The organism is Actinomadura sp. 6N118, from assembly GCF_044326415.1.
In the GTDB taxonomy this organism is placed as follows: domain Bacteria; phylum Actinomycetota; class Actinomycetes; order Streptosporangiales; family Streptosporangiaceae; genus Spirillospora.
Genome location: NZ_JBIRAZ010000001.1, coordinates 626852 through 742194 on the forward strand (window position 1 = coordinate 626852; position 115343 = coordinate 742194).

General features: G+C 70.5%; 81 protein-coding genes (2 of these 81 running past the window's edge). 43 read left to right on the forward strand and 38 right to left on the reverse strand.

The window, feature by feature from the left end:
* From ACH34W_RS02780 to grpE, 6 genes are all read right to left on the reverse strand, one after another.
* Positions 1–1196: the 5' portion of a hypothetical protein gene (locus ACH34W_RS02780; protein ID WP_395959058.1), read on the reverse strand. It extends 529 nt beyond the left edge of the window; only the first 1196 of its 1725 coding nucleotides appear in the window; its start codon is at positions 1194–1196; the stop codon falls past the left edge of the window.
* A 2-nt stretch (positions 1197–1198) separates the two neighbouring features.
* Complete coding sequence (locus ACH34W_RS02785; RefSeq protein WP_395959059.1) at positions 1199–3622, reverse strand: hypothetical protein; 2424 nt, start codon at positions 3620–3622, stop codon at positions 1199–1201.
* A 6-nt stretch (positions 3623–3628) separates the two neighbouring features.
* The gene (locus ACH34W_RS02790; protein ID WP_395959294.1) at positions 3629–4915 is read right to left on the reverse strand and encodes a hypothetical protein; all 1287 of its coding nucleotides are present in this window, start codon (positions 4913–4915) and stop codon (positions 3629–3631) included.
* A gap of 2 nt (positions 4916–4917) precedes the next feature.
* Positions 4918–7584 (reverse strand): hypothetical protein, encoded by a 2667-nt coding sequence (locus tag ACH34W_RS02795; RefSeq protein WP_395959060.1) that lies wholly within the window; start codon positions 7582–7584, stop codon positions 4918–4920.
* Between the two features lie 32 nt (positions 7585–7616).
* On the reverse strand, positions 7617–9200 hold the full coding sequence (locus ACH34W_RS02800) for an Hsp70 family protein (RefSeq protein WP_395959061.1): 1584 nt from the start codon (positions 9198–9200) through the stop codon (positions 7617–7619).
* A 77-nt stretch (positions 9201–9277) separates the two neighbouring features.
* The gene (gene grpE / locus ACH34W_RS02805; RefSeq protein WP_395959062.1) at positions 9278–10141 is read right to left on the reverse strand and encodes a nucleotide exchange factor GrpE; all 864 of its coding nucleotides are present in this window, start codon (positions 10139–10141) and stop codon (positions 9278–9280) included.
* A gap of 187 nt (positions 10142–10328) precedes the next feature.
* Between grpE and ACH34W_RS02810 the strand changes: the two genes are divergently transcribed.
* Positions 10329–11003, forward strand: a complete 675-nt coding sequence (locus ACH34W_RS02810) for an amino acid-binding protein (RefSeq protein ID WP_395959063.1) — start codon at positions 10329–10331, stop codon at positions 11001–11003.
* 256 nt (positions 11004–11259) lie between these two features.
* Complete coding sequence (locus tag ACH34W_RS02815) at positions 11260–12810, forward strand: AMP-binding protein (RefSeq protein WP_395959064.1); 1551 nt, start codon at positions 11260–11262, stop codon at positions 12808–12810.
* A gap of 53 nt (positions 12811–12863) precedes the next feature.
* Here the strand turns inward: ACH34W_RS02815 and ACH34W_RS02820 are convergent, their stop codons facing one another.
* Positions 12864–13778 carry a carbohydrate kinase family protein gene (locus tag ACH34W_RS02820; protein WP_395959065.1) on the reverse strand — a complete coding sequence of 305 codons (915 nt, stop codon included), beginning with the start codon at positions 13776–13778 and terminating at the stop codon, positions 12864–12866.
* Between the two features lie 74 nt (positions 13779–13852).
* On the opposite strand from ACH34W_RS02820, the gene ACH34W_RS02825 reads away from it, so the two are divergent.
* From ACH34W_RS02825 to ACH34W_RS02840, 4 genes are all read left to right on the forward strand, one after another.
* Positions 13853–14506 carry a class II aldolase/adducin family protein gene (locus ACH34W_RS02825; protein WP_395959066.1) on the forward strand — a complete coding sequence of 218 codons (654 nt, stop codon included), beginning with the start codon at positions 13853–13855 and terminating at the stop codon, positions 14504–14506.
* A 365-nt stretch (positions 14507–14871) separates the two neighbouring features.
* The gene (locus ACH34W_RS02830) at positions 14872–15546 is read left to right on the forward strand and encodes a glycoside hydrolase family 11 protein (RefSeq protein WP_395959067.1); all 675 of its coding nucleotides are present in this window, start codon (positions 14872–14874) and stop codon (positions 15544–15546) included.
* 69 nt (positions 15547–15615) lie between these two features.
* Positions 15616–16419 carry an enoyl-CoA hydratase gene (locus ACH34W_RS02835; protein ID WP_395959068.1) on the forward strand — a complete coding sequence of 268 codons (804 nt, stop codon included), beginning with the start codon at positions 15616–15618 and terminating at the stop codon, positions 16417–16419.
* 66 nt (positions 16420–16485) lie between these two features.
* The gene (locus ACH34W_RS02840; protein WP_395959069.1) at positions 16486–16908 is read left to right on the forward strand and encodes a TIGR03668 family PPOX class F420-dependent oxidoreductase; all 423 of its coding nucleotides are present in this window, start codon (positions 16486–16488) and stop codon (positions 16906–16908) included.
* On the opposite strand, the gene ACH34W_RS02845 is transcribed toward ACH34W_RS02840, so the two are convergent.
* From ACH34W_RS02845 to sbnA, 5 genes are all read right to left on the reverse strand, one after another.
* Positions 16905–17900 carry an ADP-ribosylglycohydrolase family protein gene (locus ACH34W_RS02845; protein ID WP_395959070.1) on the reverse strand — a complete coding sequence of 332 codons (996 nt, stop codon included), beginning with the start codon at positions 17898–17900 and terminating at the stop codon, positions 16905–16907. The two genes, ACH34W_RS02840 and ACH34W_RS02845, sit on opposite strands and share 4 nt — an antisense overlap.
* Positions 17901–17933: 33 nt before the next feature.
* Positions 17934–19043: an acyl-CoA dehydrogenase family protein gene (locus ACH34W_RS02850; protein WP_395959071.1), complete on the reverse strand. Its 1110-nt coding sequence runs from the start codon at positions 19041–19043 to the stop codon at positions 17934–17936.
* 73 nt (positions 19044–19116) lie between these two features.
* Complete coding sequence (locus ACH34W_RS02855; protein WP_395959072.1) at positions 19117–19350, reverse strand: hypothetical protein; 234 nt, start codon at positions 19348–19350, stop codon at positions 19117–19119.
* 49 nt (positions 19351–19399) lie between these two features.
* A complete protein-coding gene (sbnB, locus tag ACH34W_RS02860) occupies positions 19400–20425 on the reverse strand; it encodes a 2,3-diaminopropionate biosynthesis protein SbnB (RefSeq protein WP_395959073.1) in 1026 nt (341 codons plus the stop codon).
* 34 nt (positions 20426–20459) lie between these two features.
* Positions 20460–21461, reverse strand: coding sequence for a 2,3-diaminopropionate biosynthesis protein SbnA (sbnA, locus tag ACH34W_RS02865; RefSeq protein ID WP_395959074.1), 1002 nt, complete (start codon positions 21459–21461; stop codon positions 20460–20462).
* A gap of 345 nt (positions 21462–21806) precedes the next feature.
* On the opposite strand from sbnA, the gene ACH34W_RS02870 reads away from it, so the two are divergent.
* From ACH34W_RS02870 to ACH34W_RS02930, 13 genes are all read left to right on the forward strand, one after another.
* A complete protein-coding gene (locus ACH34W_RS02870) occupies positions 21807–23339 on the forward strand; it encodes an amino acid adenylation domain-containing protein (protein WP_395959075.1) in 1533 nt (510 codons plus the stop codon).
* Positions 23340–23752: 413 nt separating this feature from the next.
* Positions 23753–33505 (forward strand): amino acid adenylation domain-containing protein, encoded by a 9753-nt coding sequence (locus ACH34W_RS02875; protein WP_395959076.1) that lies wholly within the window; start codon positions 23753–23755, stop codon positions 33503–33505.
* Positions 33502–41199, forward strand: a complete 7698-nt coding sequence (locus ACH34W_RS02880; protein WP_395959077.1) for an amino acid adenylation domain-containing protein — start codon at positions 33502–33504, stop codon at positions 41197–41199. Before ACH34W_RS02875 ends, ACH34W_RS02880 begins: the two co-directional genes overlap by 4 nt.
* Complete coding sequence (locus tag ACH34W_RS02885; protein ID WP_395959078.1) at positions 41199–45128, forward strand: amino acid adenylation domain-containing protein; 3930 nt, start codon at positions 41199–41201, stop codon at positions 45126–45128. Before ACH34W_RS02880 ends, ACH34W_RS02885 begins: the two co-directional genes overlap by 1 nt.
* 13 nt (positions 45129–45141) lie before the next feature.
* Positions 45142–45351, forward strand: a complete 210-nt coding sequence (locus ACH34W_RS02890) for an MbtH family protein (RefSeq protein WP_151570548.1) — start codon at positions 45142–45144, stop codon at positions 45349–45351.
* Complete coding sequence (locus ACH34W_RS02895; RefSeq protein ID WP_395959079.1) at positions 45344–46000, forward strand: GNAT family N-acetyltransferase; 657 nt, start codon at positions 45344–45346, stop codon at positions 45998–46000. The genes ACH34W_RS02890 and ACH34W_RS02895 overlap by 8 nt, the downstream gene beginning before the upstream one ends.
* On the forward strand, positions 45997–46731 hold the full coding sequence (locus ACH34W_RS02900) for a thioesterase II family protein (protein ID WP_395959080.1): 735 nt from the start codon (positions 45997–45999) through the stop codon (positions 46729–46731). Before ACH34W_RS02895 ends, ACH34W_RS02900 begins: the two co-directional genes overlap by 4 nt.
* Positions 46732–46882: 151 nt before the next feature.
* Positions 46883–47875, forward strand: coding sequence for an ABC transporter ATP-binding protein (locus ACH34W_RS02905; protein WP_395959081.1), 993 nt, complete (start codon positions 46883–46885; stop codon positions 47873–47875).
* A gap of 54 nt (positions 47876–47929) precedes the next feature.
* Positions 47930–49078: a chromate efflux transporter gene (gene chrA / locus ACH34W_RS02910; RefSeq protein ID WP_395959082.1), complete on the forward strand. Its 1149-nt coding sequence runs from the start codon at positions 47930–47932 to the stop codon at positions 49076–49078.
* An 88-nt stretch (positions 49079–49166) separates the two neighbouring features.
* Positions 49167–50120: an ornithine cyclodeaminase family protein gene (locus tag ACH34W_RS02915; protein ID WP_395959083.1), complete on the forward strand. Its 954-nt coding sequence runs from the start codon at positions 49167–49169 to the stop codon at positions 50118–50120.
* A 382-nt stretch (positions 50121–50502) separates the two neighbouring features.
* The gene (locus tag ACH34W_RS02920) at positions 50503–51099 is read left to right on the forward strand and encodes a LuxR C-terminal-related transcriptional regulator (protein WP_395959084.1); all 597 of its coding nucleotides are present in this window, start codon (positions 50503–50505) and stop codon (positions 51097–51099) included.
* 154 nt (positions 51100–51253) lie between these two features.
* On the forward strand, positions 51254–51514 hold the full coding sequence (locus ACH34W_RS02925) for a hypothetical protein (RefSeq protein WP_395959085.1): 261 nt from the start codon (positions 51254–51256) through the stop codon (positions 51512–51514).
* Positions 51515–51556: 42 nt separating this feature from the next.
* Positions 51557–52183: a response regulator gene (locus ACH34W_RS02930; protein WP_395959086.1), complete on the forward strand. Its 627-nt coding sequence runs from the start codon at positions 51557–51559 to the stop codon at positions 52181–52183.
* Positions 52184–52209: 26 nt separating this feature from the next.
* Here ACH34W_RS02930 and ACH34W_RS02935 read toward each other — a convergent pair whose 3' ends face one another.
* The 5 genes from ACH34W_RS02935 to lanKC form a co-directional block, all read right to left on the reverse strand.
* Positions 52210–54270 (reverse strand): prolyl oligopeptidase family protein, encoded by a 2061-nt coding sequence (locus tag ACH34W_RS02935; protein WP_395959087.1) that lies wholly within the window; start codon positions 54268–54270, stop codon positions 52210–52212.
* Positions 54267–55976, reverse strand: a complete 1710-nt coding sequence (locus ACH34W_RS02940) for an ATP-binding cassette domain-containing protein (protein WP_395959088.1) — start codon at positions 55974–55976, stop codon at positions 54267–54269. The genes ACH34W_RS02935 and ACH34W_RS02940 overlap by 4 nt, the downstream gene beginning before the upstream one ends.
* Positions 55973–57682 carry an ABC transporter ATP-binding protein gene (locus ACH34W_RS02945; RefSeq protein WP_395959089.1) on the reverse strand — a complete coding sequence of 570 codons (1710 nt, stop codon included), beginning with the start codon at positions 57680–57682 and terminating at the stop codon, positions 55973–55975. The genes ACH34W_RS02940 and ACH34W_RS02945 overlap by 4 nt, the downstream gene beginning before the upstream one ends.
* A 131-nt stretch (positions 57683–57813) precedes the next feature.
* The gene (locus ACH34W_RS02950; protein ID WP_395959090.1) at positions 57814–57945 is read right to left on the reverse strand and encodes a SapB/AmfS family lanthipeptide; all 132 of its coding nucleotides are present in this window, start codon (positions 57943–57945) and stop codon (positions 57814–57816) included.
* A 5-nt stretch (positions 57946–57950) separates the two neighbouring features.
* Complete coding sequence (lanKC, locus tag ACH34W_RS02955) at positions 57951–60650, reverse strand: class III lanthionine synthetase LanKC (RefSeq protein ID WP_395959091.1); 2700 nt, start codon at positions 60648–60650, stop codon at positions 57951–57953.
* Positions 60651–60997: 347 nt separating this feature from the next.
* Here lanKC and ACH34W_RS02960 point away from each other — a divergent pair, with 347 nt between their 5' ends.
* The 3 genes from ACH34W_RS02960 to ACH34W_RS02970 all read left to right on the forward strand — a co-directional run bounded on the left by ACH34W_RS02960 (position 60998) and on the right by ACH34W_RS02970 (position 63167).
* The gene (locus tag ACH34W_RS02960) at positions 60998–61807 is read left to right on the forward strand and encodes an SDR family oxidoreductase (protein ID WP_395959092.1); all 810 of its coding nucleotides are present in this window, start codon (positions 60998–61000) and stop codon (positions 61805–61807) included.
* Positions 61804–62871, forward strand: a complete 1068-nt coding sequence (locus tag ACH34W_RS02965; RefSeq protein WP_395959093.1) for a dihydrodipicolinate reductase — start codon at positions 61804–61806, stop codon at positions 62869–62871. Before ACH34W_RS02960 ends, ACH34W_RS02965 begins: the two co-directional genes overlap by 4 nt.
* A gap of 80 nt (positions 62872–62951) precedes the next feature.
* Positions 62952–63167: an EF-hand domain-containing protein gene (locus ACH34W_RS02970; RefSeq protein ID WP_395959094.1), complete on the forward strand. Its 216-nt coding sequence runs from the start codon at positions 62952–62954 to the stop codon at positions 63165–63167.
* Positions 63168–63322: 155 nt separating this feature from the next.
* Here the strand turns inward: ACH34W_RS02970 and ACH34W_RS02975 are convergent, their stop codons facing one another.
* Both ACH34W_RS02975 and ACH34W_RS02980 read right to left on the reverse strand, forming a co-directional pair.
* Entirely contained in the window at positions 63323–66370 is a 3048-nt protein-coding gene (locus ACH34W_RS02975) for an AAA family ATPase (RefSeq protein WP_395959095.1), read from the reverse strand.
* Positions 66349–67542: a glycosyltransferase gene (locus ACH34W_RS02980; RefSeq protein ID WP_395959096.1), complete on the reverse strand. Its 1194-nt coding sequence runs from the start codon at positions 67540–67542 to the stop codon at positions 66349–66351. The genes ACH34W_RS02975 and ACH34W_RS02980 overlap by 22 nt, the downstream gene beginning before the upstream one ends.
* Positions 67543–67757: 215 nt before the next feature.
* Between ACH34W_RS02980 and ACH34W_RS02985 the strand changes: the two genes are divergently transcribed.
* Genes ACH34W_RS02985 through ACH34W_RS02995 form a run of 3 tightly spaced genes read left to right on the forward strand, consistent with a single transcriptional unit; the run spans position 67758 to position 70147 of the window.
* A complete protein-coding gene (locus ACH34W_RS02985; protein WP_395959097.1) occupies positions 67758–69005 on the forward strand; it encodes a serpin family protein in 1248 nt (415 codons plus the stop codon).
* A gap of 16 nt (positions 69006–69021) precedes the next feature.
* Complete coding sequence (locus tag ACH34W_RS02990) at positions 69022–69642, forward strand: histone deacetylase (RefSeq protein WP_395959098.1); 621 nt, start codon at positions 69022–69024, stop codon at positions 69640–69642.
* A 46-nt stretch (positions 69643–69688) separates the two neighbouring features.
* Entirely contained in the window at positions 69689–70147 is a 459-nt protein-coding gene (locus tag ACH34W_RS02995; protein ID WP_395959099.1) for a peroxiredoxin, read from the forward strand.
* Positions 70148–70199: 52 nt separating this feature from the next.
* On the opposite strand, the gene ACH34W_RS03000 is transcribed toward ACH34W_RS02995, so the two are convergent.
* Positions 70200–71843: a CocE/NonD family hydrolase gene (locus tag ACH34W_RS03000; RefSeq protein ID WP_395959100.1), complete on the reverse strand. Its 1644-nt coding sequence runs from the start codon at positions 71841–71843 to the stop codon at positions 70200–70202.
* A 140-nt stretch (positions 71844–71983) separates the two neighbouring features.
* Between ACH34W_RS03000 and ACH34W_RS03005 the strand changes: the two genes are divergently transcribed.
* The gene (locus tag ACH34W_RS03005) at positions 71984–73036 is read left to right on the forward strand and encodes a mechanosensitive ion channel family protein (RefSeq protein WP_395959101.1); all 1053 of its coding nucleotides are present in this window, start codon (positions 71984–71986) and stop codon (positions 73034–73036) included.
* Positions 73037–73068: 32 nt separating this feature from the next.
* Here the strand turns inward: ACH34W_RS03005 and ACH34W_RS03010 are convergent, their stop codons facing one another.
* Both ACH34W_RS03010 and ACH34W_RS03015 read right to left on the reverse strand, forming a co-directional pair.
* Positions 73069–74316 carry an alpha/beta hydrolase family protein gene (locus ACH34W_RS03010; RefSeq protein ID WP_395959102.1) on the reverse strand — a complete coding sequence of 416 codons (1248 nt, stop codon included), beginning with the start codon at positions 74314–74316 and terminating at the stop codon, positions 73069–73071.
* Positions 74317–74369: 53 nt separating this feature from the next.
* Positions 74370–74969, reverse strand: coding sequence for a TetR-like C-terminal domain-containing protein (locus ACH34W_RS03015; protein WP_395959103.1), 600 nt, complete (start codon positions 74967–74969; stop codon positions 74370–74372).
* 112 nt (positions 74970–75081) lie between these two features.
* Here ACH34W_RS03015 and ACH34W_RS03020 point away from each other — a divergent pair, with 112 nt between their 5' ends.
* Positions 75082–76470: an MFS transporter gene (locus ACH34W_RS03020; RefSeq protein ID WP_395959104.1), complete on the forward strand. Its 1389-nt coding sequence runs from the start codon at positions 75082–75084 to the stop codon at positions 76468–76470.
* Here the strand turns inward: ACH34W_RS03020 and ACH34W_RS03025 are convergent.
* Together ACH34W_RS03025 and ACH34W_RS03030 are read right to left on the reverse strand one after the other, a co-directional pair.
* A complete protein-coding gene (locus ACH34W_RS03025; RefSeq protein ID WP_395959105.1) occupies positions 76467–76946 on the reverse strand; it encodes an ATP-binding protein in 480 nt (159 codons plus the stop codon). The genes ACH34W_RS03020 and ACH34W_RS03025 overlap by 4 nt on opposite strands.
* A 66-nt stretch (positions 76947–77012) precedes the next feature.
* Positions 77013–77480 carry a MarR family winged helix-turn-helix transcriptional regulator gene (locus ACH34W_RS03030; RefSeq protein ID WP_395959106.1) on the reverse strand — a complete coding sequence of 156 codons (468 nt, stop codon included), beginning with the start codon at positions 77478–77480 and terminating at the stop codon, positions 77013–77015.
* Positions 77481–77561: 81 nt separating this feature from the next.
* Here ACH34W_RS03030 and ACH34W_RS03035 point away from each other — a divergent pair, with 81 nt between their 5' ends.
* Positions 77562–77969, forward strand: coding sequence for an organic hydroperoxide resistance protein (locus ACH34W_RS03035; protein WP_395959107.1), 408 nt, complete (start codon positions 77562–77564; stop codon positions 77967–77969).
* A gap of 22 nt (positions 77970–77991) precedes the next feature.
* Positions 77992–78480 carry a cupin domain-containing protein gene (locus ACH34W_RS03040; protein WP_395959108.1) on the forward strand — a complete coding sequence of 163 codons (489 nt, stop codon included), beginning with the start codon at positions 77992–77994 and terminating at the stop codon, positions 78478–78480.
* A gap of 3 nt (positions 78481–78483) precedes the next feature.
* Here ACH34W_RS03040 and ACH34W_RS03045 read toward each other — a convergent pair whose 3' ends face one another.
* From ACH34W_RS03045 to ACH34W_RS03055, 3 genes are read right to left on the reverse strand one after another with little or no spacing between them, the layout of a single operon-like run.
* Positions 78484–79986, reverse strand: coding sequence for a hypothetical protein (locus ACH34W_RS03045; protein ID WP_395959109.1), 1503 nt, complete (start codon positions 79984–79986; stop codon positions 78484–78486).
* Positions 79987–80014: 28 nt separating this feature from the next.
* Positions 80015–80860, reverse strand: a complete 846-nt coding sequence (locus ACH34W_RS03050; protein ID WP_395959110.1) for a cytochrome c biogenesis CcdA family protein — start codon at positions 80858–80860, stop codon at positions 80015–80017.
* Between the two features lie 6 nt (positions 80861–80866).
* The gene (locus tag ACH34W_RS03055; RefSeq protein ID WP_395959111.1) at positions 80867–81445 is read right to left on the reverse strand and encodes a TlpA family protein disulfide reductase; all 579 of its coding nucleotides are present in this window, start codon (positions 81443–81445) and stop codon (positions 80867–80869) included.
* Between the two features lie 93 nt (positions 81446–81538).
* Here ACH34W_RS03055 and ACH34W_RS03060 point away from each other — a divergent pair, with 93 nt between their 5' ends.
* The gene (locus tag ACH34W_RS03060; protein ID WP_395959112.1) at positions 81539–82336 is read left to right on the forward strand and encodes an alpha/beta hydrolase; all 798 of its coding nucleotides are present in this window, start codon (positions 81539–81541) and stop codon (positions 82334–82336) included.
* On the opposite strand, the gene ACH34W_RS03065 is transcribed toward ACH34W_RS03060, so the two are convergent.
* The 7 genes from ACH34W_RS03065 to ACH34W_RS03095 all read right to left on the reverse strand — a co-directional run bounded on the left by ACH34W_RS03065 (position 82333) and on the right by ACH34W_RS03095 (position 94221).
* Entirely contained in the window at positions 82333–83778 is a 1446-nt protein-coding gene (locus tag ACH34W_RS03065) for a DHA2 family efflux MFS transporter permease subunit (RefSeq protein ID WP_395959113.1), read from the reverse strand. The genes ACH34W_RS03060 and ACH34W_RS03065 overlap by 4 nt on opposite strands.
* Before the next feature lie 246 nt (positions 83779–84024).
* Entirely contained in the window at positions 84025–84645 is a 621-nt protein-coding gene (locus tag ACH34W_RS03070; protein ID WP_395959114.1) for a GPP34 family phosphoprotein, read from the reverse strand.
* Positions 84646–84648: 3 nt separating this feature from the next.
* On the reverse strand, positions 84649–84873 hold the full coding sequence (locus ACH34W_RS03075) for a hypothetical protein (RefSeq protein WP_395959115.1): 225 nt from the start codon (positions 84871–84873) through the stop codon (positions 84649–84651).
* A 3-nt stretch (positions 84874–84876) separates the two neighbouring features.
* A complete protein-coding gene (locus ACH34W_RS03080) occupies positions 84877–85818 on the reverse strand; it encodes an SPFH domain-containing protein (protein WP_395959116.1) in 942 nt (313 codons plus the stop codon).
* 24 nt (positions 85819–85842) lie between these two features.
* Positions 85843–87444 (reverse strand): MFS transporter, encoded by a 1602-nt coding sequence (locus tag ACH34W_RS03085; protein ID WP_395959117.1) that lies wholly within the window; start codon positions 87442–87444, stop codon positions 85843–85845.
* A 63-nt stretch (positions 87445–87507) separates the two neighbouring features.
* Complete coding sequence (locus ACH34W_RS03090) at positions 87508–90633, reverse strand: BTAD domain-containing putative transcriptional regulator (RefSeq protein WP_395959118.1); 3126 nt, start codon at positions 90631–90633, stop codon at positions 87508–87510.
* A 93-nt stretch (positions 90634–90726) separates the two neighbouring features.
* Positions 90727–94221, reverse strand: a complete 3495-nt coding sequence (locus ACH34W_RS03095) for a phosphodiester glycosidase family protein (protein WP_395959119.1) — start codon at positions 94219–94221, stop codon at positions 90727–90729.
* 175 nt (positions 94222–94396) lie between these two features.
* Between ACH34W_RS03095 and ACH34W_RS03100 the strand changes: the two genes are divergently transcribed.
* From ACH34W_RS03100 to ACH34W_RS03135, 8 genes are all read left to right on the forward strand, one after another.
* Entirely contained in the window at positions 94397–95659 is a 1263-nt protein-coding gene (locus tag ACH34W_RS03100) for a sensor histidine kinase (protein ID WP_395959120.1), read from the forward strand.
* Between the two features lie 106 nt (positions 95660–95765).
* Entirely contained in the window at positions 95766–96563 is a 798-nt protein-coding gene (locus ACH34W_RS03105) for a LytR/AlgR family response regulator transcription factor (RefSeq protein WP_395959121.1), read from the forward strand.
* The gene (locus tag ACH34W_RS03110; protein WP_395959122.1) at positions 96560–96964 is read left to right on the forward strand and encodes a hypothetical protein; all 405 of its coding nucleotides are present in this window, start codon (positions 96560–96562) and stop codon (positions 96962–96964) included. The genes ACH34W_RS03105 and ACH34W_RS03110 overlap by 4 nt, the downstream gene beginning before the upstream one ends.
* Positions 96964–98697, forward strand: a complete 1734-nt coding sequence (locus ACH34W_RS03115; RefSeq protein WP_395959123.1) for a cation acetate symporter — start codon at positions 96964–96966, stop codon at positions 98695–98697. Before ACH34W_RS03110 ends, ACH34W_RS03115 begins: the two co-directional genes overlap by 1 nt.
* Before the next feature lie 163 nt (positions 98698–98860).
* On the forward strand, positions 98861–99202 hold the full coding sequence (locus ACH34W_RS03120; RefSeq protein ID WP_395959124.1) for a DUF485 domain-containing protein: 342 nt from the start codon (positions 98861–98863) through the stop codon (positions 99200–99202).
* Positions 99199–100809: a cation acetate symporter gene (locus ACH34W_RS03125; RefSeq protein WP_395959125.1), complete on the forward strand. Its 1611-nt coding sequence runs from the start codon at positions 99199–99201 to the stop codon at positions 100807–100809. The genes ACH34W_RS03120 and ACH34W_RS03125 overlap by 4 nt, the downstream gene beginning before the upstream one ends.
* A gap of 173 nt (positions 100810–100982) precedes the next feature.
* Positions 100983–101390 (forward strand): PPOX class F420-dependent oxidoreductase, encoded by a 408-nt coding sequence (locus ACH34W_RS03130; RefSeq protein ID WP_395959126.1) that lies wholly within the window; start codon positions 100983–100985, stop codon positions 101388–101390.
* Between the two features lie 42 nt (positions 101391–101432).
* The gene (locus ACH34W_RS03135; protein WP_395959127.1) at positions 101433–102032 is read left to right on the forward strand and encodes a hypothetical protein; all 600 of its coding nucleotides are present in this window, start codon (positions 101433–101435) and stop codon (positions 102030–102032) included.
* Positions 102033–102054: 22 nt separating this feature from the next.
* On the opposite strand, the gene ACH34W_RS03140 is transcribed toward ACH34W_RS03135, so the two are convergent.
* A complete protein-coding gene (locus tag ACH34W_RS03140; RefSeq protein ID WP_395959128.1) occupies positions 102055–102981 on the reverse strand; it encodes a hypothetical protein in 927 nt (308 codons plus the stop codon).
* Positions 102978–104393 (reverse strand): phenylacetate--CoA ligase family protein, encoded by a 1416-nt coding sequence (locus tag ACH34W_RS03145; RefSeq protein WP_395959129.1) that lies wholly within the window; start codon positions 104391–104393, stop codon positions 102978–102980. Before ACH34W_RS03145 ends, ACH34W_RS03140 begins: the two co-directional genes overlap by 4 nt.
* Before the next feature lie 341 nt (positions 104394–104734).
* Between ACH34W_RS03145 and ACH34W_RS03150 the strand changes: the two genes are divergently transcribed.
* Positions 104735–106549: a BTAD domain-containing putative transcriptional regulator gene (locus tag ACH34W_RS03150; protein ID WP_395959130.1), complete on the forward strand. Its 1815-nt coding sequence runs from the start codon at positions 104735–104737 to the stop codon at positions 106547–106549.
* Between the two features lie 67 nt (positions 106550–106616).
* On the opposite strand, the gene ACH34W_RS03155 is transcribed toward ACH34W_RS03150, so the two are convergent.
* The gene (locus ACH34W_RS03155) at positions 106617–107060 is read right to left on the reverse strand and encodes a lamin tail domain-containing protein (RefSeq protein WP_395959131.1); all 444 of its coding nucleotides are present in this window, start codon (positions 107058–107060) and stop codon (positions 106617–106619) included.
* Positions 107061–107232: 172 nt separating this feature from the next.
* Between ACH34W_RS03155 and ACH34W_RS03160 the strand changes: the two genes are divergently transcribed.
* The 4 genes from ACH34W_RS03160 (at position 107233) to ACH34W_RS03175 (ending at position 111383) form a co-directional block, all read left to right on the forward strand.
* Positions 107233–108009 (forward strand): SAM-dependent methyltransferase, encoded by a 777-nt coding sequence (locus ACH34W_RS03160; protein WP_395959132.1) that lies wholly within the window; start codon positions 107233–107235, stop codon positions 108007–108009.
* Between the two features lie 344 nt (positions 108010–108353).
* Positions 108354–109394 carry a S8 family serine peptidase gene (locus tag ACH34W_RS03165; RefSeq protein WP_395959133.1) on the forward strand — a complete coding sequence of 347 codons (1041 nt, stop codon included), beginning with the start codon at positions 108354–108356 and terminating at the stop codon, positions 109392–109394.
* A gap of 277 nt (positions 109395–109671) precedes the next feature.
* Complete coding sequence (locus ACH34W_RS03170; RefSeq protein ID WP_395959134.1) at positions 109672–110682, forward strand: permease; 1011 nt, start codon at positions 109672–109674, stop codon at positions 110680–110682.
* Complete coding sequence (locus ACH34W_RS03175) at positions 110679–111383, forward strand: TIGR03943 family putative permease subunit (protein WP_395959135.1); 705 nt, start codon at positions 110679–110681, stop codon at positions 111381–111383. Before ACH34W_RS03170 ends, ACH34W_RS03175 begins: the two co-directional genes overlap by 4 nt.
* Before the next feature lie 81 nt (positions 111384–111464).
* On the opposite strand, the gene eccCa is transcribed toward ACH34W_RS03175, so the two are convergent.
* Positions 111465–115343: the 3' portion of a type VII secretion protein EccCa gene (gene eccCa, locus ACH34W_RS03180; protein ID WP_395959136.1), read on the reverse strand. It continues 132 nt past the right edge of the window; 3879 of the gene's 4011 nt are visible here — the last part of the coding sequence; the start codon falls outside the window, past its right edge; it ends in the stop codon at positions 111465–111467.

The window sequence follows — 115343 nt, forward strand, 5'->3', positions numbered from 1 at the left end:
GAGGCGGCGGATCCGTCCACGACCCCGCGCTCGTCATCGGTCAGCGACCGCCGGACCTGCGGCAGCGCGAACGGGTCGACGACGAAGAGCAGGGCCTCGCCGTGATCGAGATAGCGCAGCGACTCGACCTCGGTCGCGCCGGTGTAGTGCTCGCCCGCGGGGTCGAAGAGGTAAAGGATCCGGCGCGCGCGCCCGGGCAGCTCCACATCCACCATCGTGGCCAGAGGCAACTCAGGCCCTGTCTTGGCCAGCTGCCCGCCCCGCTGGAACTCCCTGATGGCCCCCGCGTACGCCTGCGCGTGCCGCTGTTCGACGAACGCGAGCCGTCCTTCCACCGCACTCGCCCGGGCGTGCAGGGCCCTGATCCCCAGGAACATGAACGTGGTCTTCCCGGCCGCGGGCCCGCCCACGAACGGCAGGGGCTCGACCCGCACCCGCCCGATGCGTTCGGGCAGCCTCCCGTCGCAGTGCGGGCAGTAAGCCGCGAGCCGGAAACGCCCCAGCGGAACGGTCGTCGGCAGCCGCGCCCCGCACCGGCAGACGTGCCGGAACGCCCCGCCGGACCCCGGTGTCAGCCTCGGATGGCGGGCGCCGCATCCCGGGCATTCGTAGACCGGAAGCCCGACCTTCTCGTAACAGAAGGGATGCGGGCAGGTCTGCAGGATCCGCCCGTACGCCATGAAGAGCCGCTCGACCGCCGCGAGGACGAGGACGCACACCATCCAGCCCGCGAGCCCGATGGCGGCGACCACCCCGTACAGTACGGTCAGGACGACGCCCAGGATCACCGCCGGCACGGCCGCCGCCACGATCCCCGCGGACAGCGCCAGCCAGAACGGGAACGTGAAGAAGCCCCACAACCCCCCGAGCAGGACGGTCTGGGTCAGGACCGTGAGGGCGCCCACCGCGCGGTTCCAGATCCCGGGGACCACCCTCCGGGCGATCGCCCACCAGTCCCGCCACACCTGAGCCAGCAGGTAGTGCCGATACGACACCTCCGGTGCCGAGACCGGTGACGGTCCGTCCACCGAGGTGGGGGCGAGCGTCCGCCAGGCGTGCAGGTAATAGAAGCCGAGGGCGCCGATCGCGGCCCCGATCAGCGTGACCGGGAAGAGATACGGGAACACGATCACGAACCCGACATACATGATCGCGACCCAGACGGCGGCGAGCAGCAGGACGGCGATCATCTGCATGGTCAGTCACCCCGCCCGGAGCCGCGCGTCTCGGCGATCAGGTCCCTGAGCGCGCCGCGCAGCTCGCGGTCACCGGAGAAGTAGGCCTCCAGCTGCCGGGACGGCAGGAAGCGTGACAACGCCGCACGCGCCCACGCCTCCAAGGAAGGCTCGGTGATTCCGCGCACACGCAGCCGCAGGACGACCTCCACCAGATCATTGCGCCGCGCGTTCTCCGCCGAACGCACCGACGGCCGGGCGAGGGCCCGGCGGCTGGAGGCCGGCTCGGCCGTCCAGGAAGCGGCCAGCCGCGCCCGCACGGTATCGGACGCGGTGGCCAGCAGCGCCGCCCGGAACCGCGGCTCCCGCCGGGCCACCCGCCGCGCCGCTCCGTCGAACGCGGCCTCGGCCAGCCGTGGTGAGGCGCCCGCGCCGACCAGCGTGCCGAACGCCGCCGCCGCCCGTTCCGGCCGTTCAGCGGTCACCACGTCGGCGTACGCCTGGACCGCGGCGCCGTCACGTTCGGCGCCCGTCCCCGGTAGCAGCGTGCGCACCCGTGCCGCCAGCCGCAGGGTCGCCGCCTCAGCCAGCGCCGCCGCCTCCCCTGAGGTGGCCGAACGGGCGAACGTACGGGACGGCAGCGCGCTCAACTCCGGGTGTTCGAGCATCGCCTCGGAATGGGCCTCCAGAAGTTCGAGGCACTCGGCGACGGTCGGCGGCTTGTCCCAGACCCGGCTCAACAGCGGGCCGAGCTCGCCGGTGCCGCGCCCGATCCGCAGGAGCTCCCCGGTGACCGCGAGGCGCCGGTCCCGGCGCCGGTGGCCGACCGAGGCGAGCACCGCGAGCCCGACGGCCGGGGTCGCGGCCAGCCGGTCCGGCTCCTGCTCGAACAGCAGGTCGCACGCCGTGTTCGTGAGCACCGCGTGCCGCGTCTTCTCGCTGGCGGCCGCGAGTCCCGCCAGCACGCCCGTCAGCACGGGTTCCCGGGCCTCGGGCGGGCAGACCGACAGGGCAGTCGGAAGATCCGCGGCCCCGGCTTCGGCTCGTTCGGCCGCGACCGCCGTCACCTCGGCCTCGGACGGCGCGGCTCCCGCTCCGGCCGCCACCGCGACCACCCGTACGGCCTCGGTCAGATCAGGTGCCGCCGCCAGCGCGGCGGCGACCTGCAGGACCAGGCCATCGTGCGAGCCGGCCGGGAGCGCGTACGCGGGCAGCCGATCCCGTACGGACGGATCCGACAGGGCGACCACGGTGGCCCGCAGCGCGCACTGACCGGCGACATCGGGAGCCCCGGCGTCCAGAGCCCAGTCATGGATGGCCAGCGCGAGGTCGAACCCGATCGACGGAACGCCCCGTACGAGATCCCGCCAGACCCACTCGGGCACCGCACGACCATGCCGCGTCAGCATGCCCGCGACGGCGGCCTCCTCCTCCGCTGAGACGGCCGCGTCGCCCCGGCACAGCGCCAGCAACCCCGCCGCCCGGTCGAGCACGCCGGGATCGATCCGGTCCGGATCCAGCAAGGCAAGCTCGCCCAGCGCGTCAAGCCCCGCGAAGTCCAGAGCCTGCCAGCACCGCGCCACTGTCTGCCCGAACCGCCCCGCCCCCGCCTCGCCAGAACCATCCACATCGTCTGAACCACCGGTCCGGTCGGAACCACCGGTCCGGTCGGACCCGCCTGCGCCATGCCGTAGATCGACCGATAGCAAGGCCGTGGTGTGGTGTTGCGCGCTTGCCCACACGTCCGGCGTCGTGCCGACCAGGCGCTGGGCGGCGCTGCCGGGGTCGGCGCTGTAGGTGACGAACGACATCCGGGCCGCGGCGGCGACCGGCAGCGAATAGGACACCACCGCGATCCAGCGTGCGATCTGCTCGACGTCGTCCGCGACGAGGACGACCCGGCCGTGGCCCTGTCCCAGCACCGCGACGACCGCGTCGATCAGCCGGGTCAGGAGGTCGTACGGGGCGTCCTTGTCGTCTCCGGAGCACGCCTCGGCGAGCCATTCGGCGAGCATCTCCGGCTCGAACGCGGCGCCCGGGATCAGCTCGTCGAGATCGGGCAGTTCCCCGGCGTCCTCGGGATGCCGCGACCACAGCGGCGCACGCCACAGCTCGGCGGGCCGCAGTCCCTCCAGCTCGTCCGGATCAGCCACCACGGCGTGGGCGAAGAAATTGCCGTATCGCCCCGAGTAGTCCTGGCCCAGATAGCGGCACCACAGCAGCAGCGCCCGCTCTCCTGCCCGGTCGTACAGGAACGTGACGGGGAAACGGCCGAGCTCATCCTCGTCCGGATTGAGCGGAGCGCTGGGCGGCGGCCGGTAGGACAGGTGCGGGGTGACGGCGGCGCGCACACCCTCAGGCAAGCCCGGAGTCTCGGCGACGAACTGGAATCCGGCCCGGCCGGTCGGGCCACGCCGTGCCGAGGTGTAGTGCAGCTGCCAGGCCACGGGTGCTCACATCCCGGCGGCCCGGCGCCCGAAGCGCCCGGGGCCGGGACGGGAGCCGGCCAGCATCCCGAATCGGTAGAGCAGCCACAACAGCGGATCTTCAGCCCGGTACGGCCGCACGCCTCCCGCGCCCACCTTGCCGTCGTGCGGTATCCCGCCGAGCGCCGACAGCCCGAACAGCGCGTACTCCGCGTACTGCTGCCGCAGGTAGAGATCGAGGCCGCCCGCCTGCCAGTCGTGCAGCATCGCGCGGACCTGTTCGTCGACCGCCTCGCGGTCGTCGAGGTCCAGCACGCCCACACCATCGCGCGTCCGCTGCAGGGCCGACTGCTTCAGCAATCCCGGCCGCAACGCGTCGATCTTCGTCAGTGCGACCGCGACCGGGACGCGCAGCCGGTCACCCGGCTTCGTCCCGTTCCGTTCCCGCAGCGCCTCGGTCACCCGCGCGATGATGTTGATCGGCTCGCTGTCCGGGTCGTCGGACGTCGCGGGCGGCGGCAGCCCGTCGGCGACCTCGGCCCGCGCCCCGGGCAGCTCCAGCGGGTCGACCAGGAAGATGATCGCGTCGGCCGCCTCCAGATACCGCAGATGCAGGTCCCGGACCTCCCGGCTGCGGAGGTCCTCCCCGGCGGTGTCGAAGAGCACCAGCGCGAGCGAGTCGTTGCGGCTCCGCGCGAGCCGGCCGCTCCCGAGTCGGCCGCCCCCCAACCCGCCGCCGCTGCGGCTCCGCGTCAGCAGGTAGACCAGCGGCTCGCGCGGGCTGGTCGCCGCGCTCGTCGTGGTCGGCAGGAGCCGCCGCTCCTCCAGCAGGGGCCGGGCGAAGTCGCGCTTGTAACGTTCGATCGTACGGTCGTCGCACGCCACCAGGGAGGCGTCCAGTTCGGTGCCGACGCGGTTCATGAGCTCGTGGAGGAGCACCGCGATGTAGGTGCTCTTGCCCGCGTTCTTGGCGCCGACCAGGGCCACGATCCGGCCGGGGGAGTCGCAGTACGCGGACGGCAGCGAGTTGTGGCACTCAGGGCAGACGCGGCTCCCGGTCTCCTGGCCGCAGTCCGGGCAGGCGGCGCGGCTGCGGCGCCCCGACGCGGGGAAGACCGGCGGCAGTGACGCGCCCGCCGTCGACCCCGTGTAGTCGGCGAGCCGCTGGTCCAGAACGGGGGCACAACCAGGCCTGCGTCCCGCCTGCCCCCGGCAGCGGAACCGCACACGCTGCAATGGCACGACGGCGAAGCAGTACGGGCACTTGACGTCGTCCTTGGCGTGCACGCCGGGAAAGCGGGCCTTGTCGAGCATCGTCACCTCGTGACCTGGAGGCGGCGGACCGGAGGGTCGCTGAGTTCGATGACATCATCATCGGCGAAGCAGCGCAGCCAATATGGCCCGGACACCTGCGGCATGGGAAGGGACACTTCCCCCGGAACCGGTATCTCTTCCCACGCACCGATGGTCTCGCCGTCACCGGCGCGATGCGGCATGACCCGTCCCGTGCGCAGGACGAGCGCCAGCCGGGCGACCCGCAACGGGCGGCCGGCCGACAGTCTGATCGTGAGCGACCGCCGCCACGGGGGTCCGCTGCGTTCGAGGTCGTACGCGACGACGGTGTGCGCGGCGACCTCCGCGCTCACCGACGGGCCGGTGACCCGGGCGTCGCCGACCGTGCCGGTCGCCGCCACCTGCAGCTCGACCGGCTCGTCCTCGGGCACCGGCAGCCTGATCCCGCCCTGAGTGTCGTACGCGGCGCGGGTGACGATCTCGCGCTCGGGGCCGGCGTCGATCCGCGCTGTGCCGATCCGGTCTGCGCCGGACGGCTCTGCGCCGGGCCGCCCTGTGCTGATCTGCTCTCTGCCGATCCGGTACGTCAGCTCGACCTCCGCGACGTCCGCCGGCCAGTCGAACCCGACGTGCACGAACGCGCCGCGCCGCTCGGCGACCACACGGCGCGGCGGCGGCAGGTTGACGTGCCGGTGATACGCGCCGACCGCGGCCATGTCCTCGGCGACGCTCACCGCGAGCAGCCAGCCGCCCGCTCCGGGACGCACCGCCAGCCCGCCCTTGATCGGCGTGCCCGGCACAAGGCGGCCGGCCTGCCGTACCTCCTCGACGGGGAGCAGCGCGCTGCGCGGCCACGGTGGCGGACCCGTGGTGAGCACCAGTTCGACCGTGCCGTGCCGCGGCGGCTCGAACCGCACCAGCAACGACTCCGGATCGGAGGGATCCGGCTCGGCGGTGAGCTCGTACACCGGCTCCGGCGGGGCGCTCGGCGTGACCGATGTCCGGACGCCGGGTGTCACCACCTCCCGGCCGTCCGCGTCCAGGTAGACGGCGCAGATCCGGTAGTGATGGGTGACGCCGTTCGGCACCCGCTCCTGGAATCCCTCGCGTCCGGCCGCGATCGCCTTCCCGCCGCGGACGACGAGGGCGCGCGCGGCCTCCGGTGGGCACTGCCATCGGCCGGTCACGACGCCGTCGCCTGAGATCAGCTCGACCTCGCGGGGCTCGGGTCGAACGATCACGGGTCCGGCCACGGCGGGTGCCGCGGCGGCCTCGCCCCGGACCGCGACCACGCCGTAGTAGAGCGGCACGTTGACCGGCGGGTGATCGTCGTGCGGGCCGGGGAGCGCCTCGCCGTCGGCGGCGTTCCGCGGCGGCCGGTCACGGCGCCGCACCAGGTGGTAGATCACCTCTCCGGCGGTGGACGAGGAGCCGGACCACGACAGCCGTACGCGGGTGTCATCACCCGTGTCACTGTCCACGTCGGCGCTCAATGCGGGCACCTGGCGCGGAGGGAGGCGCCGCTGGTGGTCCGCGGCCCCGGGCAGGTCGCCGACGAGCTGGAGGGCGTCGGCGAGGAGCCGCCAGGCTGTGTCCGGATTTTGTTCGCTCACGGCGGCCTCGCGCAGCCGTACGGCGGTGGCGACCCGGCGCCGGGCCTCCGCCGCCAGCATGGTGGCCTTCTCGTCGTCATCCTCGGAGGCCGCGTCGGCCATCTCGGCGGCCGCGTAGACCTCGCCGCCGTCGAGCAGGGCGCGCAACCGCCCGGCCAGGCCGCCGCCCGGTCCGCTCTCGCGCAGCACGGCGAACACCAGCCGGCGCGCGTCGCCCGGCTCGATGCCCAGATCCTCCATCGCGTGCCGCAACAACGCCCGCTCGGACGCACGCTGGCGCATCCGTTCCCGGAGCCGTTCCACCAGGTCGTAGAGCGTCAGGTCAGTCAGATCCACGTCCGAACGCAACGAAGCCAGGACGGTGTCGGCGTGGGTGAGGCTGCTGTCGCGGCTGCGGCGTGCCCATTGCGCGGCGACCGCGGTGACGGCCGGGCCGTCCAGGCGCAGCGGGCCGCCTTCCGAGACCGGCGCGGAGAAGCCGTCCAGCACCCGCATCGGACCGGCCAGCCGCGCCCCGAACAGGAAGTCGGGCAGGTGGCGGCGGCCGAGCACGTCGAGTGACTCGCGCACCTTGCGGTACGCGGGGTACGGCGGCGTGGAGGGCAGTACGTCGGGCTCGCGGATCTCGATCCGGTCGGTGGCGGCCACCGACTCCAGTTCGTCGCGCGTCACCCCTCCGGCGCGCGCGATGTCCTCCACCTCGCCGGGGGTGACCATCCGCAACATCCCCGCCGCGTCGGCGAGCCGGGCGCGGGCCTGCGACATCCGGTGCCGCGTCCGCTCCTGCCCGCCGCGCAGCCGTTCGGCCAGCGGCCGGAGATCACCGCGGTCGGCGGCGGCGAAGATCGGTGCCAGCTCGCGGTGCTCCGCCTCCAGCCGGTCGATGAGCTTGCGGTACTTCAGCTGTCCTCGGGCCCGCCGCCAGCACTGGCGGACGAGCTTGACCTGCGACGCCACGGTGACGGCCGCCAGCGGCTCGGTCAGCGCATAGCGGATGCGCAGGTCCTCGGGCGGCTGGTCGCCGGCGGCGCGGGCGGGTTCGAGGACCGCCCGCTTGTAGTCGTCGTCGAAGGTCACCCGGTCCCACCTTTGAGAAATTCCAAGGGGCGTCAGCTGACCCGCACCCTCGACAGGGCCGTACGGGACTTCTCGACCTCCTCCTCCGACATCCCGCCGACGTCGATCTTGAGCTCCAGCCGTTCGCCGGTCTCCTTCTCCACCGCGGTGACGTGCAGCAACCCGGAGGAGTCGAGGGTGAAGGTCACCTCGATCGGCCAGCCGGCCTTCTTGCCCTGCGGGATGCGGACTACGCCCGTGGCGATCTCGGTGTTGTCGATGAGCTCGGGGGACTCGACGCTGCCCGCCTGCTCCATCACCCGGATGTCGGCCGAGGTCTGGTCGTCGTAGACGGTGAAGAAGTCCTCGGTCTTGGCGGCCGGGAGCTCGTCGTTGGCGTGCACGAGGTGCGCGACGTTCTCGGCGGAGGTCTCGCGGTCGACCACGACGATGCCGAACGCGTGCGACGCGACCGTCTTGATCTGGCGCCCGGCGATCTGCCGCTGCTGCTCGGCCGACAGGCCCGCGCGGCCCGCCATCTCCTCGGCGCGGTCCTGCTCGCCCGCCGCCAGCAGCCGCCGGTAGGTCTCCTCGAACGCGTACAGCGCGGCGCCCTTGGCCACCGCGAGGTCGGGGTCCTGCAACCGCGGCGCCAGCCCCAGCTCGGTCTCCAGCCGCGCCGCCACCACCGGCATCTTGGTGGACCCGCCGACCAGCACCAGGTCGTCGTAGTCGTCGACGCCCTTCTCGGCGGCGGTGGACAGGGTACGGCCGGTGATCTCGATGGTGCGGTCGAGGAGGTCCTTGGTCAGCTCCTCGAGCTTCTCGCGCGTGATCTCGATCGCGGCGACCCGGCCGTCGTGCATCACCCGGACGGTGTGCGCCGTGCGAGTGGTGAGCGCCTTCTTGGCGTCCTCGGCGTCGCGGCGCAGTTGCTGCTCGGTCTGCTTGTCGTCGAGCGGGTCTCCGGCCTCGGGGTGCTCGGCGCGGAACCGCTCGGCCAGGTATTCCACGAGCCGGGAATCCCAGTCGGCGCCGCCCAGCTCGTGGTCGCCGTCGGTGCAGACCACCTCGATATGGCCGGAGCGCAGCGCGATGACCGTCGTGTCGAACGTGCCGCCGCCAAGGTCGTACACCAGGATGGTCCGGTCCTGTTCGGGGTTGAGCACGCCGTAGGTGATCGCGGCGGCGATCGGCTCCGACACGATGTCGATGACGTTGAGGCCCGCGATCCGTCCTGCCTTGCGGGTGGCGTCGCGTTCGGCCGCGCCGAAGTAGGCGGGCACGGTGACCACCACGTCGCGGGCCTCCTCGCCCGTGGTGGTGCGCGCGTCGGTGGCCAGCTTGAGCAGGATGAACGCCGACAGCTCCTCGGGCGCGTAGTCGAACCCGTGGATCTGGCGCGTCACGTCGCGGCCCATGTCCCGTTTGATCAGGCTGACCACGTTGTCGGGCGCGAGCACCGCGGTGTCCTTGGCGGTGGCGCCGACGACCACGTTGTCGCCGCTCTCGAAGTAGACGACGGACGGCGTGGTGTCGGTGCCCTCGAGATTGCGCAGGACCGCGGGCCGTCCCACATCGTCGATCGAGGCAATGCAGGAGTAGGTGGTTCCCAGGTCGATCCCGTAGACAGCCATGTCCCTCTCACCAATCGATACCGGGGGCGTGGTGTTCATGGTCCGTGACCGGCGGGCGGACGTCCATCCGGCCCGAGTTAATCACTCGCTCCGCTCTGGTGTTCATCGTCTCGCTCCACCCCGGTTTCGCGCAGCGGTTCGGAAGCGCCAGGTCCGGCCGTGCCGGACTTGGCGGATTCGGGCACCGAATCCGCCGCGGATTTTGCCGTGGCTTTGACCGCCGGCTTGGCGGCGGCCTCCGCGACGGTGGATTTGGCCGCGGCCTCCGCCACCGTCAGCTTGGCCGCAGCCTCCGCGACCGTGGGTTTGGCTGCGGGTTCCGCTGTCGTGGTCTGGGTGAGTGTGGGGGCCGGAGGTGCTTCTGGGACGGCCTTGCCGACGGAGACCTCGGCCTTGCGCACCACCCGGCCGTCCTGCTCGAACCCGTCGGTCCGGACCGCGACCACCGAGCCGGCCAGCGCCGGGTCGGTCACGGGCTCGACTGCGACGGGGCGGTGCCGGGTTGCGTCGTACGGCTCGCCAGGCTCGACGGTGAAACGTTCGACGCCCGTACGTGCCAGCGTGTCGGCGACCTCGTCGGCCACGGCGGCCAGCAGTGACGCGGCGTCCGCAGGGCTCGGCGGCTCCGGCGCGGACCACCGTTCGGAGCCACCGCGGGCCAGGTCGTGCAGGCGGTAGAGCGCGGAGCGCAGCGGTTCGAGGGTGGCCTGGAGCTCGCCCCGGCGGAGCCGCTGGTTCTCCTCGTGGAGCCGGTCGATGACCGCCTCCCGGTGCGTGGCGCGCTCGTGCTCGCGGGCGAGTTCGCGGTCGAACCGCGCGGCCAGCCCGGCGAGGGCGTCCCTGATCTCGGCCTGGAAGTCCGGCGCGGGATCGCCGCCGGAGTTCCCCCCGGCGTCCTCCCCCGCGTCCCGGCTGACAGGCTCATCCCGAGCGGTCGACACGTGCAGTTACCTTAACGGGATGTAACCCGCCGGGATAGACCCCCGCGCGTGACCTTCTGTTGGGCTTCCGGCGACGTGACATGCCGTTCCGCTCCCGACTTCTCGACCTCGACACTCTTGGGTAACACCATGGAAATGCCGCTCCAACACTCTGGCGGAGTGGGTCTCACACAGGAGGTGGCGAAAGATGCTGCGGATTCGCGTTCGGTTGCCGGACCGGCCCGGCTCGCTGGGGAAGGTGGCGCGGATTCTCGGCGTCGCCGGGGCCGACGTGGTCCAGATGGCGGTTCTGGAACGTGACAGCGGCCGCGCCCTCGACGACTTCACGGTGGTCTGGCCCACGGGGGTCGGCATCGACCGGCTCTGTGACGGGCTGGCCTCGATCCCGGGTGTGGACATCATCGGCATCTGGCCCACCGACGAGCCGCAGGGCGCCTTTCCGGACGCCGCGCTCATCGGCCAGCTCGCCGCCGATCCGCACCGCGGGCCGGTGACCTTGACGGACGCGGTGCCGGCCATTCTGAGCTCAGACTGGGCGGGCCTCGTCGAGAGGGGCCCGGAGGGGCCCGTGCTCGTGCACGCCAGCCTGGGCAGCGGTTCGAAGGTCGACGTGCCGGAACTGGAACCGATCCGGCCCCGGGCGTTCACCGCGGAGGACGGCACCCAGTTCGCGCTGGCCCCGATCGTCGACGCGGCGGGTGCCGACCTGGTGCTGCTGGTGGCCCGGACGGGCGCGCCGCAGTTCCACCGGACCGAGGTCTTCCGGCTGGCGCAGCTCGTCGGCGCCGCCGAGGCCGTGCTGGGAGTGCGGCGGCCGCCCGAGAACGGGGAGCTCGCGGCGGACCTGGTACAGAGTTCTTAACGGGGACGAAACCGGCGAGACGCCTCAAGCGTCTACTTTGGCGGACATGGCACCCGGTGCGGCGGCGCGGTCGCGCCGGGGCCATATTCCCGGCATCACGGGTGCATTTCTGTCATCACGGGTGCTCTGACAGCTGCTCTGGCAGCGCATATCCTCTGACCTCGCGGACATTGATCGGTGCTCTGATCTGTCCCCTCGGCCACCACGAGTCTTAGAGTCCAATTCTAGGATTTGTGCCGGTCCTCTGGAGGTCATCGTGGCCGAACTGCTCCGTCCGTTCGCCCAAGCCCACCCCGACGAGCCCGCGATCACCGACGAACGCGGCGCCTCCTCCTGGCAGGAGCTGAACGCCACGACCGACCGGCTCGCGGGTGCCCTGCGCGGCCTCGGGCTGGACGTCGGAGACGCGATCGCGATCCATTCCGGCAACCGCCGCGAACACTTCGAGCTCATGTGCGCGGCCGGCCACATCGGGTTGCGCTATGTCCTGGTCAACTGGCACTGGACGGCCGATGAGCTGCGGTACGTCCTGGAGGACGCCGGAGCCAAGGCGTTGTTCTCCGAGGCGGACTTCGCCGAGATCGCCGCCACGGCCGCCGACGGCCTGGACCTGAGAGCCCGCGTGGCGATCGGCGGAGCGATCCCGGGCTTCACGCCGTACGAGGAGTTCGTGGCGAGCGGACCGGAGGGCGAACCGGCCGGGCAGAGCATGGGCGTTCCGATGATCTACACCTCGGGCACCACCGGGCGGCCGAAGGGGGTCAAGCGCAAGCTGCTCGCGGCGGGCGCGCCGATCGAGGTCGCCAAGCTTGTCGGCGACACCTTCGCCGAGATCCTGCTGATCCCCGAACGCGGCCGGTCGTTGCTGGTCGGGCCCGTCTACCACTCGGCGCAGTGGTTGTGGTCGCAGGTCTTTCTGCTCACCGGGCGGCCCGTCGTGATGCGCCGGTCGTTCGACGCGGCCGAGACGCTGCGGCTCATCGACGAGCACGCCATCACCCAGGTCCATCTCGTACCGACGCAGTTCGTGCGCCTGTTGCGGGTGGACGAGAAGGTGCGGGCCGGGTTCGACGGGTCCAGCCTGGCCGCGGTGTGGCACGGTGCCGCGCCCTGCTCGCCCACGGTCAAGCATCAGATGATCGACTGGCTCGGCCCGATCGTGCACGAGTACTACGGCTCCACCGAGGCCTCGGTCAACACGATCATCACCGCGCCCGAGTGGCTGGCCCGGCCGGGCAGCGTCGGGCGCCCGCTGGCCTCCACCGAGGTGCACATCCTGCGTGAGGACGGCGAGCCGGCCAAGCCGGGGGAACCCGGCCAGATCTGGTTCCGCTACACCAGCGGCGACGACGTCGAATACTGGGGCGACGAGGCCAAGACCAGGTCCGTGCACCGGCCCGGCGGGCTGTTCACCACCGGCGACATCGGCTACTTCGACGAGGCGGGATATCTCTTCCTCGCCGACCGGGCCATCGACATGATCATCAGCGGCGGGGTGAACATCTACCCGGCCGAGGTCGAGGGGGTGCTGATCACCCATCCGGCGGTCCGCGATGTGGCGGTCTTCGGCGTGCCGGACGAGGAGTTCGGCGAGCAGGTCAAGGCGGCGGTCGAGCTGGCCGACGAGGTCAACCCGTCCGAGGGCCTGGCCACCGAGCTGATCGCGCACTGCCGTGCCTCGCTGGCCGGGTACAAGGCACCCCGGACGGTCGACTTCATCGAGGAGATGCCGCGAACGCCGACCGGCAAGCTCTACAAGCGCCTGCTCCGCGACCCTTATTGGCAGGGCCGCGGCCAGCGGATCTGACGTTCACAGCGGTGTCCGACGTTCACGGTGTCGACGTTCACGGTGTTCCACGATCACAAGAGGGCGAGCACGCCGTCGAGGTCGGTCAGGCAGGCGTCGGAGCCCAGCCCCTGCGCGACCGTGGCGGCCGCGGCCGTGCCCCAGCGGGCGGCCTCCAGCAGTTCCTTGCCGTGCTGCAGGCCGGTGATGAACCCGGCGCAGTACGCGTCACCGCACCCGGTCGTGTCCACGACGTCGACTTCCAGCGCCGGGAGGCGTTCGACGCCGTCGGCCGAGGCGATGAGGCTGCCGTGCTCGCCCAGCGTGACCAGCACCGCGCGCGGTCCCTCGCCGAGCAGCTTGCGCGCCGCCCGCACGACGTCGTCGCTGCCGGCCATCGCCATCGCCTGCTCCTCGTTCGGCAGGAAGTAGTCGACGTACGGGAGGAACGCGCCGGCGCCGGTGATCAGATCGGGCATGTTCGACAGCAGGTCCATGGTGACGATCGTCCCGCCGGACCGGGCCGCCGCCAGCATTTCGAAGAAGGCGGGGTCGTTCAGCCCGAACGTGACGTCCGTCCCGCCGAGGTGGACCACATCGGCCGCCGCCAGCAGGCCGGGCTCGACCGCGCTCGTGGTCAGCGTCAGGTTGGCGCCCGGCACGTGGAACGACGGCCGGCCGCCGTCCGGTCGGATGGGCAGGATCGAGGCGCTGGTCTGGTCAGCGGTGCGGCGCACGAGGCCGGTGACGTCCACGCCGTGGCGGGTCATCATCGTGACCAGGATGTCGCCCAGATCGTCGTCGCCGATGGCGCCCACGGAGACGACGTCGTTGCCGAGCTTGGCCAGGGCGACGGCCGTCCCGGCCGCCGAGCCCGCCGCGGTCAGCCGGACCTGGTCGACGACGACGGTGCCCTGCCCCGGCGGGATGGCCTCGACCGGGCGGGCGAGGACGTCCACGATGTGCACGCCGAGCGTGACGACGGCCATGACGGTTCTCCCTTGTGATCGTCAGGGCCGTAGCGTACGGCCTGAACATGGTTGAACGTGAGAGGGATTCGCAAATGAAATGTGCCGAGGAGCGGCAGGCGCTGTGCGACATCGGCCGGAAGATGGCCGGGACCGGGCTCGTGAGCGGCGCGTCGGGCAACATCAGCGTCCGGGTGGGCGAGCTGGTCGCGGTCACTCCGGGCGGTGTGATGCTCGACCGCATGACCCCCGAGGACTGCCCGGTGGTCGACCTTGAGGGCCGGCTGGTCGAGGGGGAGCGGGCGCCCTCCTCGGAGACCCCCATGCATCTGGCTCTTTATGACTGCACCGACGCGGCCGCGATCGTGCACACGCATTCGACGTACGGCACGGTGGTCGCCACGACGATGACGGAGCTGCCGCCGATCCACTACAACACGCTGCTGCTCGGCGGGGTGATCAAGGTGGCCGAGTACGCCACGTACGGCACCCCGGAGCTGGCCGCCAGCGTGCGGGCCGCGATGGAGGGAGGTAAGCGCGCGGCCCTGATGGCCAACCACGGCGGTGTGGCCATCGGCAAGGACCTGGACGAGGCGTACGAGAACGCGCGGCTGCTGGAGTGGCTCTGCGGCGTGTACGTCCGTGCCAAGGCCATCGGCGAGCCCAGGATCCTCACCGAGGCCGAGCTGGTCCAGGTCATCGAGCGCAGCCTCACCCCGCCCGTGTACCCACGCTTGGACGAACAGTAACCTAGCGCTTGCTAGGTTACCCGATTCATTTCGCATCGCGGCCATTGACGGGATCCGGAGCATCGCCCGCGCGGACCTCGATCATTTTTCGAAACTTTTCGAGCGCTTATGGGTCGCTCGTGAGTTTTCATCGGGTTTTCATACGGGCGCTCTTTCTCTGGATCCTAGATTTCCCAGGTGGAGGGACATTAAAGGCTTCTGTGGCCACCCAGAGCTTCGAAAAGTTTCGAAACTCTTCATTGACGCCTCCTTGGAAGCGATCGCATACTCACTCCCGATCGACGCTTCTCGCCAGGGCCGCCGGTCGGGTGGTCTTCGTGGCGGGTTCGCGGCCCAGCCTGCGTCAGCGTTCACGAGGAGGAAGCATGTACGTCCGTTCGATCAGCCGCAGAAGCCTCATCGCCCGTGCGGGAGCCCTTGCGCTGGCCGCGTCCGCGCTCGCGCTTCCCGGCACCGCCAACGCCGATACGACCATCTGCTCGAGTCAAACCGGCACAAATGGCGGCTACTACTACTCGTTCTGGACCGACGGCGGCGGGTCGGTCTGTATGACCCTGGCCGCCGGCGGCAACTACCGCACCTCATGGAGCAACGTCGGGAACTGGGTGGGCGGCAAGGGCTGGAGCAACGGCGGGCGCAGAACTGTGAACTACTCAGGCAGCTTCAACCCGTCCGGCAACGCATATCTCACCCTCTATGGGTGGACGTCCAACCCGCTCGTGGAATATTACATCGTCGACAACTGGGGCACTTATCGGCCCACCGGAACGTACAAGGGCACAGTGACCAGCGATGGCGGTACGTACGACATATACCAGACGACGCGGTACAACGCCCCCTCCGTCGAAGGCACCCGAACCTTCAATCAGTACTGGAGCGTCCGGCAGTCGAAGCGGACGGGCGGCACCATAACCACGGGCAACCACTTCGATGCATGGTCTCGGTCCGGAATGGGTCTGGGCAGTTTCCGCTATTACATGGTCCTCGCAACAGAGGGATATCAAAGCAGCGGAAACTCCAACATAACGGTGAGTGGATGACCCCGCCCGTGCACCCGCGCCGGGACGCCCGGTAACCTAGCGCTTGCTAGGTTACCGGGAGGGAGCCCGATGTCCTTCGTGCTGATCGACAAGCCGCGCCCGCACGTCACGCTGATCACCCTCAACAGGCCCGAACGGATGAACGCGATGGCGTTCGACGTGATGGTGCCGTTCAAGGAGGCCCTGGAGGAGGTCAGCGCCGACAACGGCACGCGGGTCGTGGTCGTGACCGGCGCGGGCCGCGGCTTCTGCTCCGGCGCCGACCTGGAATCGCCGGGCCGCATCCCGGGCATCGAGGGGCTGACGGTCTCGGCCATCGCGCTGCGTTCGATGGAGCTGCTGGACGACGTCATCCGGGCGATGCGGCGCATGCACCAGCCGGTGATCGGCGCGGTCAACGGGCCGGCGATCGGCGGCGGGCTGTGCCTCGCCCTCGCCACCGACATCCGGATCGCCGCCGAGGGCGCCTACTTCCGCGCGGCGGGGATCAACAACGGGCTGACCGCGAGCGAGCTGGGGCTGAGCTACCTGCTGCCGCGCGCGATCGGCTCCTCCCGCGCGTTCGAGATCATGTTGTCGGGCCGGGACGTGGACGCGGCGGAGGCCGAGCGGATCGGCCTGGTCTCGCGCGCCGTGCCCGGCGACAAGCTGCTGGATGAGTGCTACGAGATGGCCGAACGCATCGCCGCGTTCAGCCGTCCGGGCGTCGAGCTGACCAAGCGGATGTTGTGGTCGAGCCTGGACGCGGCGAGCCTGAACGCCCACATGGACCACGAAGGCCTCGCGCAGCTGTTCGTCCGCCTCACAACCCGCAACTTCGAGGAGGCGATCCAGGCCCGCAAGGAGAACCGCCCCCCCGAGTTCAAAGACTGACTCGGGTCACAGACTGACGCAGGTTCAAAGACTGACGCGGGGGCGGATCCGTGGCAGGCTGCCGCTGTGCCCAGCCTCGCTCAGGACGTCGCCCGGCAGCGGCTGATGACGGTCCCCGTCGTCCGCCTCGCGACCGTGGACGAGAACGGCCTGCCGCACCTCGTCCCGATCACGTTCACCGTCGAGCGCGGCACGGTCTACACCGCGGTCGACCACAAGCCCAAGGGCAACCGCGACCTCAGGCGCCTGGCCAACATCCGCGCCAACCCGCACGTCGCCCTGCTCGCCGACCACTACGAGGACGACTGGGACCGCCTCTGGTGGGTCCGTGTGGACGGGCACGCCCACATCATCGATGACCCCGCCCGGATGGCCGCGCCGATCGACCTCCTGGCCGCCCGCTACCCCCAGTACCGGGAGCACCGCCCCGAAGGGCCGGTCGTCGCCATCGTCATCGACCGCTGGACCGGCTGGTCCGCCATTACCTAGTCCCAAGCCTGGCCTATGCGGGTCAGCTGGTCCGCGTACTCGATGCGGCTCTGCCATTCCCGGGGCCAGGCGTCCATGCCCAGGTGGGCGCCCGCGAAGGCACCGGCAAGGCAGGCGATGGAGTCGGAGTCGCCGGAGCTGGCGGCGCCGCGCCAGACGGCGGAGACCGGGTCGTCGGGGAAGAGCAAGAAGCAGAGGAGCGCGGTCGCGAGGGCCTCTTCGGCGATCCAGCCCGCGCCGGTGATCTCGCAGGGGTCCGTGTCGCGGCTGCCGCGCAGGAGAGCCGCGTCGAGCCGGTCGAGGGCCTGGCGGCACTCGTCCCAGCCGCGGGTGATGAACTCGGCGGGGGAGGGGGCGCCGGAGCGCTTCCACAGGTCACCGAGCCAGCGTTCGTGGTAGACGGCGCGCTGGACGTGGCAGTGCTCGCGGAGCGCGGTGGGCAGATCCGCCGGTGACATGCCCTCGCGGAGCCACCACGTGGCGAAGGCGGTCAGTTCGCTCGCGGCGAGGCCGGTCGGGTGGCCGTGGGTGAGCGCCGCCTGGAGCTGCGCGGCGCCGGAACGGGTCTCGTCGGTGAAGCCCGGGACGAGCCCGACCGGGGTGACGCGCATGTTGGCGCCACAGCCCTTGGACTCGTGCTGAGTGGCCTCCACCCAGGGAATCCCGGCGTCCAGGCCTCGGCACGCGCGGAGGCAGGTGTTGCCCGGCGCGCGGTTGTTTTCGGGGTCGTGCAGCCAGTTGATGAAGCGGCGCCGCCATATCGGGATGATCCGGTCGGGGGTGAACGGAGGGTCGTCGAGCGCGTCCAGCATGCCGTTGGCCACCGCCAACGCCATCTGGGTGTCGTCGGTGACCAACGCCTTGCCAGGGAGGTCGCGAGGACCGTCCGGGCCGTGGCGTTCATGGATCTGGTGCATGGTCAGGAACTCGGTGGGGGCGCCGAGCGCGTCGCCGTACGCCAGGCCGAAGATGCTTCCGCTCGCCCGTTTCATCCCGCCATCGTAGGAGCGCCGGTCGCTGGGGCTTCAGAGGCCCACGAGGTCGGCGAGGCGGCCGCGGTGGTGGGCGGGCGGGCCGAAGAGCTCCTGTGACGACTTGGCGCGCTTGAAGTAGAGGTGGGCGTCGTGCTCCCAGGTGAACCCGATGCCGCCGTGGATCTGGATGCTCTCGCCCGCCGTGTGGAAGTACGCGTCGGAGCAGAACGCCTTGGCCAGGGCGGCGGCGACGGGCAGCTCGCCGGGGTCCTCGTCGGCGGTGGCGGCGGCCTGGAGCACGGCGGAACGGGCCGACTCGACCTGGACGAACATGTCCGCGCAGCGGTGCTTGATCGCCTGGAAGCTCCCGATGGGGCGGCCGAACTGGTGCCGGACCTTCGCGTACTCCACGGTCATGTCGAGGGAGATCTGCGCGCCGCCGAGCTGCTCGGCCGCGAGGCTCACGGCCGCGATGTCGAGGGTGTGCGCGAGGACCGCCTCCGCGCCGCCCTCGGGGCCGACGAGCCGGGCGGGCACGGCGGCGAAGTCGAGCCGGGCGAGTTTGCGGGTCTGGTCGAGGACGGGGAGCGGTGTGCGAGCAAGACCGGCGGAGCCGTCCACGGCGAAGAGCGACAGGCCTAGGGGCGTACGGGCCGCGACGAGCACGAGATCGGCGATGTGGCCGTCGAGCACGTAGGTCTTGGTGCCGTCCAGGATCCAGCCGTCTCCGGATCGCCGGGCCGTCATCGTGATCGATCCGAGGTCCCAGCGGTCGTTCTCGTTCCACGCGAGCGTCGCGATGGTGGTCCCGTCGGCGATGCCCGGGAGGAGGTCGCGCTTGGCGTTCTCGTCGCCGGAGGCCTGGAGCGCGGTCGCCGCCAGCACGACGGTGGCGAAGTAGGGCGCGCACACGAGCGCCCGGCCCATCTCCTCCAGGACGATCACCAGCTCGCGGACGCCGAACCCGGACCCGCCGTACTCCTCGGGGATCGCCAGGCCCTGCAGGCCCAGCTGCCCGGCCATCTGCTCCCAGACCGCCGGGTCGTACCCCGTGGTGCTCTCCATGAGACGGCGGACCTCGGCGCCCGGCGACTTGTCCGAGAAGAACCTGCGCAGTGCGCCGCGCAGTTCCTCCTGCTCCTCGGTGACGACGAGCCTCATCCCCGGCCTCCCGTGCAGCCAACCTGACGCTTGCTTGGTTGATTGTGCCGTACGGGGCCGCCCGGGGCCAGGGTCAGGGGGCCCAGTCGTGCGGGCCGAGGGTGAAACCCCTGGCGGTGGAGTGGACGTGGTTGGCGGAGACCAGGTGGCTCAACGCCGCCCAGATGTCCTCCTCCGGGCGGTCGATGAGGTTGCGCAGCGTCTCGATGTTGGCCGCGCCGCCGGCCTTGTCGATCTCGGCGACCGTTTCGTAGACGTAGAGCTCGAAGTCGGAGAGCTCCTGAACGTCGGCCCGTTTGTCTTCCATGCCCGACACCTTCCCGTTTCTACGGGAGTCCATCCGCCAGGGGCCACGTTCAGCCGTATCGCTTGAGCTCGTGGAAGAAGCCGGGCACGGTCTGCAGGTCCCCGGCGGCGGTCACCTGGTCGTAGACGTAGCGGGCGACGGCGAGGTCCAGGACGCCGAGGCCGAACGGGGAGAACACCACCGGCTTGTCGGCCGGCGGAGTGATCGCGCCGGTGAGGACGTCGTAGAGGGTCCCGGCGACGAAATCGCGGTTGCCGGCTCGCTGCTCAGCCAGGTGCGGCGAGGTGTTGGCCTTCATGCAGTGCTCGACGTCGTCCACCACGTTGCAGGACGACAGGATGATCTCGGGGGAGAGGTCCCGCAGCGAGACGTGGAGCACGAGCGGGTTGTGCGCGAACCAATCCGGGTCGGTGACGTGCGGCTCGCCGGCCACGGTGGCGAAGACGATGAGATCGGACGACCGGACGAGGTCCTCGGCCGACTCGTGGATGGTGATGGTGCCCTTCTCCGAACGTTCGAGGTAGCCCTTGAAGCCCTCCGCGTGCTCGCGGGAGAGGTCATGGACGCCCAGCTCCTCGAAGGCGAAGCCGTTGCCTGCGAGGTAGGTGTGGATGTAGCGGGCGATCAGGCCGACGCCGAAGAACCCGACCCGGGCCGGGCGCACGCCCCGGCGGGCGCTGAGCTCGGCGGCAGCGAGCGCCGCCGAGGCGGCCGTCCGGGCGGCGCTGATGATGGAGCTCTCCAGGCACGCGAACGGGTAGCCCGTCCGGGTGTCGTTGAGGATCAGCACGGCGGAGGCCCTCGGGATCCCCTCCTGCACGTTCTCCGGAAAGCTGGAGATCCACTTGATGCCGTGCACGTCCACATCGCCCTTGACCGAGGCGGGCAGCGCGATGATCCGCGACGACGGTCGGTCGGGGAAGCGCAGGAAGTAGGAGTCCGGGTTGACGGTCGCGCCCTCGCCGTGCAGCCGGTAGGCGGCCTCGATCATCCGGGTGACCTCGTCTTCCCGGCCGCTGATCGCCTCGTGTACCTGGGCGCCTGAGATCACGGCGAAAGAGGGGGGCTGTGTCATGGTCCGTCGAACTCCGAAAAGGGGGTGGGGGTGATCAGATGCCGAGAATATCGGCGTTGGGGATGTTCAGGTCGGCGAGGATGTGGCCGAAGTTGTCGCGCAGCCAGCTCTCCTCGTAGATGGAGTCGAGATAGCGTTCGCCCAGGTCGGGGGCTATCGCGACGGCCACGGGCGACTCACCGGGGTACTTTTCGGCGAGCCAGCGCTCCGCGCCGCTGACGACGGTCCCGGTCGACCCGCCGAAGAGGAAGCCCCGCGACGACAGCCGGTGCACCGTGCGGATGGTGTCGGTCTCCGGCACGTGCACGACGTCGTCGATGAACGACTCGTCGACGAGCTCGGGCCGGCTGCTGGTGCCGAGGCCGGGCACCATCCGGCGCTCGGGGATGCCGCCGAAGGTGACCGAGCCGGCCGCGTCGACCGCGACGATGGTGACCGGGCGGCGGTGCTCCCGGAAGTACCGCGCGCAGCCCATCAGCGTGCCCGTGGTGCCGGCGCCGACGAAGAGCACTTCCAGCTCGGGAAAGTGCCGGTCGATGGCCGGTGCGGTGCCGCGGTAGTGCGCCAGCCAGTTGTTGTGGTTGGCGTACTGGTTGAGCCAGACGTACTCCGCCCCGCCCTCGCGTTCGGTCTCGCAGAGCTCCCGCACGTACCTGATCCGGCTCTCCAGGAACCCCCCGTTGGCGTCCTGCCGCGAGATGACCCGTACCTCCGCGCCGAGCGCGCGCATGAGGCGCATCGACGCCGGGTTGCAGCGGGGGTCGGTGACGCAGATGAAGCGGTAGCCCTTGCTCGCCGCGATGATGCTGAGCGCGATGCCGAGGTTGCCCGAGGACGACTCGACGATGATCGATTCGGAGGTCAGGGCGCCGTCCCGCTCGGCCGCCTCGACCATCTCGGCGGCGGCCTTGAGCTTCACCGACCCGGCGAAATTGAATCCCTCGCATTTGAGATAGAGCGGGCTGTCGAGAACCGGCCGGAGATCCACATAAAGATCCTCGACATTGAAGTCCTGCGGCGAGGTGATGATGGGCACGCTGCCACCCTTGCGGAAACGACGATCAACAGGTCTGGTGAAATTGTGACTTTCCTGCCGAGGGACTTGGATTCGTGATCCCGCGCCGTCCCGTGAATCGAATACCCAGAAAGCAATTTCGGGTGTTCCCCCATCTGCCCCCGAAGCACGCCGCGAGGTTCTGACCGAACCGTGGCGGAGCATAACCGTACCTTCGGGGTTGAGTGCCCGCAACCCCCTACTTACTCGCCGGTAGTCTCCTATGAGTCGATTCTGGTGATGATTCGGCTCGGGTCGGTCATAAGCTGTTGGGCCGACATGATTAACCGATGACGGTGGAGAATTCCTACATCACGGAGAGTTAAGATGAATGCTCGCGGACAGGTCGCCGAACGGTTGCTCGGGCCGGCTGAGCTGCCCGTGCTGGAGGTCTCCCCGGCGGAGGTCGCGCGGGCCCGTGAGCTGGCCGCCCGCCACGGCATGACCCGCGAGCACCCGGTCGACCTCGCCGATCCGGTCATCACCCGGGTCGAACGATTCGCCGCCGAGGGCGATCGCCCCGCCGTCACCGACGCGACACGTTCGCTCTCCTATACCGGCCTCGCCGCCGAGGCCCGCCGCCTTGCCACGCTGCTGGAACGCGCGGGCGTCGAGCCCGGCACGGTCGTCGGTGTGGGCGGTGCGCGCTGTGCCACCGTGATCTCCGCGTTCCTCGCCATCGAGCTGGTCGGCGCGCTCTACGTCCCCGCCGACGAGACCTGGCCGGCCGCGCGGGTCCGGGACGTGCTCGCCCAGGCCGGGGCCCGCGTGCTGGTGACCGTCGACCAGGGGGAGTCGGCACCGGCGCTCCTGGCCGGAGCGGCCGAGGCGGGCTGCGAGATCATCCGGGCTGGACGCGCCGACACATGCGAGCCGTGGCCGGGTGAGCCGCGCCTGCACGCCCTCGACCAGCCCCGGTACGTGCTCTTCACCTCGGGCTCGACCGGCACGCCCAAGGGCGCCGTGGTCGAGCACCAGGGGATGATCAATCACCTCTACGCCAAGATCGTCGACCTGGAGATGACGCCCGCCGACGTGCTGGCGCAGACGGCCCCGCTGGGCTTCGACATCTCGGTCTGGCAGATGCTCTGCCCCCTGCTCCTGGGCGGCCGGGTGGACGTCATCGGCGACGACGTCGGGCACGACCCGGTGGCCTTCGCGCGGGCCGTCGACGACCAGGGCATCACCATCGTCGAGCTGGTCCCGACCATGGTCAGGCACCTCCTCGATGACCTCAGCGACGTATCCGCCAATTCTCTCGGCGGGCTGCGCTGGATGATCGCTACCGGGGAGGAACTGCCGGCCGAGCTGTCGCGCCGCTGGCTGGAGACCATGCCGCACGCCCGGCTGCTCAACGCCTACGGCCCGACGGAGTGCTCCGACGACGTCACCCACCACACGGTGACCGCCAAGGACCTGGAACTTCTCCGGCTGCCGATCGGCACCCCCATCGTCAACACCCAGCTCTATGTGCTGCGGAACGAGGACGACGGCACCTGGAGCGCCTGCGACATCGGCGAGACCGGTGAGCTCTTCGTCGGCGGCGTCTGCGTGGGGCGTGGCTACCTCGGCAACCACGAGCGCACCCGCGAGGCCTTCTGCTCCGACCCGTTCGAGAGCACGCCCTCGGGCCGCCTCTACCGGACCGGGGATGCCGTCCGGCTGCTGTCACCCTCGGCGTCCGGCGCGGGCGTGCCCACCCTGCAGTACCTGGGCCGCGTCGACCGCCAGGTCAAGATCGCGGGTGTCCGGATGGAACTCGGCGAGATAGAGGCCGTGCTGCAGCGACACCCGGGTGTCGGTGCGGCTGCGGTCGTGGTCCATGAGTACCCGGTCAACCCGGCTGCCGTGGACCACTGAGAGCACCGGTCACTCTGTGTGATCGCACTGGCCGGGTTCGGTCGTCAACCGTTGTCACTTGTCGAGCGTCCCATGTGCCGCGAACAGGCTCATGAACAGGATTTTTTGTCACGGTCGTGAGCAATTTCTGCGGCTAAGTTCTACATACGAGGGGATTGCGAGGCATGTGACAGGCTGGTTAACTGTGGCAGCGCTACTCCTCAGTACAGACGTGGTCGAGGGCTTGCCCTGACCGGGGGGCGGGAAAGCAGCGGCGCTCTGCACTGGTTGGGAGCTGGCTCGGCGCGATGGGGTCGCGCGTGAGCGACGCGAGACCGGCAGGGATACGGGGAAAGGGGACGGGGTACGGCCCGAAGTTTCGTCGTCACTCTTCGCGTTATACAAAACCCCTCAGACCGGGAAAGTGCCTCCTGATGTCGTCGATTGAGTACGTTCCTCTTTCCGCCGCTCAGCAGAGCGTTTGGTACGCGCAGCAACTGGCACCTGAAACGCCGATTCATATTGCGCAGTACATCGAAATCGAGGGCCCGATTGATCACGCCGTGTTCGACCGGGTGGCGAATATCGCGGCGCACGAGGGCGAAGCCATGAACGCCCGCATCGTCGAGCGGGACGGCATTCCTTTCCAGATCCTGGATCGCACCGCGACGGCGACGGTTCCGCTCGTCGACCTCAGCGGCGAAAAAGACCCGCGGGCCGCCGCGCACGCGTGGATTCGCGAGCGCATGGCCGAGCCGCTGCCATTGGACGGCGAGCGCCTTTACGTCACCGGCTGGCTGCGGCTGGGGCCGGAGCTGCACTGGTGGTTCATCCGCGCCCACCACATCGTCGCGGACGCCTTCAGCGGCTCGATGGTCAGCCGCCGGGCCGCCGAGGTCTACACGGCACTGGCCAACGGCGGCGAGTACGAGGAGGTCGAGCACGGCTCGTACCGCGGGCTGCTGGCCGAGGACGCCGCCTACCGCTCCTCGGAGAAGTACGAGCGCGACCGCGCCTACTGGACCGAGCGCTTCGCCGACAAGCCGGTCGCCGTCAGCCTGACCGACGACATGGCCGTCCCGACCCCGTGGCCGATCAGCCGCATCACCACGCTGCCGCCGGACGCCACCGCCGACCTCGCCGCCGGCGCGCGGCGGCTGCGCACCGCCACCCAGGCGCTCGCGATCGCTGCGATCGCCGCGTACGTCGGACGCATGACCGGCACCGAGGACGTCATCATCGGCCTGGCCGTCACCGGCCGCACCACGCCGCTGGCGCAGGAGACGGCCGCGATGGCCTCCAACATCCTGCCGTTGCGCGTGGAGGTCCGGCCGGACATGTCGGTCGAGGAACTGGTGCGCTCGGTCACCCGGGCCACCGCGCGGGCGCTGCGCCACCAGCGCTACCGCCGCGAGGACCTGGTGCGCGACCTGAAGATGCTGGGGGAGCGGCGCCGGCTCTACGGGCCGACGGTCAACATCATGGCCTTCGACTACCGGCTCGACTTCGCCGGCACGCGCGGCCGCATGCACGCCATCACCACCGGGCCGGTGGACGACCTGTCGGTCAACATCTACGACAACTTCGACGGCAACGGCCTGCGGGTCGACTTCGAGGCGCACCCCGACCTGTACACCGAGGCCGAGGTCGCCGCCCACCAGGAACGTTTCATGCGGTTCCTGACCGCGCTCGGCGCCGTCGACCCGGCCACTCCGCTGCGCGACGTCGAGTTCCTGGACGAGGCTGAGCGGCGGCTGGTCCTTGCGACCAGCAGCGGGGTCGTCGCGCCACGCGCCACCGAGACGTGGCCCGTGCTGTTCGAACGCCAGACGGCCGCCACCCCGGACGCACCGGCCGTCCGCCACGGCGCCGAGACGTTCACCTACCGGGAGCTCAACTCCCGGGCCAACCGGCTTGCCCGGCGGCTGATCGCGCTCGGCGTCGGCCCCGAGGACCTGGTCGGCATCGCGCTGCCGCGCGACGCCGCCATGGTCGAGGCGCTCACCGCCGTCCTCAAGGCGGGCGCCGCGTACCTGCCGATCGACCTCGCCTACCCGCCCGACCGGATCGCCTACATGCTGGCGGACGCCGCTCCGGCCTGCGTCATCACCACCAGCGGCGCCGCGCTGCCCGGCGGTGTCACCCGCATCGAGCTCGACCTCCTCGCGGACGATCCCGAGCTCGCAGATACCGCCGACACAGCCGACACAGCCGACACAGCCGACACAGATGTTACGGATGCCGAGCGGGTCCGGCCCCTCCTGCCTGGCAACCTCTCGTACGTCATCTACACCTCGGGCTCGACCGGCAGGCCCAAGGGCGTCGCCGTCAACCACGCCGACATGAACGCGTTCCGCGCCCGCGTGCTGGAGTTCTTCGGTGCCGACGCCCTGCGGCGCGCGGCGTTCGCCACCTCGCTCAACTTCGACCTGTCGGTCCAGGAGTGGCTGCTGCCGCTGACGGTCGGCGGCGAGATCGAGGTCCTGCGGGACCTGCTGGAAGTCGGCGAACGCGGCGGCTGGTCCGGCACGTTCATCGGCGGCGTGCCCTCGGCGGCCTCGGCGGTGCTCGGCCGCGAGGACGTGCGGATCGAGGCCGACCACATCACGCTGGGCGGTGAGGCGCTGCCCCCGCCGATGCTCCGCGAGGTCCGGCGGCAGGCGCCGGACGCCCGCATCTCCAACATCTACGGGCCGACCGAGGCGACCGTCGTGGTGACCGGCTGGTACGACGACGGCAACCCCGAAGGGCGGGCCCCGATCGGCCGGCCCATGGCCAACGTGCGTGCCTATGTGCTGGACGCGGCGCTTCGGCTTGTCCCAGCGGGCGTGCCGGGCGAGCTTTACCTCGGCGGCCCGGGCGTGGTCCGCGGCTACCTGCGCCGTCCGGGGCTGACCGCCGACCGGTTCGTGGCCGACCCGTTCGGCGAGCCCGGCGCCCGCATGTACCGCACGGGCGATCTGGCGCGCTGGGCACCTGCCGGGAGGTCGGACGGGGTGGGTTGGTCGGGTGCGGAGCACAACCTGGAGTACTTGGGCCGCGCCGACCACCAGGTCAAGGTGCGCGGCTTCCGTATCGAGCTGGGCGAGATCGAGACCGCCTTCGCAGCCCACCCCGGCGTACGGCAGAGCGTCGCGGTCGCCCGCACGGACGACGTGGGCGACACCGTGCTGGTCGCCTACGTCGTCCCCATCGAACCAGGCCTGCCGCTCGACCCGGCGGCGCTGCGCGGTTTCGTGGCCCGCACGCTGCCGGAGTACATGCTGCCCGCAGCCGTCGTGCAACTCGCCGAGCTGCCGCTCAACCCGGCCGGAAAATTGGACCGTGCCGCCCTTCCCGCCCCCGATTTCACAGAGGCGGTCACTGGACGGGGCCCGCGTGACGCCCGGGAGGAGATCCTGTGCGGGATCTTCACCGAGGTGCTCGGGCTGCCGGGCGTCGGCATCGACGACGGTTTCTTCGACCTCGGCGGCGACTCGCTCAAGGCGACCCGGGTGGTCTCGCGCGCCCGCGCCGCGCTGAACACCGAGCTGCCGATCCGGGTGGTGTTCGAGACGCCGACCGTCGCCGGGATCGCCGCCCACATCGCCGCCGCGACGGCCGGGCCGGAGGGCGAGGTGCGGCCCGCGCTCATCCCGGCGGCCCGCCCGGATCCGCTGCCGGTCTCGTACGCGCAGGAACGCCTGTGGTTCCTGAACCGGCTCGAAGGCCCGACTGCCACCTACAACATGCCGATCCCGCTGCGGCTGACGGGCGAGATCGACCACGCCGCGGTGCGTGCCGCGCTGCACGACGTGATCGCCCGCCACGAGTCGCTGCGGACGTTGTTCGGCGAGGCCGACGGCGAGCCGTATCAGCGGATCCTCGACCCGGACGAGGTCGAGCCGGAGCTGACCATCGTCGAGGCGCCGGGCAAAGACCTGACCGGAGACCTGCACGGGCGGCTTTTCATGGACGCCACGCGCGGCTTCGACCTGGCCGACCAGCTCCCGTTGCGCGCCTTCCTCTACCGGCTCGCCGCCGACGAGCACGTCCTGTTGCTCGTTATGCACCACGTCGCCGGTGACGGCTGGTCCTTGGCGCCCCTGGCGAGGGACGTCATCACCGCCTACATCGCCCGCAGCGACGGCGCCGCACCGAGTTGGAAACCGCTGCCGGTGCAGTACGCGGACTACGCGCTCTGGCAGCGGCAGCTTCTCGGCATCGGGCCCGAGAGTCTCGCCGCCCGCCAGCTCGACTACTGGAAGGGCGCCCTGGCGGGCCTTCCGGACCAGCTGACCCTGCCCACCGACCGGCCCCGGCCCGAGCGCGCGTCCTACCGGGGCGGGCAAGTCACGTTCGAGGTGCCGCAGGAGTTGTCGGACGGCCTGTCCGCTCTGGCCCGCGACCACCAGGTCAGCCTCTTCATGGTGCTGCAGGCCGCGCTCGCCGCGCTCCTCACACGGCTCGGCGCGGGGACCGACGTGCCGATCGGCTCGCCGATCGCGGGCCGGACGGACGAGGCGCTCGATGAGCTCGTTGGCGTCTTCGTCAACACCCTGGTCCTGCGCACCGACACCTCCGGTGACCCGGCGTTCGCCGAGCTGCTCGCCCGGGTGCGGGAGACCGATCTCGCCGCGTACGCCCACCAGGACGTGCCGTTCGAGCGCATCGTCGAAACCCTCAACCCGGCGCGGTCCCTGTCCCGGCACCCGCTCTTCCAGGTCATGCTCACCCTCCAGAACAATCCGGCGCCGTCGGTCGAGCTGCCCGGGCTGACCGTCGGAGTCGAGCCGGTGGACGCCGGGGTGGCCAAGTTCGATCTGGAGTTCCTGCTGGACGAGCCAATGGGCGGCTCAGGCATGGTGGGGACGATCGAGTACGCGCTGGACCTGTTCGACCGTGCGACCGTCGAACGGCTCGCGGGCTGGTACCGGCAGGTGCTCGAGGCCGTCGTCGCCGACGCGTCCGTCGCCGTCTCCGGCCTGGACCTGCCGGGCGCCGACGAGCTCCGCGCGACGTCGATCGCGGACCAGCCCACCGCCGAGCCGACCGCCGAGCCCACGGCCAAGCGCCTCGTCGCGTACGTCGTCGCGGCCCCTGGACAGACCCTCGACCCCGAAGAGCTGCGCGCCCACGTTCGCCAGCACCTGCCCGAGTCGATGGTGCCCTCCGCCGTGGTCGTCCTCGACCAGTTGCCGCTGACCCCCAACGGCAAGGTCGACACCAAGGCGCTGCCCCGGCCCGCGATCACAGCGCCCGAGACCGCGACCGCCTACCGTGCCCCGCGGGACGCCCGCGAGGAGACGATCGCCGCCGTGATCGCCGACCTGCTGGGCGTCGCCCGGGTCGGCATCGACGACGACTTCTTCGAGCTGGGCGGCAACTCGCTCATCGCGATGCGGGTCGTCAGCCGGGTCCGGCGGGCGCTGGACGTCGAGCTGCCCGTGCGCGCGCTGTTCGAGGCGCCGACCGTCGCCCGGCTGTCCGCGCAGCTGGGCGACCTGACTGCGGGCGAGGCGGGGCGCCCGGCGCTGGAACGGCGTGAGCGCCCCGAGGCCGTCCCGCTGTCGTACGCGCAGCAGCGGTTGTGGTTCCTCAACCGGTTCGAGGGGCCGTCCGCCACGTACAACGTGCCGACCGCGCTGCGCATCCGCGGTGCCCTCGACTACGAGGCGATGCAGGCAGCCCTCGGCGACCTTGTCATGCGGCACGAGACGTTGCGGACGATCCTGCCCGACAGCGGCGGCGTGCCACGGCAGCTCGTCCTGGATCCGTCGGCGGCGCGCCCCGAGCTCCAGATCACCGAGACCACGGCGGCCGAGCTGCCCTCCCGGCTCGGGATGGCAGCGGGCTACGCGTTCGACATCTCCGCCGAGCCGCCACTGCGCGCCCATCTCTACAAGATCGCGCCAGACGAGCACGTCGCGCTGCTGCTCATGCACCACATCGCCGGGGACGGCTGGTCCATGGCGCCGCTCGCCAAGGATCTGATCTCGGCGTACGCGGCGCGGGCGGGCGGCCAGGCCCCGGACTGGGCGCCGCTGCCGGTGCAGTACGCGGACTACACGCTGTGGCAGCAGGATTTGTTCGGGTCGGAGGACGACCCGGAAAGCCTGATCTCGCGGCAGATCGCGTACTGGAAGGACGCACTCGCCGGGCTTCCCGAAGAACTGGAACTGCCCGCGGACCGGCCGCGCCCCGCCCAGGCGTCCTACCGGGGCGGCACGGCCCGCTTCCGGCTGGGCCCCGATGTGCGCACGGCGCTGCTGAAGGTCGCGAGGGAGACCGGCACCAGCCCGTTCATGGTCGCGCAGGCCGCCTTCGCCGCACTGCTCACGCGGCTCGGCGCCGGGACGGACGTGCCGATCGGCTCGCCGATCGCGGGCCGTACGGACGAGGCGCTGGACGACCTGATCGGCATGTTCGTCAACATGCTGGTCTTCCGGACCGACACCTCCGGCGACCCGGCGTTCCGGGACCTCGTCGCGCGGGTGCGGGAGACCGACCTCGCCGCGTACGCCCACCAGGACGTCCCGTTCGAGCGGCTCGTCGAGGTCCTCAACCCGCCGCGCCACCTTGGCCGCCACCCGCTCTTCCAGGTGGGCCTGACCTTCCAGAACAACCCCGAGGCCAAGCTGGAGCTACCCGGCTTCAGCGCGGAGGTCGAGCCGCTGCACGCCGGTGTCGCCCGTTTCGACCTCCTCATGGTCCTCACCGAGCGCGAGGACGGGCTGGACGGCGAGCTGGAGTACGCGCTCGACCTTTACGACCCGGCCACGGCGCGGCGGCTCATCGACCGCTTCGAGCGGTACCTGACCGCGCTGCTCGCCGACCCCGAGGCCCGGATCAGCGAGATCGACGTCCTCGATCCGGCCGAACGCGAGACCATCCTCACCGAATGGGCAGGCGGCGCAGCGGGTCCGGTTGAGCGGGCGACGGGTCCGGTGGAGCGGGCGACGATTCCGGCGTTGTTCGAGGCGCAGGCGGTGTTGCGGCCGGGTGCTCCGGCGGTGTCGTTTGAGGGCACGACGCTGACGTACGGCGAGCTGAACGCTCGTGCTAACCGTCTGGCGCGTCATTTGGTGGCGCAGGGTGTGGGGCCTGAGCAGTTTGTGGCGTTGAAGCTGCCGCGTTCGGCTGATTTGGTCGTCGCGGTGCTGGCTGTGTTGAAGTCGGGTGCGGCGTACGTACCGATTGATCCGGACTATCCGGCCGACCGTATTACCTACATGCTCGAAGACGCCCAACCAGCCCTCATGTTGGAGAGCATCGAGATCCCCGAGGGCTACGACGACAGCGATCTCGGCATCGCGGTGTCGCCGGACAGTCCGGCGTATGTCATCTACACGTCGGGTTCGACTGGGCGTCCCAAGGGTGTCGTGGTTCCGCATCAGAACGTGGTGCGGTTGCTGCGTTCGACCGAGCAGTGGTTTGACTTCGGCTCCGATGATGTGTGGACGCTCTTCCACTCCTACGCGTTCGATTTCACCGTGTGGGAGTTGTGGGGTTCGCTGCTGTACGGCGGTCGCCTGGTCGTCGTTCCCTACCTGACAAGCCGTTCGCCGGAGGACTTCCTCAAGCTCCTTGCGGCGGAGAAGGTCACGGTCCTCAACCAGACGCCGTCGGCGTTCTACCAGCTCATGGCCGCTGACCGGGATAACCCCGGCACTGACCTGGCGCTGCGCTATGTCGTCTTTGGCGGTGAGGCGCTGGAGCTGGGCCGTCTCGAAGACTGGTATTCACGGCACGCGGACGACGCGCCGACCCTGGTCAACATGTACGGGATCACCGAGACGACGGTGCATGTGTCGTACGTCGCGCTTGATCGCGCCTACGCCGCGACCGCGCCCGGCAGCATCATCGGGACCGGCATCCCCGACCTTCGCGTCTACGTGCTTGACGACCATCTCCAGCCGGTCGCGCCTGGAGTGGCGGGCGAGTTGTACGTGGCGGGCGCCGGTCTGGCGCGGGGCTATCTCAACCGCCAGGCCCTGACCGCCGAACGCTTCGTCGCCGACCCCTACGGCAAGCCCGGCACGCGCATGTACCGTACGGGCGACGTCGGCCGCTGGGGTCGCGATGGCAGCCTGGAGTATCTGGGCCGGTCCGACCAGCAGGTGCAGCTGCGCGGATTCCGCATCGAGCTGGGCGAGATCGAATCGGCCCTGGCCAGGCATGCCCCCGTGGCCGACGTGGCGGTCATCGCCCGCGACGACCGCCTGATCGCCTACGTGGTCGGCGCGGACATCGACTCCACCGCCCTGCGGCGCGCCGTCGCGCAGGACCTGCCGGACTACATGGTCCCGGCAGCCGTCATGGCCCTGGACGCGCTGCCGCTGACGGTGAACGGCAAGCTGGACCGCGACGCGCTGCCCGATCCGGACTTCGCCGCCAAGGTCTCCTCGCGTACTCCGAGCACCACCGACGAGGAAACCCTCGCGGCTCTCTTCGCTGAGGTGCTGGGTCTCGAACGAGTGGGCATCGATGATGGTTTCTTCGATCTGGGCGGTGACTCGATCATCGCGATCCAGCTGGTGTCCCGGGCCCGCCAGTCCGGCCTGGTCATCTCGCCTCGCGATGTCTTCCAGCACCAGACCGTCGAACAGCTCGCCGCGATCGCCCGGCCGGTCGGTGAGGGCGAGGAGATCGAGGTCGAGGCGCCCGGCACCGGCACCGGGCCCGTCCCGGTCACACCCGTCGTCGCCTGGCTGCGCGAACGAGTCGGCGGCGACGCCGACCTGATCCGCGGCTTCCACCAGTCGACCCTGCTCCGCACACCCCCGGCTCTCGGCACGGAACGCCTCACCGCCGCGTTCCAGACCCTCCTCGACCACCACGACATACTGCGGCTGCGGCTCGACGTGGACGGCGACCGGTGGCAGCCCGTCGTCCGGCCGACCGGGACGGTCGCCGCCGAGGGACTCGTCACCCGCGTCGACGTCGCCGCCCTGGACGGCGACAAGCTCGCCCAGGTCATCGCCGAGCACGCCGCCGCAGCGCGCGACCGCCTCGACCCCGCCGCCGGGATCACCGGGCAGCTCGTGTGGTTCGACGCGGGCCAGGCGCAAGGCCGCCTGCTGGTCGTCCTGCATCACCTCGTCGTGGACGGCGTGTCCTGGCGGATTCTCCTTCCCGACCTGGTCACCGCCTGGGCCGGGGAAGAGCTCCAACCTGTCCTCACCTCGTTCCGCCGCTGGGCGCAGCGGCTCACCGCCGCTGCGACCGACCCGGCACGCGCCGAGGCCGAGCTGGACACCTGGCTCGACATCGTGGACGGTCCCGTCCAGCAGCTTGCGAGCCGGGACCTCGACCCGCGCGTGGACATCGCCGCCCGCACCCGCACGGTCCGGCTGGACCTGCCCGCGGACGTCACCGGGCCGCTGCTCACCGACGTGCCCGCCGCGTTCCATGGCCGCGCCAACGACGTGCTGCTCACCGGGCTGTCGCTCGCCGTCGCCCAGTGGCGCAAAAACCGCAGCGAAGCCGCTGCGGGGGGTGCGGGGGGTCGTCCCCCCACAGGGGGCACGCACCGCGGTGGCCGCGGCACCGGCGTGCTCATCGACCTCGAAGGCCACGGCCGCGCGGACATCGTGCCGGGCGTGGATCTGTCGCGTACCGCAGGCTGGTTCACCTCGATCCACCCCGTCCGGCTGGACGCGGGCACGATCGACTGGGCCGAGGTACGGGACGGCGGCCAGGCCGTCGGCACCGCCATCAAGAAGGTCAAAGAGCAACTCCGCGAGATCCCCGACGACGGCATCGGCTATGGCCTGCTCCGCTACCTCAACGCCGAGGCCGCCGAAGAGCTGGCCGATCTCGCGCCCGCGCAGATCGCGTTCAACTACCTCGGCCGGGTGGATCCGGGTGGCGAGGGCGGCGACTGGAGCCTTGCCACCGAGGAGCTTCCCGGCGGCGAGGACCCACGGATGCCGATGGCGCACCTCCTGGAGATCAACGCGATCACCCGGGACCTGGCGGGCGGCCCCGAGCTCAGCGCCACCTGGACCTGGCCGGACGGGTTGCTGGCCGAGGACGACGTACGGGAGCTCGCCGAAGGCTGGTTCGAGGCGCTGCGCGGCCTGGTCGCGCACGTCAGCGGCGACGGCACCGAGGCGGCCGGCGGGTTCACCCCCTCCGACCTCCTGGTGGACCTCGACCAGTCCGAGATCGACCAACTGCAGGACGCCTGGAGGAAACAAGGGTGAACCGTGGTGACCTTGAGGACATCCTGCCGCTTTCGCCGCTGCAGCAGGGTTTCTTCTTCCATGCCCTGTACGACGCGGAGACCGGCTCGGGTGGCAGGGACGTCTACACGGCGCAGATCGTTCTTGATCTCGACGGGCCGCTGGACGCCGCCGCGCTGCGTACCGCCGCGGACACGTTGCTCCGGCGGCACTCCAACCTGCGCGCCGCGTTCTGGCACGAAAAACTCTCCAAGCCGGTGCAGGTCATTCCGCGCAGTGTGGAGCTGCCCTGGGAAGAGCTAGATGTCGCGGACGAGGCTGAGGCAGATGCGGTCGTGGCACGGGAACGGACGCGCCGTTTCGACGTGAGCGCGCCGCCGCTGCTGCGGTTCGTCCTCGTCAGGATGGGGGCCGAGCGGCATCGGCTGGTGTTCACCAATCACCACATTCTGCTCGACGGATGGTCCACGCCGATCCTGGCGACCGAGCTGTTCATGTTGTACGTGCAGGGCGGGCATGACTCGGGCTTCCCGCGCGTCACCCCGTACAAGAGCTATCTGGCCTGGCTCTCCAAGCAGGACCGTGACGCTGCTGAGAAGGCTTGGCAAGGCGCGCTCGACGGCGTGGCGGAGCCTAGTCTTGTGGCGCCTGACGCGGTGGGCCGCCCGCCGGTACTGCCCGAACGGACCATCACCGAGCTGGATGAGCGGCTGACCAAGAAGCTCCAGCGTGCGGCCCGGCGGCACGGCGTCACACTGAGCACCGTGCTGCAAGGCGCGTGGGGTCTTGTGCTCGGACGCTTGCTCGGCACGAACGACGTGGTCTTCGGCTCGACTGTGTCAGGTCGGCCTGCGGAGCTGCCAGGCATCGAGCAGATGATCGGGCTCTTCATCAACACCCTGCCCGTGCGTGTGAGATACCGGCCGGAGGAGTCGCTCGCCACCCTCATGGAGCGCCTCCAGGACGAGCAGGCCGAGCTGCTGCCGCACCACCACCTCGGCCTCACCGACATCCAGCGGATGGCGGGCCACGGCCAGCTCTTCGACACGATGACCGTGCTGGAGAACTATCCGTTCGACCCGGCCTCGATGGACGGATCGCTGAACGGCGTGCGGATCACCGGTGCCGACTCGTATGACGCGACGCATTTCCCGCTGTCGTTCGTCGCCGCGCCCGGTCCCGAACTGTCGCTGCGGCTGCATTACCGGCCGGACATCTACGAGAAGGACGTCGTCGAGGCGCTGCTGGCTCGTATCCGGCGTGTCCTGGAGGCGTTCGCCGACGACTCCGGGCAGGCGATCGGGGCCGTGGAGCTCGCGGGGGAGGACGAGCGCGCACGGCTCGCCACCTGGAACGACACGGCGGCTGAGCTGCGCCCGGGCACGCTGCCGGAGCTCTTCGAAGCGCAGGCCGCGCGGACGCCGGACGACGTCGCGCTGGTGTGCGGAGGCCTTTCCCTCACGTATGCGGAGCTGAACGCGCGGGCCAACCGCCTTGCGCACGAGCTGATCGCCCGTGGTGTGGGGCCCGAGGACCGGGTCGCGCTGGTGCTGCCGCGCACCCCGGAGATCGTCGTGTCGATCCTCGGAGTGCTGAAGGCGGGCGCGGCGTACGTGCCGATCGACCCCGAGTACCCGGCCGAACGAGTCACCTACATGCTCGACGACTGCCGGCCCGCGCTGACGATCACGGAGAGCCTCGACGTCGCGGGGCGTCCCTCACATGACCCCGAACGCAGGGCTTCGGCGGGCAACAGCGCCTATGTCATCTACACCTCGGGCTCGACCGGACGCCCCAAGGGCGTGGTCGTGCCGCACGTGGGCGTCCTCAACTACTTCGAGGCGCACCGCGTCGCGTTCTTCGACCCGGCGATCGAGGCGGTCGGCGGACGGCGGATGCGGTTCGCGCACCTGTCGTCGTTCTCGTTCGACACGTCGTGGATGGGCCTGCTGTGGATGATGTACGGCCACGAGCTGCACCTCATCGACGACGAGATACGCCGTGACGTCGAGGCCTACACGTCGTACGTCGCCAAGGCGCGCATCGATCTCGTCAACACCACGCCGTCGCACTTCCAGTCGCTGCGGGAGGCCGGGCTGCTGGCCGATGACGGGCGGCACCGGCCGTGCCAGTTGCTGCTCGGCGGGGAGGCGATCAGCGCGGCGGTGTGGGCTGAGCTGCGTGCGCTGCCCGGCGTGACGACCCGCAACTTCTACGGGCCGACCGAATCGACCATCGACACCATGAACCAGGTGGTCGGCCTCAGCGAACGTCCCACGGTCGGCAGCCCCTACCGCAACACCCGCTCGTACGTGCTCGACGCGGCCTTGCAGCCCGTGCCGCCCGGCGTCCCCGGTGAGCTCTACCTCGCCGGTGTGCAGCTGGCACGCGGTTATTTCGACCGTCCCGGCCTGACCGCCGAACGTTTCGTCGCCGACCCGTTCGGCGACCCGGGCGACCGGATGTACCGCACCGGCGACCTCGTGCGCTGGACGTCCGCCGGGAGGTCGGACGGGGTGGGTTGGTCGGGTGCGAGAGGCACCATTGAGTATCTCGGACGGGTCGATGACCAGGTGAAGATCCGCGGTTACCGGGTCGAGCTCGGTGAGATCGAGAGCGTCGTCGGTGCGTACCCGGGCGTCGCGCAGGCCGCCGTCGTCGTCCGTGAGGACACACCGGGGGAGAAGCGCCTGGCCGCCTACGTCGCCGGAGACGTGGACGTCGTGGCGCTGCGGCGGCACGTCGCGGCGAGCCTCCCCGACTACATGGTCCCCTCGTTCACCCTGCTGGACGCGCTGCCGCTGACCGTGCACGGGAAGCTGGACCGCCGGGCCCTGCCCGCACCGGGCACCGGGGCCTCGGTCAGCCGGGCGCCGCGGTCGCCGCGCGAGGAGATCCTCGCCGGGCTGTTCGCCGAGGTGCTCGGCGTCGCACGGGTCGGCGTGGACGACGGGTTCTTCGCCCTCGGCGGCGACTCGCTGATCGCGACGCGACTGGTCGGCAGGATCCGGTCGGCGCTCGGCGTGGAACTGCCGCTCCGGGCCCTCTTCGAGGCGCCGACGGTGGCAGGTCTGGCCGAGCGGCTCGCCGAGGCGTCCGGCGAGGTCCGGCCCGCGCTCGTCCGTGCCGAACGGCGCCCGGATGTCGTTCCGCTGTCGTACGCGCAGCAGCGGTTGTGGTTCCTCAACCGGTTCGAGGGGCGCTCCGCCACGTTCAACATGCCGGCGGCCTTGCGGCTCGTCGGAGCCATCGACCATGAGGCCCTCCAGGCCGCGCTCGGCGACGTGGTGACGCGGCACGAGTCGCTCCGCACGATCTTCCCGGACGGCTCCGGCACCGCGCGGCAGCTCGTGCTGGAGCCGGCCCTGGCACGACCACGGCTCACCGTGACTGAGACGAACGAGACGCAGTTGCCGGCCGCCCTCGCCGCCGTCGTCGGGCAGGGCTTCGACCTGTCGATCGAGCCGCCGCTGCGGGTCCGGCTGTTCTCGCTTGGCGGGGGCGTCCATGTCCTGATGCTGGTCCTGCACCACATCGCGGCTGACGGCTGGTCGATGGCGCCGCTGGCGCGGGACGTGATCCTGGCGTACGCGGCGCGCAGCGAGGGCAAGGCGCCGGACTGGGCGCCGCTGCCGGTGCAGTACGCGGACTACACGCTGTGGCAGCAGGATTTGTTCGGGTCGGAGGACGACCCGGAAAGCCTGATCTCGCGGCAGATCGCGTACTGGAAGGAAACCCTTGCCGGCATCCCGGACCAGCTGGAACTCCCGGCCGATCGGCCCCGGCCGCCCGAGGCCAGTCACCGGGGCGCCACGTTCACCTTCGAGCTCGATCCCGACCTGCACGCGCGGCTGCTGAAGATCGCGCGGGAAAGCGGCGCCAGCCTGTTCATGGTGATGCAGGCGGCGTACGCGGCGCTGCTGACGCGTCTCGGCGCCGGGACGGACGTGCCGATCGGCTCGCCCATCGCGGGCCGTACGGACGAGGCGCTGGACGATCTGGTCGGCATGTTCGTCAACATGCTGGTGCTGCGCACCAACACGTCCGGCGACCCGTCGTTCCGCGAGCTGATCGGGCGGGTCAAGGAGACGGACCTCGCCGCGTATGCCCATCAGGACCTGCCGTTCGAGCGGCTCGTCGAGGTGCTCAACCCGGCGCGGTCGATGTCCCGGCACCCGTTGTTCCAGGTGGCCCTGTCGTTCCAGAACAACCCCGAGGCCAGGCTTGAGCTGGAGGGCCTGAGCGGGGGAGCCGAGGCGCTCCCGTCAGGTGCCGCCAAGTACGACTTGTCCCTCTATCTGGAGGAACGGCACGGCGACGACGGTGTTCCCGCCGGGATCGAAGCCGGGCTGGAGTACGCGCTGGACCTCTTCGACCCGGCCACCGCCGAGTCGATCGCGGGCCGCTTCGAACGGCTGGTGCGCGAGCTGCTCGACGCACCCGACGAGCCGATCGGCACCGCTGAGATCCTAGATCGGGCCGAACGCCGCACCATCCTGCGCAAGTGGGCGGGTGGCGCGGCAGGTCCGGTTGAGCGGGCGACGATTCCGGTGTTGTTCGAGGCGCAGGCGGTGTTGCGTCCGGATGCTGCGGCGGTGTCGTTTGAGGGTTTGACGTTGTCGTATGGCGAGTTGAACGCTCGTGCCAATCGTCTGGCGCGTCATTTGGTGGCGCAGGGTGTGGGGCCTGAGCAGTTTGTGGCGTTGAAGCTGCCGCGTTCGGCTGATTTGGTCGTTGCGGTGCTGGCGGTGTTGAAGTCGGGTGCGGCGTACGTGCCGATTGATCCGGACTATCCGGCCGACCGCATCGCCTACATGCTTGAGGACGCACAACCGGTCCTGACACTTGACTCGATCGAAGTGCCGGGCGGCTATGCCGACTCCAACCTGGGTGTGCCCGTCTCACCGGCCAATCCGGCGTACGTCATCTACACGTCGGGTTCGACTGGCCGTCCCAAGGGTGTGGTCGTTCCGCATCAGAACGTGGTGCGGTTGTTGAAGTCGACCGAGCAGTGGTTCGACTTCGGGCCGGATGATGTGTGGACGTTGTTCCACTCGTATGCGTTCGACTTCACCGTGTGGGAGCTGTGGGGTTCGCTGCTGTACGGCGGCCGTCTGGTCGTCGTTCCCTACATGGTTTCGCGTTCGCCGGACGACTTCCTGAAACTTCTTGCGGCTGAGAGGGTCACGGTCCTTAACCAGACACCGTCGGCGTTCTACCAGCTCATGGCCGCTGAACGGGATGACCCTGGCACCGATCTGGCGCTGCGCTATGTCATCTTCGGCGGTGAGGCGCTGGAGCTGGGCCGCCTCGAAGACTGGTACTCACGGCATGCGGATGACGCTCCGACGCTGGTCAACATGTACGGGATCACCGAGACGACCGTGCATGTGTCGTACGTCGCGCTTGATCGCGCCTACGCCGCGACCGCGCCCGGCAGCATCATCGGCACCGGCATCCCCGACCTTCGTGTCTATGTGCTCGGCGACCGCCTCCAGCCCGTGCCGCCCGGTGTCGTGGGCGAGCTCTATGTCGCCGGTGCAGGTCTGGCGCGGGGCTATCTCAACCGCCAGGCCCTGACCGCCGAACGCTTCGTCGCCGACCCGCACGGCAAGCCCGGCACACGCATGTACCGGACAGGCGATCTGGGCCGCTGGGGTCGCGATGGCAGCCTGGAGTATCTGGGCCGGTCCGACCAGCAGGTGCAGCTGCGCGGCTTCCGCATTGAGCCGGGCGAGATCGAATCCGTTCTCGCCCGCCACGAGTCTGTCTCTGACGTGGCCGTCATCGTCCGCGACGACCGCCTGATCGCGTACGCGGCCGGTGCAGACATCGACTCGGCGGAGCTTCGCCGCTTCGCCGCCCGCGACCTTCCCGACCACATGGTCCCCGCGACGGTCGTGCGGCTCGACGCGTTGCCCCTGACCTCCAACGGAAAGCTCGACCGTAAGGCCCTCCCCGCCCCGGACTTCGCGGCCAAGGTCTCGTCGCGTACGCCGCGTACCGCCGATGAGGAGACCCTTACGGCGCTCTTCGCCGAGGTGCTGGGTCTGGAACGAGTCGGCATCGACGACGGCTTCTTCGACTTGGGCGGTGACTCGATCATCGCGATCCAGCTGGTGTCCCGGGCCCGCCAGTCCGGTCTGGTGATCTCGCCCCGCGATGTCTTCCAGCACCAGACCGTCGAACAGCTCGCCGCGATCGCCCGGCCGGTCGGTGAGGGCGAGGAGATCGAGGTCGAGGCGCCCGGCACGGGGACCGGGCCGATCCCGGCGACGCCGATCATGCAGTGGTTCCGCGGCCTGCGGGGCCCGGTCAGCGACTACAGCCAGCGCATGTTGCTCCAGGTCCCGTCCGCCCTCGACATGGAACGGCTGACGACGGCCCTGCAAACGGTCCTCGACCACCACGACATGCTGCGCCTGCGCGTGAACGGCGACGACTTCGAAGTCACCGAGCCCGGCACGGTCAACGCCGCGTCCCTGCTCCGGCGAGTGGACATCCAGGGCCTGACCGGCGAGGCCCTCCGCGACGTTCTCGCCGACGAAGCGGACGCCGCGAAGACTCGCCTCGACCCGGCCGCCGGGATCATGGCGCAGCTCGTCTGGTTCGACGCGGGCACACGATCAGGCCGGCTCCTTCTGACCCTGCACCACCTGGTCGTGGACGGCGTCTCCTGGCGCATCCTGCTCCCCGACCTGGTCACTGCCTGGGCAGGGGAAGAGCTCCAGCCAGTCCCCACCTCGTTCCGCCGCTGGGCCCAACGCCTGGTGGCCGAGGCCTCAGAACCCTCCAGGGCAGCCGAACTCCCCCTCTGGACCGACATCCAGAGCACCCCGGACCCGCTCCTCGGCGCCCGCGCGCTCGATCCGGCGACCGACACGTTCGGCACCGCCCGCCATCTCACCGTCGACTTGCCCGCCGATGTCACCGGGCCGTTGCTCACCGACGTGCCCGCCGCGTTCCACGGCCGGGTCAACGACGTGCTGCTCACCGGCCTCGCCCTCGCCGTCGCCGAGTGGCGCCGCGGCGACGACCCCGCGGTGCTGATCGATCTGGAGGGCCACGGCCGCGAGGAGATCGTCCCGGGCGTGGACCTGTCGCGCACGACCGGCTGGTTCACCTCGATCTTCCCCGTGCGGCTCGACGCGGGCCCGATCGACTGGCCCGAGGTCGCCGAGGGCGGCCAGGCCGTCGGCACCGCGCTCAAGCGGGTCAAGGAGCAGCTCCGCGAGATCCCCGACAACGGCATCGGCTACGGCCTGCTCCGCCATCTCAACCCCGCCACCCGCGAACGCCTCGCGGGCCGTTCCCCCCAGATCGCCTTCAACTACCTGGGCCGATCCGCCGCCTCCGAGGCCACCGACTGGTCCCCGGCCGCGCAAGCCGAGAGCGACGCCCTCGGCAGCGGCCAGAACGACGCCCTCGCCCTCGTCCACGCCATCGAGGTCAACGCCCACACGCGCGACCTCCCCGGCGGCCCCGAGCTCACCGCGACCTGGACCTGGGCAGGCGCGCTCTTCTCGGAAGAAGACATCGAGTCCCTCGCCGACAAGTGGTTCGCGGCCCTGCGTGGCCTCGTCGCCCACGTCATCGACGGTGGCGACGACGGGCCTGTCGGCGGCTTCACTCCCTCGGACCTCTCCCTCGTGGAGGTCAGCCAGGACGAGATCGACGAACTGGCCGCAGAGCTCGACGACGAATGGGAGCTTTGATGACGGCACCGCCGCAGCAGCAGAAGCAGTCTCAGCTGGAGGACATCCTGCCGCTGTCGCCGCTGCAGCAAGGGTTGTTCTTCCACGCTCTGCATGACAGCGGCCAGGACGTCTACACGGCGCAGGTCGTCTTTGATCTGGAAGGGCCGCTCGATGTGGCGGCTCTGAAGGCGGCGGCTGCGACGTTGCTGCGGCGGCACGCCAACCTGCGGGCCGGGTTCCGGCAGCGTAAGGAGGGCACGCCGGTCCAGATCGTGCAGCGGCAAGTCCGGTTGCCGTGGCAGGACATCGATCTGAGCGGGACGCCCGAGGCCGAACGTGAGGCGGAGGCCAAGGCGGTCGTGGATCGGGACCGGGCGACGCCGTTCGACATGGCCAAGCCGCCGCTGCTCAGGTTCACGCTGATCAAGCTGGCGGACGGCCGGCACCGGATGGTGTTCACCAACCACCACATCCTGCTGGACGGCTGGTCCACGCCGGTGCTCCAGACCGAGCTGTTCGCGTTGTATCTGGCTGGGGGCGACGACACGGGGATGCCGCGTGTCACCCCGTACAAGAACTATCTCGCCTGGCTCGCCAAGCAGGACCGTGGCGCGGCCGAGGAGGCGTGGCGGCGCGCGCTGGCGGGGGTGGAGGAGCCCACGTTTGTTGCGCCGGAGGCTAGGGCTGCGACGGGCGAGCCTGGCCGGGTTCGGCTCAGGTTGAACGAGCAGCTGACCGCCGACCTGAATGCGCGGGCGCGGGCTCAGGGGGTCACGCTCAACACGGTGATGCAGCTCGCGTGGGGCATGCTCCTCGGGCGGCTCACCGGCAACACCGACGTGGTGTTCGGCGCCGCGGTGTCCGGGCGCCCCGGGGAACTGCCGGGTGTCGAGCAGATGATCGGGCTCTTCATCAACACACTCCCGATCCGGGTGCGCGTGCGGCCTGCGGACACGGTCGCGGAGGCCCTCAAGCGGCTCCAAGGCGAGCAGGCCGAACTGATGGCCCACCACCATCTGGGCTTGGCCGACATCCAGCGGCTCACGACGGTCGGGACGCTGTTCGACACGATGACCGTGCTGGAGAACTACCCGTTCGACCCGGACGCGGCGGGCACGGATCTGGGCGGCCTGACGCTGACGGACGTCGACGGCTACGACGCCAGCCACTACCCGCTGGCTCTGGCGGCTGTGCCCGGGCGCCGGCTGTCGCTTCGCGTCGACTACCGGACCGATCTGTTCGAGCCTGAGGACGCGGAACGGCTGGCCGGGCGGCTGGTCCGGATCTTCGAGGCCATCGCCCGTCGGCCGGATGCCCCACTGGCCTCGGTGGACGTCCTCACGGAGGACGAGTCCGCCAAGGTCTTGCAGGAGTGGCAGGGGCCTGTGACGGAGAGACGTCCCGGGACGACCATCACCGAACGCTTCGCGCATTGGGTCCGGAAGACCCCCGACGCCGAGGCGATCCGCTGGGCGGGGCAGTCGATCACGTTCGCCGAGCTCGACGCGCGGGCCAACCGGCTCGCGCATCGCCTGATCGGTCTCGGCGTGCGGTCGGAGACGCCGGTGGCCATGCTCCTCGAACGATCCGCCGACTCGATCGTGGCGTCGCTGGCCGTGCTCAAGGCGGGCGGCGCGTACGCCCCGATCCACCACGGTTATCCGCCGGACCGCATGGCCTGGGCCGTCGCCGAGGTCGGCGCGCCGGTGCTCCTGGTCAACACCCCGATGAAGGACCGCGCGGCCGAGCTGGAGGGATCGGCCACCGTGATCGTGGTGGACGACGACCCCGAGCTCGCCGTCCAGCCGGGCACCGACCCCGGTGTCGTCAACCGGCCCGATCAGCTCGCGTTCGTCCTGTTCACCTCCGGGTCCACCGGGCTGCCGAAGGGCGTGATGCTCCGGCACCGCGACGCGGTGGACCTGGTGGACGACGCCGCCATGCGCAACGGCGGGCACGATCGGGTGCTGGTGCACTCGGCGCACGCGTTCGACGCCTCCACGTACGAGATGTGGATCGGGCCGCTGGCCGGCGGCTGCGCCGTCGTCGCACCGCCCGGCCAGCTGGACGCCGCCGGTCTTGAGCGGATCATCAACGACGAGGGCGTCACGGGGATCTTCATCACGACGACGCTCTTCAACCTCGTCGCGGAGGAGCGGCCGACGGCGTTCGCCGGGCTCAAGGAGGTGCTCACCGGCGGGGAGGCGGGTTCCCCCGCGGCGATGCGCAAGGTCCTGGCGGCCTGCCCGGACACCGAGGTCGGCCATGTCTACGGGCCGACGGAGGCTACGACCTACACGACGATCGCCGGAATGCGTGCGCCGCTGGCAGCGGGCGACCGGTCCCCGATACTGGGCCGCCCGATCGACAACATGCGGTTGTACGTGCTTGACGAGGGGCTCCTGCCCGTGCCGCCCGGCGTGACCGGTGAGGCTTACATCGCGGGTGCGGGACTCGGCCGCGGTTACCTCGACCGGCCCGGGCTCACCGCCGAGCGCTATGTCGCCGACCCGTTCGGTGCGCCCGGCGAACGGATGTATCGGACCGGCGACCTGCTCCGGTGGCGGCCGGACGGGCAGCTGGAGTACGTCGACCGGGCCGACTTCCAGGTGAAGATCCGGGGCTTCCGCGTCGAGCTCGGCGAGATCGAGTCCGTGCTCGCCGCCCATCCCGGTGTCTCCAACGTGGCGGTCATCGCGCGCGAGGACACGCCGGGGGCCAAGCGGCTCGCCGCGTATGTCATCCCCGTCTCCGGCGTCCCGGACGACCCACGCCAGTTCGCAGAGCAACTGCGGCGGTGGGCGGCGTCGCGGTTGCCGGAGTACATGGTCCCGGCGGCGTTCGTGGTCCTGGAGACCTTTCCGACGAACCCCAACGGCAAGCTCGACCGGCGGGCGCTGCCCGCGCCCGACTACGGGCGGGGCGGCACAGGGCGCGACCCGGAGACGCCGGAGGAGGAGCTGCTCTGCACGCTGTTCGCGCAGGTGCTGGAGGTCGAACGGGTCGGCGCGGACGTCAGCTTCTTCGACCTCGGCGGGGACAGCATCGCCGCGATCAAGCTGGTCACGCGGGCGCGGCAGGCCGGGCTTGAGCTGGCGCCGCGGGACGTCTTCACGTACCAGACCGTGGAGGCGCTCACCCGGCGCGGCGAGGAGGAGCAGCTCGGGTTCGAGGTGCTGCTGCCGATCCGTCCGGCGGGCTCACGGCCGCCGGTGTTCTTCGTTCACCCGGCGGGCGGGCTGGCGTGGAGCTATCTGCAGTTCCAGCGCCATCTGAGCCCTGAGCAGCCGATTTACGGGTTGCAGGCCAGCGCGTTCACGCGGAACGAGCTACCGGGATCGGTCGAGCAGATGGCGCGGGACTACGTGGCCGAGATCCGGGCTGTCCAGCCGAACGGGCCGTACCACCTGGCGGGCTGGTCCCTCGGCGGACTCATCGCGTACGAGATGGCCTGCCTGCTCCAGGCCGACGGCCAGGAGGTGGCGCTGCTCGCGCTCATCGACGCCTTCCACACCCAGGACCTGGAGGCCGAGAAGCGCGAGATCCTGCCCGAGCTGCTGGAGTCCATCGGCATCGACGCCACGATGATCGCCGAGGACGGCAATCCGGACCTGGTACAGATCATGGCGGTGCTGGCCGATCGTGAGGACGCCCTGTCCACGCTCGGCGAGGACGACCTGGTCAACGTCTACCGCAACTACGAGAACGGGGTGCACCGCGCCGAGGAGTACCGGCCCGGCCCGTTCCGCGGCGACATCGTCTTCTTCACCGCGCTCCAGGGCCGCACAGACGAGATGCCCACCGGGCCCGCCAACTGGGCCCCGCTGGTCGACGGGCGGATCGAGGACCACCCGCTGGACGTCGACCACCACCTGCTGATGGAACCTGAGCCGGCCGCCGAGATCGGCGCCGTGCTGGCCGCCAAGCTCGACGAAATATATGGATAGGAAGGACCCCCCGATGACCAACCCCTTCGAGGACCCCGACGGCACCTACGTGGTGCTGACCAACGACGAGGGCCAGCACTCGCTGTGGCCGTCGTTCGCCGAGGTGCCCGCGGGCTGGACGGTCGCCAAGACCGAGGACACGCGGCAGGCATGCCTGGACTACGTCAACGACAACTGGACCGACATGCGCCCGAAGAGCCTCATCGAGGCGATGGGTGGCTGATCCCGGGGGACCCGCGCTGAGGGGTGCCCTGGAGATCTCCGCAGTCACCGAGTGGGCGATGGAGATGCGCGACGCCGCCGACCTGCGGCCCGCGCCACCGCCGAGCATCGAGATGACCTTCAGCCGGGCCGGGGTCCCCTCGCCCGATGTCAGCCGCGCCCTCTACGCCGCCGTCGGCGCCCGGGTGTGCTGGACGGACCGGTTCCCCTGGAGCCATGAGGACTGGTGGGCCTGGGTGGACCGGCCTGAGCTGGCCACCTGGATCGTGATGGCGGAGGGCACGATCGCGGGGTTCTTCGAGATCGAGGCGCAGCCGGACGGTGACACCGAGATCCATCTGGTCGGGCTCACCCCCGCGTTCGTCGGCAAGGGGTACGGGGGGCACCTCGTCGAGCAGTGCGTCCGCCGTGCGTGGCAGCGGGGGGAGAACTGGGCCGAGCACACCGGACCGGCGACCCGGGTCTGGCTGCGGACCAGCACGCTCGACCACCCCAACGCGATGGGCAACTACCGGAGCCGAGGCTTCAAGGTCGCCGCCGAGACGACCCGGCCGAAGCTCGTGCCCGATCCGCGCCTCGCTCCGTGGCCGCTGCCGGGCGATCCCCGTACCGTTGCCCGTACGTGCGATGAGGAGGAGTTGATCCCGTGACCTGGTTCCGTTGTGCCGAGACGCGGCCGTGGGCCTCGATGCGGCTGTTCTGCTTGCCGCACGCGGGCGGCTCGGCGGGCTTCTACCGGTCCTGGGCCAAGGAGATCAGCCCCGCCGTCGAGGTGCACGCCGTGCAGTACCCCGGCCGGGCCGACCGGCTCGCCGACGCGTTCGTCACCGACGCCCACCAGCTGTCCCGCCTCATCGCGGGCGCCATGGCCCCGCTGCTCGACCGGCCGTTCGCGCTCTTCGGCCACAGCATGGGCGCCGTGCTGGCATACGAGGTGGCGCGCCTGTTGCAGGAACGCGGCGCCCCACCCGTGCACGTGTTCATTTCCGGCACGCGCCCGCCGCATGATCGCGGCGACGACCGGGTGACCGGTAAGGACGACGACACCGTGATCGCCGAGATGGTCAAGCTCGGCGGCACCGACGCGGAGGTGTTGCGGGATCCCGAGCTCCGCGAGCTGGTCCTGCCCTACGTCCGCAACGACTTCCGGCTCATCGAGGAGTACGTCCACCGCCCTGGCACACGTCTCACCGTGCCGGTGACCGTCGTCATCGGTGACGCGGACTCGCACGTGACCGAGGCGCAGGCCGCCGGGTGGGCCGAGGTCACCGACGGCCGTTTCGCGCTGCGCGTGCTCGACGGCGACCACTTCTATCTCGTGCCGCGCCAGTCCGAGGTGCTGAACGAGGTCATGCGCACACTCGAGGTCCCCGCCGGCTAGGGACGCGGTCACACACCTGGCTGGACCTGATGTCCAATATTGGACCTGGGCCTCGTCGCGGCGGCATGGCCGTCGTACAGTCGAAGCGGCGGGGGACCGGCTGAAAGAGCTGCGGACATCCCGCCCCCGGAAGCCCCGCCTGGGAGTGGCCATGGGCGTCGAGATCCGGGTGGAAGGGCTCAAGAAGTCGTTCGGGCGGCAGGTCATCTGGGAGGACGTGACCTTCACGATCCCCGCCGGTGAGATCTCCGCGCTGCTGGGGCCGTCCGGCACCGGCAAGTCGGTCTTCCTCAAGAACCTGGTGGGCCTCCTGCGCCCCGACCGCGGCCATGTGTTCGTCGGCGGCGGCGACGTGCCGCACCTGCGGGAGAACGAGCTGTACGACATGCGCCGCAAGTTCGGCGTGCTCTTCCAGGACGGCGCCCTCTTCGGCTCCATGAACATCTATGACAACATCGCGTTCCCGCTGCGCGAGCACACCAGGAAGAGCGAGTCCGAGATCCGCCGGATCGTGCTGGAGAAGATGGAGATGGTCGGCCTCAGCGGCGCCGAGGAGAAGCTGCCCGGCGAGATCTCCGGCGGGATGAAGAAGCGCGCCGGACTGGCCCGCGCCCTCGTGCTCGACCCCGAGATCATCCTGGCCGACGAGCCGGACTCGGGGCTCGACCCGGTGCGCACCGCCTACCTCAACCAGCTGTTCGTGGATCTCAACACCGAGATGGGCGCGACGTTCCTCATCGTCACGCACGACATCGGGACCGCCCGGGTGCTGCCCGACAACCTGGGGCTGCTCTTCCGGCGCGGGCTGGTGATGTTCGGGCCACGGGAGATGGTCCTCTCCAGCACGCACCCGGCGGTGAACCAGTTCTTCAACGCGCGGCGCCAAGGCCCCATCGGCATGGCGGAGGAGAAGGACCAGGCCGAGGTGGCGAGCGAGGGACAGATCCCGCAGGCCATGCCCGCGCCGATCCCGCCGCAGCTCATGCCCAGCGACGGGCGGCTGCGCCCGTCGATGCGGCGGCCAGGGGAGTGGCTGCGCCAGCACCAGACCAAGCCCCCGCCCGGCTCGTTCATCGACGACCAAGGCCGCAACTGGCTCACCGACTGGGACTCCCTCACCCACGCAGGCCAACGCCCCCAATAGCTCCGGGCCGGGACTGCTTCCGCTCTGGTAACCCGGGTGCGGCAGCATGGGGGCGTGCCTGAGATCGATCACGCCTCCCGTCCCGGTCTGCTCACCATCGCCCGCGAATGGGGACGCATCGGCTGCGTGGGTTTCGGTGGCCCGCCCGCACACATCACGCTGTTGCGGCGATTGTGCGTCAAGGACCGGGCCTGGCTGAGCGCCGAGGAGTTCGAGGACGGCATCGCGGCGACCAACCTGCTGCCCGGGCCTGCCTCGACGCAGCTCGCCATCTTCTGCGCGTGGCGGCTGCATGGGCCGATGGGCGCGATCGTGGGCGGGCTGTGCTTCATCGTGCCCGGCCTGCTGCTGATCCTGGTACTGGCGGCGCTCTTCCTGTCGGGTGACGCGCCCTTGTGGGTACGCGGCGCGGCGGCGGGTGCGGGGTCGGCCGTGGCGGCGGTCGCCGTGCACGCGGCCGCCGACCTCGTTCCGGCCAGCCGGCGCCGGGCACGCAGCCGCGCGAGGTGGTACGTGTACCTGCTGCTGGGCGGGGTTTCCACCGTTCTTATCGGGCCCTACCTCGTTCTTGTGCTGCTGGCCTGCGGGATCGTGGAGATGCTGGTGAGACGGGAACGCGCCCCGAAGAGCCGGGCGCTCCCGGTCCTGCTGGCGGCGCCGGCGGCGGCGGGCGGGCTCGGCGCGCTGGCATGGGTGGCTTTCAAGGTGGGCGCGCTGTCGTACGGGGGCGGCTTCGTCATCATCCCGCTCATGCAGTCCGAGGCCGTCGACCACTATCACTGGATGACCTCCGCCGAGTTCACGACCGCCGTCGCCCTCGGTCAGATCACGCCGGGGCCGGTGGTGCAGACGGTCGCGGTGGTCGGTTACGCGGCGGCGGGGGTCTCCGGCGGGCTGCTCGCCGCGGCCTTCGCGTTCGCCCCCTCATTCGTGTTCGTGCTGTTCGGCGGCCCGCGCTTCGATCGGCTGCGGGCGAACACGGCCGTCCAGGCCTTTCTCGACGGGGCGGGTCCGGCGGTGATCGGCGCGATCGGCGGTTCCGCGTTGACCCTGGCGCTGGTGCTCGATCACCTGTGGCAGTTCGGCGTCCTGGCGGCGGCCGCCGTGTGGCTGGTCCTGCTGCGGCGAGGCGTGGTCGGCACCCTGCTCGGAGCCGGGCTCCTCGGCGTGGGCGCGAGCCTTTTGGGCCTGCCTGTGGCGTGACTCAGGGTCGTTGCTAAATAACGGTCCGTGTCAAGGTGTGAAATGTTCCTCCTCGACCGCCGAGTGAGCGGGACGCAAGAATGTACTGGTGACGCTGCTCCTGAACCGCTCCCAGCTGGAATCCCTGCTCGATCCGGCCGACTGCCTGGACGCGCTGCGGCGGGGTTTCGCTGCTGAGCGCGGGGACGTAGGGCCGCAGCGGGTCGTGACCCCGCTGCCTGGGCCTGGCACCGCCACCGCCCTGATCCCCGGCCTGATCACGGGCGTCCCCGCTTACACGGTCAAGGTCAACGCCAAGTTCCCCGGCGTCCGCCCCGCTCTGCGCGGCGTGGTGTGCCTGCACGACCTGGACACCGGGGAGCTGCTCAGCCTGCTCGACTCGGCCACCGTGACCGCCTGGCGCACCGGCCTGGCCGCCGCGCTGGGCACCCACGCACTGGCCCGCCGGGACGCCGACACGGTCGCGGTCATCGGTGCCGGCGTGCAGTCAGACCTGGTGCTCAAGGGCCTGTCGGGGCTCCGCCAGGTGCGTGAGCTCGTCGTGTACGACCTGGACGCCGGGCGCGCCGCCGAGTTCGCCAAGCGGCACGGCCTGCGGCTCGGCATCCCCGCCACGACCGCCGCGGACGCGCGGACCGCGGCTTCCGGCACCGGGATCGTCATCGTGGCGACCTGGGCACGGCGGCCGTTGCTGAACGCCGGGGATGTGTCCGCGGGGACCCACGTGACCTCGCTCGGCGCCGACGAGCCCGGCAAGACCGAGCTGGGCGCGGAGCTGTTGCTGAGCTCCCGCGTGGTGGTCGACGATGTCGCACTGGCCGTTGAGATGGGCGTGCTCGCGGGTGCCGGGCTGGACGTCAAACATGCCGCGGGAACGCTCCGCGACCTGCTGCGCGGGCAGGTGCCGGGTCGCGTGAAGGACAACGAGATCACCGTCTATGCCCCGGTCGGCCTGCCCTGGCAGGACCTCGCCGTCGCCTGGGCGGCCTACAGCGCCGCCCGCGACACCGACACCGGCGCCTCCTTCGACTTCCTTCGCTGACACCACACCCGAGGTGACACCACACCCGATCCGGCCTGCTGGTGATCATCCACACCGCGGTCGCGGTCGCGCTGGTGGGCCGGGCGGCGCACCCGTGTGCGGCGGGCGTTCGGTGTGGCCTGGCGTTCGGTGTGGGCTGTGTCAAGAGATATTTCCCCAAATTCGGCCGGGAAGAATTTACGTCCGATGTTGACTCAGAGAAAGCTTGTTACTTCACTCTGAGACTGCGCCCCAGTTGCTCCCCGCCGCGAAAGGTGACTGTATGCCTCAGCCGCTCCCTTCGCGCTCCCGATTGCAGCCCCCCGCCCCGCCCGTTCGCCGGACTCCCGCGATGAGCTCCGGTCAACCGGATGCCCACCAGGAAGAACGTGGAGTGATACGGATGGTGATCGGCGACGCGGCGCCGCTCTTCCGGTGTGGACTTGTCGCCCTTTTGGATCGAATGTCGGATTTCGAGGTCGTCGCCGCGACGGACTCGGCGAAGGAGGTCGTCAGGGCCGGGCTTGAATTCCGTCCTGACGTGGCGTTGCTGGACGTCGACCTCTCGGACATGGACGGCTTCGCCGCGTCGGACACGCTTCACGACGAGGTGCCCGAGTGCCTGTCGGTCCTCATGACGGCCCGGAGCCGGCCCGGTGACGTGCGACGGGCGGCCGCCGCGCACGCGCTCGGGCTGGTGCTCAAGGACACCTCGCCCGACGGCCTGGTCGCGGCGATCCGCAAGGTCGCCCGCGGTCAGCGGGTCGTCGATCCCGACCTGGCCTTCACCGAGCTCAGCGCCGCGGAGAACCCGCTGACCGATCGTGAGCGCGAGGTGCTCGTGCTCGCCTCCCGGGGCGAGTCCGCCGCCCAGATCGCCGAGGCCCTCCTGCTGGCCATAGGGACGGTCCGCAACCACCTGTCGCGCATCAACCACAAGATCGGTGCGCGGAACCGTGTGCACGCCATCCGGATAGCCGAAGAGGCAGGCTGGCTATGAGCACCACCCGGCCCTCATTACCGGCTGGACCGGTCGGCGTTAAAAGCCATACCCGGCCCGAATAAGGTCAGGCTCACCAAACTGCGTCTCAATATGTGGGCCGCGGTCTTATCGGGCTGCACGAGAACTTTGTTTGAGCTGGTGTCATTGGCCAGTGGCCGATATCGGCCGAACTCTCTTTACCTTCACTTCACTTCTGCCTGCCGGTCTTGCCTGCGATTCGTTCGCCAAGCGGGTATCCGGCTTTTCAATTGACGGCGCAGGTGGATCAGATGCCTGCTCGATGGTCAACATCGGGATGGTGAGGGAGGCGATGTCCGGTTTGACGCACCGACAGACTTTCGTCACCCTAAGTGGTGGCCCCTTCAACTCAGCCCAGTTAAGGCGGCGTGATGCAGCGCAGAATTTCTGGTGACCGGAATATGATTCCTCTGCTACCTGATCACGAGGAATACAGGTGATTCGGGTACTGATTGCCGATGATATGCAGCTTTTGAGAAGCGGCCTTGTCGCGCTTCTGGACGGGGAGCCGGATATCTCCGTGGCCGGGACGGTGGAATGCGGAGCGAAGCTGGTGGCGGCCGCCCGGAGAGGCGCGCCGCAAGTGGCGCTCATCGATTTCGACCTGACCGACATGGACGGCTTCAAAGCGATACGGCTGCTGCACGACCAGATGCCGAGCTGCGCCGTCATCATCATGGCCGAACGCTGCAGGTCGGGGGATCTGCGCCGGGGCGTCGCCACCGGCGCGGCCGGGTTCCTGCTCAAGGACACCTCCCCGGCGGAACTGGTGGACGCCATCCGCCGGGTCGCCCGCGGTGAGCGCGTCATCGACGCCGATCTTGCCTTCGCCGAGCTCGGCGAGGGCAAGGCCGACAGCCCCCTGACGCCCAGGGAGGTCGAGGTCCTCAAGGCCGCCGCGGAGGGCTGCACGGTCGGGGAGATCGCCCAGCGGCTCTACCTGGCCAGCGGCACGGTGAGCAACTACCTGTCGCGCATCCTCACCAAGATCGATGCGCGCACCCGCGTTGAGGCGGTGGCCATCGCCAAGGAACGCGGCTGGCTCTGGCCTGACAAAGGCTGATCACGTGCTCACGTGCTCACGTGCTCTCACGTGGTCGTTCGCAGGCCGGTGTGGGTGGCGGCGAAGGCGAGCATGTCGGCGGCCAGCTCCAGGGATCGGCTGGCCGCGCGCGCACCGTGGCCGACGCCGGTTTCGCGACGGAAGAGGATGGGGCGCTGGCCGCTGGTCGCCCACTGGAGGTTCGCGCACATCTTGCGGGCGTGCAGAGGGTCCACCCTTGTGTCGCCGTCGAAGACGGTGAAGAGGACGGCCGGGTAGGCGATGCCTGGATGTACGTGGTGGTAGGGGGAGTAGGCGTACAGCCAGCCGAACTCGTCGGGCTTCGAGGCGGAGCCGTACTCGCTGCTCCAGGAGGCGCCGAGACCGGAACGTTCGTACCGGACCATGTCGAGCAGCGGTGCCACGCAGACCGCGGCGGCGAACAGCTCGGGCCGTTGGGTGAGCGCCGCTCCTACCAGGAGGCCGCCGTTGGACTCCCCCCAGATGGCGAGTCGGTCCGGGGTGGTGAGGTCCTCGGAGATGAGCTTTTCCGCAGCGGCGATGAAGTCGTCGAAGACCCGCTGCTTGCGGCCCAGCACCCCTGCGCGATGCGATGAGAGTCCTTGCTCGCCGCCGCCGCGCAGGCGCGCGATGGCGAGTTGGCCACCGGCGTCGACCCAGGCGAGGGCGTCGGCCGCATACGAGGGCGTGAGCGGGACTCCGAAACCGCCGTAGCCGTACAGGATCGTTGGGAGCGGGCCCTCGGCGACGGCGGGGCCGATGACGGTGACGTCCACTGGCGAGCCGTCTGCGGAGAGGCACCGGAGGGTCCGGGTCGCCACGTCGGGTGTGTCGACCTTGCCCGGAGACTCCTCCCAGAGCTTCGTCTCTCCCGTACGCGCGTCGTAGCACCACACGGCTTCCGGGGTGACGGTGTCGGTATAGGTGAACCAGACCGCGTGGCCGCCTTCTGGACGGGCCGCCAACGGGCCGATCGAGCCTGGGCCCGGCAGCGGGACGTCAGCGAGCAGCTCGCCGGTGGCCAGGTCGTGCACGGTGATCTCACTGATCGCCTGCCGTATCCAGGCGACGACCAGGACGGGCCGTTCGAGACCGTCCAGGATCGCGAAATCCGTGAGCACCGCCTCCGGGTCTTCCGCGATGAGCTCGCGCTGAAGGGTCGGCTTGGCCGGGTCGGCGACGCTGATCCGGACTCGCGGCGCCCTGTGATCGGTCACCACGTACATACGTTCGCCCCGGACGACCAGCACGCTCCTGGCGTTGACGTCTTGCTGCACCGGCACGAAGTCCGGTTTTTCGGGACGTGAGGTCGACAGGTCGGCGAGCCAAAGGTCGTTGCGGGGGCTGGTCCCGGGGACGGCGGAGATGGCCAGCCAGCGCCCGTCATGGCTGATGCCCAGCCCATACGAGATCGGGCCGTGCGTGGTCGGGCCGTACGAGATCGAGCCGTGCGCGTCGGCGCCGGAGATGACCGGGTCGAGACTCGTCGGAGTGTTGAGCCGATGGAGGTGGACCTCCCTGGAGGTCGCTGTGGCCCGTACGTAATAGAACCCTTGCCCGTCGGTCAGCCAGGCCACCGGTGAATAGCGGCAACGGTCGATCGGGCCCTCGATGACCTTGCCGGTCTCGACGTCCATGACGTACAGCTCGGCCCGTTCGGTGCCGCCGGTGGACAGCTGGTAGGCCAGCAGCAGGCCGTCGTGGCACGGCTGCCAGGCGTCCAGCGTCGTCAAGCCGGTCGGGTCGAGCTCGGTGGGGTCGATGAGCACGCGTGAGGGCCGGTCCTCGGCTGAGACGTGCAGCACCGCGTGTTCCTGCCCCGGCGCCCGGCGCAGGAAGAACCGGCGGTCCCCGCGCCACATCGGTGCTGTGATCATGCCGGTACCGGCCAGGGCGGCGCCGCGGGCACGCAGCTCGTCCCTCGCCGACAACGTGCCGACGGCTTTCTGCCAGAGCTCGTCCTGCGCGGCCAGCCACTCGCGCGTTTGCGGGCTGGACGGGTCCTCCAGCCACCGGTACGGGTCCGGCACCTGGTAACCGTGCAGGTCTTCGACGATCGGCTGGCGCTCCGCAGGCGGATGGCTCATTGCACGGACTCCCGTTCATTGTCGAAATCGGCGGCGCGCCAGTGCCCGACCAGCTCGGCATAGCCGGGGGCGTCCCGAATCAACTCGGCATGGGTGCCGTGCCAGACGCGGGTGCCGTCCATGAGCAGCACCCGCTGGGCTCGGCGGGCGGAGCTGATCCGATGGGCGACCACGATGAGCGTGGTGCCCCGGTCGGCGAAGGCGGACTCCGCCAACGCCTCGGCCGCCGGGTCGAGGTGGCAGGTGGCTTCATCCAGGATGGTGAGCCTGGCGGGGGACAGGTAGGCCCTGGCCAGCGCGATCAGCTGGCGCTCTCCGGCGGACAGCGAGCCCGGGTCGAGTTCGGCACGGTGGCCGCCGAGCCGGTCGGCCAGCGCAGCCATGCCGACCGCCTCGACGGCCCGCCCCACCGCGCGTTCGGACGAGCCCGGCGCCAGATAGGTCAGGTTGTCCCACAACGAACTGCGGAACACGTACGCCTCCTGCGGGATCAGCACCCGGGCCGCAGGTTCGAGCTGATCCGCCGGTACGCCGCCGACCAGCACGCGCCCCGCGTCCGGTACGACGATCCCGGTGATCAGCGCCGCCAGCGTGGACTTGCCGATCCCGCTGGGGCCGAGCACCGCCAGGTGGTCTCCCTCGGCCACCCGCAGGTCGAGATCGGCGATGACGGGGTCGGCATGCGGCCCGTATCCGAACGTCACGCCACGGACCGTGACGTCGGCCCCGGCGGCGGGCGTCGTCCGGGCTCCGAGGGCGGGCACCCGCGACTTCTCCAGGATCCTGTTCAGCGACACGAGCAGCCGGACGCCGCTGACCCCGAGGCCCTCGACCAGCCCGCCGAACGCCGGGGTCAGTGACTGCGTGACGTACGCGAGCGCCCCGATGATCACACCGGGGTCGGCGCCGCGCCGCAGCAGCCAGGGCGTTCCGGCCAGCAGCGCCAGGACGGGCAGCCACCCGCCCAGGGACAAGGACAGCGTGCGCATCGCGGTGACACGGGCCAGCGCTCGCCCCGCCGTCGCCTGCTCCGCCACCCGGGCATCGGCTGTTGCGCCAACCCGGTCTTCGGCTCCGCAGGCCGTGATGTCGCGCAACCCACCGGTCACTTCGGCGAAGACCTCGATGTTGCGCTCGTCCGTCAGCAGGAAGTGCCGTTGCCGGCGGGCGAGGGCGGGCAGCGACAGGAGAAAGAGCGCGACCCCCGCACAAAACGGCGGCAGCACCAGCCAAAGCACCTCAGGGACCAGGGTCAGCATCCCGAGTGTCACGCTCGCCACCGTGAACGCGAACGACCGCACGACCGAGATGACTGCGGCGAAGGCGTCCCTGGCCAGCTCCACCTGCAGAGTGGAACGGGCGACCGCGGACGACTGCGGCTGTTCCAGCGGTGTCGCGGTACGGCGCAGGGTCGAGTCCACGATCAGCTTCAGCAGCCGGTCGCGGAACGGCTCGACGACCCCGGCGACGGCCAGCATCACCTGCCGGGCGCCGAACGCGGCCACCAACCATGCCACGCCGAGCACGGCCAGCCACGCCATCCCGGTCCACGGCCGGGACGCAGCGAACCCGTCGTCGATCGCCCGCGCGATCGCGTGGCCGATGACGAACGCGGGCGACGCCTCAAGCACTGACCAGAAGGCGATCCGGGCGAGCATGCGGGGCTCCCGGCGGAGCGCATCCCACAAGAAGCCGCCGGTGGTCATCCGGCCTCCAAGCCGTCCTGGAACACGGCGCGGTAGTCGGGGTCGGCCCACAGCACGCTGTGCCGCTCGTACGCGCGGATCCGGCCGTCCTCCAGCCAGACCACCCGGTCAGCGCGGGCGGCGGTGCCGACCCGGTGCGCCACGATGAGCCGGGTGCGGCCGCGCAGCCGGCCGGTCAGCGCCTCGCCGACCTGGTATTCGGTCACCGTGTCGAGGCTCGAGGTCGCGTCGTCCAGGACCAGGAGCCGCCGGCCCTGCGCGAACGCCCGGGCGAGGCCGATCCGCTGCTTCTCGCCACCGGACATGGGGGCGTCCTGCAGCCGGGTCGCGTACCCGGCGGGCATTTGCCGTATGAACGTGTCGGCTCGGGCGGACGCGGCGGCACTTTGGACGACCTCGTGATCGCGTTTGGGAAGTCCCAGGGCGATGGCGTCTTCAAGGGTCGCCTCGTCGAGGGCGCTGCCCACCAACGTCGGCCTGTCGAACGCGAGCCCGATCGCCCGGCGCAGCTCGTCCCTGGGCAACTCGCGCAGCGGTACGCCATCCAGCAGCACCGTTCCGCGGTCGGGATCCATCAGCCGTCCGGCCAGCGCGGCCAGCAGCGACTTTCCCGTACCGGACCGGCCCACCACGGCCGTCGCCGTACCGCCCGGCAGCACCAGGTCGAGATCGTCGAGCACCGGCGTGCCGTCGAGGCTGAGCGCCACACCGCGGAACTCCACGGTTCCCGGGCCTGCGGGCAGCGGGTGTTCGCCGTGCTCGACCGGCCTGTCGGTCAGCAGTTCGGCGACACGCCCGGCTGCGGCGCGCGCCCTCGCCAGCCGTCCGACATGGCCGAGGGCGGCGCTGAAGCCAGCGCCCAGCACGACGTACCGCGCGGCCGCGTACAGCTCACCGACGGTGAGATCACCGGACGCCAGCCGCCACCCACCGACGGCCAGCACCGTCACCTCCAGCAGCGGTATCGCCAGACCTGCCTGGACGCCCGCCCGTGCGTTCGCCCGCCACAGGCCCATACCGTGCTCGCGCAGCGTCGGCAGCGGCACCAGCACACGACGCGCCTCCGCCTCGGTGGTGCCGGCCGCGGCGATCGTGCGGGCCCCGCCGAGCGCGTCGAGCAGCCGGGACGCGAGGTCGCCCTGTGTCTTCTGGTAGCCGGCCGACAGCGTGGTGGTGTCCCGCAGGAACGCACGCAACACCAGGGTGATCAGTACCAGCCCGGCCAGCAGGGTGAACGGCAGCCACACATCGATCAGGGCGAGCGCGACGAGGCTGCCCGCCGTGGGCAGCAGCAGCGCGGCGGTGGTGATGAAGGCCTCCGGGGCGCGGCCCACCTCTTCGGTGTTCATGCCGAGCCTGGTCACGAGGTCGCCTTCGGGCAGGCGGCGCGTCATCGCGGGACCGGTGCCCAGGACGTGCTTCAGCAGTGATCGGCGCAGCCAGGCCGACGCCTGCGCGCTGGTGGCGCCGGTCGCCCAGATCCCGAGGCTCTCGCAGGCCACGACCCCGGCGACGACGGCCGTGCACACGACCAGCCAGCCGTCCAGCCCCCCTCCGCCGGCGACGAGGCTGTCGACCGTACGGCCCATGACATAGGGCAGGGCCAGTTGCAGGAGCGCGCCGCCGATCGCCGTCGTCAGGAGGACGCCCAGCCAGGGGCCGCCGCTCCGGAAGGTTTTGGCCACCAATCGGTCTGCCGCCTGCACGATCCTCCCTCGTGAACGTGACTTCGAGAACGTGACTTCGAGAACGTGACTTCGAGAACGTGACAATGCCCTGGGCGACCGGTGCCGGCTGGTACCACGGCCGCCCAGGGATGTGTGCCGCCCTAATCCACTTAGTGGCAGAGAGCCGCGCTGAGGTTGCTCGGGTGGCCGGAGTGACAGGTCAGCAGCGTCAGCGTGCTGCCACCGCTGGCCACGTCCGACGTCGCCGGTGCCTGGAGACCCTGAAGGTCGAGAAGCGCCATGTGTTTTACACCTCCTCCCGTTGCTCGCTGGGGTTGTCCCGGTCCGGCGTGTCCACGCGCAGAGGTTCCTTGGCCAGGACCTGTGCGCCGCCGGGCGGGCTGATGAAGGGGAGGAACACGCGCCCCGCGTTCGAAGCGGCGTGGAGCGCGAACAGGACTCCGGCCGTGCCGGTGGCGAAGTCCATGGAGAGCCGCAGCAACTGGTCGCCCGGGTAGGCCAGGCCACCGCCGTACGGCATGGCGTGCCACTGGAGCCCGCGAATCTGCTGCGGCAGCAGCGGGTCGGCGCTGTTGAGGTCGGCGCTGTCTGGGCCGACGCTGTCTGGCTGGGCGCCGTCTGCGCCGTGTCGCAGGCCCATGGCCAGCGCGGCGATGATGCCGGCGCGGCCGTTGAAGAGCCCTGGCAGGACGAAATAGCCGGACCGTGCGATGAGGCGGAGATCCGCCAGGTCTTGGGCGAACCCGTGAGCGTCGTCCGGGCGGAGGGCGAGGTAGCGCGCCACCGCCAGGCCGAGCCCGACCGAGCCTTCTTCCAGGTACGGCAGGTAACGCCAGCCCTGGTTGACCTGCAGCGAGCCGTCCTGCGGCCGGATACAGCGGCGCAGGTCCTGGCGCAGGGCGTCTGCGGCCTTGTCCAGCAGGGCCGCGTCGCCGGTCCGCTCGTACGCGTGCATGAAGAGCAACGCCGGGCCGCAGGAGCCGTGCAGCAGACCGGCGCGCGGGTTGTCGCCGCCGCTGATCTCCGGTACGTCCTCGGGTCCGCCGAGCCGGTCGGCGCAGATGTCGACGATCTTGTCGGCGACCTCGCGGAGGCCCGGTTCGCCGGTGCGCTCGCTGAGGTGGAGGAGGTTCAGGCCCAGGCCGGACAGGCCGGTGCGCAGGCTGGGGCCGAGGATCTCCCACTTCTCCTTGAGGGTGATGTCCACGACGTCGAGGGCGTGCTGCCGCCGGCCGAGCCGTTCCAGCACGTACGCCACGCCGTGCAGCCCGTCATAGAAGCCCAGACTGGTGCCGGACGCCGGCTCCAGCGCACGCTTGCTCAGCCAGGTCTCGTACATGGGGAAACGTTCGTCCCCGGTCTCGGAGAGCGCATACAGGACGCCCGCAGCACCGGTCGCGATGTTGATGCCGCCCCCTGGCTGGAACTGCGCCACGTCGCCGGGGAAGAGCCGGTCGTCTCGTTCGGGGGTGGCGCTGGCGAGGATGGCCCGGCGCAGGGCGTCCCGCACGTCCGGCCAGGGCGCGGCGCCTGGCAGCGGCAGGTCCCGCATCGCGCCGCCGTCGTCTTCCGGCTCGTCCCCGAGGATGAACTCGCGCGCCTCGTCGATCACCTCGGCGGGCACCGGGAAGGTCTGCTCGATGAGCCCGGCGAGCTGAGTGATCTTCTGCCGGTGCATCATCAGCATGATCGTCGTCTGCGGGGCGAACAGGCCCATCCGCAGGCACGCCAGCGAGTAGTGGTCCGCGGCCACCCCGGTCCGGTCGCGCGGCGGTGCGAAGGCCGGGTTGGCCAGCGTGGACCGGGCCTCGTCGGCGGCCAGCGTGGCGACCTCGAAGTCGATCAGAACGGGCCGGCCGTCCGCGGTCACCAGGATGTTGTTGGGATGCAGGTCACCGAACACAACGCCGCGCTCGTGGAGCGTCCGCACCGCCGCTTCGACACGTTCCAACATGTCGACGGCCCACGCGGTGTAGTCGGCCAGCGTCTCTTCGGTGCAGGTGGCGCGGGTCAGCGGGTAGCGCTGCACGAGCATCCGCTGCAACGGGTTGCCGTCGACGAACTCCTGGACGACGAAGTGATGGTCGCCGAGCGTGAAGTAGTCGTGCAGGGCGGGCACGGCGTCGAGCCCGGCGAGCCGCTTGAGGATGTCGCGTTCGTGCTTGAGCCGGGTGACGGCGTCGCGACCTGCGGCGTCGAGGCCGGCGTGCGGGCGGGCCTCTTTGAGCACGACCCGGTCGCCGGAGCGCTTGTCACGTGCGAGGTACACCCCTCCGCCGTTGGAGAAATGCAGCACGGTCTCGATCTGGTAGGGCAGGTCGGTGGTCGTGACGGCGTTGCGGGCGGCCAGATGCGGTTCGAGGAACGCGGGGAGGGTCGTCCATTCCGGGACGCTGAAGGTCGCCCCGCGGACGTCCGGGACCAGGCGCCCTTCCCCGTCCTCCAGGGCGAGCACCAGCTCGCCGTTCTGGCTGAGGACCTTACGCTCGGCGAAACCGCCATAGCGGACGTAGAGCGGCCCCTGCCCATAGCGGAGATCGCTCAGGATGTACGGTCCTTCGACGCCGCGCAGGAGCTCGTCCAGGTCCTTGAGAACCACTTCCAGCTCATCGCTGTCCCGCGGGTAAATGGTCGCGAGTTTCCCGCTTGATGATCGTGAAGCCGTCTTCGCGTTGAACATGACCAGAGCGGACTGGCCCCGCAGGTATTTGAAGGCGATTCCGCGAGGAACGCAGTAGTCCCAAAGGACGCCCAAGGCGCGCTCGGCGTCGTCCAGGCGGGCGGAGACGTGGATCTTCCAGCCCTGGGACGGCAGCGGATCGCCGTCGGCGAGGCCGTAGTACATCCACGTGTCGGTCTCGATGCGGACCCAGTCCGCAGGCACTTCGCGATGGACGAACGAGAAGTCCGAGGCCTCAGTCTGGTCTTCGCCGAGCTTGTCATAAAAAAGCCGGTCGGCCAGGCAATAGGGCTCGTACTGGTCCATCGATTCGCCTCCCGAGTCGCTGCATAAGGGAGAATTTCGGATACCACCAGAAAGGACTAGTCGTATCCTCAACAGTTGCCCGTGTGTCCTTCACGATTGGCCCGGTGCGTTCTTCACGTACGGCGCACTGGGCCATGCCGTGATCAGGGGTTGTCCGGCCCGCCTGGCGAGTCATGGTCCACTCCGCGCGCCGGTGGTCCACTCCGCCCGTCACGGTGCCGCCGGGAGCAGGCGGCACCGCTGTGGTGAACGCCGGGTCATGACGTCATGGCGTCGGCAAGTTATTGCAACACGTTCTAATCAATGCCAGGCTGACGGGGCAGCCGAGCAGCCCGGAGGTGGCGCCTGTGATCCTGGATCGGTTCCGAGTCGAGGGAAGGGTCGCCGTCGTCACCGGCGCCGGCCGCGGCATCGGCGCGGCGAGTGCGGTGGCGCTCGCCCAGGCCGGTGCGGACGTCGTCGTCTCCGCCCGCACGGAAGAGCAGTTGGCCAAGGTGGCGACGGAGATCGAGGCAACGGGACGGCGGGCGCTCGTGGTGCCGGCCGACCTCTCCGATCTCGACGCCGCGGCCGCACTGGCGGACCGCGCGGCCGACGCGTTCGGGCGGCTCGACATCGTGGTCAACAACGTGGGCGGCACCATGCCGCGCGGGTTCCTCGACACGACCCCCGAGCATCTTGAGAACGCGTTCCAGTTCAACGTCGGCATCGCTCACGCGCTCACCCGGGCGGCCGTGCCGCACCTGCTCAAGTCGCGAGAAACCGCCCCGGGCGCACCCGGCGGGTCCGTCGTCAACATCTCGTCGGTGATGGGGCGCGTCGCGGGCCGCGGCTTCCTGGCGTACGGCAGCGCCAAAGCCGCGTTCGCCCACTACACGCGGCTGGCCGCGCTCGACCTCGCACCGAAGATCCGCGTCAACGCGATCGCGGTCGGCTCGGTGGCCACCTCCGCGCTCGACATCGTCATGACCAACGACGAGCTGCGGACGCAGATGGAGGACAACACGCCACTGCGCCGCGTCGGCGATCCGGAGGACGTGGCGGCCGCCGTGCTCTACCTCGCCTCGCCCGCCGGCGCGTACGTCACCGGCTCGGTGCTGGAGGTCGACGGCGGCATCGACCGGCCCAACCTCGACCTCGGACTGGAGGACCTGTGACGTACCGGGTGGTGCAGTGGAGCACCGGAAACGTCGGGCGGCACGCGCTGGCGGGGATCGACGCGCATCCCGAGCTCGAATTGGCCGGGGTCTGGGTGTCCAACCCCGCCAAGGTCGGTAAGGACGCCGGGGAGCTGGCCGGGCTCGGGCGTTCTCTCGGCGTGGCCGCGTCCGGCGACGAGGACGAGGTGCTCGGGCTGCGGCCCGACTGCGTCGTCTACACGGCCATGGCCGACGTGCGCATCATGGAGGCCATCGACGACCTCTGCCGGATCCTGCGGTCGGGCGTGAACGTGGTCTCGAGCAGCCCGGTGTTCCTGCAGTTCCCCGAAGGCGTGGTGCCGCCGGAGATGTCGCAGCCCGTTCGCGACGCCGCGGTGGAGGGCAACGCCTCGGTCTTCGTGAACGGCATCGACCCCGGCTTCGCCAACGACGTGCTCCCGCTCGTCCTCACCGGGATCAGCGAACGCGTCGAGGAGGTCCGCTGCCTGGAGATCCTCAACTACGCCACGTACGACCAGGGCACGGTGCTCTTCGACATCATGGGCTTCGGCGGGTCGCTCGACGACGTGCCGATGTTGCTGCAGCCGGGCGTGCTGACGATGGCCTGGGGCAGCGTCGTCCGCCAGATCGCCGCCGGGCTGGACGTGGAGCTGGACGCGGTCGAGGAGCACCACGTGAGGCTGCCCGCCCCCGAGACCTTCCAGGTGGCCTCCGGCACCATCGAGAAGGGCACCGCGGCCGCGCTCCGCTTCGAGGTGCGCGGCATGCTCGGCGGGCGTCCGGTCATCGTGCTCGAACACGTCACACGCCTGCGCGACGACCTCGCGCCGGACTGGCCGCAGCCCGCGGGAGCCGGCTGTTACCGCGTGGTGGTCAGCGGCGAGCCGAACTACACGCTCGACCTGCAGCTTCTGGGCACCGACGGCGACCACAACACCGCCGGGCTGAAGGCCACGGCGATGCGGCTCGTGAACGCGGTGCCGGCCGTCGTGCGGTCCCCGGCGGGGCTCCTCACCGCGCTCGACCTGCCGCTCACTCCCGGTCGCGGCCTCCTCCGGTAGTCGTCCATTCCGGCAGTGGACGAGGCGAGATCATGCTTCGATGCTGGTTTGTCCGGTAAGTGTGCATCGAAAGGTTCGTCATGGCCGATCTCGACCCGACCGCCACGTTCAAGGAGTTCGACCGCGACGGTGACGGCTACATCACCCGCGAGGAGTTCGCCGCCGCCCTGAACAAGCGCGGCGAGGAGGTCACCACCGTCGAGCTCGACTCGATCTTCAAGGCCGCGGACGAACGCGACGGCGACGTGGACGGGAAGATCTCGCTGGCCGAGTTCATGGTGGCCTGGGACAAATAACGGCGCTCAGCCACCCCGCGAACGCGCTACCTGAGAGGGAAGCGAGCCGCAGGCGAAGCTTTCCTCGAAGATCGCGAAGCGATGTCGCGTTCGCCGCTTTTGCGGTTCGGGTCCGAGCCGCCAGGCGAGGGCCCGAGGCCGCGAGAGCAATAAACTCAGCCGCCGTCGGTCAGGCCCTCGCGGTGGGCGACGGCGGCGGCCTGGGTACGGCTCGCCACGCCCAGCTTGGCGAGGATGTTGGAGACGTGGACGCTCGCGGTCTTCGGCGAGATGAACAGCGCCGCCGCGATCTCCCGGTTGTTCCGCCCTTCCGCGACGAGCCGGAGCACCTCGTGCTCCCGTACGGTCAGCGCGTCGAACGGCCCGGAACGGCCCGCGGAAGCAGCGGCGGCGGCAGCGGAAGCAGTGGTGGCGGCGGGGGCGGAGCCTAGGCGGGCGCGCGTGCCGAGGTCGTCGAGGGCCTGGAGGAGGGGCGCCGCGCCGAGCCGTTCGGCGTCCCGGACGGCCGACTCCCACTCGGACATGGCCTCCACACGTTCGCCGCGCTCGACCAGCGCCTCGGCCAGCCGCCACCGTGACCGCGCCACTTCGTACACGAATCCGTAGTCGAAGGCCTTCACCGCGGCCCGCCACAGCGCGGGGTCGTTGTCGCCGTACGCGCGGGCCCGTTCGGCTTCCACCCGGGCCAGCCAGGCGTGGCCCTCCACTCCGAGCCAGGCCCGGGTCTGGCCGTCGGGCGTGCAGGTGGCGGAGTCCCGGGCCAGCTTGACGAACTTGTCGGCGCCCGCCATGGCGGCCCGCTCGGCGGCGTGATCTCCGGCGGCCCGGGCGCGGACGGCCCGGTCGGCGTGGGCCGAGACGGCCGTGGCCGCGACCCGGATGTTGGGGGTGTCGTAGGGGTCCATGTGGACCAGGGCACCCGCCACATGGTCGAGCGCGGTGCCGGTGTCGCCGCGCCACAGGGCGTGCTCGGCCGCGAGCCCGCGCGCGATGTAGCCGATCAGCCAGTCGTCGTCCCAGAGCGGCTCCAGCCAGCGCAGCCGCTCCTCGACGGTGTCGCTGCCCCGCGCCACGTCCAGGAACAGCGCATACGAGGAGACCTCCGCCTCGATGGAACGGCCCACCCGGATCCCGAAACCGGCCGCCAGCCGCCCCGCCTCCTCCCAGTCGCCGGTCGTGTAGAAGATCAGGAAGTGCATGCAGCGCAGCGTCGTGCCGTACCGGCTCCAGCCGAGGCCCTTGCCGAGGGTGAACCGCACGCCCTCGTCAGCCGCCTCCGCCGCGCCGGCCAGGTCGCCGCGGTCGAATTTGGTCCGGGCGATGTGGAACGCGGAGCGCAGCGCCACCTGCATGTTGCCGGCACCGATCGCCAGGTCGCGGGCGCGGATGAAGAGCTCGGCGAGGTCGGACGCCGCCTCCCTGGACTCGCGGTAGAGGCCGAGCGAGGTCAGTGCGCTCGCCTCCGCGTCGGCGGCACCGGTGGCCCGCGCCACGTCGATGGCCTCCTGCGCGACCTCGGGGATCTCGGTGTGCTGCTCCTTGAAGAGCATCGTGCGCACGTAGGTGGCCAGAAGGGAGGCGCGTTCCGGCGTCGGCGGATCCGCCGGAAGCAGATCGAGCGCGGCACGGGCCACGGCCAGCGACTCGTCCTCCTCGTCCAGGTCGCCGAGATAGTACGCGAGGCTGTCGTAGACCACCGAGCGCATCCGCACGTCGGCGGGATCCACCAGCTCCACGAGCCGCCGCAGCCGTGCGACGGCCCGGCGGATCTCACCGGACCGCCCGGACGCGCGAACGGCGCTCAGGGAGAGCCGGATCCGGTCCATTCCGGCGGCCGCCTCCGGGTCCGGCACCGCGTCCCACAATGACAAGGCCCGGTCGTAGTGCTCGTGCGCCTCGGCCGGAGCCCCCGTCTCCTCCGCTTCCTGCCCCGCCCGGACCGACGCGGCGAACGCGCCCGGCAGGTCGTGGGCCTGGAGGCTGTGGTGGGCGAGCTCGGCTGCCGCCCCGCGCAGCCCGGCCGCGGCGTCGCGGGCCAGCAGGGCGGCGAACGCGGCGTGCAGCCGGGTCGCCTCGCCCGGCAGGAGATCGGTCAGGGCGGCCTCGCGCAGCAGGGCGTGCCGGAAGGCGTAGCCGTCAGAGCCGTCCGGCACGAGGAGACGATGCGACACGATCTCGCGGAGCGCCGGCCCGACGGCCGCCTCGTCCAGTCCCGAGACCTGCCGGACCCGCTCGTCGTCCACCCGCCGCCCGGCGACCGCGGCGACCCGGACCACCTGCTGGGCCGCCTCCGACAGCCGCTCCAGCCGCGACAGCAGGAGATCGGCGAGCCCGGCCGGCAGGTCGTCGCCGGTCTGGGCGGCCGCGAAGAGCTCGGCGGCGTAGAAGGGATTGCCCTCGGAACGGTCGTACACCCGGCGGGCGATCTCGGCGGACCGTCCCGGTCCGCCCGGCGACCCGTCGAGCGCGGCCAGGTAGTCGGCCGTCTCCTCGGGGCCGAAGGGGTGCAGCTCGATCCCCGACACGCTCGGCAGCCGCAGCAGCTCGGCCACGACGGGCCGGAGCGGATGGCGCCGATGCAGGTCGTCGGAACGGTACGTGCCGACCAGGCACACCCGCTCCCGCTGGAGCACACGGCTGAGGAACGTGAGCAGGTGCCGCGTCGAGGCGTCCGCCCAGTGGAGGTCTTCCAGGACGAGCAGCACGGGCCGGTCGGCGGAGAGTTCGCCCAGCAGGCCGAGGGTGGCGCCGAACAGCTGCTGCTGGACGACGTCCGGCGCGCTGCCGGCCGGTTGCCCGCCGCCGTCCGGGAGGAGGCGGGCGAGCACCGGCCGGCTGTCGAGCGCGTCGCGGAGGGCCTGGCGTTCGGCGGGGGAGGTGAGCGGGTCCCGGGCGGCGGTCCACAGGGCGTCGGTGAGCGGCAGGTAAGGCATGCCCTCGCCGAGCTCGGCGCACTGGCCGATCAAGACGGTGGCCCCCCGGTCAGCGCTGTCCGAGGGGGGACGACCCCCCACACCCCCCGGCGCGGCTCCGCCGCGATTCCTGGCGACGGCGGCGAGCTCGGCGACCAGCCGGCTCTTGCCGACTCCCGCGTCGCCGGTGATCAGAACGACGCCCGCCTGGCCGGCGGCGGCGCGGTCGAGCGCGCCGGTGAGCTCGCCGAGCTCGGTCCGCCGTCCGATCAGGTCGTGCTGGTCTCCCACTCGCCCGAGTATTCCACCGGGTGGCACCTCTCCACGATCTTTGTGTAGGCCCTGGCCGTCTCGGCGGCGATCCGGTCCCAGGAGTAGCGGGAGTGCGCCCGGTCGGCCGCGGCGATCGAGTACCCGGCCAGGGTGGTCTCCTCCGAGAGCAGGAGGCGGACGGCCCGGCCGATCGCGGTGGGGCGGCCCGGCGGCACGTGCAGGCCGGTGATCCCGTCCAGCACGCTGTCGGCGCTGCCGCCGACGGGGGTGGCGACGACGGGCACGCCGCAGGCCATCGCCTCGAGCGGCGCGAGCGGCGAGGTGCCGTACGGGGCGAGGCACAGCGCCAGTTTGGCGGTGCGCAGCAGCCGCGGCAGGGTCTTGCGGGGCACGCCGCCGAGGAAGATCACGCGGTCGTCCACGCCGAGCTCCTTGGCCAGCAGCCGGAGCCGGTGCACCGTGACGTCCCCCTCCAGCTCCTCGCGGACCGGGCCGCCGGTGATCGCGAGCTCGGCGTTCGGGATGTGCACGAGGGAACGGATGGCGGTGGCGGTACCGCCGTCCTCCAGATCGGTGGACAGGACCACCAGGCGGTCCAGGTCGCCGCGCGGCAGGGACGGGCCGAGCTGGTTGAACTGGTCGCTGTCCACGCCGTAGGGGGTGATGCCGATCCGGGTACGCGGGATGCCCATCCGGACGAGCTTCTCGGCCTCGTAGACGCAGCCCGCCAGGACCGCGTCGGCGCCGCGGCCGATCGCCTTCTCCATGCGTATCCGGGCCGGGTGCACGGACTTGCCGGCCTTCCGCTCGATCATGCCCAGGCTGTGGTAGCTCTGCACGACCGGGACGTCCAGGTCGCGGGCGGCGGCGGTGGCGGCCAGGCCCGCGATCCAGCCGTGCGCGTGCACGAGATCGGGCTTGCCATGGGGGGTGGACCAGCGGCGGTGCAGGCCGGAGGCCAGCTCGCTCACGTGCGGCAGGACCTCGTCGTCGGAGAGAAGGCGGGGCGGCCCGGCCTTCAGCTGGGTCAGGGTCGCGCCGGGGCTGAGCCGGGTCCGCGTGCGCGCCGCCTCGTCATGGCGGCGGGTGTGCAGCGTGACCTGGCGGTCGGCGTGACCATCCGGCGTCGGGCGGCCCAAGGCGCGGGCCAATTCTCGAACGTGAACCGACTGCACCTCGTCGCTTTCCACGGTGGAAGCGGAGACAAGGGCTATGTTCAGGGGGCGAGACACGACACGACCTCCGGATATGCGCAGGGGCAACCAGGAGGTGTCGTCGTCTTAGACACCCGCTCGATCCAATGCCTAACCGAAGTTGGGGTGCACGAAACCTTCTTGGGGTGCTCTGGGGGAAAAAGTTCCGCTGAGATAGGGAACCCGAACCTTCACGCCCCCGTCTGACGTCCATGGGATTTCTGCGTACGAGCACAGCGCTGGGATGCGCCGCCGCCCTGTCCCTGGCCGCCGCGTGCGGCTCGGAACGCCAGGAGGCGACCACCCTCCGAGGCGCGGTCGCCAAGGTGCCGGCCGCCGACCCGCGCCCCTACGCCGCAGCCGATTCGGCGTTCGGGCTCAATTTGCTCAAGGCGTGGTGCGGCAAGGAGCCGACCGCCAACGTGGTCCTGTCGCCGAGCAGCCTGTCCAGCGGGCTGGGCATGGTCCAGCTGGGCGCCCGGGGACAGACCGCCACCGCGATGGTGCGGACGCTGGCGTTGCCGGCCGGTGACCCGGTGGCGGGCCTGCACGCCCGCAACCAGGCGTTCAAGAGCTTCGGCGGCAAGGACGTGACGTTCACCACCACCGACCAGGTGTGGTCCGACCGGCGGTTCAAGCCGGACCAGGCCTATCTCGACAAGGTCGCCACGGCCTACGACGCCGGGCTGAAGCTCCTGGACATCACCGGCGACCCCGAGGGGGCCCGCCAGACGATCAACGACGCGGTCAAGAAGGCAACAGGGGGCCAGATCGGCGACCTGCTGCCCAGCGGCACCGTCAACAAGAGCACCGGCTGGGTGCTCACGGACGCCGTCTACCTCAAGGCCAAGTGGGCGACGCCGTTCAAGAAGTCGAGCACCGCGCCCCGATCCTTCACCACCGCCGCGGGGCAGAAGATCGACACCGACATGATGAGCCGGGCCGGCATGTTCGGCTACGCCCGCACGAAGGGCTGGACGGCGGTCGACCTGCCGTACTCCGGCGGCCGGCTGAGCATGACCGCCCTGCTCCCCGACACCGCCCGGGGCGGCTGCCCCGGCCTGGACGCCGGCACCCTCCAGGAGGTCACCGGGGCCCTGAAGCCCGCGGACATCGAACTGCACCTGCCCAAGGCCAAGCTGAAGTCCAAGGCCGACATGAAGCCGCTGTTGACCGACCTCGGCATGGGGGCGGCGTTCAGCGACCAGGCGGACCTGACGGGCATCTCCACGGACGCCAAGAAGATCCAGTTCGTGCGGCACGCCGCGACGCTGCTCGTCGACGAGAAGGGCACCGAGGCCGCCGCGGCCACCGGGACCGGGATCGGGGTGACGTCGGCCCCGCCGGAGCCCGGGATGAAGGTCGTGTTCGACCGCCCGTACCTGATGCTCGTCCGCGACACCAAGACCGGCGAGCCGCTCTTCCTCGCCCGGGTCGCCGACCCCACGAAGCAGTCCTGAGGGGCATCCTGGTCACGTGGACAACAATCTCCTGTGGTACGTGGCGTACGGCTCGAACCTGTTCCGTGAGCGGTTCGCGTGCTACCTGGCCGGGGGCCGCCCGGAGGGCGGCGCCCGGCACTACACGGGCTGCCGTGACGCCCGCCCGGCCCGCGCCGAGCGGCCCGTCGACCTGCCCGGCGGGATCTACTTCGCGCTGACCTCGCTGACGTGGGGCGGCGGCATGGCCTTCTACGATCCCGAGCTCCCCGGCCGGGCCGCCGCCCGCGCCTACCTGCTGAGCAGGCAGCAGTTCTGCGACGTCATGTCCCAGGAGATGCGCCGCGAGGTGGGTGAGGACCCCGACCTCTCGGAGGTGCTGGCGGCCGGCGGGCGGCAGCGGCTCGGACCCGGCCGGTACGAGACGGTGGTGCGCGTCGGCACGGCCGATGGGCACCCGATGCTCACGTTCACCTCGCCCCACGGCGCCGACCGCGCCGAGCTGAACGCGCCCACCGCCCCCTACCTGACCATGCTCGGCAATGGTCTGCGCGAGGCCCACGGCTGGGCGGCCGGACGCGTCGCCGCCTACCTGGCCGGACGTCCCGGGGCTCGCGGGGCCTGGTCCCACGGCGAGATTTCCGCCCTCCTTGCGTGACGGCCGTCACGGCCCTGGATCGTGTCCCATGGGATAGCTTCTCGGCATGAACGCCGGTGACGTGGTCAACGACTTCGAACTGCCCGACGAGACCGGCACGCCGCGCACGCTGAGCGGCCTGCTGGAGCTGGGGCCCGTGGTGCTCTTCTTCTACCCGGCCGCGATGACCGCCGGGTGCACCGCGGAGGCCTGCCATTTCCGCGACCTCAAGGCCGAGCTGGCCGATCTCGGGGCGCACCCGGTCGGGATCAGCGCCGACTCGGTGGACAAGCAGAAGGAGTTCGCCGACAAGCACAGCTTCGGCTACCCGCTGCTCTCGGACGCCGACGGAGCCGTCCGCGCCGCGTTCGGGGTCAAGCGCGGCATCGCGCTCGCGCCGACCAAGCGCCAGACGTTCGTGATCGACACCGACCGCCGGGTGCTCGAAGTGATCAAGAGCGAGATCCGGATGAACGTGCACGCGGACAAGGCCCTGGAGGCCCTCCGCAGCCGCGCCGGCGCCTGACGGCTCGCGGGTTCGCCGCCGTCCGCTGTGGTCCGCTGTGGTCCGCTGCGGTTCAGCGTGGCAGGACCGGGAGGACGATGGCGGAGGGGTGGCCGGGAGCGTGGAAGATCTCCTGGTCGGCGGCCACCAGGTGGGTGGCCGTGCCGATGGGATCTCCGGTGCCCGGATTGCGTGCCACGCGCGGATAGGCCCCGCTGCAGACCTGCAGGCGGATCCGATGGCCCGCCGCGAAGCGGTGCCCCACCGGCCACAGCTCCACCGCCACGTGCCGGACGCCGTCGCCGTCCGGCTCCGGAGGGCCGGGAACGAGGCGCCGCATGCCCTCGCACAGGTTGAGCGAGGTGCCGTCGGGCGCGACGTCGCAGAGCCGTACGACGAAGTCCGTGTGCTCCCGGTTCGACCTGACGTGGAGATCGGCCGCGACGGGCCCGATGACCTCCATGTCCTCGGTGAGCTCCTCGGAGGTGAACGTGAGCACATCGCGGCGGCGCTCCAGGCGGCGCTGGTCGATCTGCGGACGGGTGTCCCCGAGCAGCGTCGGGCCACCCAGGAACGGCGTCGGGTGCGCCGGATCGTAGCGGTAGGTGTCCGGCTCCGACTCGGGCGGCGCGTCCGGTGAGAGGCCGCCCCCGGGCTGCAGGTGCCAGCGTTCCTCGCGCATGCCCGGAACGGGCCAGTCCGGGAAGTCCCGCCACTCGCCGGCGCCGGTGACGTACAGCCGTACGGGATCGGCCCGCAGCTCGGAGGGTTCGTCCAGCAGGTGCGCGCGGAACCAGCGGATCGACTCGCTGATCGAGTCGCGCATCATCTTGGCGTCGGCGTGGAACCACGGCCCGATGGTGAGGTATGGGTGGTGCCCGCCAGCGCGCAGCGCCGCGTAGTCCTTGAGCTGCCAGGGCAGGAAGATGTCGTACCAGCCGCCGGTCATGTTCACCGGGGCCTCGACCTGCGACACCGTCGGGCTGAAGTCGCGCTTGTCCCAGAACGGCGTGTCCGGGCCGTTCGTGAGCAGGTCCTGGAAGAAGCGCTGCGTGGTGCCCGTGGCGAGCGAGTCGAGCTCGGCGAGCGGGCGGCCGGACAACGTCGCGCGGCGGGCCCGGCGCGGCGACATGATGCCGGTGGTGATGCCGGACAGGGGGTGTTTCATGCGCGCCGTGAGGTCCACCCAGATCAGGGCCGACTCCAGCGCGAACGTGCCGCCGACGTTCACCGCGTCCCGGAACGTGGAGGCCGTCACCTGCATGGACAGCGCCCTCAGCTCGGGCCCGGCCTCGGCGGCCAGCGCCCACTGCACATAGCCGAGATAGCTCGGGCCGTGCATCGCGAACGTGCCGCCGAACCACGGCTGCGCCTTCAGCCACTCGACCGTGGCCAGGCCGTCCTCGCGTTCGTCGAGCGGCTCGAACACCCCGCCGGAGCCGAAGCCGCCGCGCACGCTCTGCACCACGGCCTGGAAACCGTGCGAGGCGAACGTCTGGCCGCACATCAGCCCGAACGGCCCGCGCCTCCCGTACGGGGAACGGACCAGGATCGTCGGCGCATGATCGACATCGACCGGGGCATAATGATCAGCGAGCAGCGTCACCCCGTCGGCGACCGGCACTTCGAGGTCCCGCCGTATCGTCACCCGGTGGGGTCCGTTCGGCAGTCCCAGCGCCGAGACCCCCAGGCGGCGCATCAGTCCCAGGCCTTCCATGTATGTGATCGTAATCGGCTGTCTCCGTGGTTAGTCCCCGGGTGTGCCAGGGTTCACTACCATCGAGCCGGGTTGGGAGTAATGCCGTATCCGGGTGATTATCGGCATTGGTCGTGTTGTCGAGAGGGAGAGATCCGTTCATGCATGAGCCGTCGTGGGGCCAGATCATCGCCGCGGGCAGCGTGGTGGTGGGCGCGCTGGCACTGGCGGTCGCCCTCCGCATCGCGCTGGGGCGGCTGACCCGCCGGGCCGGCGACACGCGCTGGGCGTGGGACGACCTGATCGCCAAACTGCTGCACGACCTGGCGGTGCCGGTCGCGCTCACCGGCGGCGGCTGGATCGCGACGCTGATCATGAAGCCCGAGCCCGAGACGAAGAACATCGCCGCCAAGGTGTTCTCGGCGGCGATCATCCTGTGCGTCACGTTCGCGCTCGCCCGGCTGATCGCGGGCATTGTGACCTCGGTCACGCTGGCCCGGCAGGGGCCGGACTCGTCCGTCACGATCTTCGGCAACATCACGCGGGTGATCGTTCTCGGCATCGGCATGCTGGTGATGTTGCAGAGCCTCGGGGTGTCGATCACGCCTCTGCTCGGCGCCCTGGGTGTCGGTGGTCTCGCGGTGGCCCTGGCGCTCCAGGACACCCTGGCCAACCTGTTCGCGGGTGTGCACGTGCTGGCGTCCAAGACCATGGAGCCCGGCGACTACATCAAGCTGAGCAGCGGGCAGGAGGGGTATGTCGTCGACATCAACTGGCGCAACACCTCGATCCGCACGCTGTCCGACAACATCGAGGTCATCCCGAACGCGGAGTTCTCGAAGTCGATCTTGACCAACTTCCACCGCCCGGCACAGGACATGTCGCTGCTGATTCAGGCCAGCGTCGCCTACGACAGCGACCTGGAGCGCGTGGAGAAGGTCGTGACCGAGATCGGCGGCGAGGTGATGAACGAGGTCGAGGGTGGCGTGAAGGACGCTGAAATCCTCGTCCGGTTCCACACGTTCGCCGATTCCAGCATCAACTTCACGGCCATCCTGCGGATCAACGAGTTCGGCGAGCAGTTCCGCATCAAGCACGAGTTCATCAAGCGCCTGCACCGCCGCTTCCAGGCCGAGGGCATCGAGATCCCGTTCCCGATGCGCCAGATCGTCATGACGAACGGCCGCCCCAAGGACGTGACCGCCCTCGATTAAGCGGGCCCGGCTGCGTGCCCTCGGCCGGATCGTCAGCGGATGAACCGGAAGTCGGGGTGCTGCGGCGACGGGCCGTCCAGTACGGGGCGCGCCAGACGGCGCAGGTGGCGGTCGAAGAACGCCGTCACGTACGTGCGTTGCGAGGCGACCATCCGGTCCGCGTCCACGGTGCCGACGAAGTCCTTGACCTTGTCGGCGGGGAGCTCGGTCTGCCGTCCGACGGCGGGCAGGATCGACTGGAGGTCGGTGAAGCTGTAGTGGCTTCCCTGCGGCACGTTGAGGTCGCGTTTCCAGCCGCGGGAGTTGTTCCAGAACGACCCCCAGGACGGGTTGGTCAGGTGGGTCTGGAGCTCTCCGCCCGTGGCGGCGCCCATCAGCATGAACGGCCGGTCGAGGCCCGTCCTCGCCACCTGGACGAGGTCGCCGGGGGCGTACTGCATGGTCCCGTCCAGGTCGATCCCGGCGTCGAGCCGGCGGTCCACGCGCATGGTCTCGGCCGCCTGGATTCCGCCCGCCGAATGACCGAAGGCGCCGACCCGGGACAGGTCGAGCGCCGCGCCGAGGCCGCGGGGGAGCCGCCGCCGTTCCGCGTCGGGGTTGTGCCCGGCGCGCAGCGCGGCGAGCCGGTCCAGGACGAAGCGGGTGTCGGCGACGCGGGTGCCGAGGGCGGTCCGCGTCCGCGCGGGGCTTTGCGGCGGGAGCGTCTGCTGCTCCACCCGGCCGCCCGGGAACTCCACGAGGGACGTCTCGTACGTGTGGTCCATGGTCACCACGACGTAGCCACGGCTGACCAGTTCCTCGACGGCCGTGGTGCCGGCCGCGCGCGGAACGCCGAAGCCCGGTGAGTAGAGCACGACGGGCCGCGGGCCGCGCCGCAGGTCGGCGGGGGCGGCCTCGGCCGCGTGGGTCCGGGCGCCCGCCCAGTCGACCTGGCCCGGCTTGAAGATGCCGAACGCCTCGGCCTGACTGGCGAGCTTGGCCACGGTGGGCCGCAGGTAGGGGGCGCGCGGCAGCGTGTTCGCCCGCGCCGGATACCAGAAGCTGATCATGAGCTCGCGGGTCTTGTCCTTCACCCACGGGTCGCGGCGGGCCTTGTCGACGAGGTGGAGCTCGGTGGTGCCGATGGCCTGCTTTCCGGTGGGGGCGGGGAGTTCGAAGGACACCGGCTGGGTGCGCGTGGTGCCGTTCGCCGTACGCGTCGCGTCGGCGCCGGCTCCGCAGGCGGTGACCAGGGGGAACGCAAGCATGAGCGCGGTGAGCGCGGTGGTTCTCGATCGCATGGCCCCAGCCTGGCCGCCGCCGGCGAGCCGTGATCATGGTCGAACGGCACCCCTCACCCCTGACCTTCGTCGGGGATGGGCCGGACGATCGGCAGCATGATGTCGTCCACCACCGTGCGCAGGAACTCCGCGGAGATCTCGGGGGTCTCGACGACGCACTGGTACATGAACATGGAGGGGCCGACGAGCGCGACCTCGCGGGTGGCCGCCTCGGGGCGTACGTCACCGCGTTCGACGCCGCGCTGGAGCGCCTGGTGGAGCATGGCCTTGAGCGGCCCGGAGACCTGCTCGCGGACCGCGCTGTGCAGCAGGCCTCTGCTGTCCTGGCCTTCCTCCTTGAGCACCTGGAAGACCGCGCCGCTGGTGGAGTTGATCATGTCGCGGTAGTGGCCGAGGAGCTCCATGAGGTCGGCCCGGATGTCGTCCTGCTCCGCGATCTCTTCGGGCGAGGGCAGGACGTGCAGGAGCGCGTCTCGGACGAGTTCGTCCTTGCCGTTCCAGCGCCGGTAGAGCGCGGCCTTGCCGGTCTGGGCGGCGGCGGCGACGCCCTCCATCGTGAGCTTGCGGTAGCCGACCGCTTCGAGCTGTTCGAGGACCGCCTCGTAGATGGCCGCTTCAAGGGCGCTGCCGCGGCGCCGCGTCTCCGGGCTCACCGGCTGCTCCGCGAAATAGTGAACGTTACCGTTCCCTTTTGATCCCATGCGCGATACATTCCCACTGCAGTGAACGCTTCCGTTCCTTAAGTCTCCGCCTTCGGAGGTTGTTTTGTCCATTTCCTCGTCGCATTCCTCGTCGCAGCGTACGGGCGCGATCCCGGCGTCCGTCCCGCCGCGCGTCCCGCATCCCGGCATCGCCCTCGCGGTGATCGTCGGCTGCCAGCTCATGATCGGTGTCGACACGTCCGTCGTCACCATCGCCCTTCCCGACATCCGCACCGCCCTCGGCCTGTCCACCGGCGGGCTCTCCTGGATCCAGAACTCCTACATGCTCGCACTCGGCGGCCTGCTGCTGCTCGGCGGGCGCGCGGGCGACATCTTCGGCCGCCGCCGCGTCTTCATGGCCGGGGTGGTGACCTTCACCGTCGCCTCGCTGCTGGGCGGCATCGCGGGTAACGGCGGCTTGCTGATCGCGGCCCGCACCCTCCAGGGGGTCGCGGCGGCGGTCGCAGCGCCGAGCGCGATGGCGCTGATCGCCGCGACCTTCGCGGGGGCCGCCTGCGTCCGCGCGCTGAGCATCTTCTCCGCCGTGACCGGGGCCGGCGCGGCCATCGGCATGATCCTCGGCGGCGTGCTCACCGAGTGGGCGAGCTGGCGCTGGGTGTTCTTCGTCAACCTGCCGGTCGGCGTGGTCCTCGCCCTGCTCGCGCCGCGCTTCATCACCGAGACGCCGACCAGGCCCGGCCGGTTCGACCTGGCCGGTACGGTCACCTCCACGCTCGGCATGACCGCCCTGGTGGGCGGGTTCATCCGGGTGGGCTCAGACGGCTGGGGGGACGGGGCGGCGCTCGGCGCGTTCGCCGCCGCGGCCGGGTTGCTCGGACTCTTCCTGCTCGTCGAGTCGCGGGTGGAGCAGCCGATCATGCCGCTCCGCCTGCTCGCCGACCGAGCCCGCGCCGCCGCCTACACCGCCCAGTTCCTCTTGGTCGCGGCCGTGTTCGGAGCCTTCTTCTTCCTCACGCAATATCTGCAGGAAATCCTGGGGTACGGGCCGCTCCGGGCAGGCGCCGCGTTCGTCCCGATGGTCGGGATGCAGTTCGTGTTCGTACGCGCCGTGCCGAAGTTCCTGCCCCGGTTCGGAGCGCGGCCCATCGTGACCGTGGGCACGTCACTCGTCGCGCTGGGGCTTCTGTGGCTCACGCAGGTGACTCCCGACAGCGGCTACACCACATCGGTCCTGGGCCCGTTCCTCCTGATGGGCATGGGCGGCGGGCTCTCGATCATGCCGCTGAACGCGACGATCCTTGCCAGCGTGCCCGCTGAGGACTCGGGCGCCGCGTCCGGCGTCGCCCAGACGATGGTGTGGTCGGGTGGCTCGCTGGGATCGGCGGTCCTGCTGACCGTCTCCAGCGCCGAAGGCCTCGGGGCGGCGTTCGCCGGTGCCGCGGTCTTCGCCGCGGCGGCCCTCCTGGCGGTCCTGGCGCTGCCGCGGTCCTAAGGCGTGTCGCCCGGATCCGGTTCGCTCGCGAGCGCGGAGTCCATCTCGGCGAGCTTGGGCCCGAGGGCGTCCGCCTTGAACAGCAGCTCCTTCTCCATGGACACCAGCGCGCCCTCCCGGGGGTGGACCCCGAACCGGATGTCGTCCGCCAGCGACTTCATGATCATCAAACCCCGTCCGTGCTCGCGGGCGGGTCCGGTGCCCTGCTGCTCGGCCGCCTCGGCGTCGAATCCCTGCCCGGCGTCGAGCACCCTGATGACGCAGTGCGTGCTGGTGATCATCACCTGCACCGCGTAGGCGTCGCCCGCCGTGGCGTGCCGGATCACGTTGGTGCAGGCCTCGGTGAGCATGAGCTCGATGTCGATCTGGACGGTGTCGTCGGTCCCGAGTGCCTCCAGCGAAGAGGCCAGCAGTCCCCGTGCCACCGGCACACTCGCCGCGTCGCGCGGGAGCTGCAGCTCGAGACTGAACAGCAACACCGACTCCGTTGGCCGACTACATGGCGACCATGCCCACCGGCGAGCCCCCCTTAACCACGTCGGCTACGGCTCAGGGGGCGCTTCGGTGGTCGCGGCGTCCAGGGCGGCGGTGACGCGTTCGAGGGAGCGGCGCAGCTCGATCAGCTCCCGCTCGCTCAGGCCGGTGGAGGCGAGGATGCGGCGTGGCACGTTCACGGCCTTCTCGCGGAGCGCCTCGCCCTGGGCGGTCAGGGTGACGACGACCGACCGTTCGTCCTGCGGGCTGCGCTCGCGGCGGACGAGCCCGGCGGCCTCCAGCCGCTTGAGGAGCGGGGAGAGCGTGCCCGAGTCGAGCCGGAGGGCGAGGCCGAGTTCCTTCACGGTCAGCGTGCCGTGCTCCCACAGCGCGATCATCGCCAGGTATTGCGGATAGGTGAGGCCCAGCTCGCGGAGGAGCGGGCGGTAGGTCGCGTCGAAGGCGCGCGAGGTCGCATGCAGGGCGAAGCACACCTGGTTGTCGAGGCGGAGCAGCTCCTCGGATGCCGTGGTCATGTTCTCCATCATACAACTCTGTTGTGCACAATTAAGTTGTGCTATGTTAAATCTCGTTCCCACCGGACATGAGGAGAGATCATGAGCGTGCACTACACCGCCGTCGCCACCGCCAACGGCCGGGACGGCCGGGCCGTCAGCTCCGACGCGAAGCTGGACCTGCGCCTAGCCCCGCCGCGCGAGATGGGCGGCAGCGGCGACGGCACCAACCCCGAGCAGCTCTTCGCCGCCGGTTACGCGGCCTGCTTCGCCAGCGCGATGGGCGCGGTCGCGCGTGCCGAGCGCAAGGACGTCAGGGACGTGTCGGTCACCGCGGAGGTCGGCATCAGCGGCAGCGTCGAGGAGGGCTTCGGGCTCAGCGTGGTGCTGCGCGTCGAGCTGCCCGAGGACCTGGAGGGCGGCCGTGACCTGGTCGAGAAGGCGCACAAGGTCTGCCCCTACTCCAACGCCACTCGCGGCAACATCCCCGTCGAGCTCGTGATCGAATAGAGGCGGACACGAGGAGGACCTGATGTCGTACCCGGCGGAGCTCTACCACGGCGACCAGGGAGAGGTCAGCGGCACGCTCTGGAAGGGCGACTCCGCACCCGACCTGGTGATCGGCGGCCGCACGAACGTGCACTACCTGGCGACCGGCGAGTCCACGGGCGGGCAGTACGGCCTCTACCGGTGGGACATGGGTGAGCAGCCCGGCGGGCCCGGACCGCACTTCCACAAGACGATGTCCGAGTCGTTCTTCGTGCTGTCCGGGGTCGTCGGCCTGTACGACGGCGACCGCTGGGTGAACGCAGAGCCCGGCGACTTCCTCTTCGTCCCTCCGGGCGGGATCCACGCGTTCCGCAACCCGGAGGGGCCCGCCTCGATGTTGTTGCTGTTCGCGCCGGGCGCGCCGAGAGAGGGCTATTTCGAGGAGCTGGCGGAGGTCGCGGCGAGCGGCCGCAAGCTCAGTGACGAGGAGTGGGCCGACATCTATCTGCGGCACGACCAGTACATGGTCTGACCGTTACTCGATGGGGTGCCCGTCCAGGAGCAGCCCGAGGCGTTCCCGCACGTCGGCGTCCGGCTCGCGGGCGAGGGCGGCGGTCACCGCGTCCCGCGCCTGAGCCGGCCACGCCGTCTCGTCCCAGGCGGCGAGGGTGCGGATGGCCATGTTGCGGTTGCGGACGACCGGGCTGGCCAGGCCGGCGGCGACGATCGGCCAGCCCTGCCCCGGCCACTCGCCGAGCTTGGGCAAGAACGCGTCGAGGCAACGATGCGGCGCGAAACCCGGGCCGAGGCCGTCCTCCTCGGCGGGGCCGGTCGCGATCCGGCTGAGCGGGAGCAGGTCCGTCGCCAAGTCGAGCACCTGGCCGAGCGTGCCCGAGTCGGCCTCCTTCATGCACAGGTGCCAGTGCCGTAGGTCGTACGGCTTGTCACGGACGCGGCTGAGGTGAGCCTCCAGCGTCGGGACGCCCAGCATCCGGCACGCGCGGGACGCCCGGTAGAACTCGGCCTCGTCGGTCGAGCCGAGCCCGAGCCGGGCGAGGTCGGCCCAGAGCGGGCGCTGGAGGATCGCGGCGCACCGGTCGGCGAGATGCGGCCAGTGCTCCGTCGCGTACGTCTGCAGGGACCGGACCGCGAAGTAGTGCCGCAGGTCGTCGGCCCGTGTCGCCATGTGCCCGAGGAAGAGCCCGGCGGCCCGCTCGCCCTCGTCGTAGCCGGAGATGCCCTCGACCGGCCCGCCCTCGTCGCACAGCACGTCGAAGAGATCGCTCGCGGCGATCAGCAGGTCGTCGTCGGGCGCGTCGGCGAGCCGTCCCGCCAGGTCGCCGACCGCCGCCGCGACCCCGGCCAGATACTGGTCCATCACGTCGTTGCGGAAACCCTCACGCAGGATCCAGTCGCGGATCAGGGGGTCGCCCGTGTCGGCCAGCCGTTCCACCAGATGGATGCGGCCCCAGCCGGTGACGTTGCGCGCCAGCTCCCACAGGTCGGCCTCGACGTCGCCCTCGCGGTTGGCCAGGGCCACCAGCGCGAAGATCGTGAACTCGTCGTGGCGGCCCAGCGTCATGAGCTCGTCGCGATGATGATCGGCGGAGTAGAGGCCGAGCAGCGCGATGCCCAGCTTCACCGCCTCACGGTCGTGTGCCCGCGTGGCCAGGCGGTAAGCCAGCTGGTAGGTCGCCTCCGGGTCGAGGCCCGACTCGCGTACCCAGCCGAGCAGGTCGTCGACGAGCGAGATCACGCGCGCCTCGCGAACGGTCTCGATCAGCGCGTCGTACGCCGACCTGCCGCGCACGGCCGCCGCCAGGGCCTCCCGCACCCGTTCCACCTCGTGTGGCTCAGCGGAGCCGCCCCAGTGGTAGAGCAGCACGCCGTCCTGCGCGCCCGGCGCCCACATGGTGCCGGGGCCTTCATCGGGGAGGGAATCGCCGCCCTCCCGCAGCCCCGGCCCTTCCGCCGGAACGTGCGTGCTGATGTGTTCGAAAATCGATGTGGGGCTCGCCTGCCGCCGCCTGCGGAACATTCGGAACACTCTAGGGTGATCAACCTGGTCAGAGCATCGTCTTTTTCGCGGATCGCCCCTTGAGCAGGCGCGTCCCCGCCACCGCCGCGACCAGCAGGACGGCGAAGGCGGCGGCCACCCAGCCGATGCCGATCATGTCGAGCCGGTCCGACAGCGCCCCCTGGATCTCGGTGGCGGCTCCGACGACCGGGTCGTCGGCGGCGCCGCCCGCGTTCACGCGCAGCTCGTACCAGCCGTAGTAGACGATGTAGACCCCGGCGGGCAGCAGGAGGCCGCCGCTCACCCGCGACACGTACGGCAGCAGACGGCGGAGCCGCGTCACCGCCGCCTCGCGGGTGAGCGCCACCATCATCGCCAGCAGCCCGACGACCAGGCCCATGCCGACGCCGTACGCGACGAAGGCGGCGAGTCCTTCCACGATGCCGCCGCTGCCCGAGACGAGCCCGGTCACGGCGAGGAACGGCGCGACGGTGCACGACAGCGAGGCCACCGCGTACGACGCCCCGTACCCGTACAGCGCGAGCAGGGACCCCGACGGGCCGCCGCCCACGTTCAGCCGGGGCAGCCGTACGAGCAGCTCACGGCCGGTCAGCAACCACACGCCCGTCACGAGCAGGACAAGCCCGATCACGATCGTGGCCCAGGGCAGGTACTCCTGGATCGAGGTCGTCGCCACCGAGATCACCAGGCCGAACGCACCGAAGACCGTGACGAACCCGGCCGTCATCGCCGCCGACAGGCGCAGCGCCCGCCACACCCCGCCCGCCCCCGGCGCGGCGACGAGCAACGCCAGGTACGACGGGAGCAGCGCGAAGCCGCAGGGGTTGAACGCCGCGACGAGCCCGGCGGCGAGCGCGAGCGAGACCGTTTCCATGTCCCGTCAGCCGCCCACGAGGGCCTTCACGTGCTTTTCGAGATCGTCCTCGCCGAGCGGCCCCGAGGCGCGGTCCGACGATCCGTCCCGCTTCATGAACAGGAACGACGACTGCGATGTGACCTTGAAGTGCTTGTAGAGGTCGCCCTCGCGATCGTCGAGCTGGGTGATGCTTCCGGTACCGGTCCGGGACACGAACTTCTGCATCTGGTCCTTGCTCTTGTCGAGCCCGGCGATGCCGACGAACGCGACGCGGCCCTTGTAGCGTTCGGCCACCTTGGCGACGGCCGGGCCCTCCGACTGGCACTTGGGGCACCACGGCGCCCAGAACCAGAACACCACCGGCTGCTCGGCCAGGTTCGACCCGGTGAACGGCTTGCCGTCGAGCGTCGTCCCCTCGAACTTCAGCTGCGCCGGCATCGACCGCAGCCGCCCGGACGGCGTGCCGGAGCCCGCGGCCGCGCCGGTCGGCGAGCTTGCGGACGGCGTCGGCTGCACGGTCGCGGCGTCCTTCGGGTCGTCGTCTGACCCGCCGCACGCGGCGAGCGCCAGTGTGCCGGCGAGCAACAGGGTGAGCTTCCTCATGCGGCAAGGCTAATGAGCGGGACGCCCGCGGGATCTTACGAACCGGTGACGGGGTGCTCTAATGAAGGTGTGCCCGGCCGGACGAAGCCGTGGATGGCGACGAAGCCGTGGATAGCGGGCCTGGTGGTGGTGATCGTGGTGATCGCGTCCCTCTGGGCGCTACAGCGCAGGCTGATCTACTTCCCGGACCGCGCGGCGCCGCCCGTGCCCGCCGGCGTCCGGGAGGTGTCCTACCGGACCGAGGACGACCTGACGCTCAAGGCCTGGTACGTGCCGTCGTCGCGCCCTGACGCCCCGGTCGTGCTGGTGGCGCCGGGCAACGCGGGCAACCGCTCCTACCGTCTGCCGCTGGCCACGGCCCTGGTGGCGCGCGGCCTGTCCGTCCTCCTCGTGGACTATCGCGGCTATGGCGGCAATCCGGGCAGTCCCAGCGAGACCGGTCTCACCCGTGACATCCGTGCGGCCCGCAGCTACCTGGCGGAGGAGGTCGGAGCCGGCCGCGTGCTCTACTTCGGCGAGAGCCTCGGCGCCGCCGTCGTCACCCGCCTCGCGGTGACGCATCCGCCCGCGGGCCTGCTCCTCCGGTCGCCCTTCAGCGACCTGGCCTCGGTCGGCCGCGAGCACTACCCGTTCCTCCCTGTCGGGGCGCTGCTCAAGGACCGGTTCCCGGTCGCCGACCAGATCGCCCGGGTCGAGGCGCCGGCCGCCGTCGTCTACGGGGACGCCGACTCGATCATCCCGCCGCGGCAGAGCCGGGAGGTCGCGCGGCGGGCCACGCGCCTCGTCCGCGAGGTCGTGGTGCCCGGCGCCGACCACAATGATCAGGTGCTCCTCGACGGCCCCCAGCTCATCGACGCCGTCCTGGCCCTGAACGCCGCGCAGCCCGGCTAGCTGAGGCGCCGGTTGGTGAGGGAGGCGAACGTGGCGATCAGGGAGGCGATGAAGAGCAGCGTGAACGCGCGGTGGTAGCCGGTGATCAGGTCACCGAGCTCGCCGGGGGAGAGGTTCGCGGCGGCGCCCCCGTACAGCAGCCGCCGGTCGGCCGCGGCCAGCGCCGACGTGGCGAGCATGAGGCAGAGCGCGGCGCCCATCACGTTCCCCACGTTCAGCAGGGTCATCCGCAGCCCGTTGACCACGCCGAGCCGTTCGGACGGGACCGCCGCCAGGACCGCGGAGGTGTTGCCGGTCGTGAACACGCCGCTGCCGACGGCGACCAGGATCAGGGACAACGCGATCATCGTGTACGGCGTGTCCTCGTCGAACGCGAGCAGCGCCACCAGCATCCCGATCGTCGCGGTCGCCGAACCCGCGGCCGCGATCGTACGGAAGTGGACACGCCTGCCGAGGAAGCCCCCGATCGGCGCCGCCACCATCCCGGCGATCGGGCCGGGCAGCACGGCCACTCCCGCCTCCGCCGGAGTCATCCCGTTCACGGCCTGCAGGAAGAGCGCGACGAGCAGGACGCTGCCGACCCTCCCGAGGTTGTTGCAGAACGCGGCGAGGTTGGCGAGCGAGAAGTGCCGATCGGCGAACAACGTCACGTCCACCAGGGGATGCCGCGCGCGCCGCTGCCGTAAGGCGAACACAGGCAGCAAGGCCACGAACGCGGCGGCGCCCGACAGCGACACCGGGGTGGCCCAGCCGTGCGAGCCGCCTTCGGAGAGCGTGAGGATCAGCCCGCCGAGCCACCCGAAGAGCAGCACGGCGCCGAGGATGTCGATCGGCTCGCGGGTGCTGGGCGGGACGCGGGGGAGGGACAGCGCGGCCCAGGCCAGGGCGACGAGCCCGATCGGCACGTTGAACCAGAACACCCACTGCCAGCCTGCGGCCTCGGCCAGGAAACCGCCCGCCGACGGGCCGATCAGCGGGGCCGCGGTGAGGACGCCGAAGTAGACGCCGAGCCCCTCGCTGAGCCGCTGCGGCCCGAACGCGTGCGCGATGATCGCCGTGCCGTTGGCCAGCAGCACCGCCCCGCCGAACGCCGCCAGCACACGCAGGGCGATCAGCACCTCGATCGTGGGCGCGAACCCGGCCAGCAGGTTCGCCGCCGTGAAGACCGCGAGCCCGAACAGGTACATGTGCCGCCGCCCGAAGACGTCGGACATCCGCCCGCACACCATGAGCAGCGACGTCTGGACGAGCATGAAGCCGAGGACCAGCCAGCTCGACGCGAACGCGCCCGCCTCGAAGTGCCCCACGACGACCGGCAGGGCGATGTTGAGCGTGGTCATGTTGACCACGAGCAGCAAGGTACCGAGCGTGACGACCGAGAGCACGCGCCACGGCCCGGAGCCCTCTGGCCGGCCGAGGGCGGGCTCGGCCGGCGTGCTCACCCGCGCCATGCGTCCGTCTGGCCGACGTGAAGGGTCCTCCACATCGGGCACACTCTCCCGGGTCGGCGACGCGACGTTCTCAAGGTCCTCGGGGCTCGATAGGTTCTAGAGCTCGGTTCTAGATCACTTGCCAGCGTCACCCGGGAGCGCGGCGGCTGTCAATGGAGAGTGAGCACGGCGACACCCCCGTGCCAGGGTCAACCACCTTCCGCGGTGCCGGGGCCGAGCGGCCGGTGGCGCCGGGGCTCAGCCGGCGGCGGCCGCCTGCTGGGCCTCGATCACCTTGCGCACGGCCTTGGCGGCCGGGCCGCTGCGGGCGGTGAGCTCCTCGATGCGCCGCTTGTGGCGGCGCCGGTCGGAGCGGGGGAGGACGGTCTTCAGGCCACCGGCGGCGGCCAGAGCGACGGCGGCGGCGTCCCAGCTGTTGACGTGCGCGACCGGCTTGCCGCGCAGCGCCGAGGAGGCGCCGCCCCAGAGCGCCTTCACCACCCGGGGATCCCGGACCGTGACGCGGGTCGCGGGGAAGAGGCCGAGCAGGCGGTACGGCTCCACGCGGATCCAGCCTTCCTTGGCGAGCTCCGTGCGGATGGTCCGCACGATCCCCTTATGGTCCTTGCGCACCCAGTGCTGCCACGAACGCGGGCGCGAGCCGGAGATCTGGCTCAGCAGCCCGTACGGGTCGTCGCCGGCCGTCTCGACGCAAGGCTTGTTGCCTTTCTCGCCGAGCCGGCCGTCGAGGTAGAGCTCGGTCAGCGCCGCGCCGCGCAGGACGAAGCCGAGCTGTGAACGTGCGGTCATGCGTTTCTTCTGCACGTCGTACGCCAGCAGGAACATCCTGGCCGGCAGGGAATCGGGCATCTCGACCATGAGCTACTCCTCGTCCGCATCCTCATTGTCGATTGTCTTGGGGGGCCGTCCCGGACGCCGCATCCGCTGCACCTCTCCGGGCATCCGCCCGGCGTCGGCGAGCGCGCGGCGCAGCAGGAACTCGATTTGCGCGTTGGTGCTGCGCAGCTCGTCCCCCGCCCATCGGGCCAGCGCGTCGTGGACGGCGGGGTCGAGCCGCAGCAGGATCTTCTTGCGTTCGGAGGCCACGGACTAGTGGTAGAGGGAGCCGGTGTTGACCACCGGCTGCGCGTCCCGGTCGGCGCACAGCACCACGAGCAGGTTGCTGACCATCGTGGCCTTGCGCTCCTCGTCGAGGTCGATCACGTTCTCCTCGGCGAGCTTCTCCAGGGCGGCGTGCACCATGCCGACGGCGCCGTCGACGATCTGCTTGCGGGCCGCCACGACCGCGCCCGCCTGCTGGCGGCGGAGCATGGCCTGGGCGATCTCCGGCGCGTACGCCAGGCTGGTGATCCGCGACTCGATGATCCGCACCCCGGCGGCGGCGACCCGGTCGGCGAGCTCCTCCGACAGCTTCCCCGTGATCTCGTCGGCGTTCTCGCGCAGCGAGATGCGCTCGGCGGAGTCGTAGGGGAAGCTGCCCGCGATGTGCCGCACCGCGGCCTCGGTCTGGAACGCCACGAACTCCACGAAGTCGTCCACCTCGAAGATGGCGCGGGCGGTGTCCTCCACCTGCCACACCACCACCGCGGAGATCTCGATGGGGTTGCCGTCCAGGTCGTTGACCTTGGCCAGCCCGGTCTCGTGGTTGCGGATCCTGGTCGAGACCCGGCGCCGCTGCGTGATCGGGTTGACCCAGCGCAGCCCGGCGGCGCGGAGCGTCCCGACGTACCCGGCGCCGACGAGCTGGAGCACGCGCGCCTCGTTCGGCGCGACCGGCGTCAGCCCCGCCGCCACCGCGAGGCCCGCGAGCACGGCGATGATCGCGCCCACGATGGCGGCGAGACCGGCGCTGTCGTCGGCGGCGGCGGCTCCGATGCTGATGATGCCGAGGACGAAGAGCCCCACGCCGCCACCGAGCAGGAGCAGGGCGAGCGCGGCCATCGCCCAGCCGTTCGTCCCGCTGACGGGACGTTCGCTGATCTGCGGTTCCGGCATGTCCACCGGTGCGGGTTCGAGCGTGGGTTCGGTCATGGTCGCTCCTCCTAGGCTATGGCATCAATCTAGCAAAGTGATATCACTTTTTCCAGACGTGGCGGAGACGGGCTCCTCGTCGGTGATCTCCGGGATGACTTTCGGCACGTTCCGCAGTGTGATCAGCGCGCTCACCGCCACCAGGCCGGCGAACGCCGCGCTGCACATCATCGACACGTGCATGCCGTCCACGAACGCGGCCTTGGCGGCGCCGGTGACCTGGGCGGCGAGCTGTGCCGGGAGCGCGGCTGCGGTCTCGACGGCACCCGCCAGGGAGTCCTTGGCGGCGTGCTCCGCGCCGGCGGGCAGTCCCTCCGGCAGGTCGATGGTGTTCTGGTAGACCGCGTTCAGCACGCTGCCGAGGACGGCCATGCCCAGGGCCGCGCCCAGCTCGTTCGCGGTCTCGGAGATCGCCGACGCGGCGCCGGACCGCTCCTTGGGCACCGAGGCCAGCACGGTGTCGGCGGTGACGGTCATCGCCATGCCCATGCCGAGTCCGCCCACCACCATCAGCGGCACCATCATCAGATACTCCGTGTCCAGCCCGACCAGCGCGAAGCCAGCGAAGCTGACGGCCGAGACCAGCAACCCGGAGGCGGCGACGCGGGCACGGCCGAGCGCGCCGATCAGCGGCGGGGCGAGCGCGGCGCCGCCGATCATCGCCCCGGCCGCCCCCGGCAGCCCGGCCAGGCCCGCCTTCAACGGCGACCAGCCCAGCGCCAGCTGGAAGAAGAGCGAGAAGATCAGCGACTGCGCGACGAGGGCGAACATCGCGAACATGTTGGTGCTGACCGCGCCGGTGAACGCGCCGCGCCGGAACAGCCGGACGTCGATCAGCGGGTCGGCCAGCCGGGTCTGCCGGCGGACGAACACCACCAGCGCGGCGACGCCGATGAGCGCGGAGGCCCCGACCTCGGTCTGCCCGAACCCGTCCACCGCGGCCTCCTTGATCGCGTACACCAGGCCGAGGATCCCGGTGACGGACAGCAGCACGCTGACCAGGTCGAGCCGGCCGGTGACGAGATTGCGTGACTCGGGCAGCACGAACGGCCCGGCGGCCAGCACCAGCGCCATGATCGGGACATTGATCAGGAAGACCGAGCCCCACCAGAAGTGGGCGAGCAGCGCGCCGCTGATCACCGGCCCGAGCCCGACGGCCAGCCCGCCGATCCCGAAGAAGATTCCGACCACCGTCGTGCGTTCCTTCGGGTCGGTGAACGCCTGGCGAATCAGCGCGAGCGCCGACGGCATGAGGGTGGCGCCGGCCACCCCGAGTGCCGCCCTCGCGGCGATGAGCATCTCGGCGGTGGGGGCGTAGGCGGTGACCGCGGAGGCCGCCGCGAACAGCACGGTGCCGGTGAGCAGCAGCTTCTTGTGCCCGATCCGGTCGCCGACGCCGCCCATCGTGATCAGCAGCCCGGCCAGTACGAAGCCGTAGGCGTCGGCGATCCAGAGGATCTGCGTGGCCGACGGGTGCAGGTCGGCCGTGAGATGCGGGACGGCCTGGTTGAGTGCGGTCAGGTCGATGTTGGGAACGAGGACGAGCAGGACACAGATCCCGAACGTGCCCCACTTGCGGGTGTTGGAGAACGGCACGGTGTCCGTCCGAGCGGTTGAGGGGTTCATGCGGGCAGCTTGGGAGATCTCGCTGACCGTCCACGCACCGTCCGCGCACCGCCCCCTGACTCGTCAGGCGCGGGCGAGAGTGAGGACCTCCTGCTGCGTCATCGCCGCTCCACGGTCCCGGGCGGCTTCGAACGCGTCGCCGCCCAGGCGTTCCCGGACCTTCGCCGTGACGCGGATGATGTCGTGCGCGCTCTCCGCGAGTTCCCGGATCTTCCTGGCTCCGCCGAGGAGTGTCGCCGCCCGGGCCGCGTCGCCCTTCTGGAAGGAGATCGCGGCCATGCCCGCCACCGCCTCGGCCAGGGTCTGGGCGTAGACGTTCTCAAACTTGTTGTCGATCGTGGCCAGGAAGTGGGCCCGTGCCGCGCCGAGCTCGCCCTCGGCGACCGCGAGCCACCCCAGCCCGAGTGCGGCGCGCGCCCCGTTCTCGGCGGTCCAGCCCCAGTCGGCGCCCGAGCCCGCCAGCACCTCCTGATACAGCTCGCGCGCGGTGGCGAGGTCGCCGGTGAGGCGCGCGATATCGCCGAGGCCCAGCCGCGCTGTCCGTACCTTCTGCGGCGAGCCGGACCGGGCGGCGAACTCGGCCGCCCGCTCGTACTCGGCACGCGCGGCCGCCAGGTCGCCGCCGCGGATGAACACCTCCGCGCGCCGCCGCAGGAGGTCGACCATGTCCTCCAGCACGCCGAGCTGCTCGACCAGGGAGAACGCCTCGTCCAGCAACTCCAGGGAGCGCTCCAGATCGCCGCTGAGCTCCGCGATCATGGCGAGGCCGTCCAGCGTGTTCGCGATGCCCCAGCGGTCGCCCAGTGCCCGGAACCGCGTGAGCGACTCCTCGAACGCGGGGCGGGCGACGTCGAACTCCCCGCTGAAGATCCACTGATAGCCGGAGCTGAAGCCGTCGAGGGCGTGCAGCCAGGGGTCCGAGCGCATCATCAGGTACTGCCGGCGCTCCTCGATCTCCGCGCGGTCGGGGATCGGGTTGGACATCGCCCACAGGACCAGCACGCTCACCCGCCTGGGCAGAGTGATCATGCCGGGGTAGTCCATCACCGACTCCGCGGCGCGCTTGTAGTCCGCCGTGGCGTCACCGAGCGCCCCGCTCGCCCCCGCGTGCACCACGCAGAGCACGTACTCCTCGGCGAGTCCTTTCGGTGGCTCGGTGCCGTAGTGCTTGAGCAAATCGGCGGCGGGCTGCCCGAGCTCGCTGCGCACGCCGCGCAGCCACCAGTACCAGGACAGCGCGCCGATGAACTGCATGGCGATGGGGGGTTCCGCCCGCACGGCCCAGCGCAGCGCCACATGCAGGTTGTCGCCCTCGGCCGCCAGCCGCTCCATCCAGTCCAGCTGGTCGGCGCCGCGCAGCTCGGGTTCGGCCTGCTCCGCCAGGTCGAGGAAGTACGCGGCGTGCGCGCGCCGGAGGTCGTCCTCCTCGCCCGCCTCGGCGAGCCGTTCGGCGCAGAACGCCCGCACGGTCTCCAGCATCCGGTAACGTCCGCCGTCGCTCTGCACGAGGGATTTGTCCGTGAGCTCGGCCAGCAGATCGTCGACCTCGTACAGGGACGGCCCGCAGATACGAGCGGCAGACTCCAGCGTGAACCCGCCAGCGAAGACCGTCAGCCGCCGCGCCAGCTCCCGTTCGTCCTCTTCGAGAAGATCCCAGCTCCACTCCACCACCGCGCGCAGCGTCTGGTGCCGGGGCGCCGCCGTGCGGTTGCCCCGCGACAACAACCGGAACCGGTCGTCCAGACGGGCCGCGATCTCCTCGACCGGCAGCGACCGGAGCCGCGCCGCCGCGAGCTCGATCGCCAGCGGCAACCCGTCCAGCGCGGTGCAGATCCGCAACACCGCGTCCAGATTCGCCGTGGTGATCGCGAAGCCGGGCCGTACGGCCGCCGCCCGGTCACCGAACAGCAGCAGTGCCGGTGACCCGAGCGCGTCCTCCAGCTCCGCCCCCGCAGCCGGAAGGCCCAGCGGCTGCAGCGGCAGGATCGACTCGCCGGTGACACCCAGCACCTCACGGCTGGTCACGAGCACGCGCAACCCGGGAGCCGCGGTGAGCAGCCGATGCGTCAACCTGGCCGCGTCCTCGATCACCTGCTCGCAGTTGTCCAGGATGAGCAGCAGCCTCCGGTCGCTCACCGCCGCGACCAGCCGTTCCGCCGGCTCCGGCCGCTGCTCCGGGACGGTGGCCTGGAGCCCGTGCTCACGCACTCCCAGGGCGCCGAGCAGCGCCTGCGGAAGCTCCGCCCCGTTCACCGCAGACGAGAGATCGACGAAACAGACCTCGCCGTGCTCGCGCGCCCCCGCCTCGATCGCCAGCCGCGTCTTGCCCGTTCCGCCTGGCCCCAGAAGCGTGACCAGACGCCCTTCACCGAGCAGCTTCCCGACGCGCGCGAGCTCCTCCTCGCGCCCGACGAACGTGGTCAGCTGCGCGGGCAGTGCCGTCCGCACCGCCGGGGCCTGCGCCACGTCCCCCCGCAAGATCGCCAGATGCACCTCGGCCAGCTCCGCCGAGGGGTCCGCGCCGAGCTCCTCGGCCAGCAGCTCCCGTACGTCCTCGTATACCGCGAGCGCCTCGGCCTGCCGTCCGCTCCCGTACAGCGCCCGCATGAGCAGCCCCCGCGTCCGCTCCCGCAGCGGATGCCCGGCCACGATCTCCTGCAACAGGGGCACGATCGTGTACTCGCCCAAAGCCAGCTCGGCCTCGGCCCGATCCTCGGCGGCCGTGATCCGAAGCTCCTCCAGCCGCGCCGCCTGCCCCGCCGCGAACGGAGCCGTCAGATCCGCCAGCGCGGGCCCGCGCCACAACCCGAGCGCCTCCCACAAGAGCTCCGCCGCCGCCGCATGAGCCCCAGCCTTGAGCGCGGCCCGCCCCTCCTTCACCAGGCGCCCGAACCGGTGAACGTCGACATCCTCGGGATCCACGACGAGCCGGTATCCCGTTGCCTGTCCCTCCACGAGCTCCGCCGCGCCCAACCCCCTCCGCAACCGCGACACCTGGGACTGGAGTGCGTTCGCGGCTCCACTGGGCGGCTCCTCGCCGTAGAGCCCGTCGATCAGCCGCTCGCTGGGCACGAGGCGGCCGGCGTCCAGTGCCAGCAACGCCAGCAGAGCCCGCACCCGCGGCCCGCCGACCGCCACGGGAAGCCCGTCCCGCCGAACCTCGACCGGCCCCAGAATGCCGAATTGCATGGTCACGATTGTCCACCAGCGTGGGAAGACCCGAGCCACGGAGTAAATAAAAGGGCCGCCCTCGTGAGGAGGGCGGCCCTACTTCCTAGAGGATTAGGCGGCGGGGCGGCTCTTGGCGGCGGCTGTCGCGGCAATCGTGGCTTGCCGGGAGACGCCGTTCACCTTTACCGCGATCGTCACCGTTCCGGTCCGGAGTGCCTTCAGCCGTCCGGTCGCCGGGTCGAAGGTCGCGACGTGCCACGGGCGGGCGGTCTTCGGCGGGCCGATGTGGAGGTTCGGCGAGCCGCTCCAGTCGGCGCTCATCGGGTAGGTGAGCGGCAGGTCCTGGCCGTTCTGCCGCAGGACGACCGGGATCTCGGCGCTCTCGCCTGCCTTCACGGACGCGGGTGCCTTGAGTGTGAGGTCGTCCACGTGCGGGCGTACCTCGGCGCGCAGCCACTGCGGCGCGGGGAGGAACGGGGCGAGGCGCGTGCGCTCGATCTCGCCGCGCGTCAGCGGATCGACGCCGAACATCGTCCAGCCCGTGAACCCGCCGCTCGTCACCGATGCGGCCGGGTTCTTGCCCGAGTTGCCGTTGATGAACGAGTGCACGCCGTCCACCCGTGAGGCGTTGAAGACGCCGACGTGGGCGTTGACCATGGCCGCTCCCTTGCCGGTCGAGCGCCGGAACTCCGCGAGCCACTGTTCGAGCAGCGCGGCCTCCTTGCGGTCAGCGAGCTGGCTGTTCTTGCCCGGCAGCGGGTCGCGCGCCGGATGGTGGCCGAACGCCATGACGGCGCTGATCGACGGGTCCCGGCGCGCGCCCTCCAGCGCGTTCTTCAGCATCCGCAGCTGCTCGAACGAGCTGGTGCGGTAGGTGCCGGTCGAGGAGTCGAGCAGGACGAAGCGTGTGCCCTTGTGGTCGAACGTGCGTGACGGCTCCCCGAACACCTTGCGGAAGGGCCCGATGTCACCCGAGCCGTAGACCTCGTGGTTGCCGGGCACGTAGTAGTACGGCAGCTTCCCGCCGAGTTCCTCGTCCAGGATCTTCTTGGCCAATGCGAAGTCGGCGTCGTAACCGGTGTCGACGAAGTCGCCGTTGATGACCAGGAAGTCGGGCTTGGCGGCGAGGGCCTCCCGCAACGTGCGCCGGGCCCGCTGGGCGTAGACGCTGTCAGGATCGGCGGCCACGAACTGCGCGTCGGACACCACCGCGAATCGCCACTTGCTGCCGTCTGCCGCACTGCCGTCCCGGATCACCAGAGGATCGGCGGGTGCCGGGCTCGCCGGCGGAGTCTGGACGGACGGCGGCACCTTGGCCACGAGGTCGTCGATCAGCACCTCGCCCGTGTACGCGCGGCTGGCGCTCGTCTCGATCGTGTAGAAGCGGTTGACCTTGATCGGGTACGCGACGGAGGGCGGCACCGCCATCTCCAGGTAGCGCCATCCCTCCCAGGTGATGTACGGCCCGTACAGCGAGAAGGTCTGGTTGTTGGCGTCCGTGATGGTGAACGCCGTCCACTCGCCCTTCTGGTGGCCGTACACCCAGGCGCCGAGCGCCTGCGGCTGCCCGGGCACCTCGATGGGCTGCGGCGGGTAGGCGTAGGCGGTGCGGGTCGCGGTCGACTGCGTGAAGTCGTACGACAGCTTCAGCCCGGCTCCGTTGTGGCCCTCGGCCACCGGCTCGACCTTGCCGGTGCCGCGCGCCGACCCGAACTTCCACTTCGCCCCGTCGTCGAGGTCGGCGATCGTCTTCTCCTCCAGCCCGACGCTGATCGGCAGTGCGGCCTTCACGCCCTTGACCTCGATCGTCACCAGCGTCGATCCGGAGGGCTTGCGCGGCGTCGCCGTGAACGTGCCGCCGTCGCCCGGCGTGATGTCCAGGAGCGAGGTGTCGTAGGTGAGCTTGGTGTCGGACGGCTCGATCGGAGCGGTGAAGCCCTCCTTGTCGAAGCCGACGACGCCGAACGCGCCGCCGCCGTCCTGGCCGGGGATCGTAACCCGGTCGACGGTCGCGCCGACGCGCGTGAGCGGGTTGAGGACGGTCAGGCCGACCTGCCCGCGTGCCCTGCCCTGGACGGCCGAGACGGTGATGTCCCCGGCGATCCGTGCCTTGAACGTGCCGTCGCGGCCGACCGTCCCCTCGACCCCGTTGGCGATCCAGCGCGGCTTGGCCGTCACGGGACCCTGGGCTTCGTCGTGGCCGCGCGCGACGAGCTTGCGCGTGAGCCCGGGGAACACCCGGTCAGGGCGCCCTCCCCGGGTTGGCCCGACGCCTGGAGCCTGCAGGGGGTCGGCGACTGGCTCGACCCAGAAGCCGGTGAGCTTGCCGCTGCCTTCGGCGTACAGCCCGATCCCGTTGGGCGTCGGCCGTTCGGCGCCGTCGGACGGCTGGTTCTCGACCTGCCCGCGCGCCTGCCCCGGCTCGCGCGCCAGCATCGTCGACGAGCCGCCGCCGTCGAGGTTGAGCGCGTTGTGGGCGCCGGCCTCCTTCATCAGCGCGGCCATCTCGGCCAGCGTCACCCCGCGGCTGTCGACCTGGCGGCCGTCCACGGTCATGAGCACCATCGTCCGGCCGTCGGCGGTGAAGCCCGCGGCGGTGCGCGGATGCGCCGCCGGATCGGTGAGCGCCGGGATCTGCCCGTCCTTGATCAACGTCTGGTTGCCGCCGACCGCGAAACCGGCCGCCTTACCGGACGAACGCGGCCGGTAGGCCAGCCCGACCAGGTCTCCGGGCTTGAGCGTGCGGAGGGTGTCGCCGCCCGCCTCCCGGCCGACCAGGACGAAGCTGTCAGCGGCGATCTCACCGGATCCGGGCGTGTCCCCGACCGAGACGACCTTGCCGTCCGTCACGAGCACCTCGGCCACGCGCTGCGCGCCGTCCGCGACGGACCGGCCGCGGCTCCCCGTACCCCAGAGCGAGGTGAACGCGCCGATGCCGTCCTTCTTCACGACATGCGCGTTGAACTGGTCGAGCGGCACCTTGCGTTCGCCCGGCAGGGTGATCTCGCCGTCCAGCAGGATCTTGGCGATCTGGCCGAGCCCGTCAGCCGCCACGCCTGCTGTGTCGGTGGGCCAGTCCGGCTTGGCGGACTTCACCAGTTTGCCGCCGTCCACGGCCGCGCCGTTGGCGGCTCCGGTGCCGTTGATGTCGAAGAAGTCGCCGTTGACCCCCGCGATGGCCCCTGCCCGGCCCGCCTGCTTGGACAGCGGCTCGACCGCCGACACCTTCCCGGGCGACAGGTAACCGGCCCGCACCTTGGCGCCGAGATCGACCGTCAGCAGGTCGCCGCGCAGCCAGCCCTTGCCGTCAAGCCTGTCGAACGAGGTCAACGACGTGCCCGGGGCCACCGGCCGCGTCCTGCGGTCGGTCTCCAGCGCCTCCCCGGCAGCCGCGTTCGCGGTGGGCAGCAGCAACCGGTCGACGTCGCGGACACCGGGCGCCGCAGGATCCGGCGGCGGCGCCGCGAGGGCGGGTGGTGCCGCGAAGACGGGTGGCGACGCGAGGGCGGGTGGTGCCGCGAAGACGGGTGGCGCGAAGCCGGCGATCAAGGTCCCGGTCAGGCCGAGAACGGCGGCGGGGCGGACGATGGATCTCAGTGGGGGCACGAGGCGCCTCCTTTGGCTCCCCAGGGGCGGAAATGCGGCCGGACCAAGAAACTCCAGCCGCGCTATGAAACTCCAGCCACACTGCGCACGGAAGTGTCCCAGATGACCACCGGGCTAATTGATCACAACGGATCGCGGCGCGCCACGGGTCTGGTGACGGCGCTACGGTGACGGCATGGACCTGGTCGTGCCGGTGGTCGCCGCAGTGGCTCTGGCCGCCGTGCTGGCGCTGGTGTTGCGGACGGCCGCGCGCAGGCGGCGGGACCTCGGCAGCCCGGTCGACCGTGCCACGTTCCAGACCTTGCACACCGCCTCGATGGCCGCTCCGCCGCTGCGCGGCGGGCTCACCGAGCAGGGCGCCCAGAAGGCCGCCCGCCACCTGCTCGAACTCCTCGGCTCGGCGGCGGTGGCGATCACCGACGGGGAACGGCTGCTGGCCTGGGACGGCATGGGCGGCGGCCACCACGCGCCGCACGCCGTCGAGCACGCGTCAGGGCCGATGAGCAACGGCCGTACCGCCGTGCTCGGCCCCGAGACGGTGGGCTGCGACGAGCTCGACTGCCTGGTCAGGCATGCCGTGGTCGTGCCGCTGACCACTGACGAACGGGTGGTGGGCACGCTGGCCGCGTACGGCGGCGACGTCTCGGCCGGGCTGATCCGTGCCGTCGAGGAGGTCGGCCGGTGGGTCGACGCGCAGCTGGAGTTGGCCGACCTGGACCGTTCGCGGACACGGCTCATGGAAGCGGAGGTACGGGCGCTGCGGGCCCAGATCTCCCCGCATTTCATCTACAACTCGCTGACCACGATCGCCTCGTTCGTCCGGACCGACCCCGAGCAGGCCCGGGAGTTGCTGCTGGAGTTCGCCGACTTCACGCGCTACTCGTTCCGGCGGCACGGGGACTTCACGACGCTCGCCGAAGAGCTGCGGTCGATCGACCGGTACCTGCTGCTGCAGCGGGCCCGCTTCGGCGAGCAGCTGAAGGTGACGCTGCGGATCGCACCCGAGGTGCTGCCCGTGGCTGTCCCGTTCCTGTGCCTGCAGCCGCTCGTGGAGAACGCCGTGCGGCACGGCCTTCAGGACCGCTCCGGCCCGGGGCTCGTCACGATCATCGCCGACGACGCCGGGTCGGACTGCGTGATCAGCGTGGAGGACGACGGGGTCGGCATGGATCCCGAACGGCTGCGCCACATCCTGGAGGACGGGCCCGGGAGCGCCGGCGGACCCGGCGGACCCGGGGGGCCTGGGGGACCCGGGGGTCCCGGGGGAGAGTACGGCGAGGCGACCGACTCCGTCGGCATCGGGCTGGCGAACGTCGATCTCCGGCTGCGCCAGGTCTACGGGGACGCCTGCGGTCTGACCGTCGAGACGGCGCCGGGCGCGGGGACCAAGGTGACGCTGCGCGTGCCCAAGTACCAGCCGGGCGTCACGGCTTCCTAGCTGGACGAACGGCCTCCTAGCCGGAAAGCGCCTCCCGGTTGACTTATTTTGCCTGGTTAAGCACCCTTTAGTGGGCAAATGTGACTCACGGCACGGGGAGGCGGCGTTGGGGACCGGGCTGCGTGTGCTGGCGGTGGACGACGAGGCGCCCGTTCTGGACGACCTCGCCTACCTCCTGCGCGCCGATCCACGCGTCGGTGACCTGCTCACGGCGCGTGACGGTGCCGCCGCGCTCCGCCATGTGGACCGGGCGCTGGCGGTCGGCCGCCCGATCGACGCGGTCTTCCTGGACATCCGCATGCCCGGCCTGGACGGCGTGGTGCTCGGGCGCCTGCTCGCCCAGTTCGCCCGGCCGCCCCGCATCGTCTACGTCACCGCGTACGAGAACCACGCCGTGGACGCGTTCGAGATCAAGGCCGTCGACTACCTGCTCAAACCTGTCCGGCCCGAGCGCCTGGCCGAGGCCATCCGCCGCGTCGCCGAACCGTCCCCCACCGCCGCCACGGCAGGCCACGACTCTTCCGCCGCCGGTCCCGCCGCGGCGGACCATGATCCCGAGCCGAGCCCCGAATCCGTTCCGGTCGAGCTCGCCGGCGTCACCACCTTCGTGTCCGCCGCCGAGGTCTGGTACGTCGAGGCGCAGGGCGACTACGCGCGCCTGCACACCGCCTCCGGCAGCCACCTGGTCCGCATCCCGCTGGCGGCGCTCGAAGAACGCTGGCGCGCAGCCGGGTTCGTCCGCGTGCACCGCAGCCACCTGGTCGCGCTGCAGCACATCGACCAGCTGCGCATCGAGTCCGGCCGCTGCACCGTGCAGGTCGGCGGCATCGAGCTCCCGGTGAGCCGCCGCCACACCCGTGAGCTGCGCGACCGGCTCGTCCGCAACGCGCGGCGCCCCCAATGAGCCCGCCGACCAGCGGGGCCGACCCCGCGCCGGTCCCGGAACGCCGGCGGGTGCTGGTGACCAGCCCGCGGACGAGGGCGGCACGGCGGCCGCGGCCCCCGGTCACCCAGGAGATCGACGAGCAGACCGGGCTGGGCGAGGCGTACATGCGCTCGCTGATGCGCGCCCAGCTGCGGCTGGCGCTGCTGGTCTGCGCCACCATCGGCGCGGGTGTCGCCGGCCTGCCGCTGCTCTTCGTCCTCTCGCCGCGCCTCCGCGAGCCGACGCTGCTGGGGATCCCGCTCGCCTGGCTGCTGCTGGCCGGGCTGATCTACCCGGCGTTCGTCGCCTGCGGCTGGTGGTACGTGAGGCACGCCGAACGCAACGAACGCGACTTCGCCGACCTGGTGGACAGACCCTGATGCACGACGCGTCGTACGGGCTCGCCGGGGTGTCACTCGTCGTCCTGGCGACGCTGCTGATCGGCGTGTTCGGGCTGCGCTTCTCGCGGACGACCTCGGACTTCTACGTCGCGTCGCGGTCGGTGTCGCCGCTCGGCAACGCGTCGGCGATCGGCGGCGAATACCTGTCGGCCGCCTCGTTCCTCGGCATCGCCGGGCTGATCATGGCCTACGGCGCCGACATGTTGTGGTTGCCGGTCGGCTGGACCGGCGGCTACCTGGTGCTGCTCGTCCTGGTCGCCGCGCCGCTCCGCCGCTCCGGCGCGTACACCCTGCCCGACTTCGCCGAGACCCGGCTGGAGTCGATGGCGGTGCGGCGCGTGACCAGTGTGCTCGTGGTGCTGATCGGGTGGCTGTACCTGATGCCGCAGTTCCAGAGCGCCGGGCTGGTGCTGCGCACGGTCGTGGGCGCCCCTGTCTGGGCGGGCGGGGTGCTGGTCGCCGTCGTCGTCATGATGAACGTGCTGTCCGGCGGCATGCGCAGCATCACCCTCGTCCAGGCGTTCCAGTACTGGCTCAAGCTCACCGCGCTCGCGGTGCCGCTGATCTTCCTCGTGTTCGCCTGGCGGTACGACGCGGCGCCCGGGCTCGGCCGGGACGCGCCGCCCACGTTCAGCGACCGCACGACCGTCGCCGTGGGCACCGACGTCACCGTCCGGGTCGAGCATCCGGTCGAGATCGTGGTGACGGGCAAGATGGACGGCCGTCCGTACCGGGCGGCCCTGCTCGCCCTCACCGCCGGCGACCACCGGATCTCCAAGAACACCGAGGTGACCTTCCCCGCGGGCGCCGCCGTGCCGCACGTCGCCGGCCTCCCGGCGAGGACCGACCGGCAGTGGGCGATGCCGCTGTCAGGACGCGAGCACCCGCTGTACGCCACGTACTCCCTGATCCTGGCGACGTTCCTCGGCACGATGGGTCTCCCGCACGTGCTGGTGCGGTTCTACACCAACCCCGACGGCCGGGCGGCGCGGCGGACCACGGCGATCGTGTTGTCCCTGCTCGGCGCGTTCTACCTCCTGCCTGGGCTGTACGGGGCGCTGGGCCGGCTCTACGCGCCGGAACTGCTCATGACGGGCCGTACGGACGCCGTCGTCCTGACCCTGCCGGGCCGTCTCGTCGGCGGGGTGGCCGGTGACCTGCTCACCGCGCTCGTCACCGGCGGCGCCGTGGCGGCCTTCCTGTCCACGTCGTCCGGCCTGACGGTCTCGGTGGCCGGGGTCATCGGCCAGGACCTGCTCCGGGGCGGCGTGCGCTCGTTCCGCGCCGCGACCGTGCTGGCGCTGATCGTCCCGCTCGTCCTGGCGCTGGCCGCCCGTGCGCTGTCGGTCGCCGACGTCGTGGGCCTGGCGTTCGCCCTCGCCGCCTCGACGTTCTGCCCCCTGCTCGTCCTCGGGATCTGGTGGCGGCGGCTCACGGTCATGGGCGCGCTCGCCGGGCTGGTGACCGGGGGAGGGCTCGCCGGCGCCGCCGTGCTCTGGACGATCGTGGGCGGCCCGCCGAACGGCCTGGCGGGGGCGCTCCTCGCCCAGCCCGCCGCCTGGTCGGTGCCCATCGCCTTCGCCGTGATGATCGGCGTCTCGCTGGTCACGCCGCGCAGCGTCCCCGCCGGGGTGGCCCGCACCATGGTCCGGCTCCACGTCCCCGAATCGCTGGACGTGGACCGCGGCACCTGGCGGCCCAAGGGCGGCTGAAACGGATCTTCCGTTCGGCGCACGAAATCGACCGCTCATCGACGGACGGCGCGCGTCAGCGCGTCCGTCCAGCGCCTCAGCGCACCTCCGGTGGCGGCCTCTCGTCAGCCGGGGCCTGGGCTTTTTACGTTGACGTGATCCCGGTCACGTCGAGGAGGAACTCGTGACACTTGAGAAAGACCCGAACGCCGACCGCACACCGTATGAACGGGTGCAGGCGACACCCGAGTTCCAGGAGCTGAAGCGCCGATTCCGTGCCTTCGCGTTCCCGATGACGGCGGCCTTCCTGGCCTGGTACCTGCTGTACGTGGTGCTTTCAGGCTGGGCGCGCGACTTCATGGGCACGAAGGTCGTCGGCTCCATCAACATCGCGTTGATCTTCGGCTTGCTGCAGTTCGTGACCACGTTCCTCATCGCCTGGCTGTACTCCCGCCGCGCGGAGAAGATGCTCGACCCGCTCGCGGCCGAGCTGCGCGAAAAAGCTGAAGAGGAGATCGCGGTATGAGTCACGAGACACTCTCCGTCATCCTCTTCCTGTCCTTCGTCGCCGGCACGCTCGCCATCACCCTCTGGGCCGGCCGCCACACCAAGGACGCCACCGACTTCTACGCCGGCGGCCGCTCGTTCTCCGGCGGCCAGAACGGCCTGGCGATCGGCGGCGACTACATGTCGGCCGCCTCCTTCCTGGGCATCGCCGGCCTGATCGCGCTCTACGGCTACGACGGCTTCCTCTACTCGATCGGCTTCCTGGTCGCGTGGCTCGTCGCCCTCCTGCTCGTGGCCGAGCTGATGCGGAACTCCGGCAAGTTCACGATGGCCGACGTGCTGGCGTTCCGGATGAGCCCGCGTCCCGTGCGCACCGCCGCCGGGGTCTCCACGATCACGGTCAGCATCTTCTACCTGCTCGCCCAGATGGTCGGCGCCGGCGCCCTCGTGGCGTTGTTGTTCGGCTTCAAGAGCGAGTTCGCCAAGGGCGCCACCATCGTGCTCGTCGGCATCCTGATGATCGTCTACGTCGTCGTCGGCGGTATGAAGGGCACCACCTGGGTGCAGATCGTCAAGGCGATCCTGCTGATGGGCGGCGCCACCCTGACCGCCGTCCTCGTCCTGGGCAAATTCGGCTTCAACCTCTCCACGCTGCTGCGCGACGCAGCGACCCAGAGCGGCAAGGGCGGCGACTTCCTGGAACCTGGCCTGCGCTATGCCACCGAAGCCCAAGGCTTGACAGGCAAACTCGACCTGATCAGCCTCGGCCTCGCGCTCGTCCTCGGCACCGCCGGCCTGCCGCACATCCTGATCCGCTTCTACACGGTCCCCACTGCCCGCGACGCCCGTAAGTCCGTCCTGTGGGGCATCGCCATCATCGGCTCGTTCTACCTGCTGACCCTCGTCCTCGGCTTCGGCGCCGCGGCCCTTGTCGGCTCCAAGGAGATCGCGGCGGCCAACCCCGCGGGCAACACCGCCGCACCCCAGCTCGCCGAGAAGATCGGCGAGATCGTCTTCGGCGAGGTCGGCGGGACGATCCTCCTGGCCGTCATCGCCGCCGTGGCCTTCGCGACCATCCTCGCCGTCGTGGCAGGCCTGACCCTGGCCTCCTCGTCCTCGTTCGCCCACGACCTCTACGCCCACGTCTTCAAGAAGGGCAACGTCACCGACCGCGAAGAGGTCCGCGTCGCCCGCATCTCCGCCTTCGTGATCGGCGCGGTCGCGATCGTCCTCGGCATCTACGCCCAGAAGCTGAACGTGGCGTTCCTGGTGGCGCTGGCCTTCGCGGTCGCCGCCTCCGGCAACCTGCCCGCCATCCTCTACAGCCTCTTCTGGAAGAGGTTCAACACCGCGGGCGCCGTATCGGCCATCTACGGCGGCCTGGGTTCCGCCGTGGTCCTGGTCATCTTCTCCCCGGTGGTCTCGGGCACCCCGAAGGCACTCTTCACCGATTCCGACTTCTCCTTCTTCCCCCTGGAGAACCCCGGCATCGTCTCCATCCCGTTCGGCTTCCTCTGCGGCTGGCTCGGCACGATCCTCAGCAAGGAGTACAACGCGCAGAAGTACGCCGAGATCGAAGTCCGTTCCCTCACCGGAGCGGGCGCCGAAAAGGCCGTCCACCACTAGGCGGCCCCAGGACCGTACGCGGTCTGTGCGAACCCCCTTGCCCCACAGCCCGCGTACGACCACGGATGCCCCGTAGCCGCCCAACACGGCTACGGGGCATTCGTACGTGCGTTGTCGATCTGCGCGGAAGCCGTTCGTATAGAACGTGAGGAGCCGTCGTCGAGGGAGGAACCATGGCGTTCACCGAAGAAGAAGCTGCCTACCTGCGCACACAGTCACTAGCCCGGCTGGCGACCGTCGCCGCGGACGGGCAGCCGGACGTGGTGCCCGTGGCCTTCGAATTCGATGGCGAGGGCTTTTGGGTCGGCGGCGGCCCTACCGTGATCCACACTCGCAAGATCCGCAACATCCTGGCGGGCCGCGACAAGGTCGCCCTGGTCATGGACGACATGGTGTCGTTCGACCCGTTCATCGCCCGTGGCATCCGCATCTATGGCCGCGCGTCCGAGCCGGTAGAACGCACCGGCATGGTCGGCCCAGGCGTCTACACCCGGATCACGCCCACCGAATCGTGGAGCTGGAACATGGAAGCCAAGCCGGTGGGCGAGCAGTGGTACGAGGCGCACCACTCCACCCATTGAGCCTGAAAGGCCTGAAGTGGCCGCCTGTGGCCACTATGGTGCATGATCATGTTTTCCTGGCACGCATCCGTCGAAGGCGTGGAAGCCACGTTCGCGCAGCCTCTGCAAACGGCCGACCTGTCGTTCCTGGGCGGCCGTCTGCCTCCTGAGGTGCACGTCGACCTGGAGGAATGCCTCCGAGCCTCGCTGCAGGCCGCCGAGAACAAGCTCCGCCCGGGGCAGGGCTCCACCATGCTGACCCCGGCCGGCATATCCATGAACACCGCCGGGTCCCTCTCCGTGCTGTCCGACTACGAGGTCGACTTCGCCTACGACGACGAAGCCGTGGACAAAGCCCTCAACAACATGTTCGGAGAGATCATCGCCGAGGCGGCAGATCTACGCTGCATGGCTCTCAACTACTACGTGCGGATGAAAGACCCCACCGAGGGCGGAGGTCCCCAGGACGTCAGCATGCGGCGTTCGACCGACTGGCAGGACAGGACGCCGGCTCCCCCCGGATCCGTCGAAGCCGTGACCGTGGACCTGGAACACCGCGCCGGCGTCGCGTTCGCCATCTTCATGCCGTACGCCTGGCAGCGCTCGACCCTGATCGTCGGCGACCTGATCGCCGCCCCCACCCGCCGCCAGGTCTGGAGCTGATCCGCCATGTCGAAGGGGCCGTTCAGGCCTCTGAGGGGACTGGGGCGGGGGCGCGGTCGAGGCGCCGGACCACGGGGGCGACCTGGGGCGCGCCGAGGAGGTCGGCCATTCGCCGTTCGGCTCCGAGGCGGCGACGCAGCAGGAGGTAGCCCGCGAACCCGGCGGGGCCGAAGAACACCTGGGCCGGGATCAGTTCGGGCCGTTCTCCCGTGACCATCTCGATGACGGTCGGCGACAGCGTCGGGGCCAGCGCCCCGAACACCGCCACCAGCGCGAGGGCGGTGCGCAGCCCCGCCCGGTCGAAGGCCTTGTAGGCGGTCGTGGTGAACAGCGCGTACGCCAGCAGGTCGCCCATGCCGATCACCGCGCCGTACTCCTCACCGATCCGCAAGCCCGCCGAGGGCGCGAACGGGTAGCCCTGGATCGCCTCGGCCAGCTCCTGGGTCAGCGGGACGGCGGTCGCGAACGTCAGGTCGTACACCGCCAGCAGCAGGATGAACCACGCGACGTGCTTCAGTTTCATCCCGCCCTGGACGTTCAGGTTCGTCGCCGAGACCACGATCAGGCACACTACGCAGCTGTTGGCCAGCCAGAACACCGGCGAGACCGGGCCCAGCAGCAGCCGGGCGATGAGGTCGGCGGCCAGCAGCGTCCCGATCGCGGCCCAGCGAATCCGGCCGCTCGTCAGGATCGGCTGGTAGCCGACGCTCAGCCCGCCCGCGAACACCAGGGCGAGCACGGCGGGCAGCGCCGGGCCGGGCAGCGCCAGGTAGAAGAACGGCAGCGTCAGGACGAACCCCATCATCACCGCGATGTCGCGGCCGTTGAACGTCCCCACCGGCGGCCGGGCGACCCGGACGCGCTGGAAGAAGGCCACGGCCCCGACCGGCGCCGCCAGCGCGTAACAGAAGGTCACCCCGACGAGGAACAGCGTCTGCCCAGAGCTCATGCGGCGCCCCTCACGAAGGTCTCCTCACGCAGGTCGCAGCGGAGCGGGCACAGGGCCCGCGCCTCCCGCTCATCCAGATCGACGATCTCGGCGGTCACGTCCAGGTCCCGTTCTGCGAAGGCGCCCACGACGTCGCCGGGGACGAGGTGCGGTGCGACGACGGTCAGGTGCAGCCGTCCGTCGGCCACGCGAACGCGGTGGCGCACCGGCCAGTCCACGCCGGGCAGGGAATCGAGGGTCTCGACGACCTCGCGGGGCGTGACGATCCCGTCGCCCGTGCGCAGCAGCCGGCTCTCCTTGCCGAGGATCTCCGACACCGCCGGGACGGCGGCCAGCTCGCAGTCCAGGTTCTCGGGGAGCGCCCGCACCACGTCGCGGGTGTCGTAGCGCAGCACCGGCATGCACTCGCGGTAGGGGAAGTAAGGGGTGACGGTCAGTGTGCCGAGCGCGCCGGGTTCGGCCGCCTCGCCGGTCTCCAGGTCGAGCACCTCCGCGTACCCCATGTTCGGGTCGATGTGCAGGTGCCGATGTCCGCAGGTCCGCCCGCCCACCGGAAGCAGCTCGGTCACGCCGTAGGTGTCGTTGATCTCTTCTACGCCGAACGTGGCGCGGGCCGCCTCGGCCAGCGTCGGTGAGAACGTCTCGCCGCCGACGTACAGCGCGCGCAACGTGAAGTCGCCCGGCCCGAGGCCGCGGCGCCGGGCCGCGGTGACGAGCTGCCCGATGTAGCTCGGGTAGCCGTTCAGGATCGTCGGGACCGCGCCGCCGTCGTCCAGCAGATGGTCCAGGGACTCGTCGGGCGGCACCTGCCCGACCACGCGGCTGGCCGCGCCCGACAGCCGCAGCATGTCGATGTCCTCCTGGACGGCGGCGGTGGCGCGGGAGCTCAGGTTGATCTGCATGCAGTCGCCGGGACGGACCTCGCCGCGCAGCAGCATCGACAGCGCGATGAGCGCGGGCCACAGCTCGATCTCGTACCGCGACAGCCACACCTGCGCGGGCTTCCCGGTGGTGCCGGTGGTCTGGGTGATGATTTGCGGCGTGCCACAGAGGAAGTCCTGCTTGCGCGTCACCAAGTCGTGTTTGACCGTCACGGGGACGGTCCGCAGCGTCTCCAGCGTGAGCTTGCCCGGATCGACGCCCGCCGCCGCGAACCGCTCCTTGTAGAACGGCGATCTCCGGGCCAGCCTGCGGGCGGTGCGCTGCAACGCGCGGGTCTGCAGGTCGCGCCGGTCGTCGGGGTCGGCGAACGGCCCCTCGATGAGCTGGTTCACGTCGTCGCCCGGCTCCCCGAACTCGTGCAGCGTCGCCAGCGCGTCGTCCACCAGCCGTTCGACGACCCGGACGTTGAACGGGCGCCCCAGCACCATGGCCAGCGCCACCCGTACCTGCCGGACCCCGGTCTCCAGCATCCGAGCCTCCTCGTGTCAGTGAACGTCGGCGGAAAGGAGCGAGCGTGCGGAGAGACGCGCTCTCCGCACGCTCGCCCCTGTGCGGTCAGGAACCGCTGCAGCTACCGAAGAAGACCGCGGTCATCGCGCCCATCACGTAGCGGACCTGCTTGACACTGCTCTTGACGGCAACCATGGGAAGTCCTTCCCTCGGGTCTGTCGGACGGTCGTCATCCTTGACGAGGCTGTTCATGGAACCGGTATTGGGATATTTATTGATCTTGCATGTCCGTGATCTTGTAGGTCCGCCACCGCTCGGTGGCACCCGCCGCCCAGGCGGCCCCCGATGTGAGGTGTCGCTCATGCCGAGATTCGCTGTCCTGGGGCCGATCGAGGTCGACGGCGATGACGGGTCGCACCGGCTGGGTGGCGCTCTGCGGCGGGCCGTGCTCGGGACGCTTCTGCTGGAGGCCAACCAGGTCGTCTCGGACCAGGCGCTGCTGGCCTCCCTGTGGTCGGTGCCGCCCGCCACGGCGATGGCCCAGCTTCGCCAGCACGTCTCGGGCCTGCGCGCGACCTTGGGCAGGCCGACGATCCTGCGGCGCGGCACCGGCTACGTCATCCGCGTCGAGCAGGGGCACCTCGACCTGGAGGTGTTCACCCGGCGGGTCGAGTACGCCCGCGCCGCGGCGGCGAGCGGACGCCTGGACGAGGCGTCGGCGACCTTCCGCGAGGCGCTCGCACTGTGGCGGGGCACCCCGATGGGTGGGGCCGCGCACGACTTCGTCGAGCGGGTGGGGCCGGCGCTGGAAGAACGGCGGCTGGCCGCGGCGGAGGAGTTGTTCGACGTCGAGCTCGCCCTCGGCCGCCACTCCGACCTGGTGGGAGAGCTGCTGACGTGCGTCGGCCGTCATCCGTTCCGCGAACGGCTGCGCGGCCAGCTCATGGTCGCCCTCTACCGGTGCGGCCGCCGTCCGGAGGCGCTGGCGGTGTTCCGCGAGGGCAGCGCGCTGCTGCGCGACGAACTGGGCCTGGAGCCCGGCCCCGAGCTGCGCCGGCTGGAGCGGGCCGTGCACGTCGACGACCCGATCCTGAACGCGCCGCCCGCCGCGGCGCCGACGCGGAGCCGCTCGCCGCTGCCCGCCGACACCGGCGACTTCACCGGACGGAGCGGTCCGCTCGCGGCGGTGAGACGGGTGCTTGCCGGGGATCCCTTCCGGTCCGCGCCCGCGCTGTGCGTGATCAGCGGCGGGCCGGGCGTCGGCAAGTCAGCTCTGGCGCTGCACGCCGCCCACCTCCTGGCCGCGGACTTTCCCGACGGCCGGTTCTATCTCGACCTGCGCGGTCGCGACGGCGACCCGGCGGAGGCGCTCGCCCGGCTGCTGCGCCAGCTCGGGGCAGGGAGCGTCCCCGACTCCCTTGAGGATCGGGCCAGCGAGTACCGGGGACGCCTGGCCGGGTCCCGCTCACTCGTGATCCTCGACAACGCGAGCGGCGAACGCTCCATCCGCCCTCTGCTGCCGGGCGATCCCGGCTGCGCGGTACTGGTCACCAGCCGTGGCCGCCTGACCGGCCTGGGCGGCGCGGACCGCGTCCGCCTGGACCTGTTGGACGCTCCCCAATCCGTGGAACTCCTGGCGCGCATCATCGGCGCGGCAAGGGTGACAGCGGAGCCCGCGGCCGCCGCGAACATCGCCGAGTTGTGCGGCCACCTCCCGCTCGCGCTGCGGATCGCCGGGATCAGGCTGGCGGCGCGCCCCCACGCACGGATCGAGCGCTTCGCCGACCGTATGCGCGACGAGGACCGCCGCCTGGACGAGCTGAAGGCCGGCGACCTGGACCTGCGAGCGGTGTTCGCCGACGCCCATGTCGCCCTGCGCCCGTCCACCCAGAAGGCCTTCCGCCTGCTGGGCGTTCACACCGGCGCCCGATTCTGCGCCGCCGTCGCGGCCGAGGTCCTGGAGGCCTCACTGGAAGAGGCCGAGGACGAGATCGACGGCCTGGCCGATGCCGGGCTGATCGACTACGCCGGCATCGACGCGGACGGCCACGACACCTACCGCACTCCGGGGCTCCTCCGCCTTTTCGCTCGCGACCTCACCCTTACGGCTACTAAATCCCGTACGCCTACCAAATCCCGTACGGCTACCAAATCCCGAACCGGGGCGGTCCACTGAGCCTCTCTCCGTAGAGAAGGCACCGGCCCGGGGAGACGCCACTCCCCGGGCCGGTAGCACGGAACCGTCAGCAGCGCTTCCAGTCGCCCTTGCTGCCCCACGAGCAAGAGTCGGCGGCTTTCCCGTTCGGGTACCTCAGGTAAGCGGTGTCACCGGTGTTGTTCCACACGTACCAGCTGCGGCCCCAGTACCGGTGGGTCGCGGTATTACGGCCCTTCCCCGTGTGGACGACGACGGTCTTCCCCGCACGCAGCACGAACGAGCCGAACGTGTACGTGTAACCGGTCTTGTCCCGCAGCTTGTAGCCCCTCAGTTGCCGCGCCGTGCGGGACTTGTTGATCAGTTGCACCCACTCCCCGTTCAGCTTGGCGTTGGACCGTGTGTCCTTGCCGGGGGAGTCGTAATAGACCCTGTAGATCTGCACCGCCGAAGCGGCCTCCGCCGGTGTCGGCGCCAGCATCGTCGCAGCCGCGCACACCGCGGCCCCCGTTGTGATCAATCGTGTACGCATGCGGTGAACGGTAGAGAGACGCGGCCGATTTATGAAGAAACACGCATAGATGTTGAAGGTCCGCTTCTGGCTATATGTGGAGGTAACCCGATCGCCACTTCACGGCGTCCACCCTGACCGACTCCGGTCGCCCGCCTTGCGCGCCCTCAACACATGCGATCTCTTGCTCCTCATGGTGGAGATCGACGCGACCGTGCCCCACTCGGCCCGGATCTGGAACTACTGGCTGGGCGGCAAGGACTACTACCCGATCGACAAGGCCATGGGCGAGCAGATCATGGAGTTCTTCCCTGAGATAGCCGAGAACGCCCGAGGCAACCGCCGGTTCCTGTGCCGTGTGGTCCGCCACCTCGCCGAAGCCGGCATCCGGCAGTTCCTGGACATCGGCACCGGACTCCCGACCGCCGACCCCACCCACGAGGTCGCCCAGCGCATCGCGCCCGAGTCCCGCATCGTCTACGTGGACAATGACCCCCTCGTCCTGGTCCACGCCCGCGCACTCCTGACGAGCACCCCCGAGGGCTCAACGGACTATCTGGATGCCAATGTCGAAGACCCCCAGGGAATCCTCCAAGCCGCTGCCCAAACCCTGGACTTCTCCCAGCCCATCGCTCTATTGCTCGTAGGCATCATGCAGTTCGTAGAAGACGACACAGAGGCCCACGCAATAGTTAGCCGCTTCCTGGCTGCCTTGCCTTCCGGCAGCTACATGGTCCTGACGCACCCCACCAACGCTGTACGCGGCGCCCGCATGGACGAAGCCGTTCGCCAATGGAACGAGGGAGGCGGCTCCCCACGCCTGTCTCTCCGCACCCCTGCCCAGATAACAGACTTCTTCGACGGCCTAGACGTGGTTGACCCAGGCGTAGTCCCCACGACCCTGTGGCATCCGGACACAGACGACCCCACCCCTATAGATGACCATGGCGCCCTGGCCCGCAAACCCTGAACGCCGCCGCGGCCCGCGTACGTACCGCTTGATGGGGGAGCGACGCTATCGTCGGGCGCGCCAAGATCGACGAATTCGGGGAGGCGCAAAGGATGCACCGAGTAGGACTTGCCGCCTCCGTCGTGTGCCTGGTGCTGGCCCCGACTGCCGTGCTCGTCCCCGCCTCCGCTGACTCGTCGTTGAAGCCCCAGACCGCACCCACGACGAGGCGCCCGGCCGCCCCGCCGCCTGCGGCCCCGCCGGCCTGTGAGCCGCCACGGGGCTACCGTGGGCCTGTCGGTGAATCGTGGGCACAGAAGCGCCTGGGTTTCGAACGCGCATGGACGTTGTCCAAGGGACAGAACGTGACCGTCGCGGTTGTGGACAGCGGAGTCGAGAGAAACCACCCCATGCTGGCCGGCCGGATACCGGAGTCGCGGATCGTTGACCTGACAAGGACAGGCAAGGGCGACTGCACAGGCCACGGAACCGCCGTCGCCGCCCTCATCGCCGGCCGGAACATGAGCGATCGCCGAATCCCGCTGACGGGCGTCGCACCAGCGGCAGACCTGTATGTGGTCAAGCAGCAGAACGAGGACAGCGACCAGACGGGCGGCGACCGGCTGCCCAATGCGATCAGCGCGGCGGTCGCCGCGGGGGCCGGCGTCATCAACGTCTCCATCAGCGCCGACCATTCACCGCGATTGGAAGCGGCCGTCCGGTTCGCGCTGCGCAACGACGCCGTCGTCGTCGCGGCGGCCGGAAACGTTCGGAAGCAGGACGGTGCCGACGGCCCGGCGTACCCAGCGGCTTACCCGGGGGTGATTTCCGTGGCGTCACTAGGGCCAGACGGCGCCCGGGCCGAAACCTCTGGTCTCAGTTCCAAAGTGGACGTGGCAGCTCCCGGCAAGGACATCTCCACCGCGTGGACCCGTGGTGGCTACAACCTGCAGGCCCAGGGCACCAGCTTCGCCGCCGCCTACGTGTCGGGTGTCGTGGCCTTGGTCCGTTCGCGCCATCCAGGGCTGAACCCGCAACAGGTGATGCATCGGATGCGGGTCACAGCGGACGGCAACGTGGGGGAGGGCACCGGCCAGGGCATGGTGAATCCGCTGCAGGCCGTAACTGCCGTGCTCCCGGAGGAGGGGACCGCAGCCACGACCCCGAACAACGCGTCCCCCGTTCGCTTCGCCGCCCCGGAGGTCCCAGATCACCGCACCCGCACGATCGCGATCGCGGTTGCCGGGGGAGCGCTGGGAGCAGCCGCGTTGGCGGCCGTCAGCGGCATCGTCCTCCCCCTGGGCCGTCGCCGCCGCTGGCGCCCCGGCCGCGCCGTTCTCCGCTTCGAGAAGAACGAAGAGACGACCGAAGCCTTCAGCGCAGAACGCGGAACCATCGGCCGCTGACCAGTGGCCTGCGTATGGTGCAGCGGCCAGCCTGGGGTTTGGTGCAGCGGCCGACCTGGCGTTTGGCGCAGCGGCTCATGCGTTGGGAGCCAGGTGAACCGTTGCGTTGACGTTGTGCGTAGTACCTGGAGAACACTTCGACGTCGTGCCCGGACCATCGCGGCGGTTGAGTTTGATGGTCGGCGAGCTGCGTAACAGCAACGTGTGGCTACGCTGGCGGCGGTGCCGCGCCCTCGGGCCACGGCGGTCCGCACGTCGTACCGGAGGTAGCTCGCCCGTGACCACCACTGAAGCCGGTCCGACCGAGGGTGACCACCGTGACGCGGACGACCCGCAGGGCTGGCGGCTCGACCCACCTCTGATCTTGGTCATGGTGCTGTGCCTGGTGATCGGGGCGCGGGGGCCGATCCGCGAGGCGTTGTCAGCGCCGGTGATACAGAGCTGGATGACGGTGTTCGTCGCCGTGGTCGTCCAGGCCCTGCCCTTCCTCGTGCTCGGTGTGCTGCTGTCGGCGATCATCGCGGTGTTCGTCCCGCCGTCGTTCTTCGCCCGTGCGCTGCCCAGCCGCCCCGCCTTGGCGGTGCCGGTGGCCGGGGCGGCCGGTGCGGTGCTGCCCGGCTGTGAGTGCGCCTCGGTGCCGGTGGCCGGGGCGCTTGTGCGGCGGGGCGTTGCTCCAGCGGCGGCGTTGACGTTCTTGCTATCGGCTCCGGCGATCAACCCGGTCGTGCTGACCGCCACCGCAGTCGCGTTTCCCCGCGAGCCGCGGATGGTTCTCGCCCGCTGTGTGGCCAGCCTGCTGGTGGCGTGCGCGATGGGTTGGTTGTGGCAACGACTGGGCCGGAGCGATTGGCTGCGCCTGGCGGCCCGGCCGTCGTTCGATGGCCAGGGCAAGGGGGAGGCGTTCTGGGGATCGGTGCGGCATGACGTGATGCACGCCGGTGGTTTCCTCGTCGTCGGTGCGATGGCCGCAGCCACTCTCCGAGCGGTGGTACCGGCAGGCTGGTTGCACGCCGCCGCCGGCAACCCTGCTGTGTCGATCCTTCTCCTGGCGATTCTGGCGGTGGTGTTGTCGATCTGCTCGGAGGCGGATGCGTTCGTGGCGGCGTCCTTGTCGCAGTTCTCGCTCACGGCCCGGCTGGCGTTCCTCGTGGTCGGACCGATGATCGATCTGAAACTGTTCGCCATGCAGGCGGCCACGTTCGGCCGTGGGTTCGCGCTGCGGTTCGCCCCCGTCACCTTCACCCTGGCGGTCGGGGTCTCCACCCTGGTCGGGATGGTTCTGCTATGAACCGGCAGGCGCAGGCGGTCCTGCTTTTCCTCGTCGGCATCGTGGTGGTGCACGCCAGCGCCACCAACCTGTATCTGCGCTACGTCAAGGCCGGGTTGCGTCCTTTGCTGCTCGCGGCAGGCGCCGTCCTGATCGTCACCGCCCTTGTCACCGTCTGGTACGAATGGCGACGGGCGAAGGCGCCCCAGCGTCACGAGCACGCCCACCGCGAGCCACGAATCTCCTGGTTGCTGGCCCTGCCCGTGTGCGCGCTCGTCCTGGTCGCCCCGCCCGCGCTGGGGTCCTATGCCGCCGATCGCACCGGCACGGCTCTGCAACGGCCCTCCGGCTTCGCCGCCCTTCCCGCCGGGGATCCGCTCCGGCTCAGCATCGTCGATTACGCCGGCCGCGCGGTCTACGATCGGGGACGCTCCCTCGGCGGCCGGCGGATCAAGATCACCGGTTTCGTCATCCTCGATGGCAGCGGCGGGTCCTACCTCACGAGCATGGTCCTCAACTGCTGCGCCGCCGACGCCCAGCCCATCAAGATCGGCCTGTCCGGACAGCTTCCCCGCATCCTGCAGCCGGACACCTGGCTGGAAGTCATCGGCACCTACACCGGCGAACAGGCCAAAGACCCCATCAACGACGGCGTGATCCCGTTCATCAACGTCAGCCAGTCCAGACGCGTCCCGGCACCACAGGACCCGTACGACAGCTGATCGCCCGAGCGGTCAGCGCGATGAGGGCGATCGCGCTGTGGCAGGAGTTGGGTGGGGCACGCGGTGATGGGACGCGGTTGGTCAGGCGGTCTGGTGTGGGCCGGTCTCTCGGTAGGCGGTCTGGATCAGGCGGGCGGCGGTGCGGCGGTTGGTGAACGTGCCGCGGCCGACCGGTCGTGAGGTCGGGCGGACCTCGCCGAAGAGCGGGCCCTCTTCGCTGCTCCCCGACATGATCAACGCCGGTGTGGCCATGTCCTTGAGCTGCTGGATGACCGGGTCGTACAACGCACGGCTCACCCCGCCCATGGCGCGCGAGAGGACCAGGTGAACGCCGATGTCGCGGGCCTGCGGGAGGAGTTCCACGAGCGGGAGCAGAGGGTTGGACGCGGTGGCTACGAGGTCGTAGTCCTCGACGAAGAGGAAGACGTCGCTGCCCTTCCACCACGAGCGAGTACGTAGCTGCTCGGCGGTGAGGTCCGCGGGCGGCAACCGGTCGTTCAAGGCATCGACCAGATTGTCCACCAGCTCAGCGGCCGCCGTGGACGATGCCGCGTATCCGACCCGGTGCTCGGTATCGGCGGTGTCGAGCAGCGAACGCCGGTAGTCGATGAAGATCAGCCTCGCCTCGGCCGGCGTGTGCTGCGCGACGATCCCGTCCGCGATGTGGCGCAGCAGGTTGGACTTGCCGCACTCGGTGTCGCCCACGACCACGAAGTGCGGGTCGGCCTGGAAGTCGACGAGAACGGGCGCGAGGGCGTTTTCATCGATGCCGATCGGGACACGCCATCGCTGCTTGGGAACGTCGTCCAAGGCTGTGGCGGGCAGGAGACCGGGAAGGAGCCGTACGGGCGGCGCCTTGGGGCCACGCCACGCGTTCGCAACGGACTCGACCAGACCGGCGACACCGTCCGCGAGATCGTCGGTCGTGCCGCGCCCGTCGATGCGAGGAAGCGCGGCGAGGAAGTGCAGGCCGTCCCGGGTCAGGCCACGTCCGGGCCGCCCTTCCGGCACGTTCTCCGCCAGGCGCCGATCGATCTCCGACTCGTACGCGTCGCCGAGCCGCAGCTCCAGCCGTGTGCCGAAGACATCCCGGATGCCCATCCGGAACTCCGACCACTTGCCCGTCGCCGCCACCACGTGGATCCCATATCCGAGGCCGCGCCCCGCCAAGTCCGTGATGGTCTCCTCAAGCTGCTCGTACTCCTGGCGGAGCGTCATCCAGCCGTCCACCACCAGGAAGACATCGCCGAAGCCATCACTCGGGACCGCGCCGGAGGCACGAAGACGCCGGTACGTGGCGATCGAGTCGATGCCGCGTTCACCGAACGCCCGCTCGCGTTCGTCCAGCAGTGTGGAGACCTCCGCGACCGTGCGCCGCACCCGATCGGCGTCGAGCCGGGTCGCCACGCCGCCGACATGGGGCAGCCCGGTGAGCGCGCCCAGCGTCCCACCACCGAAATCGAGGCAGTAGAACTGCACCTCTTCCGGTGTGTGCAGGAGGGCGAGCGAGGTGATCATTGAACGCAACATCGTCGACTTACCGGTCTGCGTGGCACCGGCGATACCGACATGCCCCGCCGCCGCTGACAGATCGACCCAGAACGGGTCGCGCCGCTGGTCGAAGGGCCGGTCGATGATCCCGACCACCGCCGCCAGCTTCCCGCGGCCCTCCCAGTCCGCGTTCGTCAGCCCGTACTGCGGCGAGGCCGACAGCGGCGGCACCAGCTGATCCACCGTCGGTGGTACGTCCAGCGGCGGCAGCCAGATCTGATGCGCCGCCGGCCCGTGCCCCGCGAGCTGATCGATGACGACGCTGAAGAGACTCTCCTCCGACTCCTGCCCGGTCACGTCGCCCTGCCGCGCCTCGTCCTCGTGCGCATCAGGCTGCTGAACGGTCTGAAGCGGTATGTAGCCGACGCTGTAAGGAAGGATCCGGCGCTGCCGCACTTGGCCGAGTTGAGCCTTGGCCTGCTGCTGCTCCCCGTTCACTGGCCCGGATACATACGCCGCCTTGAACCGCACCATGTCGGTGACGTCAACCTTCAGGTAGCCGTTGCCTGGAGCCGATGGCAGTTCGTACGCGTCCGGTACGCCCAGCACGACCCGCGACTCCATCGCCGAGAACGTGCGTAGGCCGATGCGGTACGAGAGATGCGTGTCGAGGCCCCGCATCTTGCCTTCCTCCAGCCGCTGCGACGCAAGCAGCAGATGCACTCCGAGTGAACGCCCCAGCCGACCGATCATCACGAACAGCTCAGCGAACTCCGGCTTGGCCGAAAGCAGTTCCGAAAACTCGTCCAGCACCACGAAGAGCGTCGGCATCGGCTTGAGGGAGGCGCCCTGCTCCCGGGCCTTCTCGTACTCCCGCAGCGATACGAAATTGCCCGCTGCCCGCAGTAGCTCCTGACGACGCACCATCTCGCCGTGCAACGCGTCGTACATCCGGTCGACGAGCGGAAGCTCGTCCTCCAGGTTGGTGATGACCGCCGAGACATGCTGGAGCCGGTCCAGTCCGAGGAACGTGGCGCCGCCCTTGAAGTCGACCAGGACGAAGTTGAGCGTCTCCGACGAGTGCGTGGCGGCGAGCCCGAGCACGAGGGTGCGCAGCAGCTCCGACTTGCCGGACCCCGTGGCGCCGATGAGCAGCCCATGCGGCCCCATCCCGCCCTGTGCCGACTCCTTGATGTCGAGCTCCACCGGTCGTCCGTCCGCGTCCACCCCAATGGGAACCCGCAACCGGTTACGCGGCGCCCGAGTCTGCCAGCTCCGAGCGAGATCGATGCCGTACGGGCTGCGGAGCCCGAGCAACGAGGTCAACGTGAGGTTGGCGGCAAGCGCGTTCTGCTCCGGCTCCTCAGGCGCCCCCGCACGCAGTGGCGCCAGCCGCAGCGCGAGCCCTTCCGCCTGCACGTGCGTGAGGCTGTCGGCACGTCCCAGGGGAGTGGCGACGTCCTTCCCAGTGCGGTCGCGCTCCAGCATCTCCAAACCATCGTCCGTGACGTGCAGCCGCAACATGGTGGCGTCCGACGTGGGCGCGACCGACCCGCTGAGGTCGATCACGCAGACGTTCTTGATGCCGTCCGCCCCAAGCTGCGAGTCCGGCGTGACCACGCCCCCGTCCACGATCACCACGTGGTACGGCAGGTCCTGGGAGCTGACACCCGTACTGAACCGCGGCCGATCCTTGATCTCGTCGCCCAGGAGTTCCTCCAGCGCCGACAACGAATGCGTGAGCAGCCGGATCGGGCCCGCCGCGTCATGCCGAACGGGATGGAGGCAGTGCGGCAGCCACTTGGCCCACTGCCATTCCGGCATCCGCTCCGCCGACGCGCAGATCGAAATTCGCATGTCATCGGGCGTGTGAAAGGCCGCCATCTGGGCGACCATCGCCCTCGCCATCGCATGCGCCGCCCCGGAGTCGCCCGTCGTCACGATGCGCGCGAACGCGGGCAGCGAGACCGACACCGGCAGATCCGGAACGGTCGAGTGCGCCCGCAGGAACCTCCTCAGCGCCCCCGCACACATCGGCTCCAGGTCCTCGATCGGCTTCGTCTCCGGAACGATCAGCTCCAGCGCCAGTTGCTGCTTGCCGCGCCCGATCCGTACATGCCCGAAGTCCTCGTCCGCCGGTCTCCGCTCCCACAATCGATGGCTCATCACCATCGACCACAACGTCCGCGGACTGGGCCCGGTCCACTCCAGGGCCTCCCGCTGCTGCTTGGCGGCCTTCCGTACGCGTGACCGGATCTGGTCGAGGTAGCGGTAGTAGTCGCGGCGTGCCCCGTTCAACTGCTGCTTGCGCTCGCCCGCGCCCTGCCCCATGTGGCCGAAACCCATTCCGACCATGGACAACACGAACAGACCACTGGCCACCCACATGATCGGATTGCCGCCGTTCGCCCCGCCCGCGCCACCCATGAACATGAGCCCCATGGCCGCGCCGCTGGCCGCCATCGGCAG

Excerpts from the sequence above, each read along its gene's own strand:
- ACH34W_RS03010 (WP_395959102.1), bottom strand. The coding sequence starts at position 74,316 with ATGCGATCGAGAACCACCGCGCTCACCGCGCTCATGCTTGCGTTCCCC.
- ACH34W_RS03045 (WP_395959109.1), bottom strand. The coding sequence starts at position 79,986 with ATGTTCCGCAGGCGGCGGCAGGCGAGCCCCACATCGATTTTCGAACAC.
- ACH34W_RS03080 (WP_395959116.1), bottom strand. The coding sequence starts at position 85,818 with ATGACCGAACCCACGCTCGAACCCGCACCGGTGGACATGCCGGAACCG.
- ACH34W_RS03100 (WP_395959120.1), top strand. The coding sequence starts at position 94,397 with ATGGACCTGGTCGTGCCGGTGGTCGCCGCAGTGGCTCTGGCCGCCGTG.
- ACH34W_RS02850 (WP_395959071.1), bottom strand. The coding sequence starts at position 19,043 with ATGAGGCTCGTCGTCACCGAGGAGCAGGAGGAACTGCGCGGCGCACTG.
- ACH34W_RS03060 (WP_395959112.1), top strand. The coding sequence starts at position 81,539 with ATGGCGACGAAGCCGTGGATAGCGGGCCTGGTGGTGGTGATCGTGGTG.
- ACH34W_RS02835 (WP_395959068.1), top strand. The coding sequence starts at position 15,616 with ATGTCCTTCGTGCTGATCGACAAGCCGCGCCCGCACGTCACGCTGATC.
- ACH34W_RS03150 (WP_395959130.1), top strand. The coding sequence starts at position 104,735 with ATGCCGAGATTCGCTGTCCTGGGGCCGATCGAGGTCGACGGCGATGAC.
- ACH34W_RS03140 (WP_395959128.1), bottom strand. The coding sequence starts at position 102,981 with ATGAGCTCTGGGCAGACGCTGTTCCTCGTCGGGGTGACCTTCTGTTAC.
- ACH34W_RS03125 (WP_395959125.1), top strand. The coding sequence starts at position 99,199 with ATGAGTCACGAGACACTCTCCGTCATCCTCTTCCTGTCCTTCGTCGCC.
- ACH34W_RS03155 (WP_395959131.1), bottom strand. The coding sequence starts at position 107,060 with ATGCGTACACGATTGATCACAACGGGGGCCGCGGTGTGCGCGGCTGCG.
- ACH34W_RS03030 (WP_395959106.1), bottom strand. The coding sequence starts at position 77,480 with ATGACCACGGCATCCGAGGAGCTGCTCCGCCTCGACAACCAGGTGTGC.
- ACH34W_RS03175 (WP_395959135.1), top strand. The coding sequence starts at position 110,679 with ATGAACCGGCAGGCGCAGGCGGTCCTGCTTTTCCTCGTCGGCATCGTG.
- ACH34W_RS02825 (WP_395959066.1), top strand. The coding sequence starts at position 13,853 with ATGAAATGTGCCGAGGAGCGGCAGGCGCTGTGCGACATCGGCCGGAAG.
- ACH34W_RS02855 (WP_395959072.1), bottom strand. The coding sequence starts at position 19,350 with ATGGAAGACAAACGGGCCGACGTTCAGGAGCTCTCCGACTTCGAGCTC.
- ACH34W_RS03055 (WP_395959111.1), bottom strand. The coding sequence starts at position 81,445 with ATGAGGAAGCTCACCCTGTTGCTCGCCGGCACACTGGCGCTCGCCGCG.
- ACH34W_RS03000 (WP_395959100.1), bottom strand. The coding sequence starts at position 71,843 with ATGGAAGGCCTGGGACTGATGCGCCGCCTGGGGGTCTCGGCGCTGGGA.
- ACH34W_RS02950 (WP_395959090.1), bottom strand. The coding sequence starts at position 57,945 with ATGGCGCTTCTCGACCTTCAGGGTCTCCAGGCACCGGCGACGTCGGAC.
- lanKC (WP_395959091.1), bottom strand. The coding sequence starts at position 60,650 with ATGGACCAGTACGAGCCCTATTGCCTGGCCGACCGGCTTTTTTATGAC.
- ACH34W_RS03085 (WP_395959117.1), bottom strand. The coding sequence starts at position 87,444 with ATGAACCCCTCAACCGCTCGGACGGACACCGTGCCGTTCTCCAACACC.
- ACH34W_RS02890 (WP_151570548.1), top strand. The coding sequence starts at position 45,142 with ATGACCAACCCCTTCGAGGACCCCGACGGCACCTACGTGGTGCTGACC.
- ACH34W_RS03005 (WP_395959101.1), top strand. The coding sequence starts at position 71,984 with ATGCATGAGCCGTCGTGGGGCCAGATCATCGCCGCGGGCAGCGTGGTG.
- ACH34W_RS03130 (WP_395959126.1), top strand. The coding sequence starts at position 100,983 with ATGGCGTTCACCGAAGAAGAAGCTGCCTACCTGCGCACACAGTCACTA.
- ACH34W_RS02940 (WP_395959088.1), bottom strand. The coding sequence starts at position 55,976 with ATGACCACCGGCGGCTTCTTGTGGGATGCGCTCCGCCGGGAGCCCCGC.
- ACH34W_RS03145 (WP_395959129.1), bottom strand. The coding sequence starts at position 104,393 with ATGCTGGAGACCGGGGTCCGGCAGGTACGGGTGGCGCTGGCCATGGTG.
- ACH34W_RS03115 (WP_395959123.1), top strand. The coding sequence starts at position 96,964 with ATGCACGACGCGTCGTACGGGCTCGCCGGGGTGTCACTCGTCGTCCTG.
- ACH34W_RS03035 (WP_395959107.1), top strand. The coding sequence starts at position 77,562 with ATGAGCGTGCACTACACCGCCGTCGCCACCGCCAACGGCCGGGACGGC.
- ACH34W_RS02820 (WP_395959065.1), bottom strand. The coding sequence starts at position 13,778 with ATGGCCGTCGTCACGCTCGGCGTGCACATCGTGGACGTCCTCGCCCGC.
- ACH34W_RS02905 (WP_395959081.1), top strand. The coding sequence starts at position 46,883 with ATGGGCGTCGAGATCCGGGTGGAAGGGCTCAAGAAGTCGTTCGGGCGG.
- ACH34W_RS02885 (WP_395959078.1), top strand. The coding sequence starts at position 41,199 with ATGACGGCACCGCCGCAGCAGCAGAAGCAGTCTCAGCTGGAGGACATC.
- ACH34W_RS02810 (WP_395959063.1), top strand. The coding sequence starts at position 10,329 with ATGCTGCGGATTCGCGTTCGGTTGCCGGACCGGCCCGGCTCGCTGGGG.
- ACH34W_RS02920 (WP_395959084.1), top strand. The coding sequence starts at position 50,503 with ATGGTGATCGGCGACGCGGCGCCGCTCTTCCGGTGTGGACTTGTCGCC.
- ACH34W_RS03070 (WP_395959114.1), bottom strand. The coding sequence starts at position 84,645 with ATGGTCGAGATGCCCGATTCCCTGCCGGCCAGGATGTTCCTGCTGGCG.
- ACH34W_RS03135 (WP_395959127.1), top strand. The coding sequence starts at position 101,433 with ATGATCATGTTTTCCTGGCACGCATCCGTCGAAGGCGTGGAAGCCACG.
- ACH34W_RS02970 (WP_395959094.1), top strand. The coding sequence starts at position 62,952 with ATGGCCGATCTCGACCCGACCGCCACGTTCAAGGAGTTCGACCGCGAC.
- ACH34W_RS02790 (WP_395959294.1), bottom strand. The coding sequence starts at position 4,915 with ATGCTCGACAAGGCCCGCTTTCCCGGCGTGCACGCCAAGGACGACGTC.
- sbnB (WP_395959073.1), bottom strand. The coding sequence starts at position 20,425 with ATGACACAGCCCCCCTCTTTCGCCGTGATCTCAGGCGCCCAGGTACAC.
- ACH34W_RS02995 (WP_395959099.1), top strand. The coding sequence starts at position 69,689 with ATGAACGCCGGTGACGTGGTCAACGACTTCGAACTGCCCGACGAGACC.
- ACH34W_RS03110 (WP_395959122.1), top strand. The coding sequence starts at position 96,560 with ATGAGCCCGCCGACCAGCGGGGCCGACCCCGCGCCGGTCCCGGAACGC.
- ACH34W_RS02875 (WP_395959076.1), top strand. The coding sequence starts at position 23,753 with ATGTCGTCGATTGAGTACGTTCCTCTTTCCGCCGCTCAGCAGAGCGTT.
- ACH34W_RS02935 (WP_395959087.1), bottom strand. The coding sequence starts at position 54,270 with ATGAGCCATCCGCCTGCGGAGCGCCAGCCGATCGTCGAAGACCTGCAC.
- ACH34W_RS03050 (WP_395959110.1), bottom strand. The coding sequence starts at position 80,860 with ATGGAAACGGTCTCGCTCGCGCTCGCCGCCGGGCTCGTCGCGGCGTTC.
- ACH34W_RS03090 (WP_395959118.1), bottom strand. The coding sequence starts at position 90,633 with ATGCAATTCGGCATTCTGGGGCCGGTCGAGGTTCGGCGGGACGGGCTT.
- ACH34W_RS02985 (WP_395959097.1), top strand. The coding sequence starts at position 67,758 with ATGGGATTTCTGCGTACGAGCACAGCGCTGGGATGCGCCGCCGCCCTG.
- ACH34W_RS02830 (WP_395959067.1), top strand. The coding sequence starts at position 14,872 with ATGTACGTCCGTTCGATCAGCCGCAGAAGCCTCATCGCCCGTGCGGGA.
- ACH34W_RS02845 (WP_395959070.1), bottom strand. The coding sequence starts at position 17,900 with ATGAAACGGGCGAGCGGAAGCATCTTCGGCCTGGCGTACGGCGACGCG.
- ACH34W_RS03040 (WP_395959108.1), top strand. The coding sequence starts at position 77,992 with ATGTCGTACCCGGCGGAGCTCTACCACGGCGACCAGGGAGAGGTCAGC.
- ACH34W_RS03160 (WP_395959132.1), top strand. The coding sequence starts at position 107,233 with ATGGTGGAGATCGACGCGACCGTGCCCCACTCGGCCCGGATCTGGAAC.
- ACH34W_RS02800 (WP_395959061.1), bottom strand. The coding sequence starts at position 9,200 with ATGGCTGTCTACGGGATCGACCTGGGAACCACCTACTCCTGCATTGCC.
- ACH34W_RS02870 (WP_395959075.1), top strand. The coding sequence starts at position 21,807 with ATGAATGCTCGCGGACAGGTCGCCGAACGGTTGCTCGGGCCGGCTGAG.